Raw genomic sequence first — 109,493 nt, 5'->3', positions numbered from 1 at the left:
CGCCCACACCGATCCGCCGCCCAAACCGCCACCACAGACCCGGCGCCCATGCGCGGGGTGCCTTGGATTTCAACACGACCACGAACCCGTTGGAGGGTTTGAACGCAAAGGCACCGCGCTCGACCTTTTCAATCTCGTCGATACGGCACAACACGCGGCCTTCGAATTCTTCGAGCGCGTCTTGTGTCAACACCAGATGGGTCGACGTCGCGCTCCATGCCTTCATCGCGGAATAGAGCGCGGCAACACCAAAGGCGAACAGGACCAGTTGCCAAAAGAACGGCATCGTGCCGGTCGACAGCGCCACATAGACAAGCAACGCGCCCAAAAACAGCATCATAACCGCCGCGAACACACGGCGGATCGGCGATGGATGAAGAATAAAAGTCTCTCGCACGGCAAGGCTCCAAATCTAACGTTTGTCATTGATTGACATCCCCCCTACCGCGCCACAGGCCAAAGAGAAAGCCGCAAACGTCGGGGGGCGCCCCCGCGAGGCCGCCCGCGCCGGCCCCGGATCCCTCCCGGCCCCCTCCCGGACCGATCCCCCCATACCGCGCCACACCGCCACATCACACCACTGTGCGCATTTCGCCCCGAACAGGGCGCAGGCGCATTGCTCCCGCCTGTGTGCAAGTCTATGATCCGCGCAACCACTTCGGACAGCCCCGTTAGACAGGCCCGCTTTAGACAGGCACCCGCCACCCCTCGACCCTGCTTGAACACCGTTTAGGACTGCACATGCCGCGCCGCGCCCGCCACCTGATTGCCCTGACCCTTGCCTGCGCCGGCCTGATCGCCTGTGCGGATCGTCCTGACCTGTCGGGGCGGATCGCCCCCCTGCCCGCGGGGACACCGTGGCCCACGCTGTTGTCGACCGATCAGGTCACCGCAGCCGTGGACACAAGCGGCGCCACGCCCACCGCCACCACCGACGCACTGGCCGCGCGAGCCGCAGCGCTGCGCGCGCGGGCCGCCCGTCTCGCCACGCAACCCGTTTTGTCCCCCACCGAACGCGACCGCCTCGACACCGCCGTCAACTAACCGCACACCGCAGCTCCCACGCCCGTTGCACAGCACGGCGAATAGAGCTAACAGAGCGGGCAATTCATCGTCATCGCCCGGAGATCCCAATGGCCCATTCCCGATCCACCAAAGCCCCCCTGCGTCTCGGTATTGCGGGCCTTGGCACCGTTGGCACGGGCGTGATCAAAATTATCCAGAGCAAAGCCGACCTGTTGTCCGCCCGCACAGGGCGCCCCGTGGTTGTCTCGGCCGTTTCCGCACGCTCGCGGGCCAAAGACCGCGGCGTCGATTTGTCGGGCTACGCATGGGAAGATGATCCTGTCGCCCTCGCCCTGCGCGACGACGTCGATGTCTTTGTCGAACTGATGGGCGGCGCAGACGGCCCCGCCAAAGCCGCCACCGAGGCCGCCCTGTCGATGGGCAAAGACGTCGTGACCGCCAACAAGGCGATGCTTGCCCTGCACGGCAACGCCCTCGCCGCACAGGCAGAAAAAAACGGTGCGGTGCTGCGCTTCGAGGCGGCTGTTGCCGGTGGCATCCCCGTGGTCAAGGCCCTCACCGAGGGCCTCGCGGGCAACACCGTCACCCGCATCATCGGCGTGATGAACGGCACCTGTAACTACATCCTGACCCGCATGGAGAACGAAGGCCTGTCCTATGACGAGGTGTTCGCCGCCGCCAATGCGCTCGGCTATCTCGAGGCCGATCCGACCCTTGACGTGGGCGGCATTGATGCGGGCCACAAACTGGCGCTGCTCGCCGCCATCGGCTTTGGCACCCGCGTCAACTTTGGCGATATGGTCCTTGAGGGCATTGAACGCATCACCATCGACGACATCCGCCAGGCCGCCGATATGGGATACAAGATCAAGCTGCTCGGCGTGGCCCAGATGACGGGGCGCGGTCTGGAACAGCGCATGACACCCTGCCTTGTCCCCGATACCTCGCCGCTTGGCCAACTCGACGGGGCCACCAATATGGTGGTGCTCGAGGGCGACGAAGTGGGCCAGATCGTGCTGCGCGGCGCCGGTGCCGGCATGGGGCCAACCGCCTCCGCCGTGATGTCCGACGTGCTTGATATCGCCCGTGGCATCCGGCTGACCACCTTTGGCGTGCCGGTTGACATGCTCGACGCGGCCAAACCCGCCGTCGCCGCCACCCCCGCCTCGTTCTATCTGCGCCTGTCGTGCATCGACAAACCCGGCGTTCTGGCAAAGGTCACAACCGCCTTGGGCGATGCGGGCGTGTCCATCGAGCGGATGCACCAGTACGGCCAACACGAAAACCCCGATGTGGCCCCCGTCCTGATTGTCACCGACCCCACCTCGCGCAGCTCGCTCGAAGTGGCAATGGCCGCAATGCAAAGCGCAAACGTGCTGTCCGAACCGCCCGTCGCGATCCGCATCGAAGCCGTCTAGCCCCACGTCAGGACACCCCATGGCCCTCACCGATTCCGTTGATATCTACTGTGAACGGATCGGAACGGCGTTCTGGGCCGAACCGTTCAACGCCCTGTCCAATGCCGCGTTTGTGTTGGCAGCACTTTGGGCGCTCGTGACCCTGTCACAGCGCATCAAATCAGGCGGCGCGCCCGCAGCCCCTATTGACCGCGCGTTGATTGCCCTCGCCGCGCTGATCGGTGTGGGATCGTTCCTGTTTCACACCTTTGCCAACCGGTGGTCCGAATGGGCCGACACCCTGCCGATCTGGTCCTTTGTGGGCCTGTATGTCTTTGCCGCCATCACCGACGCCCCCCGAACCACCCCGCGCAAGCGCGCGATCACAGGCGGCATCGTCACGCTTGTCGTGGGCTACATCGTGGCCATGACCGCCACCGGCGAGGCCGCCGAGACCAACGCCGTTGATCCGCTCAATGGCTCGGGACAATATGCCCCCGCCCTGATCGCGCTGTTGATCGTGACCGCCATCGCCACGCGCCGCCGCAGCCCCGCCGCACGGTGGTTCGCTTTGGCCACGTCCGCCTTCCTGATCTCGCTGTTCTTTCGCACCTTTGACATGGCGTGGTGCGAGACATGGCCCGTTGGCACGCATTTCATGTGGCATCTCCTGAATGGCCTGATGGTCGGCTTTCTGCTTCAGGCCCGCATCCGGTCGCCACGGCTCACCGCCGCCTGACCGGCCCTGCCCCACACCCTCCCCGGCCCACACCCTCCCCGCGCCCCAATACGCCCACTCCGCGCCCGCCATGCGCCCGCGCAAATCCGAATTGTCTTCTTTAGCCAATGCGTTAGCGCAAACAAATGGCGTGTTAGCGCACACATGCCCGTGCCTGTCTTGCCGCCGCGACAATCTTCTGCGCAATAAGGGTCCAGCCCCTTTAACGCTTTCGCAATCACAGGACATACCCCTATGGCCCCTTCCAAAAATCTCTTCTACGATCGCATGCTGTCGCTCGGTCTTGCCCGTGTTGCCGAACAGGCCGCCATCGCATCGGCTGACTTTGTGGGACACGGCGACGAGAAAGCCGCCGATCAGGCCGCCGTGAACGCCATGCGCGACCAACTCAACCAACTCGACATCCACGGCACCGTGGTCATCGGCGAGGGCGAACGCGACGAGGCCCCGATGCTCTACATCGGCGAAGAGGTCGGCACCGGCAACGGTCCCGCCGTGGACATCGCCCTTGACCCGCTCGAAGGCACGACCCTGACCGCCAAAGACATGCCCAACGCGCTGACCGTGATCGCCATGGCCCCGCGCGGCACCTTGCTGCACGCGCCCGATGTGTACATGGACAAACTCGCCATCGGTCCGGGCTATGACGCGGATGTCGTTTCGCTCGATATGACCCCGACCGAACGCGTCCTCGCTCTGGCCAAGGCCAAGGGTGTCGCCCCCAACAAGATCACGCTGTGCGTCCTCGAGCGCCCCCGCCACGAGGCAATGATTGACGAACTGCGCGCCACAGGGGCCGCTATTCGCCTGATTACCGACGGCGACGTCGCGGGCGTCATCCACTGCGCCGAACCCAACGCGGGCATCGACATGTATATGGGATCGGGCGGCGCCCCAGAGGGCGTTCTCGCCGCCTCCGCGCTCAAATGTATGGGCGGGCAAATGTGGGGCCGCCTGATGTTCCGCAATGATGACGAACGTGGCCGCGCCGCCAAGGCGGGCATCACCGACCTCGACCGCATCTATGCCCGCGACGATATGGTCACCTCCGACGTGATCTTTGCCGCCACGGGCGTCACCGATGGCTCCGTTGTCCCCGGGATCAAACGCGAACCGGGCTACCTGACCACGGAAACCATCCTGATGCGCTCCAAAACCGGCTCCGTGCGCCGCATGACCTACCGCAACCCCGTCAAATAATCGGGGGCGCGGAGTAATCGGGGGCGCGAAGGCATGGCCCCGCGCATCCGCTCTGGACATCAACCACCCCTCGCGGGCACAAGGCTTGCGAGGGGATTTTTATGCACGCACTCGTTCTCATCGACATTCAAACCGGATTTGACCACCCCGCTTGGGGGCCGCGCAACAATCCGCAGGCCGAAGAGACCGCAGGGCGGCTTTTGGCCCATGCCCGTGCGCAAAACTGGCCCGTGTTCCACATCCGCCACGTCTCGACCACGCCGCACTCGCCGCTGACGGGCGCGGGGCTCGACTTCAAACCCGAGGTCACACCGCTGCCGACCGAGACCATCATCAACAAATCCGTCAACTCCGCCTTTATCGGCACCGACCTTGAGGCGCGGCTGCGGGCGGGGGCGATCACCGATCTGGTGATCTGCGGGCTGACCACGCCGCATTGCGTCTCCACCACCACCCGCATGGCCGCAAACCTTGGCTTTGGCGTCACCGTGGCCCATGACGCCTGCGCCGCCTTTGCCACCAATGCCGATGCCACATGGTCCGCCCTGCCCGCCCCCGATGCCGACACCATTCACGCCCACGCGCTGCACCATCTGCACGGCGAGTTTGCATCTGTGCGCGCAACGCGCGATATCTTGTCCCATGACTGACCCCATGACCGATTTTCTCAATGTCTCCGCCTCGCTTACCGCCCGCCGTTGGGTCGGTCCCTCGCCCGAACACCACCGTCTGGCCGAGGCGATGGCACAGCAAACCGGCCTGCCCCTGCCGCTGTGTCACACCCTGACGCGGCGCGGTGTCGCCCCGGAGGCGGCGACGGCGTTTCTGACCCCGACCCTCAAAGACCTGCTGCCCGATCCCGCCACGCTTCTGGATATGGACAAGGCCTCGACACGGTTTATTGCCGCCACCAAAAAGGGCGAACGCATCGCCGTTTTCGCCGATTACGATGTCGATGGCGGCACCTCGGCGGCGCTGCTTGTGACGTGGCTGCGCGATATGGGCCGCAGCTGTACACTCTATATCCCCGACCGCATCGACGAGGGCTATGGCCCCAACGAGGCCGCGATGGCCGCCCTTGCCCGCGATCACGACCTGATCGTCTGCGTCGATTGTGGCACCCTGTCGCACGGCCCCATCGCGGCGGCCAAAGGTGCGGATGTGATCGTTCTGGACCACCACCTCGGCGGGGAAACCCTGCCTGATTGCGTGGCGGTGGTGAACCCGAACCGCCAGGACGAAAGTGGCGATCTGGCCCATCTGTGCGCCGCCGCGGTCGTGTTCCTGATGCTCGTCGATGTGACCCGTAAACTGCGTGAGGCGGGCGAGAAAAGCCCGAACCTGATGCGGGCGCTCGACCTTGTGGCCCTCGCCACCGTGGCCGATGTCGCGCCGCTCATCGGCGTCAACCGTGCGCTTGTGCGCCAAGGGCTGCGGGTGATGGCCGACCGCGACCGGATCGGCCTGCGTGCCCTTGCCGATGTCGCACGGATGGACACCGCCCCCACATCACATGCGCTCGGGTTCATGCTTGGCCCGCGCATCAACGCCGGCGGGCGCATCGGGGCCGCCGACCTCGGCGCACGGTTGCTGTCCACCAACGACGAACACGAAGCCCAAGCGATTGCCGAGCGCCTTGACGCGCTCAACTCCGAACGCCGCGAAATCGAAAACACCGTCCGCGCCGAGGCCATGTTACAAGCCGAAGAGCGCGGCACCGACGCGCCACTGGTGTGGGCCGCAGGCGACGGATGGCACCCGGGCGTTGTGGGCATCGTCGCCTCGCGCCTCAAGGAATCCACCAACCGCCCCGCCATTGTCATCGGCTTTGACGAGGACGGCATCGGCAAGGGCTCGGGGCGCTCGGTCACGGGCGTTGACCTTGGCGCGTCCATTCAAAAACTCGCCGCCGAGGGACTGTTGATCAAGGGCGGCGGCCACAAAATGGCGGCGGGTCTCACGGTCGAGCGCGACAAACTGGAGCCCGCAATGACCCGCCTGTCCGAGCTGCTCGAAAAACAGGGCGCCGGCGCAGGCGGGCCGCGCGATCTCAAACTCGACGCGCTGCTGATGCCCGGTGCCGCAACTGTCGAGCTGATCGAACAGCTCGAGGCGGCGGGGCCCTATGGTGCCTCCGCCTCCGCCCCGCGCTTTGCCTTTCCCGATTGCCAGATCCATTTCGCCCGCCGCGTTGGCGAAAGCCATCTCAAGGTGACGTTCTCGGACGGCCTCGGCCCGCGCCTCGATGCGATTTGCTTTGGCGCCTTCGACGGCCCCCTTGGACCCGCCCTTGAGGGCCACGGCGGCAAGCGGTTCCACCTCGCAGGGCGGTTGGAAATCAACACATGGGGCGGACGGCGCAATGCACAATTGCGTCTCGATGATGCCGCCCCCGCCTAAGCGGATCCGGTCCCCGAGGCCCCCGCGCGCCAAACATTCACTTTTTGTGGTGCGCGGGCAAAATACCACTTGCACAGACAGCCCGCATTTCATAAACACCGCCACACGCAAAGAGTGGCCCGTTCGTCTATCGGTTAGGACGCCAGGTTTTCAACCTGGAAAGAGGGGTTCAATTCCCCTACGGGCTGCCACTTTCCCCCTCCCGCAACGTCAAGACACCACGGCGCCCCGAACGGGTCCGTTTCCGGTTGCCGGTTGTCCCGAATGATACGGGCGCGATGTGGCGTGGCGCAAACCGGCCGCGCCCCCCCCACTGTCAAAGGTCCACTGTCAAAGATGCGCTGTCGAAAAAACACACATTTTTCGTGCATCTGCCTCTTGCACATCACGCCCCGCTCTTCTAAACCCCGTGACACAAAGAGTGGCCCGTTCGTCTATCGGTTAGGACGCCAGGTTTTCAACCTGGAAAGAGGGGTTCAACTCCCCTACGGGCTGCCACTTTGTTTCCCCCTCCTTCGACCATCTTGCGCTGTGCGACTGCGGTGCGCCCTTCGGGTCAGCTGTCTTTCCATTTTATGGAACAGCCCATCGACGGGATTTGATCACGGGGGCCTTGGCCCGTTTGCGCCACATCACGCATCGCGTCGAACAGGTCGCGTTTAAGATCATCGGGACCCGCCACCTTGCGCGAGGCATCCAGACGCCCGCGATATTGCAAACCGCCCTGCGCATCAAAGCCAAAGAAATCAGGCGTGCACACCGCGCCATAGGCCCGCGCCACCGATTGATCGGCGTCATGCAAATAGGGAAACGGCAACGCCCACTGCGCGGCCATAACGACCATATTGTCAAAACTGTCATCGGGATAGGCCACCGCGTCATTGGCGCAAATGGCCACCACCCCGACACCGAGATCCTGAAGCGCACGAGCGTCGCGCACGATCCGGTCAATGACCGAAAGCACATAGGGGCAGTGATTGCAGATGAACATCACAAGCGTGCCGTTCTCCCCCGCCACATCGTCAAATGTGTAGGTTTTTCCGTCCGTTGCACCCAACGAAAACGCAGGGGCGCGCCAACCGAAATCACACACGGGGGGGATTGCTGCCATTATTCAAACTCCATCTCGGTATAGACCACGCCCGCATTTTTCGTCGCCAGTTCTTCGAAGGTGTCGAGATTGGCATAGGGGCTTTGGTCCACATAATACGCATCATCAAGCGATCCGCCATCCTCGATATGCGCCCCGATTTTGTCGCGCAGATACGCGAGGTAGCCATAGGTGCCGGCCCGCACGACATCCATCGTGGTCGGATGCCCGTGACCGGGGATCACATAGGTGGCGCCGAGCGGCTCGAACCGGGTTTCCCACGTCTCCATCCAACAGCTCGTGCAGGTGTCCGAAAAAATCGGCGGCATCCGTTCGTGAAAGGCAATGTCACCGGCGATCACGACACCCTCCTGCGCGATCCACACCGAAATATCCCCCGGGCTGTGCGCCGGCCCGAGATGCAAGGCCTCGATGTGCAAATCGCCCATATCGATGACATAGCTGTCCTCAAAGGTGATCGTGGGCAGGGCCGCCTCGGTGTCCTCACCGTTTTCACGGGCATAGCGCTTCATCCCCTCGACGGCTTGAAAGGCGCTGTCCTCGAACTCATGCGCGGCGTCGACATGGGCCAGGACGTCAATCCCCTGATCGGTCCAGTATTTGTTGCCAAGCATCGCGTGGCCTTGGCCGTTTTCATTGATCACCAGTTTAACGGGTTGATCTGTGACCGCCTTTATCTCGTCATGCAAAGCCCGTGACAGGGCAACATTCGCACCGGAATTGACGACAATCACCCCGTCCCCCGTCACGATAAAACTCAGATTGTTGTTGTGGCCCGCGTTTTCATAGGTCGGCGGTGCGGTCGCCCCGATGGCCGAATAGACATGTGCGCTCACCTGCACAGGTTTGTTGTAAAGCACGGAGTGCGGGTATTTATCGGCGATGCCCTCGGTGGCGCTTGCGGCGGGCGCAAGACTGGCGGTCACAGGAATACAAAGCGCTAAAACATTGACAAACAAACGTGGCATACGGATTTCCTCCCTTAGGTCGGGACAAATATAGACGCATTCGAATGTATCTCGTCAACCTGTTTCCCCGCGCCCCCTCACGGGGAGGCGCGCGAACAGACGGGACCGGAACAGGAGAGGAGAGGAGAGGACCGGAACAGACGCGACAGGGCAAGGCGGGCAGGACCGGCCCATCAATAACCCTTAAGCGTCACTGGCCCGCATCATCATCGGCGCACTGTCTGTGTGGATGGTCGGGTCGAACACGATCGCCGTCGCCCGCCCCGCATGTTTGGAGGCATAAAGCGCCAGATCGGCGTCATGGATCATCCGTTCGGCATCCGGCGCAAGATATAAATCACTGGTGGTGATACCGACAGAGCCGGAAATCGAACAGGTGATCCCTTGGTGCTCGATCGGCTCCTCAAGACGGGCAATGATGCGGTAGGCCGTGCGCAACAAACGGGCGTGATCCACCATCTGGCTAAACACCAGAATGAACTCATCGCCGCCCACCCGCGCCACCAGATCGTCGTCACGGGTTTCCTCGCGCAAAATCTCGGCCACACGGGTCAACACCGCATCGCCCGCCGCGTGGCCGTGGGTGTCATTGACGGTTTTGAAATAGTCCAGATCAAGATGCATCAGGGCAAACGGCGCCCGCCCCCGCAGCAAGCGCGCCAACACATGATCCATCGCGCGACGGTTCTTGAGGCCCGTCAACACATCCGTGAGGGCTTGCTCTTCGGCCTGTGATTTGGCCCCCTGAAGGCGTGCGTTCAGCTGTTTGATCTCTTCGAGGATCGCGGATTTGGCCTCCACCAGATAAAGCATCTCGATCACCATATCCGTATGGGCGAAATCCGCATCGCTCAACCCATACGCGCCGACCGCCTCGACCACCGACATTCCGAACGACAGGTTAAGCAGGTACATGTCCTCTTCGGGGACTTTCAGAGCCATTCCTTTCAGGGCGGTGGCCGGACCCGATTTGAACGACAGGTACAGTTTGGTGTTGAGCGGCACCACCTCGCTCATCTCGCCACGCCCGTTGTCGCGGATCGAAAACAGATCACTGACCTTTTGCCCGATCAGGACCGTGTTGGGGCGCAGTTTTTTGAGCGTCGGCCCCGCATGAACAATGATCCCCGCGGAATTAAAGGCCAGATTCATCGGCATAAAGACATCCGCGGCCTGTAATCGCTGTATGACCTGCGTATCAATAATCTCGTGTTTCATGTCACGAAACCCTCGGGGGCCACCAGATCGAAACTGCGCCCTTGTGCGAATGCAGCCTCCAGAAGATGGACGTGAATCACCTCTTCGCCCGCGTCTTTCCATCCTTGGTGCTCCAGAAACACCAAGGCCCCGTAATCATCCGCCATCGCCCGTAAAACACCGACCATCACATATCCGAACCCGGGGACGTCATGCGAGCAGGTCATCAGATAGACCGCCTCCCCGTCCAGCTCGACCGTCAGTTCAGGCATCTCCAGATCCGGCAACGCCATCCGCGCGCGCCCCTGTAACTCATTGAGTGAAAATAGAAACTCCGTGAAATCTCCGCCCCCGAACCGCAACAGGCGACGAATAGGTTCGACATTGGGGTGCGACACCAGATAGGTCCCCAAATCCTCGAGAATACTTTCAACAGGCTTTCTGAAATAACGGGCGGTGGCACTCAACACATCCAGGGTGACGCTATCGGGATAGCCCAACATCGCCTCGAAGTTCTCAAAACCCAAATCAGCGGCATCCGCGATCTCGGCCCATGTTTGAACGCCGTATGTATCGCGCAAAAAGCACTGCAACGCGCGATTGATCATCCCGTGCATATGGAGCTACCCTTCTCCTACCATTGGGATGCTTTTACGCCCCCAATCTTAAGAAAATGCCAATACCGCCCCTTCGCACAGGGTGAACATTGCGTCCTATTGTTCAAATTTTTCCAAAAGTGTCACCGACTTAGGTGAAATTGCCCCGCCGCATCACAGGGCGCTCTGGCGCGACAGCCAGTCGGGAAGCTCCGCGACCGTCGCCAGAACCACATCCGCAAACGGGGCCAGATCGGCCTCGGCGGCCACGCCCGTTAGCACCGCCACGGTCCGCATCCCCGCGCGGCGCCCCGCCGACAGGTCATGCAAACTGTCGCCCACCATCACCGTCGCCCGCGGATCCGCGCCAAGCGCACGCGCCGCCGCCAAACAGCCCTCGGGCGCGGGTTTGCCGCCATGCCCGCTGTCATATCCGATGATAACACCGAACACCGCGCTCAACCCCAAGGTCTCGATCTGGCCGCGCGTCTCGCCCTCGAAATCATTGGTCACCACCCCTTGCGCAATCCCCGCACGGGTCAGGGCCGCATGCATCGCCTCAAGCCCCGCAACAGGGGCAAGCGTATAGGCGCCCGTCTCCGGCGTAATCCGCGCCAAAATCTCCGATGATGTCAATGCAGGCATATAGGGGCGCAGCAACACCACCAATTCATCCGGCGTCCCCGCGATGACGGGGCTGTCGGGATGAAACTGCTCTGTGGCCAGATCAAACCCCAACGTCTGTGCGATCCGGTCGGCCCCATGGTCCGTCTGCACCGCAAGATCGCGAATGGCACGCGCCGCCCACGGCCCCCATGTCTTTTGGAAATCAATCAACGTGCCATCCTTGTCGAACAACACCGCCTTGATCGGCAGATACCTCTGTGCGGTCTGTGTCATCTGTGTCTGTCCTCACGTCCAATTGATCTGTTCGGCCCCCGGCAGCGCCTGACGCGCCTGCATGACCAGGGTCGGCTCACACGCCGTCTCGACGGCCCACCGGTTAACCCACTCATCATTCATCATTAAGAAATCAAGCACCGCAGCCAAGACCTCCGTCTCGCCCGCCCGCGCCCGCAATTCGGCGCCATCCATGCCCGTAGAGCCTAAAAACGTTGGCAAAAGATCCTCATCGCCCACAAGCCAGGCAAGGACATTCAGCGCCAGTGCCTCAGCGGAATTTTGCTTCATAGTTGGTAACTCCTGTTAAAACGGAAACCTTTTGTTAACCAATTTAAGGCCATTTTGTTTCACAACTCGGGACGCGCGCTTGCCAGGCGCGATTAGTAGCGTACCCGCAGCGTAGATAAAGAGGAAATATACGAGCAGATGCCAGGTCGCATACTCATAGCCGATAGCGTTCCCACCAGCCGCATTACCATGAAGGTTATGCTGAACGCAGCCTGTTACGACGTATTCATGGCCAGCTCCGCCGAAGACGTCCTCATCACCGCCGCCACAAAACGTCCCGATCTGATCATTGTCGATACCGATCTGGGCGACATTGGTGCCACGGGGGTCTGTAACCATCTCAAATCCGACAGTACCCTCAAACACATTCCCATCGCGGTCGTGGGGCCCGATGACAACGAACACCGCCTTGCCGCCTTGCGTGCAGGGGCCGAAGTGTATTTCGCCAAACCCATTGATTGCACGGAGTTGCGGACGCGGGTGCGCGCCCTGTTGCGGGTGGCCGCCACCGCCGACGAACTGACCCGCCGCGAACAAACCGCCCGCGAAATGGGGTTTGGCACGACGCAAGCGCCGTTCGAACCGCAGTCGCGTGTGATGCTCGCCGCCAACAAAGCCGACGACGCCGTGAAATTGCGCGGGGCGTTGCGCGGGTTGATCCACGCCGATATCGAGGTGGTGCGCCGTGAGATGCTGTTGCACACCATGCGCACAACCCCCGGGGCCGATGTCATTGTCATTTCAAGCGATTTTGAAGGCTCGAACGAGGAAATGCGGCTCTTGTCCGACATTCGCGCCCGTTCGGAAACCCGCCACGCCGCCATCGTCGTGATGCATCCCGCAGACAAGAAATCCGAGGCGCTTGTGGCGCTCGATCTCGGCGCGAACGACATCATGGCGCAGGGGCGCGACCCCGAAGAACTGGCGTTGCGACTGCGCTCGCTCATCCACCGCAAACGCGAGGCGGACTGCCTGCGCGACACCATCGACCGTGGCATCAAGATGGCGTCCATCGACCCGCTGACAGGTCTGTACAACCGCCGCTATGCGCTACCGCATCTGGAACGTTTGGCGGCTGACGCGATCAGAACCAACACGCCGTTTGCGGTGATGATTGTCGACATCGACAAGTTCAAATCCGTCAATGACACCTTTGGCCATATGACTGGCGATACCGTTCTGGTCGAGGTGGCGCGGCGCCTGCGTGACAAATTGCGCCCGCAGGACCTTGTGGCGCGGATCGGCGGCGAGGAGTTTCTCATCGCCCTGCCCGCCTCCACACTCGAAAGCGCCCGTGTCGCCGCCGAACGCATCCGCCGCGAGGTGTGCGCCACCCCTGCGGCGACATCGGACAAGGGCCAACCCGTCACCGTGTCGATTTCCATCGGTCTGGCCATGTGTACCGACATGCCCCATTGCGGCGCGTCCGTATCCTCGTTGATCGACATCGCGGATATGGCGCTCTACACATCGAAAACCGGCGGGCGCAATCAGGTCACTCTGGGCCAGACCGCCGCCTGACACCGTGTTGAAAAAAGGAAAAGCGCCACAACAGTGTGGCGCTTTTGGTCTGTAACCGTCACGGCCCGCGGCCTTGCACCGCCCGAAGGCGCGCTCTTACCGCTTTGGCCCGTCCTCGCGTCCGTCGTTATGTCTCTCCTCATGTGACCCGCCTTTCGGTCCGTCCTCATGTGGCCCGTCTTTGGGGCCGCGTTTGAGCATCGTGTCGAGGCGCGCAGCATAGGCAGCACGCTCCCCCGGGGACATATCGGCCACTTTTTGAGCCAAAAGACGCGCCCCGATTTCCTGACGGGCGGCCAGATCCGCCTGTTGCCCGACGATCAATGCCTCAAAGGTGTCGGGCTCGAACGGATCAGCCCGCAAGGCCGCCATCACGGCGTTGAAATGCGCCTCGATCCGGCCACGCGCCTCGTCGCGGTCGCCCGCTTTTTCCTTGAACGCGCGGCCAAGATCACGCCGCACATCGCCCTCGAAGGCCCCGACATAGGGGCCGAAGCCGAAATCGCGGGTCTGCATGGACCGCGCCCGATCATCGCCGGGACGCTCGCCCTTGTCGTGGCGCAACACCGCCCCCGCCACCATGCCGACAACAGCGAGGTTGAGCGCCAAGGACACGGCCAGAACCACACGGCTCCAGTGGAACGTGCCTTTTTTGCGCGGCATCTGATTGAGATCGCTCATGTTTTATCCTTCCGTCCCGAGATCGTAAAAGCTCGGCACAAGATCGTCAAAGGCGTAGGAACTGACCTCCGCCACCGTGTCGGTCAGCGCAACGCTCGAGCTGCCCAACGCGAAATCCGTCACCATTGTCGGCGCGCCAAGGCCGATCACCAAACCTGTCACCCCTGCGGTCGCCACACCTGTGAGGCCGCGCCACCCGCCAAGGGCCGCCATCGCCGCACGCATCAACGGATGCTGTGTCTTGGCGGGAGACGGGCGCAGGGGCGCCATCGCGGCAATCTGTGCATCGGCATCGGCCATAATCCGTGCCATGAGGTCGGACGACGCGGCAGGGGCGCGGTCCCGCGCCAATTCGCGCGCTTGCGCAAACATTGCGTCCAACGCCGCATCCGTCTGTGGATCAAGCGGCGCGTCGAGCGGGGATGACCCCCAACGGTCTATATCACGTTTCGTCATTTTCGAACCCCAACCTTTCCTTTTCGCCCGCCAGCCGTTTGGCCAACAAACGCTTGCCCCGTGAAATCAGGCTTTCCACCGCTTCCACGCTGACATCCAACACGCCCGCAATATCGGGGTTTGACAGCCCCTCGATGTGGCGCAGCACCACCGCCTGCCTTTGGCGTTCGGGCAACTCACCCAAGGCCGTTTCAAGCGCACTCACCCGCGCCTGAGCCATCAACCGGGCCTCCTGGCTTGGCTTGCCATCTTCGGGCTCGGCAATTTCATCAAGCCCCTTGCCGCGCTTTTTGCGCAAACGGTCGGTGCATAGATTGGTCACCACGCGGTAGAGCCACGTCGTCACCTTGGCCTCGCCCTGACGCCACTCGGGCGCCACCTTCCACAGCCGCAACATCGCCTCTTGGGCGACATCCTCGGCCTCGGCATGATCACGCAGCAACCGTGTCGCGTAGCCCAGAACCACAGGCGTCAGCCGCATGGTTAATGCCTGTGCAGAGAGGCGGTCGCCGTTCCCGAAGGCAACGAGCAACGCCTCGTCAGAGACATCGGTGAGTGCGTCAAAAGGCATGTTCATCACCCGCCATGCGTATCCCAAGTCCAGTGTGGCGTCTATTGGCGAGAGCACATTTGTGCGCTCCCGCCGGAGATTCACAGGTTAGCGGTTGTTACGGCCGCCGTCCTTGTCGCCACGTCCACCGTGATCGCCACAGTTGCCGCGATCACCACGCTCACCGCGGTCGCCACGCTCACCGCGGTCGCCACGATCCCCCATGCGCGCCTTAGCTGCATCGAATTCGGCCTGGCTCACCGCGCCATCCCCATCCGTGTCCAGACGGTCCAACATGGAGGTCTGTGGACGGGTGGTCAGTTCCTCAAGGCTCAATACGCCGTCGCCATCGGTGTCGCGGGCAGCAATCATTTTATCGGTGTTCGCCGCCATCTGTGCGGCACGCTGTGCCTCACGATGGGCAACCAGTTCCCCGGCGCTGACGGTGCCATTGCCATCGGTGTCGATTGCGTCAAACTGCGCCTGTTTTTGCGCGTCCAGTTCGGCTTGCGTCACAACGCCATCACCATCGGCGTCGAGCGTTGCGAAATCAACAGATGCGCCCATTTGGCCCATCTGACCCATTTGGCCCATACGGCCCATGCCGTCAGATTTGCCATGGCCGCCCTGTCCGCCCATACCGGCAGCCGAGGCGAGGCCTGCGGTGCCAAGAACAGCAACAAGAGCGATTGCGGAGATGAGTGTATTACGTTTCATATCTGGTCTTCCTTTATGATCTTACCCTCGCACGGCCGTTTCACCCCTCGTGATCTCCGTGCGTTCTAATCATAAAACGGGCGCGGCCCCGCTTTCCGTCGCTCCACGCCAAAGTTTTTCGGACTGCCTCCGCCCCCACGCGCCCCCCGCCCCACAGGCCACGCGACAACGGGACGCGGAGACAGTTTGCACACCTCTCCTTTACAAGGCATAGCTTACACTGCCGTCCGAACGCACAGCCCACGATGCGACAGACACACCAAAAACGGCCAAGACTGACGACAAAGGCGATCTGCACATGACTGACCAATCCTATTCCGGCTCTGCCACGCAAATCGGGGACGGGACCCGCGAATTGCGCCCCGCCATGCTGCGCGGATGGCGGCGCCGCTGCCCGTCATGTGGCGGTGGCCCCATGCTCAAGGGCTATCTCAAAGTCCGCGATGAATGCCCTGTGTGCGGCGAAGACCTGCACCATCACCGCGCCGATGACGGTCCCGCCTATCTCACGATCCTGATCGTCGGTCACCTGATGGCCCCGATCCTCGGATGGTTTTTCATCGAATTCCGCCCCGACCCGCTCACCGTCATCGCGATTTTTGCCACGGGAACGGTGCTGTTGTCGCTCTACCTGCTGCCGCGCCTCAAAGGCGCCATTGTCGGGCTGCAATGGGCCAAACGGATGCACGGGTTCGCAGACAACGCCTAAAGCCGCCCGAGCCCACCGCTCAAAATGGCTTGGTGGCCAAAGTGGCGGACACAACTTGCAGCAAGGGGTGCCCCTGATCGCGAGCAGCGCCAAGTGCCGTGGACAACGTTTTCGGCTGTGCATGGGTTTGGGCCGCGGTAAGCGGAGGGGTTTGTGCAATTTGCGCGCAGGAAGGTTTGGAGAGGGTCTGTTTTGTGTTTGTGCAAAGCAAAGACCAATGCCATCGTGAGAGAGACCATTACGCAGGACCCGCAAATGCTCATCAAAGTTGGCGACGATCGCACCTCAAACATTGACCTGGTTCTCGCAGGCCTCCTGTCTTCGATAGCAGGAGCGCTAAACGCCGTCGGGTTCCTCATTGCGGGATCATTTACCGCAAATATGACGGGCAATATTTCCGCCTTCGCCGACAACCTCGCCCATGGTGCTGTCGTTGTGTCGCTGTCGTTTATGGGGCTTGTCGCCGCTTTTGTCTGCGGCGCAAGCCTCGCGGCCCTTGTCATACAGGCCGGAGAAAAAAGAAACCTTCGGTCGATCTACGCCCTCGCGATTGCCGCCGAAGCCTTCATACTCCTGCTGTTGGGCATAGTGCTCATTGTGTCATTCGCACACACATACGAGCCATTAATGGTCATCGTCCTCAGCCTCGTTATGGGGCTTCAAAATGCAGTGACCACGATGATCTCACGGGCGCGGGTACGAACAACCCATGTTTCGGGAATGGCAACTGATTTAGGTATCGAGTTGGCGGCTCTGGTTGGCGATGCAACGTCGCGGCCAGACGCCAAGGCAAAGCTCAAGCTACACAGCTTGACCCTCGCGAGCTTTGCGATCGGGGGCGTTTGCGGAGCGCTATTGTTTCAACTGGTCGGGAGTTGGCTGTTTGTGATCGTCGCGATCCTTTTATTGCTCATCGCCGTCCCCGAAGCGATCCGCGCGCATCGTTAATGCGCTCATCCGCGATCTCCCTAAAACGACCGCTTTGAAACCCCTCGCCAAACCGCACATTGGGCAAAGTCCGCATACCCAACCTTCAAGCCATACCCCCATACTCATCCCCCCGCATCAAAAAGACCGCCCTTACACAGCGCGGCCTTTTGTATTTGGCGGATGGATGAACGCGTCAACGGCGCGCACCGCGATGTCGGGTTGGGGGGCGAGATGATAATTTTCGGTAAAACAGCTAACTTCGGCTTTTCGGTAATGCAGAAAGGAAAGGGATTTGCGCGGCTACTTGACAGAGCCAATCGCCGCACGGATGTTTCGGTATTAATGGAGATACAAAATGTTCAAAGTTCTAGCTTTTCTCGCTGCCATTCCTTGCACTGGATACGCGGACACCGTAACGGGCAATGATTTACACAGTGCGTGCACTGCGAATGGCGAAATTAAAGATCTTCAGTTTGGCTATTGCATTGGATACATCGGAGGCGCTTTCGAGGGCATAAAATTTGGTGCGGGTGCTGTTATGTTTCAGGCAATGCCAGAAAGTAGCACTACCGAGGTAGACCAAGCATCGAACGCCATGTTGGGTTTTTGCATTCCCGAAAACGTCGAGCGCGGCCAAATTGTTGATGTGACCATGAAATACTTAGAAGAGAATCCACAGTCGAGGCACGAGTCTGCAAGAGGTTTGTTGTTCCAAGCATTGCAAAGCGCTTTTCCTTGCTAGTTCAGTTGCTCATTGAATGAATTGAGAAACCGCTATCGTAACTTGTTGTTCATATTTTCAGACAGTGAATCTGATTATCTTTAAGCACGATCGGGCCAAGTCATATCAGAAAGCAGACCTTTAGAAGAGCAGTGTGAAAGCCCGCCCCATCTGCATAGTCGACCTTCAAGCCATCCCCCCAAAAAGCCCCCCCATCCAAAAAGACCGCCCGAACAAAGGCGGCCTTTTCGTGTTTGCTGATCACATAGCCCCGTTCAGGCAGTCTTGCCGCTCAAGCGTTCTTGCCGCGGCGCGTTTCGGGGTGCAGCGCGGTGCCGAGGATGTGATCGGATTTATGCACCACATGGGCGGCATGACCGACGATGAGCGGGTCGGGGCGCCCGACGATCTCGTGGTCCTTATCCGGATAATCCACCGTCGACAGGAAGTGGCGCATACAGTTGATCCGTGCGCGTTTCTTGTCGTTGGATTTGATAATGGTCCACGGCGCATCCGCCGTGTCGGTGTAAAAGAACATCGCCTCTTTGGCCTCGGTGTAATCGTCCCATAGCCCGAGCGACGCCTTGTCGATGGGCGACAGTTTCCACTGTTTGAGCGGATCGTTCTCGCGCGATTTGAACCGGCGCTGCTGTTCGTCCTGCGTCACCGAAAACCAGTATTTGTACAGGCGGATACCCGCACGCGTCAGCATCTGTTCCAGATCGGGGGTCTGGCGCATAAACTCGAGGTACTCGGTGGGCGAACAGAACCCCATCACCCGCTCGACGCCCGCACGATTGTACCACGAGCGGTCATAGAGCACGATCTCGCCATCCGTCGGCAGGTGTTCGATATAGCGTTGGAAAAACCACTGCCCGCGCTCGGCATCGGTGGGTTTGTTGAGTGCCACGACACGGGCGGCACGCGGGTTTAGGTGCTCGGTGAACCGCTTGATCGTGCCGCCCTTGCCGGCGGCATCACGGCCCTCGAACAGCAAAACGAACTTTTCACCCGTCTCCTGCGCCCAGAGCTGCGCCTTGAGCAATTCGGCCTGAAGCGCCAGTTTTTGCGCCTCGTAGTCCTTGCGCGACAATTTGGTGTCATAGGGGTATTCCCCCGTCTCGAACGCCCGCGCGGCATCACGTCCGCCCACCTTGGGAAAGGCGGTCGGACCCGTGGGCGCACCGGCCCCCTCAACGGGTGCGGACGCCTGCACGGCCCCCTGCCCGGATGTGGATTTGACGGCGGTGTCGGCTTTTGTCTGTGCGACCATGCGAGTGTCTCCTAAGCATCGTGAGGGTTGCCCCCTGATACCCCGATTGCGTCAAACGCGCCTTGATCTGGGCCAAGGTTTCGCACAGGCCGCCCCACAATACCTTGCGCCCGCCCCGCGTGGATGGTCTACTCCTGCGCCAAAGCCCCACAATGACGACACCCAAGAATCGAGCAAAATCCACATGTCCGACGATCTCCTCACAGGCCAGTCCACCGCGACCCGATCCTCCTCCGACTACGATGCCTCATCCATCGAAGTCCTCGAAGGTCTGGAACCCGTGCGCAAACGCCCCGGCATGTATATCGGCGGCACCGATGAACGCGCCCTGCACCACCTTGTGGCCGAGATTCTCGACAACTCCATGGACGAGGCCGTCGCAGGCCACGCCAACCGCATCGAAATCACCCTGCATGCCGATTACGCCGTCACCATCACCGACAACGGCCGCGGCATCCCGATCGACCCGCACCCCAAGTTTCCCGACAAATCCGCCCTCGAAGTCATCCTTTGCACCCTGCACGCGGGCGGCAAGTTTTCGGGCGATGCCTACGCCACATCGGGGGGCCTGCACGGGGTTGGCTCCTCGGTCGTCAACGCCCTCTCCGACAGCCTCGTCGTGCAAGTCGCCAAGAACAAGGAACTGTTCGAACAACGCTTCTCGCGCGGGATCCCCCTTGGCCCCGTGACCAAAATCGGCGCCGCCCCCAACAAACGCGGCACCTTTGTCACCTTCCACGCCGATGAGGAAATCTTCGGCAAACACCGCTTCAAACCCAAACGCCTGTTCCAACTCGCCCGCTCCAAAGCCTACCTGTTCTCGGGCGTCGAGCTGCGGTGGAAATCGGAAATCGACGACGGTGAAACCCCGATGGAGGCGACCTTCCACTTCCCCGGCGGTCTGGCCGACTACCTCACCGAAACGCTCGGGAAATCCTCCACCTACGCGGACAAACCCTTTGCCGGCACCGTCGAATTCGGCGCCCGCTTCGGCGTGCCCGGAAAGGTCGAATGGGCCATCAACTGGACCCCCGCCCGCGACGGCTTCATCCAGTCCTACTGTAACACCGTCCCCACACCCGAGGGCGGCACCCACGAAAGCGGCTTCTGGGCCGCCGTGCTCAAAGGCGTCAAGGCCTACGGCGAACTGGTCGGCAACCGCAAAGCCAAAGACATCACCCGCGATGACCTGCTCACCGGCGGTTGCGCCCTTGTGTCCTGTTTCATCCGCGACCCCGAATTTGTCGGCCAGACCAAAGACCGCCTTGCCACCACCGAGGCCGCCCGCCTCGTCGAGAACTCCGTGCGCGACCACTTCGACAACTGGCTCGCCGCCGACACCAAATCCGCGGGCGCCATCCTCGACTTTCTGGTCCTGCGCGCCGAGGAACGCCTGCGCCGGCGTCAGGAGAAAGAAACCCAACGCAAAACCGCCACCAAAAAGCTGCGCCTGCCCGGCAAACTCACCGATTGCACCGCCAAGAACCGCGAGAACACCGAGTTGTTCATCGTTGAGGGCGACAGTGCGGGCGGCTCCGCCAAAGGCGCGCGCAAACGCGAGACGCAGGCGCTTCTCCCGCTCAAGGGCAAAATCCTCAACGTGCTTGGGGCCGCCTCGGGCAAACTCAACTCGAATCAGGAAATCTCGGACCTGTGCGAAGCCCTCGGCGTTGGCATGGGCACGCGGTTTAACGTCGAGGACCTGCGCTACGACAAGATCATCATCATGACCGATGCGGACGTCGATGGCGCCCATATCGCCGCCCTCCTGATGACGTTTTTCTACACCCAGATGCGCCCGCTGATTGACCACGGCCACCTCTATCTGGCCTGCCCGCCGCTCTACCGCCTCACCCAGGGCGCAAAACGCCTGTATGTGACCGACGACGCGGAAAAAGACCTCTGGATGGAAAAGGGTCTGGGCGGCAAAGGCAAGATTGACGTGCAGCGGTTCAAAGGGCTTGGCGAAATGGACGCCAAGGACCTCAAAGAGACCACCATGGACCCCAAAACCCGCAAACTCATCCGCGTCACCATCGACGAAGATTTCCCCGGAGAAACCGCCGATCTGGTCGAGCGTCTGATGGGGAAAAAGCCGGAGTTAAGGTATCAGTACATTCAAGCGAATGCGCAGTTTGTTGAGGAGTTGGATGTGTGAGTGACGCGAACGGGAGTTCGCATGGAGGGGGGGTAATGAGTTTCGCAAATTTGAGCCCAGAGGCCAGAGGTTTAGTGGAACGTGCCGTGCTGTTAACCCTCTGCCAAGCCGCTATCGAGGACTGCGTTATGGCGCGGATTTCTTGGGAAATGCGCAATTTCAGAAGTTTCGGCTGGAATGCAGGACAATGCTCGGAAAAGCTCCTAAAAGCATGTTTGCTCTTTAACGGCAAAAGTGGAAATTTTAGTCATCCAAAATTCGACAATTACAAAGAACTAATAAACTTAGCTGGCAATATCCTTTGCAAGCCGCTTCAAGCTCCCGATGGCTTTCGGGTTCTCGATGACGAAACATACGAGGAACCCATACTCGATTTTATTAATCGCCTAGTTCTCTTGGGAGATACCAACCTGCGATATCGGGGAGTTGAATACCGCACCGAAGTATACGACCTACACAAATTCGATGAACTCGTTTTTCGTCTTTCACGCTGCCTAATCCACTTGGACGAATTGAAAGAACCGACAACCAACTGGCGCAATTTTCTGAAAAATAACAAGGGTTATACCCACGATCACTTTTTGACGCTTTTAGAACCAAAATTTTCTGAGTTCTTCTCAAAAAACAACTTTTCTTTTTGCCCCCAAAACTCAGACCACAAAGAAAGCCTCGCCTTTGGTTCTGGAAAGAATGGCCTCATAGAGCTTATGGCCTGTTATGCCAATAGGGAAATGGCCGGAATAGAAGCTCACAAGTATCTTAAGGAAAACTCAAAGATAGTATCCGAATAAAGCATCCCCGAGCGCCTGACCCGAGGGTGGGTGCGAAAGCGCCCTCCCGTGGGGGAGGGTCGGGCGCTGCAATCGCTTTGCGATTGCTTTGGTCACAGGCAGTGCAAACCTTGAGACTTGGTGACTTTGGCGGGCGTTGCGGGAGGGGGCGATTGGGGTCTGCTCGACGGGTGTGCATCCTCGCCTATGAACCGGCGCGAACAGGTGTGTTCGCGCGTTCGCGGCTGAAAGGCTCCACTGGAGCCTTTCCGAGACGCCGCTCACCCAACAAAACATTAAAAACGGGGGCTTAAAGATGTGTAACTTTTGGACACCTTCGCCTCAAAGCCGTTAAAGTTGTGCAACAATCCGCCCTTGGTCCAACCGAACCACGCGGTCCATTTTGGCCGCCAACTCCATGTTGTGCGTGGCGATGAGTGCGGACAATCCCTCGTCGCGCACCACCTCCATCAGCGCCGCGAACACACGGTCCGATGTCTCGGGGTCAAGGTTCCCTGTCGGCTCATCTGCCAACAATAACAACGGCTTATTGGCAAGCGCACGGCAAAACGCCACCCGTTGCTGTTCGCCCCCCGACAGCGCCGCAGGGCGGTGACCGGCGCGATTTTTCACCCCGACCTTATCAAGCAACGCAAGCCCGCGCGCCTCGGCCTCATGGCCCGAAACCCCGTTGGCCAGTTGCGGTAAAACCACATTCTCAAGCGCGGTAAACTCGGGCAGCAAATGGTGAAATTGGTAAATGAATCCAATACCTTGGCGGCGAATCGCGGTGCGCTTTCGGTCGCTTAACCCGCCCACATCCTGCCCGCCGATTTGCACCGTTCCCGCACTCGCCATGTCCAACAGACCCGCGATATGCAGCAAGGTCGATTTCCCCGCCCCCGAGGGCGCGATCAGCCCCACGACCTCGCCCTTGGCCACGCTCAGATCAACCCCACGCAAGACATTGACCTCATTGTGTTTTTTGGCGTTATAGACCTTGGTGACGCCCTCGAGATGCAACATATTATTCATAGCGCAGCGCCTCCACAGGGTTCATCCGCGCCGCCCGCCGTGCGGGGAAAATCGTCACCACGAACGACAGCCCCAAAGACAGACTAACCGCCTTAAATACATCAACAAATCTCAACTCCGCCGGCAACGCATAGATGCCCCGAATGCTCGGATCCCACGCCCCGCCGCCGTTGAGATAATTGACAAAGGCCATAACGCTATCAATGTTGAGCGCAAACAGCGATCCGATCAGGACGCCAAATGCGGTGCCAAGCACCCCGGTCACCGCGCCACAGATAAAAAACACCCTTAAAACAGAGCCTTCCGTCAAACCGATGGTGCGCAGGATGCCGATATCACGGCCCTTGTTCTTGACCAACATGATCAGACCGGAGACGATATTCATCGCCGCGATCAGCACCAGAACCGACAGGATCACAAACATCACGTTGTCTTCCATATCAAGCGCACCGAGGAACGAGCCCGCCGACTGTTTCCACGTCCAGACGAGGCCACGATCGCCCACCGCCTGCATCAGATCATAGCTGATCTCATCGACCGCATCGGGATGGGCCAACATGACCTCGATCTCGTCGGCTGCACCCTCGGAATTGAAATAGCGCTGCGCCTCGACGAAGGGGAGGTAAGCCCTTGTTTTATCAATATCATATCGCCCTGCGGTAAAGATATAGACGACCTCGAACGCCGACACGCGCGGGCTTGTCCCGAACGCGGTTTTGGCGCCGTCAGGCGAGATAAGTTTGATGCGGTCCCCCACCACGACGCCCAATTCGCGTGCCACGCCCGACCCGATGGCGATGCCCTCCTCGAACCGCGCCACATCGCCCCAACTTTCATCGGGGTGGTCCGCGACACGCGGGATGGTCATCAGATCGTCTTTGGCGATGCCGTAGACCTCGACCCCTGCGTTCGATCCGTTGCGCGAGGCCATCACCTGACCGCGCACCAAGGGGGCGGCGCGGATCACATCGGGGAGCGCCAAGAGGCGTTCCGCCCAGTCATCGTAATTCGGAATGGAGCGGGCCGTCTGGCCGTTTTCGTCAACGTATACAGAGGAATAGACCGTCGCGTGGGCATTCGCACCCAGAATCGTATCGACAAATTCCGTGCGAAATCCGGTGCGCACCGACAGGGTGATGATCAGGGCGGCGACCGCCAATGTGATGCCGATGAGGGAAATCCATGTCATCACCGACACGCCGCCCTCCTCGCGCCGCGCACGCAAATAGCGCCACGCGATCATCCATTCGAAACGGGAAAACGGCTTGGTGGACTGGCCTTCGGTCATCGGGCGAAACGGGCTCCAAAACGGGTTGCCCGACACTCCCTTGCAATGCCCCAAAGGTCAAGGCTCAGCCGGTCACGCGGGCATCAGTAATTGTTGAGGTCCGATGCGTAATCGGCGAGGCTTTCGCCCGCGTCCTGTGCCGCCTTGCGCCCCTGCGCCGCCCACAACAGGCCACGGCGGATCATCTCGCGGGCGGGACCATGGTCGATGACATCGGCATGGTGACCGAGCGCATTGTAATACACGCGGCCAAGGCCCCACCGTTTGGTCCATGCCACGGGCATATCCACCGCACCGTTGGGCGTGTGATACCATGTCACGGTCGGAAAACGCGTGGTCGCAAGCACCTCGTTGGCGGGGTCGGTATGCAGGTAATATTGCTCGCTCTCCACCTCGAAATCTTTAATCCCCGCCGTCAAAGGAGATGAGGAATTACAGATATTTACGGTGTATTTGATCCCGTCCCCGCCGGGGTGAGAGACCCAATTGGCCCCTGTCATGAACTGCCACAGAACCTGTTCGCGGAACGCGTCACACATGCCGCCATGCACCCCCGCAAGGCCCGTGCCACGCGCAACCGCCTCGGACACATTGACGACGTATTGTTTGTCGATCTGGCTCATGGTCCAAATCGGAACGATAAGATCGACGGCCTCAAGGGCGGCTTGATCCGCGAAGCAATCAAGGTGGTCAACGACCTCGACCTCGACGCCTTCGTGTATCAGAATCTCACGGCACAGCGCGGCCACCTTTTCAGGTTCGTGTCCGTCCCATCCGCCCCACGTGATCAATGCCTTTGCCATATCGCTCTCCCTTGTTAGCGCCAACATTGCGCAAGGACACCGGATCGGTCAACGGCTGATTGTGCAAAGCCCCCGCGCAAATTACCTCAGGAGGTAAAGGTCAGCCCATTGGCCTTTTTGCGGCGCTTGCGAAACGGCCATGCCAGAAAACGCAAGAAGGCTGCAATCACCACATAGCCACCGATAAACCCGACAAACCCCGATATGATCCCCGCAACAGACAACGGCATTGCCGGCACGAAATCATTCCATGTCGAGCGGGCCAGTTCGGTGTCCGCCACACGGTGCGGCATGGTGAGGCGTTGCAGGGGCGTGGCGGTGCGCAGGGCAATCTGGTCCGCACTCAGACGGGCGTGGCGGTCAATTGTGCGGCGCATATCGCGGCGGCGGTTTTCCATAAACACGGTCCCGCCCATAGAGGCCAAGGCCTCGTCACGGGTCATGTCGGCGCGCTGTGCCGAGTGGTCGAAATCAGCCAGAACAACGCCAAGCGCCTCGACCTGTCCGCCCAAACGTTGGGTGTACTGTTGTGTAAACTCCGGAAATTGCGACACAAGCGCCGCCCCGAACAATCCCCCGACCAATGTCAGCACCTTGAATATCATGCTCCGCCTTTCGCCCGTTGATTATGGCGCCGTTTGGTGTGGCGCCCGTTGCGTGGGTCTATTCGCGGCTATCATGGGGGGATTCGCAAAGGCAGGACAAACATCCTGCCTTTGACTTTACGTTATGCGGCAGCAATCCGCCGCAGCCGCCTTAAAGTCCGGCGTAGATTTGCGCGACTTTTTCGACGGCCTGCTCGGGGGTCATCTCTTCGCTTTCGCCCGTGCGGCGACAGGTCAGTTCGACCACACCGTTTTTGAGGCCGCGTGGACCAACGGTGATGCGCCACGGCAGGCCGATCAGGTCCATCGTCGCGAATTTGCCACCGGCCCGCTCGTTGCGGTCATCATAAAGCGGCTCGAGGCCAAGTGCGGTAAAGCTCTTGTACAGGGCGTCACACGCCCCGTCGGCCTCGTCGTCGCCTTGTTTGAGGTTGACGATCCCGACGTGGAACGGTGTGACCCCTTCGGGCCAGATGATGCCGTTTTCATCGTGGCTCGCCTCGATAATGGCGCCGAGCAAACGCGACACGCCAATACCGTGCGACCCCATGTGAACGGGGGACGGCTTGCCATCCGGACCTTGGACCTTTGCGCCCATCGGTTCGGAATACTTGGTGCCGAAGTAGAAAATCTGACCCACCTCGATGCCGCGCGCGGTGCGTTGGCGCTCGCTTGGAACCTTGGCGAACTCGTCTGCGTCATGGGTCTCGTCGGTGCGGGCATACAGCGTGGTGAACTCTTCCATCACGGCGCGACACTCGTCGACACTGTCATAATTGATGTCGCGTTTGCCCAATTTGATATCGGTGACGTTAGCGTCATAGAACACTTCGGACTCACCGGTTTCGGCCAGAACAAGGAACTCATGGGTGTCGTCGCCACCGATAGGCCCGCTGTCCGCGCGCATCGGAATCGCCTGTAGCCCCATACGTTCATAGGTGCGGATGTAGGACACGAGATGACGGTTGTAGGCGTGCAGCGCGTCCTCTTTGGTCAGATCGAAGTTGTACCCGTCCTTCATCAGGAACTCACGCCCCCGCATGACGCCAAAACGCGGGCGCACTTCGTCGCGGAATTTCCACTGGATGTGATACAGCGTCAGCGGCAGGTCTTTGTAAGACCCGACATGGGCGCGGAAAATATCCGTGATCATTTCCTCGTTGGTCGGACCGTAAAGCATATCGCGCCCGTGGCGATCCGTGATGCGCAACATCTCGTCGCCGTAGTCATCATAGCGCCCGCTTTCGCGCCACAGATCCGCCGATTGCAGCGTCGGCATCAACAGCGGGATATGCCCCGCGCGCTGTTGCTCCTCGTCGACAATACGTTCGATATTTTTGAGAACTTTCAAACCGAGCGGCAACCACGAATAGATCCCCGCCGATTGTTGGCGGATCATCCCCGCACGCAACATCAAACGGTGTGATGCGATTTGGGCGTCCGAGGGGGTCTCTTTGAGAACGGGCAGGAAATAGCGCGAAAGACGCATGGGCAGGGCCTCGTGAAAATTGCGGTTTTCATCCGTCTAAGCGATTGGGCCAAGCCGCACAAGACCCGCTCAAACCAACGCACATTGATCCAATACGCCCCAACGGGTCGTCAGGACTTAATGGAATCGCAATTGTTCTGTTTTAGGGATGAAAGCCAAGAGTAACCCGTGAGAGGCATGCGCGTGACATTTATTGAACGATTTATGGTGGGCTGCACCCTCCTTTTGAGTCTCGCGATTGCGCCGTTAAGCGTGATGTCGATGCCCTATACCAACTCGGGTCCCGCACTCGCGATCATCCCGCCGTGGGCGGATCGTGAGGCAACACTGATGAAATCCGGCCTCACCGAAATCGGCCCCCTGCGCGCCCCGTTCGGGGTGCTCGTCCAACCTAACCCGTCAATCGACCTCGCGACCTTGCGCGAAAATGGCATCTGGACGCTGCTCGACGGCAGCCTGATTGCCGCCATCTGTGGAGTGGAAAATGTCTGAACAACCGCAAACCTTTGAATCAACTCAGGCCGAGGCCGTCAAACTGTTAGGACGCGCCACCTTTGCGATTTCAGCCCTGATGGTGATCCTTATCGCCGTGGGGGGCGGAAATGTGATTGTGGCCGCAGCGGGCGGGTTGTTTTTTAGCGCCCTTGCTTTGGTGGCCGGACGATTGCCCCCGCGCACCTCGCGCATCCTCACGGCACAGGCTCTGGTCGGGACTGCAATCACATTCAATGCCGCTCTGATCGGCCATCCGTTCCAGATTGACAGCCACATGCTGTATTTCGCGGTTTTGGCGATGATCGTCGCGATGAACGGACTTCGTGCGCTCTTGTTGGGGGCCGCAACGATCGCCGTCCACCACCTCGTTTTGACATTTGCCATGCCCGCCCTCGTCTATCCGACGACGGAATTGGGGTTCAACGTTGTGCGCACCGCCATCCACGCCGTAATCGTCGTCATGGAAACGGCGGCTCTGGCCTACATGATCGTCAAACGCGTTGCCCTGAACCGCATCCTTGAAGCGGGGCATGCGGAAACGCTCGCCGCCGCCGAAGAGGTGCGCGTGGCTCTGCAAAGCGCACATCAGGAAAAAGCGCGCGCCGAAGCCGCACTGCAAGACGCCCAGATCGCGACAGAAAAAGCCGCGGAATCCGGCCGCGTTGCACAAGACGCCTTGCGCTCCAACGAAGAGGCCCAACAAGAACGTGACCTCATGCGCATCGAGGACGAACAGGCCCGCGCCATGCGCGATCAGGCCCTCGCCCACCTGCTGGACGTTTTCGGCAAGCATCTCGATCAATTGTCTTCGGGTGATCTGAGCACGAGAATCCGTGAGGATTTACACGAAGATTACGAAGGGTTGCGCACCTCCTTTAACGACACCGTCGCCCGCCTTGGCTTCACCATGAAGGAAGTCCGCGAGCAATCCGGCGCGATGCAGGTACAATCCGGCGAGATTGCCGCCTCCGCGAACGATTTGTCCACACGAACCGAACGTCAGGCCGCGGCATTGGCCAACATCGCCCGCTCGGTTCAGGAGCTCAACGCATCCCTCAACTCGGTGGCCGCGGATTCATCTGATGCCCGCAAACTCGCCGAAACGACATCCGGTGACGCCGCCGAAGGATCGGCCATCATGGAACAAGCCGTGAATGCCATGCGCGGCATTGAAGAAAGTTCGAACGAGATCAACAAAATTACCGGCGTGATTGACGACATCGCGTTCCAAACCAACCTGCTCGCGCTCAACGCAGGGGTCGAGGCGGCCCGTGCCGGCGAAGCGGGGCGTGGCTTTGCCGTCGTGGCCTCGGAGGTGCGCGCCCTCGCACAACGGTCGTCTGATGCAGCCCGCGAGATCAACCTGTTGATCGAACGATCGAGCCAACAGGTGTCAAGCGGTGCCGACCTTGTCGACAGAACAGGTCAGGCTCTTGGCGGCATCAAGGACTCGGTTGATAAAATCACCCGCCGCCTGCAATCCTCGGCCGATGCAATGACCACGCAATCGCGCCAGTTGTCGGACGTGAACACCTCGATCTCGGAACTTGAGGGGGTGACACAGCAAAACGCCGCCATGTTCGAGGAAACCACCGCCGCCAACTCGCTCTTGTCGAGCAGCGCACAGGCCCTCTCCGATATGGTTGCCATCTTTGTGACCGATGACGTCACGGTGAGCTTGCCCGCCTCAGGGGAAAGCGACGGCTACGCGCAAGCATCATAAACCACGCGACCCCCTTGAAACACAGGTGCCTATCCGCGATATGTGGAGGCAACCAAAGGGGGTCGCATGGCGCTGCCAGTCAGAGAACAAGCAAAATATTGGGGCATCGCTTCGGCGGTGTTTTTTGCATTACTCTACCTGTTGGGGAACGTCATCTTGCCCTTTGTGCTTGCGATGGCCGTGGCCTATATGCTCGATCCTGTCGCGGACCGGCTTGAAAAATGGGGATTGTCGCGCATCGCAGCGACCATTTTGATCACCGCCGTCGCCGCCGTCCTCTTTGTCCTCGCGTCCTTGATGGTGTTGCCGACCTTGGTGAAACAGGCCACAGGTCTGGTTGAAACCGCACCACAGCTGTTTGACGACCTCCAGACCTTTTTGACCGCGCGGTTCCCGGGAATACTCGATGAAAACAGCCAGTTGCACCAAACGCTGCTGAAAATCGGCGAGACAATCCAGTCCAAAGGCGGCGAGTTTTTGCAAACCGCACTGTCCTCGGCCATGAGTGTGCTCAACGTGGCGATGATCCTTGTTCTGGTGCCGGTGATTACCTTTTACCTGCTGATGGATTGGGATCGCATGGTGGCACAGGTGGACCGGCTTTTGCCCCGTGACCATGCCCCCACGATCCGCCGCCTTGCACGCCAGATTGACCGCACCCTCGCGGCCTTTATCCGCGGCCAAGGCACGGTGTGCCTCATTTTGGGGACGTTCTATGCCGTCGCCCTGATGCTTGTCGGGCTCAACTTTGGCCTCGTTGCGGGGGCTGTCGCAGGGGCGTTGACCTTTATTCCCTATGTCGGCGCTCTGGTTGGCGGTGCGTTGTCCATTGGTTTAGCCCTTTTCCAGTTTTGGGGCGAATGGCAATGGATCGCCGCCGTGGTCGCCATTTTTGCCATTGGCCAGTTCTTTGAGGGCAACATCCTCACACCGAACCTTGTGGGATCCTCCATCGGGTTGCACCCTGTCTGGCTGATCTTTGCGTTGACGGCCTTCGGGACCTTGTTCGGATTTGTCGGCATGTTGATCGCCGTGCCTGTCGCCGCCGCCATCGGCGTTCTCGCCCGTTTCGGGGTCGACGAGTACAAAGACAGCCGGCTTTACAAAGGGTTCGACATCCCCGAACCAACCGACGCCGTAGACCCAGATAAAACAGCGCCGTAACCGATGCCACACCAACTCACATTCGATCTGCCCACGCGCGAAGCTTTGGGCCGCGATGCCTTTTTCGTCGCACCCTCCAACCGTTTGGCCGTCGCGACACTTGAAAACGTTGCGATGTGGCCCTCGGGCAAACTCGCGCTGATCGGCCCGAAAGGGTCGGGAAAAACCCATCTCGCACATGTCTGGGCCATCGAACAGAACGCCGTGATTGTTCCCGCATCAGCCCTGACGACTGTCAATGTGCCTGCAATTGCCGCACAGCGTCACGTCGTTGTGGAGGATGCGGACACCCTGCCCACCCTGCCCGATGCGGCCGCAGCCCAAGAGGCGCTGTTCCACCTGCACAACCTCACCCTCGCCGAGGGCGGGCGCCTTTTGATCACCGCCACCCACGCCCCGAACCATTGGGCATTGACCCTGCCAGATCTGGCATCGCGCATGGAAGGCACCGCCGTGGCACGGATCGAGGAACCCGATGACGCGCTGTTATCGGCCATGTTGATCAAGCATTTCGAGGACCACCAGATCGCCGTATCCCACACCCTGATCCCCTATTTGGTCAAACGGATCGAGCGCTCTGCCGCCGCCGTGCGTGACATCGTGGACGCGCTCGACGCGGCCAGCCTGCGCAGCCGCAAACCCGTGTCACAAAAACTTGCCGCACAGGTGCTAGACAAGTCGGGCAATTGAGAGAAAGATAGGCCGCAAGGTTCTGATCCATAACCGAAAGGTCCGACCGCCACATGACGCTCCCCACCGATTTCCTGAACGCCGAATTTGCCGCCCCCGTTCAATTGCCCCCGCGCAAGACCGAAGGGGCAGAGCGGTTTTTCAACCGCGAGCTGTCATGGTTGGCCTTTAACTGGCGCGTCCTCGAAGAGGCCGGAAACCCGCGCGTTCCTTTGCTTGAACGGTTGAGGTTTGTGTCGATTTCGGCCACCAATCTCGATGAGTTTTACACGGTACGCGTGGCGGGACTGCGTGAACTGGCGAAGGCCGGCAACACAACCCCCGCCGCCGATGGCCGCACCCCTGCGGCCCAATTGGAACTTATCTCTGAAAATGCCCGCCGCCTGATGTCGGCCCAAAATGCGTCCTTCACCAAAATCCGCCGTGAACTGGAGGTCGAAGGCATTTCGATCCTCACGCGGACGAAATTGACCAAGACCGATTTGTCCTATCTTCAGGAGCTGTTTTTGGAGCGGGTGTTTCCCGTGCTGTCACCGCTTGCCATTGACCCCGCCCACCCGTTTCCGTTCGTGCCGAACCTCGGTCTGGTGTTGGCGCTGCAACTGGAGCGCAAAAAAGACGGCAAACCACTTCAGGCTCTGGTGCCGATCCCTGCGCTGATCGAACGCTTTGTCCGCCTGCCCGCAACGACCAAGACCGCGGACCGGTTCTTGCCGCTCGAGGACGTGATTTTGATCCATATTGACCGGCTGTTTCCGGGCTATAGCGCCGTGGGGTCGTGCGTGTTTCGCGTGTTGCGCGATAGCGATCTGGAGGTCGAGGAAGAGGCCGAAGATCTCGTGCGCGAGTTCGAGACCGCCCTCAAACGCCGCCGCCGTGGCGAAGTGGTGCGCCTGAAAATTTCAAGCGGCGCCCCCGACACCCTAGCCCGTGTGATCAAGGAAGAATTGGGCGTGACCGAGGACGAGGTGATCGAGGTCCGCGGCATGATTGGCCTGTCGGATCTGGGCGACCTGATCCTCAAAAGCCGTCGCGATTTGCAATGGCCCAATTATACGCCCCGCGTGCCCGAACGGGTGCAGGATCACGATGGCGACATGTTCGCGGCGATCCAGCAAAAAGACATCCTGTTGCATCACCCCTACGAGACGTTTGATCTCGTCATCCGGTTTTTGTCACAGGCCGCCAACGATCCCGATGTGGTCGCGATCAAACAAACGCTTTACCGCACCTCGCACGACAGCCCGATCGTCTCCGCGCTCTGCGCCGCCGCCGAAAACGGCAAGATGGTCACGGCTTTGGTTGAGCTGAAAGCCCGCTTTGACGAGGCCGCGAACATCCGCCAGTCACGGCGGTTGGAGCGCTCTGGCGTTCACGTGGTCTACGGTTTCACCAACTATAAAACCCACGCCAAAATCTCCACTGTGGTGCGCCGCGAGGGTGAAAAACTCGTGACCTATACCCACTATGGCACCGGGAACTACCACCCGATTACGGCGCGGATTTACACCGACCTCAGCTTTTTCACCTGCGATGCCGCGCTTGGGCGCGACGCGACAAAGGTGTTCAACTACATCGGCGGTTACGCCGAACCCGAGGGTTTGGAAAACCTTGCGATTTCACCGACAAGCCTCAAGCCCCGTTTGCTCGACGGGATCGCCAACGAGGCCCGCCTCGCCCGCGAGGGCAAACCCGCCGAAATCTGGGCCAAGATGAATGCGCTGATCGACCCCGAGGTGATCGACGCGCTGTACGATGCCTCCAAAGCGGGGGTGAAAATCTCCCTCGTGATCCGTGGCATTTGCGGATTGCGCCCCGGCGTCAAAGGCCTGTCGGAAACCATCCGCGTCAAATCCATCGTCGGGCGGTTTCTGGAACATTCGCGCATTGTGTGTTTCGGCAATGGCAAAGGATTGCCCTCGAAAAAGGCACGGGTCTATATGTCCTCCGCCGACTGGATGGGGCGCAACCTCAACCGCCGCGTCGAAACACTCGTGGAAATTCTCAACCCGACGGTTAAAGCCCAGATTGTGCGCCAGATTATGGCCGCCAACATGGCCGACACCGCGCATAGTTGGGTTTTGTCTCCGCTTGGGACGTGGGAACGCCCCAAACTGGACAACGAGGACAAACCGTTTTCGTGCCACCAGTTCTTTATGCAACACCCCTCGCTTTCGGGGCGCGGTTCGGCAGGCGTCAAAGATGTCCCCGAACTGACCCACGACGATGATCTTGCCGCAAGCTAACCGCACCGCCAAAGTGGTTTGCGCATAAAACGCCCCGTGTCTATCGTGACATGCAACCGATTGGGAATGACCGTGACTGAAACCGATACACACGTTTCCGCCGATAGCACATCAACCGATTGGGGCATTTTCGGCCGCCCCTTGTTTGAGGACGCCCGTGCGCGCGCCTTGTCGCGCGTCGGCGTTGTCGACATCGGGTCGAACTCCGTGCGGTTGGTCGTGTTTGACGGTGCGGCACGGAGCCCCGCCTATTTCTACAACGAGAAAATCCTGTGCGGGTTGGGTGCGGGATTGCGCGAAACCGGCCGCATGAACCCGGAGGGCAAGGTGCGGGCGTTGGCGGCGATCAAACGCTTTACCAAACTGGCAGAAGGCATGGGGATCGCGCCCCTCACCGCGGTGGCCACCGCCGCCATGCGCGAATCCGAGGACGGCCCCGCGTTCCGGACGCAAATAGAGGCCGAGACGGGCCTCAAAATCACGGTGATCGACGGCGAGGAAGAGGCCCGCCTGTCGGCACAGGGCGTGTTGCTCGGTTGGCCCGAAGCCGACGGATTGGTCTGTGACATTGGCGGCTCGTCAATGGAGTTGGCCGAAGTGCATAAGGGCAAAATCGGCAAACGGGTCACCTCACCTTTGGGGGCGCTCACACTTCAGGGGTTGAGCGGAGGGCGCAGGGGCGTCAAGGAGCACATCAAACCGATCATGGCCGCTCTCGCGCAGAAGATGGGCGACACATCCTACAAACGGATCTATCTGGTCGGCGGATCGTGGCGGGCCATCGCACGCATCGACATGCACCGCCGCAATTACCCGCTGCATGTGCTACACGAATACCGCATGACCACCCGCGCCGTTACCGACACGATTGATTTCATCCGTGCCAACGACATGAACGCGGTTCGTAGCGAAATCGGGACATCCTCGGCGCGCATGGCGCTCGTCCCCCATGCCGCCGAAGTGTTGCGCCAACTCACCCGCACCTTTCGCCCCAAAGAGATTTGTGTGTCATCCTATGGCATCCGCGAGGGGTTGCTGTTCGAGCAGATGCCGCACAGCATTCGCAAACGCGACCCCCTCATCGAGGCCTGCCGCTTTGTCGAGCGCAAGGATGCCCGTCTGCCGGGCTTCGGCAAGCGGCTACATTATTTCATCGCGCCGGTCTTTCGGGCGCGCAAATACGAACAGATGCGCCTCGTACGCGCCGCGTGCCTGTTGCATGACGTGACATGGCGCGCCCATCCCGACTACCGCGCGGAGGTCTGTTTCGACAACGCCACCCGCGCCAACCTCGGCGGGCTTTCGCATAAGGAACGTATTTTCCTCGGCCTGGCTTTGCTGCACCGCTACAAAAATTCCCGCCAAGGCACCCCGTTCGAGCCGCTCATCGCGCTCTTGTCCGAAAAGGAAATCCAGAGTGCCGAAGTGTTGGGCAAAGCCATGCGGTTCGGAGCGATGTTTGCGCTCGACACCCCCGACACCATGGCCGCACTGGATTACCGGCCCAAGAAAAAGCTGCTGACGCTCACCCTTGAACCCGACGCGCTCGACCTGTTCAGCGAGGTGGCCCTCGTACGGTTCAACTCGCTCGCGGCCAGTTTGGGCGCGGAGCCGATCATCAAACACGGCAAAGCGATCGCGCCCTGAAGATCGCGAAGGCCCGGGCATCGGCTTCAGGCTTCGGGGCCGTCCGGAAACTCAAGATCAATGGACACCGGAAAATGATCCGAGGCCATTAACAGGGCCTCGCGCAATTCGGGTGTGTGATAGCACACCGGATCATCGAACGGATGCCAGATGCGCCACGATGCGCGTTTGGCCAAATCGGGTGACACCATCACATAATCCAACAGCGCACAGAGATAACGCTTTTCAGGCTCGATATAGAACCGTGCCGTGGTCGGCGCAGGGCCAAGGCGGCGCAAAAGAGCTTGACGGGCATGCGGGTCCACGAGCTGAAACCCGGGCGCAATGCCCTCTTCGCCCTCGCCCAACACAATCTCGACGCCAGAACGGCCAAAGAGTTTTTCATACTCGTCCAACCCCGGGCCATCGTTGAAATCACCCAGAACAATCGTCGGCTCCCCCGCCCGCAAATGCCCCTCAACCCGCTCGCGCAGCCAGATGCATTGCGCCAATTGTTTGCGGCGGTTCTCGATGGAAATACGGGTGACATCACGATCGTTACGGGCGCCATACGGGGCCTTGGATTTGATGTGAACGCCGATCATGCGAAAGGCGAAATCCGTCGCTCGCACCTCCATCGCCACCTCCAACGGCGGCTTGGAAAACCGCACGGGATCACGGTCGCGATCGGTATCGAGATCCAGCCGGTAGATCGAATTGAACGCGGGTGCCTCATGGCCATCCCCCATCCCGACAGGTTGGCCGATCGGGTCGTGACGCGCCCGCAGCACAAGCGGGTCATACATCACGGCAATTTCTTGCTGCGTTTCGTTGACAAATCCCATCTCGACGGCCCGTGCGCGTAGTCCGGCCCAATCGGCGAACTGTTCAAGGGCGCGGACCGTATCACGACGACGGTTGGTATCGGGCGCCTCGATAACCATAATGGCATCGGCGTCCAGAGCATTGAACACAATCGCCAAAGACTCCAGTTGATCCTGCCGCGTCACATTGAAACGCGCCGACCAGTCCCCATCGGGCAAGGGGCGGCCTGTCTGGTCAAAAAGACTGTCGAACCATTCCACATTGTAAGTGGCGATCCGCATCTCAGGCCGCGCGTTCTGCTTGGATTTCTTCCCATGCCGCGTTGATTTCCACCATGCGGTCGGTGGCCAGACGCACAGCTTCTTGCGGCACCCCGCGCGCGATCATGCGGTCGGGATGGGTTTCGCGCACAAGGTCGCGGTAGGCCACTTTGATCGCGGCCGTGTCCGTGTGCGGATCCACGCCAAGCACATCATAGGGGTCGGGTTTGGCGTCGGGAACATAACGGGCACGCAGGGCGCGGAACTTGCGTTCGCTGATCTCGAAAATCTGTGCCACGCGGGCGAGAAAGGCATCCTCGCTCGGGTGATATTGCCCATCCGCCATTGCGATGTGAAACAACCCGTCCATGAGGTCACACAGCGGCTCACACTCGTCACCATACATGGCTTTGACCCGCTTGGCGTAGTCTTCGAACCCCGCAACATCCTGACGGGCAAGGTTAAAAACACGGGCGGCGGCGGCTTCGTCTTCGGCGGCGATTTGGAACACTTCGCGAAAGGCGGTCACCTCGTCGCGGGTCACGGTTCCGTCCGCTTTGGCCATTTTCGCGCCAAGGCCAATCACCGCAATTGCAAACCCCACACGCCGGTCAGGGGCGGAGCGCAGCCGCGCAAAGACATCCCCAAGGCTTTCGCCCGCGGCCAGTGCCGAGATGGCATCCAATATGCGTGTCCAAAGTGACATAGGCGCACCATAGCCCCACCCGACGGACCTGTCAGGTCACAAAAGACGTTACAGGAATTTCTGCATGAACAGGGCATCCAGAAACCGGTCGAATTTGAAGCCCGATTGCGGAATGCGCCCCGCTTCTTTGTAGCCAAGAGCCACGTGAAAGGCGATGGAGTCGGCATTGTCGCCATCCACCACGGCGATCATCGACTTTAACCCCGCCTCGCGGGCGTGTTCCTCGATCGCAATCATCAAAATGCGGCCCCACCCTTTGCCTTGGGCTTTGTCACTGAGGTAAACCGAATGTTCCATCGTGAAACGGTAGCCGTTGTTTTCGGGGCGGAACTGATCGTAGGTGGCGTATCCGATCACCTCGCCATCGGCCTCGGCCACGTAAAAGGCCCGTCCGCGCGCGGCGCGGGCGTCGATCAAGGCCTCCCAGTCGGCGACACTGCGTTCAACAGAGGAAAACGTTGCGGTCGAGTTTGCGATGACGGGGGCCATGATGGCCTTGAGGGCGGCGGCGTCGGCTTTGGTGGCGTTGCGTAGGCTCATGTGATCCAGATCTCCCCTGATGGCGTCCCGATTTCGGCGTGCAGTGACGGCGTGCGGGCGTTCACTATTCGAACACTTTCCATCGCCGCCGCGAAAGGTTCAAGTGCTGCCGTGAGGGCATCACTTTGCGGGTGCGACAGCTTGAGACGGCGAAGCGCCAACCCGTGATAATCAAGCGCCGGCGCAGGGTGCGCGGATTGCCATTCGATCAACGCCGGAAAGCAGCCATCAAAGGGCAAGACCCCTGTTTCCGGCACCGCCATTTTCCACCTGTACGCGCCACGTTCGAACGCGACCACCTGCCCCGCGCCTGCGGGAGCGGCGGCCAACGCCGCGTCGAGATCATCGACATTGAGCACCCAGTTGCTCAACCGTGGTGCGCCGCTAAAGTTGTCCAAATCGAACCAACGCGGGTGCGCGGGGGCAATCGCCTGTGCATCGACCGCGATCACTTCGAGATAGGCCCCGCGATCCAGCGCCGTGAGGTGATTATGCGTCCCCATACAGGTGTGAACCCCGCGCGGCCCGAACGGGATATCGAGCAGGTTTTGCGCCCAAAGACGCCCGGTTTCGAGGTCGGTGGCCGAAATAACGAGATGATCGAGTGCGCAGTGCATAAACCTGACCTTTTTGCTATTGAAATAGCGGCCTCGCGCCCCATTTCAAACCAGAGACATAAATCAATAGAATGGGGAAAGAAAACGCAATGCTTCTAAGGCGCTTGGAGAAGTTTTTTGACGACGACGCATCGGGCGGGATCGTATTAATGGTGGCGGCTTTTGCCGCCATGCTCATCGCGAACTCGTCGCTCTTTCCGTTTTATGACGGAGTTTTGGGGTCGTATTTCGCCGTTACATTAAGTGGCTCCGGCGTCGAAAAACCTTTGATCTTGTGGATCAACGACGGCCTCATGGCTGTGTTCTTTTTGCTCGTCGGACTGGAACTCAAACGCGAATTGCTTGAGGGAAAGCTCAAAAACCCCTCCGATATTGTTTTGCCCGGAATGGCGGCGGTCGGCGGCATGCTTGTCCCTGCGCTGATCTACATCGCCTTTAACATCTCCACGCCCGAAACCATTGGCGGTTGGGCGATCCCTGCGGCGACCGACATTGCCTTTGCGCTTGGTGTTCTGGCGCTCGTCGGCGACCGTGTTCCGGCCTCGCTCAAGGTGTTCCTGCTCACCCTCGCGATCCTCGACGATCTCGGGGCCATTTTGATCATCGCGTTCTTTTACACGGCGAACCTGCATCTCGATTACTTGCTGCTTGCGACGATCCCGCTGTTTTTCATGTTCATGCTCAACCGCGCGGGCATTCACCGTATTGCGCCGATCATCCTGCTTGGGGTGGTGCTCTGGGTGCTTGTGTTGAAATCGGGGGTCCATGCCACGTTGGCCGGTGTGATCACCGCGTTCTTTGTGCCGCTCAAGGATAAATGGGGCAAATCCCCCTTGCACGCTTTGGAAAATGCGATGTCACCCTATGTGTTTTTCATGATTGTCCCGATCTTTGCCTTTGCCAACGCGGGTGTGGTTTTGACAGGGGTATCGGCCTCTGACTTCCTCAATCCGCTGCCCATCGGCATCGCGGGTGGCCTGTTCGCCGGCAAGATCATCGGCGTATTCGGTATGACCTATCTGTTGGTCAAGCTCGGTATTGCCAAGATGCCATATGGCGCCACTTGGGTGCATATCTTTGGCGTCGCAGCCCTCGCGGGCATCGGTTTTACCATGTCGCTGTTCATCGGCGGGCTGTCATTCGAGGACGCCTACCACATGAACGAGGTCCGCATCGGCGTGTTGTCCGGTTCGATCCTGTCGGCGATTGTCGGCTTTGCCGTCCTGAAACTCGCCCCACCGGCACAAACGGATAAGGTCGCCGCTGATAAGGTCGGGATTACAAAACCGCGCATCCAGGAGCCCGTCAACTAACCGGAGCGCCACACAGAGACGAGACGAAAAGGGCCGGACGCATCACGCATCCGGCCCTTTGCTATGTCACATTCGCGCGGAGGTCAGATCAGTTCAAGGATCTGACGCGCCGCTGCGGGGATGTTCGTGCCGGGACCAAAGATGGCTTTGACGCCCGCATTGTACAAGAACTCATAGTCCTGTTGCGGAATGACACCGCCACAAATCACGATGATGTCGTCGGCGCCCTCGGCCTTGAGCGCCGCGATCAGTTTGGGCGCGAGGGTCTTGTGTCCTGCCGCTTGCGACGAGATGCCGACGATATGCACATCATTGTCGATAGCGTCCTGGGCCGCTTCCTCGGGGGTTTGGAACAGCGGGCCGACGTCAACGTCAAACCCGATATCGGCAAAGGCCGTGGCGATCACTTTGGCCCCGCGATCATGGCCGTCCTGACCCATTTTCACCACCAACATGCGCGGACGGCGGCCGTTTTTCTCGGCAAACCCTTCGACATCTTTCTGGATCCGGGCAAAGCCCTCATCGCCCTCATAGGCCGCGCCATAAACCCCCGCGAGAGTTTTGACCTCGGCGCGGTGACGCCCGAATGTTTTCTCCATCGCCATCGAAATCTCCCCGACTGTGGCTCGTGCCCGCGCCGCCTCAACGGCCAATTCAAGCAGGTTACCCTCCCCCGACATGGCCGCCCGTTCAAGCGCACCAAGCGTCGCCTCAACGGCCCCCGCATCACGAGAGGCCCGAATGGTGGCGAGACGCGCCATCTGGCTTTCGCGCACGGCCACGTTGTCCACGTCAAGAATATCAATCGGATCTTCTTTGTCTTTGCGGTACTTGTTCACGCCGACAATGACCTCTTCGCCACGGTCGATCATCGCCTGACGTTTGGCCGCCGATTCCTCGATGCGCAGTTTTGGCATCCCTGAGTTCACGGCCTTGGTCATACCGCCGAGTGCCTCGACCTCTTCCATCAGCGCCCATGCTTTTTCGGCCAACTCGTTGGTGAGGCTCTCGACATAGTAGGATCCCGCGAGCGGATCGACGGTGCGGGTGATCTGGGTTTCCTCCTGAAGGATCAACTGGGTGTTGCGCGCGATGCGGGCGGAGAACTCCGTGGGCAGTGCGATGGCCTCGTCGAGCGCGTTGGTGTGCAGAGACTGCGTGCCGCCAAGTGCGGCCGACATCGCCTCGTAGGCGGTGCGGATCACGTTGTTGTAGGGATCCTGCTCTTGTAGGCTCACACCGGATGTCTGGCAGTGGGTGCGCAGCATTTTGGATTTTTCGAGCTTGGGTTCGAATTCCTCCATCACGCGGCTCCACAACAGACGCGCGGCCCGCAGCTTGCCGATTTCCATAAAGAAATCCATGCCGATGGCGAAAAAGAACGACAAACGCCCCGCAAATTTATCGACATCCATGCCCGCCTTGATCGCCGTGCGCACGTATTCGCGCCCATCCGCCAACGTGAACGCCAGCTCCTGAACAAGGTTCGCCCCCGCCTCTTGCATGTGGTAGCCCGAAATCGAGATCGAGTTGAATTTCGGCATCTCGTTGGCAGTGTATTCGATGATATCCGCGATGATTTTCATCGACGGCTCGGGCGGGTAGATATAGGTGTTGCGCACCATGAACTCTTTGAGGATGTCGTTCTGGATGGTCCCTGCGAGCACGGATTTGTCGTGACCTTGCTCCTCGCCCACCACGATGAAATTCGCGAGAATCGGGATCACGGCCCCGTTCATGGTCATCGACACCGAAACCTTATCAAGCGGGATACCGTCAAACAGGATTTTCATGTCCTCAACGCTGTCAATTGCGACGCCCGCCTTGCCGACGTCGCCCTCGACACGCGGGTGGTCACTGTCATACCCGCGGTGGGTGGCCAGATCGAAAGCCACCGAAACGCCCTGTTGGCCCGCGTCCAGTGCCTTGCGGTAGAACGCGTTGCTTTCCTCGGCGGTCGAGAAACCCGCGTATTGGCGGATGGTCCACGGACGCCCCGTATACATCGTTGCACGCGGCCCGCGCGTGAACGGTGCGACCCCGGGGGTATTGCCCAAATGGGTCAAGCCTTTGAGGTCGTCTTCGGCGTAGAGCGGTTTAACGGTGATGCCCTCAAGCGTTTCACGGCTCAAGCTGTCCAAGGGTTTGCCGCGCAGTTCTTTCTCCGCGAGCTCTTCCCAGAGTTTTCTATCGGTCATGTGCGGCTCCTATCTGTTGCATCTGATCCCGTTCATGGCCAATTCGCGGGGATGATCCTTGGTTTACGCCTCAAACGGCCCTATATGAAAGGGAACGGGAGGCGTGATGAAAAAAGCATTTATATCCGCAGTTTGTGCGCTGTGTCTGTCCGCACCACTGGCGAGCATGGCACAAGAGACACCACCACCAACGGCCACACCAATGGTGCTGTCGATTGCCCCTGCGGGCGATGTGGTGTTGGACGATTTTATGTGGCTCAATCGGGTGGTGGTGGTGTTCGCCGACAACCCGCGCGACCCTGCATTCCAACGCCAGTTGGAATTGCTCGCCGAGCGCCCCGAGGTTTTGGCCGAGCGCGATGTGATCGTGCTGACGGATGCCGACCCAAGTGCCAAATCTCCCGTGCGCACAACGCTGCGTCCACGGGGGTTTTCGCTTGTGATCGTCGACAAGGACAGCCGGGTGATGCTGCGCAAACCCGATCCGTGGGACGTGCGCGAAATCTCGCGGGCGATCGACAAAACACCCCTGCGCCAACAAGAGGTGCGTGAGGCCAATGAAAGCGCACGCAGCGGCGGGTAGCCCCGCGATATCTGCGACACCTGTCTCACCAGATTTTCCACCACGGTTTGCTCACGGGGGCGGCGGCCACACTGTCGAGTTCGAAAAACTCGGTCGCGCCCATTGCGTCATAGCGAAAGCCCGTAAGCGCGGCAAAGACGGCCACAGGCACCTCGAATGCCGTGGGCGCATCTTCGGCCAGATCGCGTTTGGCGGCAATCTCTTTGACGAAATACGGGGCCTGTGACGAGACCTGAAGATTGTCGGGATCTGTCTCGGAATTATGCGACACCATCCACGTCACCGCGCCGCCCGCATAGTGGCGCACCGTGCAATAGCCCGCCCCCTCATGGACATCGAACACGTCCAGATCGATCTGCCTGGACAGCTCGGCCAGAACACTCTCGAATTCACGGTACCCGACCCAAAGGGCGGACCCCGGATTGTACCAGATCAACGCAACCTCCCCGCCCTCGGCCAAGGAGAGCGGGCTCTCGTTGACCTCATCCGCGCGCACCGTGCGCCCGGCCTGTAACAGGCCAAGCGCGTGATCGACGTCACCGCGCGACAGGGACAGGATGGTCGCGTTGAATCCCACGTTATTCGAACTCCATAATGATCTCGTCCACCGCGAGGCTGTCGCCTGCGCCCGCGTTGATTTTGGTGATCACCCCTTTGCGCTCGGCGCGCAGGATGTTTTCCATTTTCATGGCTTCGATCGTGCAAAGGGACTGACCCTCCTGCACTTCGTCACCGACCTCGACGTCGACTTTGACGATCAAACCCGGCATGGGGCAGAGCAGCAATTTCGACGTGTCCGGTGGCAGCTTTTCGATCATGTGTCTGGACAATTCGGCCGCACGCGGCGAGCGCACGAACACCTTCATATCCGCGCCACGGTTGCGGATGCGAAAGCCGCCGGGCAATTTGCCGACCTTGAGCGTGAGCGGGCCACCCTCCATGTCGATCACCGCCAGACTGTCACCGGGGGTCCAGTTGCTTTCGCAGCGCAGTTTTCTGCCGTTCACCGTCACGTTGGAGCCGGATTTGTCGGCCTCGATATGCACGGGGAAATCACGCCCGTTGATTTGCACCACCCATTCGTCGGCCACCACACGTTCGTGGTTGTCCATCCGGCCCGACACGCGGGTGCGGCGGATTTCGGCAACGCGGTACATCGCGGCAGAGGCCGCCGCGACACGCTCCAGTTGCACATCGGGAAGGGTCACACCCTCGAAACCATCGGGGTATTCCTCCTCGATGAACGCCGTGGTGATGTCGCCGGAGATGAACCGCGGGTGATCCATCACGGCCGACAGGAACGGCAGGTTGTGGCCGATGCCCTCGACCTCGAACCCGTCAAGCGCGTTGCGCATGTTTTCAATCGCCGCCGCACGGGTTTTGCCCCATGTACACAGTTTTGCGATCATCGGATCGTAATACATCGAGATTTCACCGCCCTCATAGACGCCGGTATCATTGCGCACGATGTCGTCCTCGGTCGCAATCTCGGCAGGGGGGCGATATTTCTCAAGACGCCCGATGGAGGGCAGGAACCCGCGATAGGGATCTTCGGCATACAGACGGCTCTCGATGGCCCACCCGTTGATGCCAATGTCATCCTGGGTGATCGACAGTTTTTCACCGTAGGCCACGCGGATCATGTGCTCGACAAGGTCGATGCCCGTGATCAACTCGGAGACAGGGTGTTCCACCTGAAGGCGGGTGTTCATTTCGAGGAAGTAGAAATTGCGGTCGCCATCGACGATAAATTCCACAGTCCCCGCAGATGAGTAATTCACCGCTTTGGCGAGGGCCAAGGCCTCTTCGCCCATCGCCTTGCGCGTTGCCGCGTCAAGGAAGGGGCTTGGCGCTTCCTCAATAACTTTCTGGTTGCGGCGCTGAATGGAGCATTCGCGCTCGTTGACCCAGACGCCGTTGCCATGGCTGTCACACAGGACCTGAATTTCGATGTGGCGCGGCTGCGTGACGAATTTCTCGATGAAAATCCGGTCATCGCCAAAGGAACTCGCCGCCTCGTTTTTGGAGGCTTGGAAGCCTTCGCGGGCTTCAATGTCGCTCCACGCGATGCGCATGCCCTTACCGCCGCCGCCTGCGGAGGCTTTGATCATCACCGGATAACCGATCTCGTTGGAAATTTTCACCGCTTCGTCGGCATCGGCGATCTCGCCCATGTAGCCCGGAACGGTGCTCACACCTGCTTCGGCGGCGAGCTTTTTCGAGGTGATTTTATCTCCCATCGCCTCGATTGCGCCCGTGGGTGGCCCGATAAAGGCCACGCCCTCGGCGGCGAGGGCCTCGGCGAATTTGGAGTTCTCGGACAGGAACCCGTATCCGGGGTGGACCGCCTGAGCGCCGGTTTGGCGGACGGCGTCCATGATCTTGTCGATCACAATGTAGGATTGGTTGGAGGGGGGCGGGCCGATGTTAACGGCCTCATCGGCCATCTGCACGTGAAGCGCGTGTTTGTCGGCGTCCGAATAAACGGCGACCGTTTTGATCCCCATCTTCTTTGCCGTTTTGATGACACGGCAAGCAATCTCGCCACGGTTCGCAATCAAGATCTTGTCGAACATGTCCCGTCCCTCTCTCTTTACAGTCGTGTCGAAGGCGCGGGTAGCTCCTGCGCATCCGGATGCGCCGCGATAGGCGACGCGCCAATAGAAAAAGGTTCCCGAACGAGCGCGCTCGGGAACCTTTGGTGATACGATACAGGCGTGCGATGCGCAGGGCGCGCCGCCGCGAGATTACATGTCGTTGAGCAGTGCGCCGCCTGCGGCCCCGAGGGCTGCACCGGTGACACAACGGCCGTTGGAGACGATTTCGCCCGCGATACAGCCAAGACCCGCGCCGACAACGGCACGTTGAACGTCCTGGTTTTCCATGCAACCCGCGAGGGCTGTGGCGGACAGAAGGGTGAAGGCGAGAATTGTTTTGCGCATTTTGCTACTCTTTGTTGAGTTAAAGTTGCGCAAATGATGCGCCCAAGTGTGCGCAAAGCCAAGGCTTTTTTACATCCACACGCATCATAGGCAAGGATTGGCGCATGGCGGAAAAGTTGGCGAGGGCCGCACGGGGAAGGTACGGACCTCGCCAGAGGGGAAGGGTAACGGTTTTCAACACGTGCCGTCATGTTGCTGGACATGTCCGACACAAGACCAAGATGGGGATGTCCTCCGAACCGCACAAGCCCATGCCCATCACACCGCGGTAAACAGGCGGTGATCTGCGCAGGCCGTGGATATGCGAGCGGAGTTTTGCGCATCAGGTGTCCCAAATCTCGTCTTCTTTGAACCCGTCGGGGCCCTGGCCGCCCTCAAGCTCCATCACCTCGGCAAAAGTCACTTTGGCAATTTTTGGATTGATGACCAACATCGCCTCATAGGACGCAGGATCAAAATTCTCGGGATCGGCGGCGATCACCTCGCGGCCGAACAGCCACGACAAACGGCCCGCATCGAGATTGCCCCGCTCGAACGGCTCCTCGCCAAAGTAGATCCACAGGCTTTCCATGAACGCCGTATCGGCGCGGCGGTCCACGGCCTTGCGGTCTTTGTAACGCTCGAGCGCCTTGAGCGGTGTCACCCCTTTGGGGTTTGCACGGCGAATGGTGAACTGGAAATCGGACCCGGGAAGGCGTCCCGGAAATCCACGGTATTTGAGCATGTAGTCGCGAGCCATCAAAGAGCCTCCTGATCGGGACGGCGGGCGATACAGTCGATCTCGACCAAGGCACCCACCGCCAAAGCGGTAACGCCCACAGTGGTCCGCGCGGGCAAACGGTCCGCGGGGAAATAACTCTTATACGTGGCGTTGAACACAGCGTAATCACGCTCGAATTCGGTCAGAAAGCAGCGGCATTGCACGACGTGGCTCAAATCAAGACCCAGTTCGCCCAAAATCAGCGCAAGGTTGTCCATCACACGGGCGGTTTGCGCCGCAATCCCGTCCGGCAAGGGCGCATCAGGCGCGTTCGGGTCGGTCGGCATCTGGCCGGTCAGGATCACCCACCCGTCGTCCTCGACCGCGTGGGAGAACGGCGCGACAGGGCGCGGACCATTGCCAAAAAGGTGGAATTTCGGAGCCATTAGAACGCCTCCCATGCGCAGGTGTCGCGCTCTAAACGGTACATTTCAAACACCTCCGCAACATCGGGGTTGGGCGTGCCAAACTCGGTGGGGCTTGCCGCAAGCGAGATCACGATCATTTCGGGTTTCGGGTCTGTGAGATGCGGCACAGCGTAGCGTGCGCATAGATAGGCCAGATCGGCCTCCATATCCTCGTAACTCATGGCCGCCAGTCGCGCCGGCAGCTCAGGGGCCAGAAACCGGAACCGCGCCGTTTGCCCCATGTCGACCTGATCCGACAGGCTTTCAAAGAATGCGACCGGCTGTCCCGATGGCACGGAAATTGCCGCATCCGCAGTGGGCAACTCGGCCTGAGCCGCCGCCGTCGACGCCAGTAGACACAGGGTCAAAACGACATTACGCATCTGCGGCTCCTTTCGGCGTTGCGAACCTGACCCACCGTCCGCGCCGCACGGGATCGGACAACACATCGGCCACGATGGTCTCGCAACGTGCCTTGGGAAAGGCCCCCGCGACCCCGCCACCGGCGGTCACTTCGAGATCGTCGCCTATGACACGCACCACCACGGCGGGCTGAAACCCGCGCAGCGATTGCAATGCCCGCCACATATCCTGCCGCACTTGGCGGGCAATCCGCCCACGGCGTAGCCCCGCCCCGCCCGCAATCACGGACGTGGCCGCAAAATCAAAGCGGGCGGGAAGCCGGCGCGCCAAAGTCAGCGTGTCGCCCTGCGTCTGGATATGCCAATTGCTACGTGTCATCTGCGCCCCACGACATCCCTTAGAGCGGGATGTTGTCGTGTTTTTTCCACGGGTTTTCGAGCTTTTTGTGCCGCAAAGACGCAAAGGCCCGCGCCACACGTTTCCGGGTTGAACGCGGTTGGATCACCTCGTCGATGAAGCCACGTTCGGCGGCGACGAACGGATTGGCAAAACGGTCCTCGTAATCCGCCGTGTGCTGCGCGATTTTATCGGCATCGCCAAGGTCGGCCCGGTGGATGATCTCGGTCGCGCCCTTGGCCCCCATCACCGCGATCTGTGCGGTGGGCCATGCGTAGTTGAAATCCCCGCGCAGGTGCTTGGACGACATCACGTCATAGGCGCCGCCGTAAGCCTTGCGCGTGATCACCGTCACTTTCGGCACGGTCGCCTCGCCATAGGCAAAGAGCAATTTGGCGCCGTGTTTGATGACACCGCCGTATTCCTGAGACGTTCCAGGCAAGAAACCGGGGACATCGACAAGGGTCAGCACGGGGATGTTGAACGCATCCGAGAACCGCACGAACCGTGCCGCTTTTTTGGAACTGTCGATATCGAGACAGCCGGCAAGCACCATCGGTTGGTTGGCCACAACGCCGACCGTTTGGCCCTCAAGGCGGATAAAGCCCGTGATGATGTTTTTGGCGTGGTCTTCCTGAATTTCGTAGAAATCCCCCTCGTCCGCGATTTTATGGATCACTTCCTTCATATCGTAAGGCGTGTTGGGATTGTCGGGGATGATGGTGTTGAGGCTCTCCTCGATGCGCGCCGGATCGTCAAAGAATGGACGGGTCGGCACGGTATCGCGGTTGTTGAGCGGCAGGAAATCGACAAGGCGGCGCACTTCGGTCAAGGCCTCGATGTCGTTTTCGAACGCACCATCCGCCACGGAGGATTTTTTGGTGTGGGTTGAGGCCCCGCCCAATTCCTCGGCCGTCACGACCTCGTTGGTGACGGTTTTCACCACATCGGGACCGGTCACGAACATATAGGATGTGTCTTTGACCATAAAGATAAAGTCGGTCATGGCGGGCGAATAGACCGCGCCACCGGCACACGGCCCCATGATCACGGAAATCTGTGGCACCACGCCCGAGGCCATGATGTTGCGTTGGAACACCTCGGCGTAACCGGCAAGGCTGTCGACACCTTCCTGAATGCGCGCCCCGCCCGAGTCGTTGAGGCCGATCACAGGAGCGCCGTTTTGCATCGCCATATCCATGATCTTGCAAATTTTCTGCGCATGGGTTTCCGACAGGGAGCCCCCGAACACGGTGAAGTCCTGGGAAAACACATAGACCATCCGGCCATTGATCGTCCCCCACCCCGTGATCACACCATCGCCTGCGGGCTTGCTTTGTTCCATGCCGAACTCGACGCAGCGGTGGGTTTTGAACATGTCGAACTCTTCGAACGAGCCCTCATCAAGCAGCAACTCGATCCGCTCGCGGGCGGTCAGCTTGCCTTTGGCATGTTGCGCATCAATGCGACGCTGTCCTCCGCCCAAACGGGCGTCATCACGGCGGTCATGCAGTTCTTTGATAATATCTTTCACGGGTGGCCTCCTCGTCAATTCGCCTGCACCTTAGCTGTGGAATGTGTCGCCTCAAAGAAGAGTCTGGCAGATTTGCAAAGGATGCAACAAGACCTTACCGCGAAATGCAAAACTGCAAATTGCGGCAGATCAAAAATCCGCCCTGCACGTAAAATTCTCCTGCACTCCCACATGTGCGATTTTGCATCAAGATTGGCATGGACAGGGCGCACCCGCCGCCTATTCTCGGCCAATGACACAAACTCGCGCACGCTTTCTCGACCGGACCACCCCACCCCACATCATGACGTTGGTAATGATGGCGGGGCTTCAGGCCATGGTTCTGAACATGTATCTGCCCGCCCTGCCGCGCATGGCCGAGCATTTCGGGACAACCTATGGCCTTGTCCAACTGTCGGTTGCGGTCTTCATGGGCGCGAATGCGGTGCTTCAAATCTTCATCGGGCCAATCTCTGACCGCTATGGGCGCCGCCCTGTATTGCTGATCGGGATCGCACTGTTTCTGGCCGCGACGCTCGGCGCCATTTACGCACCGACCCTGGAGATATTCCTCTTCATGCGCGCCGGCCAGGCCGCAATTGTAACCGCGATGGTGCTGTCACGCGCCATTGTGCGCGACATCGCCCCGCCTGACGAGGCAGGGTCCATGCTCGCCTATGTCACGATGGGCATGGCACTGGTCCCGATGATTGCCCCCACCGTTGGCGGCATTCTGACCAATCACTATGGATGGGAATCCTCGTTCTGGGCGCTCTTTGCTGTCGGGCTTGTCCTGTTTGCCGTGGTCTGGTTCGACCTTAAGGAAACCGCGCCAAAGTCCGAAGTGTCCCTGCTCAGCCAATGGCATAACTTCCCCGAACTGCTCAGGTCGAAACGCTTTGTCGGCTATACCGTCTCCGTAACCTGCGCCGCGGGGGCCTTTTACGCCTATATCGGCGGCGCGGCCTATGTCGGCACCTCCCGTTTCGGCCTGTCCGAAGCCGCACTCGGTGCCTACATGGGCACCCCCGCGCTTGGCTATTTCTTTGGCAACTTCATTGCGGGCCGGTATTCACGCCGCGTCGGCATCAACCGCATGATCCTCGCGGGGGGCCTTGTCGCGACCGCAGGCATCGCAGGGGCGCTTGTGCTCTCCGCCTTTGGTCACAGCTCGGTCAATATCTTTTTCGGGGCGATGGTATTTTTGGGCTTGGGCAACGGCATGCAACTTCCCAATGCTTTGGCGGGGACCCTGATGGTGCGTCCGCAACTGGCAGGCACCGCTGCGGGGCTTGCCGGCTCCATCATGATCGCCGGCGGGGCGTCGATCTCGGCCTTTGCCGGCACGCTACTGGGCGGCCCCTCCGGCGAAGTGCCGCTGCTGTTCCTGATGACCCTCATGTCGCTCGCCGCCATTGTCGCGATTCTGAGCGTCATGGCCCGCGAACGGCGCCTCGGGCTTGCGTGACGTCATCGGCTGCGATAATTTGCAAACCGAAGGTCGCAACCGAGCAAACCTGCAAAAGCCCAGAGGCGACCGATCTTCGGGAGGCAGATCATGGCACAGCAAAAACTCTACGCCGGCGCAAAGCTGCGCGAAACGCGCACGCGGCTCGGGCTCACCCAACGGGCCTTTGCCGAAAAGCTTGGCGTGTCCCTGCCCTATCTCAACCAGATGGAAAACAACAACCGTCCCGTCTCCACGGGCGTGGTTCTGGCCCTTGCCCAGGAGTTCGGATTCGACGTCACCGAGCTGTCGACAGGGGACGCCGAGCGCCTTGTCACCGACATGCGCGAAGCCCTCGCCGATCCGGTGTTTGCCGATGGCGCGCCGCCACTGGCCGATTTGCGGCTTGCCGCCTCGAATGCGCCCGCATTGGCGCGGTCCTTTCTGGAACTGCACCGCGCCTACCGCCAGACCAACGAACGCCTCGCCTCGATGGACGAAGCATTCGACCGCGACGACCGCCCCACCCGCGCATCGCCATGGGAGGAGGTGCGCGACTTTTTCCACTACTGCGACAACTACATCGATGCCGTCGACCGCGCGGCGGAAAATTTTGCCCGCCCCGGCGACGATCCGCGCGATGTCGCGACCCTGGCCACCGAAGCCTTGGCCAAACATGCGATCACCGTGCGCTACGCCTCCGATGATTTGCGCCGCTACGACCCCGATACAGGGCGGTTGACGATTTCGTCCCGCGCCGCCCGTTCGACACAAACCTTTCAGGTGCTGCACCAACTGGCTCTGGTCACGCAGTCCCAATTGCTTGACGCAACGCTTGATCTGGCGCGATTCCATTCCGAGGACAGCCGCCAAATTGCCCGTATCGGTCTGGCCAATTATTTCGCAGGCGCGGCCCTCATGCCCTACAGCGCGTTCCTGAAAGCGGCCAAAGAGACGCGTCACGATCTGGAAATGCTCGCCGAACAGTTCGGCGCGTCGATCGAACAGGTGGCGCACCGCCTGTCCACCCTGCAGCGCCCCGGCGCCAAAGGCATTCCGTTCTTTTTTGTCCGCGTCGATCAGGCGGGGACCATCACCAAACGCCACTCCTCCACACGGCTGCAATTTGCCCGCTACGGCGGGGCCTGTCCGCTTTGGAACGTCCATCAGGCGTTCGAGCGCCCGGGGCATTTCCTGCGGCAACTGGCCGAGACCCCCGACGGGGTGCGCTATCTGTCGATTGCCCGCGATGTCGCCAAATCGGGCGGCAGCTTTCACGCGCCTGTGCGCCGCTACGCCATCGGATTGGGGTGTGAGGTCACCCATGCCTCGGACATGGTCTATGCCGACGATCTCGATGTGACCAAGCCGGCCGCCTTTGAACCCATCGGGATCTCGTGCCGCATCTGTGAGCGGCGCAACTGCCATCAACGCTCTGTGCCGCCACTGGAGCGCCGTCTGAGCATTGATCCCGACCGGCGCGGCACCCTGCCCTATCAGATCGAATGAGTTGCACAGTCAGGCCAAAATGCACCCCCGCCGAAACGCGAAAAGCCGCCCCGAAAGGAGCGGCTTTTTCGTCGAACGCCACCACACTTCTGTGGGACGTAAGTGGCGCGGTTGACGGGACTCGAACCCGCGACCCCCGGCGTGACAGGCCGGTACTCTAACCAACTGAGCTACAACCGCGCATTTTGTCTTACGACGTGCCTTTTCAGGCGATTTCGGGCAGCGATGGCGCGGTTGACGGGACTCGAACCCGCGACCCCCGGCGTGACAGGCCGGTACTCTAACCAACTGAGCTACAACCGCTCGCTACCCGCCCAGAACACTGTCCTGAACGTGAGGGGCGTTCTATGTCTGGGACGCGGGCGCGTCAAGCGGACAATGGGCGATTGGCAGAAAAAAAACCTGCCACTTGAACGAAGGTCGCGACAGACGCCCGAACCACCCTGTTTTTCAAGCCTCCGGCGACACATCAAAAGCACAGCGCCAAGGGGGTGATATCGGTCCGATTGCCCGAAATGCCCCCTGTCACACCCAACCCGCCGCGAACATGAGGCGGTTACGGGGCGGGCGCAGGGACCTCCGACAACGCCCTCCTCTCCAAATACCGGCGCGTCACATTACGGTTAGTGTTGATAAACCAGATATATTAAGCGAATTTGCGAGAGGACACTCTAAAGTTTGCACTCCGGCGCTCTAAAGACAGGATACCCACCCATCATGACCTCTTCTCGCATTACGCCCGTCATTTTGTGTGGCGGCTCCGGAACGCGGCTTTGGCCTCTGTCGCGCAAGAGCTACCCGAAACAATTTGTTCCGCTCCTCGATGAACAGACCCTGTTTCAGGCCTCTGCGATGCGGTTGTGCGGCACCGTCGGCGGGCTTCGGTTTGCGGCCCCTGCGGTTATGACGGGATCGGATTTCCGGTTTATCGTGACCGAGCAACTGGCCGAAATCGGAATTGATCCGGGCGCGATTTTGATTGAACCCGAGGGGCGCAACACCGCACCGGCCATTCTGGCGGCGGCACTGTATTTGTCCGACACCGACCCCGAGGCAATCATGCTTGTCGCGCCCTCCGACCACGTGGTCCCCGACACGGCTGCGTTCCATACCGCCGTGGAGAAAGGCCTCTCGGCGATCGAGAACGGTAAACTTGTGACCTTTGGCATCAAGCCGACCCATGCAGAAACCGCCTATGGCTATCTCGAACTGACCACACTGCCAGATCCGTCCGGAGCGGCAATTGATCTCAAAAAGTTCGTCGAAAAACCCGACGCTGCACATGCCCGGGAGATGGTGGACGCGGGGACGTTCATGTGGAACGCAGGGATCTTTTTGTTCAAAGCCAAAGACATCATCGCGGCCTTCGCGCAATACGCCCCCGGTTTGAGCGCCCCCGTGGCCGCCGCCGTCGAGGGCGCGCAGACGGATTTGGGTTTTTTGCGTCTGGAGCCCGCCGCATGGGCGCAGGCCGAAGACATTTCCATCGACTATGCCGTGATGGAACGGGCCTCGAACCTTGCGGTTGTGCCGTTTGAGGGCGGGTGGTCCGACCTTGGCGGGTGGGATGCGGTCTGGCGCGAGGCCGGCCCCGATCAAAACGGCGTTGTGACCTCTGGCGGGGCGACCGCGATTGAATGCACCGACAGCCTGTTGCGCTCGGACAGCGAGCATCTTGAAATCGTCGGGATCGGCCTGAAAAACATCATGGCGGTTGCGATGAACGATGCGGTTCTCGTGGCGGATATGTCGCGCGCCCAAGACGTCAAATTCGCCGTGGCCGCGCTCAAATCCAAAGGCGCGGTTCAGGCCACGACGTTCCCCAAAGATCACCGCCCTTGGGGATGGTTTGAAAGCCTTGTGGTGGGCGGACGGTTTCAGGTCAAACGCATCCATGTGCATCCGGGGGCCGCGCTGAGTTTGCAAAGCCACGTTCATCGCTCCGAGCACTGGATTGTCGTCGAAGGCACCGCCCGTGTGACGGTGGATGATGAGGTCAGGCTCGTGACGGAAAACCAATCTGTCTACATCCCGCTTGGCGCGGTTCACAGGATGGAAAACCCCGGGAAGGTTCCGATGGTCCTGATCGAAGTCCAGACAGGCTCATATGTCGGCGAGGACGACATTATCCGCTACGAGGACCTCTATGCCCGCAGCCAAGGCCCCAAGGGGTAAAGGCGCAAAACGGCCCCTTTTCCGGAGGGGGCCGCGTGCATTCCAAAGGCAGACATCGGGCCTGCGGCACGTTACGTGCGCACACGCATAGCCGCGTGATCAAAGATAAAAGCCGCACTATCGTCGAAATCAAGCGCGATATCCGCGCCGACACGGGTCGCATCCTGTCCGAACACGCGCACGGTGAACGGCTCCCCCTGATCGGAGTTGACCAACAAATTCGTATCGCCACCGAGCCATTCGACATGGGCCACTGTGCCTTTGATCCGGCCGTTTTTCACGATGCGCAAATGCTCGGGCCGCACACCGAGCGTTCCGTTTTCAGGCACCTCTACCGGACCCTTTTTGAAAAAGTTCATGGCCGGAGAGCCCAGAAACCCTGCGACAAACTGGTTCGCGGGGTTGTTGTAAAGCTCCATCGGGCTGCCGACCTGTTCGATGCGGCCATCGCGCAGCACCACGATTTTATCGGCAAGCGTCATGGCTTCGGTCTGGTCGTGGGTCACATAGATCATCGACGCGCTCAATTTGCGGTGTAATTCGGCAATCTCGATGCGTGTGTTCATCCGCAGGGCCGCATCAAGGTTGGACAGCGGCTCATCGAACAAAAACAGCTTTGGATCGCGCACGATGGCGCGCCCGATGGCCACCCGTTGGCGTTGCCCACCCGACAGGTCGGACGGCCTGCGATCGACATAGGCCGACAAATCCAGCATCTGCACCGCCTTATTCACGCGCTCGTCGATCACGGCGGCGGGCTGTTTTTCCTGTTTGAGGCCAAGCGTCATGTTATCGCGCACGCTCAGGTGCGGATAGAGCGCGTAGGACTGGAACACCATCGCGATGCCACGCTTGGCGGGCGGCACGATGTTGACGACCTCATCGCCAATGGCCACCGTTCCCTTGGTGGCATCCTCAAGACCCGCAATCACCCGCAACAGGGTGGATTTGCCACAGCCAGAGGGGCCGACAAAAACGACAAATTCGCCGTTTTCCACCGTCAGGTTGATGTCTTTGAGCACTTCAAATTCGCCGAAGGATTTGCAAACGTTGGTGAGTTGTAGTGCGGTCATGGGGTGTCTCCTAGGGATACGGGGTGGCCCGTGCGGATGCTTTCATCGGCAGCAAGGCAAATACGTAAAGATTGCACGGCATCGGTCATATGCCGCGTCAGATCGTGATCGGTTGCAATTGCGGCGAGGGTAAACGCCTGTTCGGCATCGCAAAGGGCCTGATGGTCGGGCTCGTCGGGGAGGGCCACACGGCGATCCCCCGAAGGGCGATGCACAACGATAGCCCCGACTTTGGTATGGCCCTCGACGTCATCGGTGGCCCCGCGTTCCGCGTCCTTGATCGATACGGATCCGCCCGGCGACACCACGTCTTTTACAAAGCTCGCAGTCTCCGACATCATCGGCCCCCACCCTGCCTCGTACCACCCGACCGATCCGTCCTTGAACCAGACCTGCAGCTGTCCGTAATTGTACATATCGGGCGCAATCTCATCGCTCAGGCGCAGCCCCATAGCGCTCACGCGGGTCGGGGCGGCATCGGTGATCTGGCACATGACATCGACATAATGCACACCACAATCCACGAGGGGCGAGGTGGTTTGCATCAGGGACTTATGGGTGGCCCATGTCGCCCCTTGCGACTGTTGATTGAGGTTCATGCGAAACACATATGGCCCGCCAAGATCACGGGCCTCCGCGATCAGCCGTTGCCAACTCGGGTGGTGGCGCAGGATATACCCCACCACCAGTTTTGAGCCCAACCGCTGTGCCGTGGCCACGACCCGCTCGGCGTCGGCCACCGTGGTGGCCAGAGGCTTTTCAACGAACACATGCGCGCCGGCCTCCATCGCCGCGATTGCATACTCGGCATGGGTGTCGGAATAGGTCGCAATACAGACCAGATCCGGTTCGAGCGCGAGCGCCTCCCCCAAGGTTGCAAAGCGTGGATAGCCTGACAACGCCTCCGGCAAGGTCACCTCGGAGCGATTGACCAGACCGACGATCTCGGCATCGGGGTGGGCGTGATAGGCCAACGCATGACTGCGCCCCATAGTGCCAAGTCCCGCAACAACGACCCTCATTTCACCGCTCCGGAGGTGATCCCGCGGATCAACTGGCGTGAGAACACAACATAAAGCGCCATCACCGGAAGGATCGCCAAAGTCAGCGCCGACAGCACCGCGTTCCAGTCGGTCACGAATTGACCGATGAACACCTGACTGCCCAAGGTCAGCGTTTTCACCTCTTCTGCGGGCGCAAGGATCAACGGGAACCACAGGTCATTCCAGATCGGGATCATGTTGAACACCGCCACCGTTGCCATTGCGGGGCGCACCAATGGCAACACGAGGCTAAAGAAAATCCGGTATTCGGACAGACCGTCAATGCGGCCCGCATTTTTCAAATCATCACTGACCTGACGCATGAATTCGGACAGGATGAACACCGCCAACGGCAACCCCTGCGCCGTATAAACAAGGATCAGCGCCCACAGCGTGTTGACCAGACCCGTTTGCACCATCAGCTCCAGAATCGCGACTGTACCGATGCGGATCGGGATCATAATCCCGAGCGCCAGATACAGCCCCATAAGTGTGTTGCCTTTGAACCGGTACTCGGCGAGCGCAAAGGCGGCCATCGACCCGAACAGCAAGATAAAGAACAGCGACCCGACCGTGACTGTCATCGAGTTTTGAAAGTAGAGAAAGAAATCGCCCTGTTTGAGGACGGTCTCATAGCCGATCAGCGAAAAACTATCCGCATCAGGTAGCGCAAGCGGCTCACGGAAAATCGCTTTGCGGGTTTTGAAACTGTTGATCACAATCACGATCACGGGAAAGAGCGCGACCAACGTATAGGCGATCAAGGCCCCGTGTGCGGCCAGAATATTGAAACGGTTTTGGCGTGCGGCGTTCATCGGGCGCTCCTCAGAACTGATAGCGGCGCATGCGTGACTGGATACCAAAGAGGTACAGGCACACACCGACAAGGATGATGGCAAACATGGCGGAGGCGATGGTCGAGCCCATGTGCGGGTCGCCAAGTTGAAGTTGGAACCCGAAGAAGGTGCGATACATGAACGTGCCAAGGATATCGGTCGCGAAGTCCGGCCCTGCGAGCGCCCCTTGGGCGGCGTAAATCAGATCGAAGGCGTTAAAGTTGGCCACGAACGTCAGGATGGAAATAATCCCGATGGAGGGCAGGATCAGCGGCAGTTTGATTTTCCAGAACGCCGACAGTCCGGTGATGCCCTCGACCTCGGCGGCCTCCAGAATCTCGTCCGGAATCGACAGCAATGCGGCGTAGATCAACATCATCGGAATGCCGACGAATTGCCAGACAGAGACAAGCGACAGGGCCGTGAGGGCATAGGCCTCTTTGCCGAGCCACGGCGCATACAGCGCCTTGAGCCCCACCGCGTCAAGCATCCCGGGGGCAATGCCCCAAATCGGCGACAGGATCAGTTTCCATGCAAACCCGACGATCACGAAACTCAGGATTGTGGGGATGAAAATGGCCGAGCGGTAAAAACTGGCAAAGCGCAATTTGGGATGGCTCAGGATCGCGGCGAGCGCGATACCGATCGGGTTTTGCACCAACATATGGATCACAAAGAACCAAAAGTTATTGCCAAGCGCGTTCCAGAACTGGGTCGACCAAACCGTCTCGCCAAACAGGGTGCGAAAGTTCTGAAGGCCGACAAAAACACGGGTCTGATCAACCTGTGTAAACAGCGACAAGCGCAGGGTGTTGAACAGCGGGTAAATCATGACAGCGGTGTAGACCAACACTGCGGGAGCGAGAAATACGACGATATGCCATCTGAATTTCGGTTTTCCGTGATGATCTGCCATGAAAAAATCCTGTTGTGGATCGGCGCCGATGTGAGGTCAGACGCGTCAATGTGCGATGTCGCAAAACTGCAATCGAGGCCCGCGCGCGGGACATGTCCAGCGCGCGGGCGGGTGGTGTCAGGTCCGCTTACTGTTGCGGCGCATACCAGCTTGCAAGCCCGTCCTGAAGGCGCTGTCCGGCCTCTTCGGGAGTTTCCGTGCCTTTGATTGCGGCAACCGATGCGTTCCATGTCTCGTTCTCGAGGTTCGGCGTCCCGCGCGAGAGAACCTGATAGGTGGAGCGGATCGAGCTTTCGCATTCGCCGCGCCACGAGATGAACTCCTGGGCAAGCGGATCGTCAAGCGTGACGGCTGCGTTCGACAGCGGGAAGAACCCGGGCAAGGCGTTGGCGAAAATCGTCGCGAATTCCGACGAACCGACCCAGTTCAAAAAGACCGTTGCGGCCTCCGCGTTCGGTGTGTTCGCGTTCATGCCGATGCCGATATCGGTGTGATCCGAGATGTAGCATGTGTCGCCCGCGTTTTGCACGGGGGGATAGAACGCACCCATTTCAAAATCGGCCAGATCGTTAAAGCCGGCGATTTCCCATGACCCTGCGGGGTAGATTGCCGCACGCCCCAAGGTGAAGATGTTCTGGCTGTCGGGGTAGGTTTGAGCCTCGTAGCCGTCGCCCAGATACGGCGCCCATTTCGCCAGTTGACGGTAAGGCGCAACCCATGCTTCGTCGGTGAGTTTTTGCGCGCCCGACAACAGGGCAAGACGGCCTTCTTCGCCCTTCCAGTAGTTTGGACCAATGTTGTTGTAGCCCATCGTGGCGGCTTCCCACTGGTCATTCGTGCCCATAGCCATCGGGATATAATTGCCGTCTTCCTTGATCTTGTCCAACGCGGCAAAGAACTCGGCTTCGGTTTTCGGCACGTCAATGCCCACTTCGGCAAAGGCGTCCTTGTTGTAGATAAAGCCGTGGATCACCGAGGCCATTGGCACACAGTACTGCGCCGAACCGTCATCCGTGCTCCACCCCGACTTGGCCACGTCGGAGTAGTTTTTCATGCCTTCGATATCGCTGATATTGGCCAGATGGCCCGCCTCATACAGCGCCAGAGAGGCGTCGAAGGGGCGACATGTGATGATATCACCGGCCGAACCGGCATCCAGCTTGGAATTCAGCACCGCGTTGTATTCCGCAGGGGCCGAAGGCGTGAATTTCAGCTTGATCCCGGGGTTGGCCTCTTCAAAGGCGGGGATGATTTTGTCCTGCCAGATGGCAAGATCATCATTGCGCCAGCTCTCGATCGTCAGCGTCACATCCTGTGCCGCTGCGGCACCTGCGATGGCGGTTGTCGCCAACATGGCACCGATCAATTTCAGTTTATTCATGGTCTTCTCCCTTTTGTTATCGTTCAAATCTACAGGTCTGCGAGTGATTGCAGACAAGGTCCAAGGCACCCGTTGTGGGTGTCGAGCAAGGTCCGCGCCACATCAGGCGCACTGCCCGCCGCGACAAGGATGGCAAGTTTGGTATGGCCCCCGACCTGCGCGAGTGCCGCTTCGGCAACCGACAGGGGAACGCCCGCAATCTGTGCGACGATATTGGCCGAACGCGCCACGAGCTTGGCGTTGTCGGCGACGACATTCACCATCAGCCCGCGATAGACATGGCCAAGCCCCACCCCCATCAGCGACGACATCATGTTGAGCGCCGATTTTTGCGCCGTTCCGGCCCCCAGACGGGTGGAGCCGGCAATCACTTCGGGCGGGGTCTGCAGGCAAATCGCCACATCCGCCGCCAGAAGCAAAGGCGTGTTCGGGTTGTTTGCGATGGCAATCACGGTCGCACCGCGCGCCTTGGCCCCGGTGGCGAGCGTCACCGCATAGGGCGTCGTGCCGCTTGCGCTCAACACAATCACCGCATCTCCGGCATGGACACTCTGCGCCAATCGGGCCGCCTCGGACGTGTCATCCTCGGTATCGCCGGGCATACGCGCATCGACAGGAATACCGCCCGCCATATGCACACGGATCACATCGGGTGACACCCCGAAGGTCCCCGGCAACTCACAGGCATCCGCCAAGGCCATAAGACCCGAACTGCCCGCCGCGCCATACACCACCGAATGACCGGACCGAATGGCGGCGACCATCGCCTGGGCGCCGCGGATGATGTCATCCGAAGCCGCCTCGACGGCCGCCAACGCGGACTGCTGCCCCCTGAGGAGGAACAGGGCAGCATCCCGCGCCGAGCGCGCATCAATCGGCGCGTGCTCCGGCAGTGCTTCTGTGGTCGGCAATGGCATACGAATCTCCCCCTCGCCCACATTAATACCTTTTAGATACCTCTTGTCTACCAATTTATTTGGGGTCTATATTTTTGCGGAAAAACCCATATATTCACGCAAATAGGAATGAAATAGGTCTATCTTTATGCAAATAGGTATCGTAAAGGTATTACATGAATGATTCATCGCACCACTTGCTCATTGCTGTTGACGGGGGCGGCACAGGATGCCGCGCAGCCATCGGAACCCCTGCGCGAGGCGTGATTGCACGCGCCGATGCGGGGCGGGCAAATGTCGCCTCCGATCCGGACCTGGCCATTCAGAACGTGATCGAGGCCATTGAAAAAGCGGCGCAAAGCGCAGGTATCGCACCCGACGCCCTGCCCCGCGCAACCGCGCATCTTGGCCTTGCGGGGGTTATGACCCCTCACGACAGCGCCCGCGTTGCGGCCGCGCTGCCCTATCGCCGCGTGGTTGTCACGGATGACCGCCCAACCGCCGTGGCGGGAGCGCTTGGGGATCAAAACGGCGCCCTGCTGTCCATCGGAACCGGATCCATCATCGCCGCCCGTGCGGCAGGCCGCTTCCGCTTTGTCGGCAGTTGGGGGTTTCATGTCTCCGATCAGGGATCGGGCGCATGGCTCGGGCGGGCCGCGTTGATACAGGTCTTGCTCTGCCATGACGGCATCGAGGCCCATAGCCCCCTGACGCGGCATATCTTGGCGCAATTCGGTGACGACCCCAATGCCATCGTGGCGTTCAGCATGTCGGCCAAGGCGGGCGACTATGCCACGCTTGCCCCCGAAATCGTGGCGCAAGCCCACGCCGGCGATCCGTGGGGGCGCACCATCATGGCCACAGGCGCAACATATCTGGCACGCGGCCTCGCACAGGTCGGATTCGTCCCCGGCGAGACGCTCTGTCTCACGGGCGGTGTCGGACCACATTACGCCGAATACCTGCCCCCCGAATTGCTTGTCGGGCTCGCCCCCGCGCGCGGCAACGCGCTCGACGGCGCGTTCCACCTTGCCTTGCTGAATGCGACCACCACAGCGGAGACAGCGCCATGATGATGTCCGAATTTTTAGCCCCCGCGAACTGGCTCAAACGCAATGGCGGGCCACGCTATGTTCAATTGCACCGGCGGTTGAACGAGGGCATTGATCAAGGCCTGTTCAAGGCGGGAAGCTCCCTGCCGCCCGAGCGCGAAATTGCCGCGATCACGGATATGTCGCGCGTCACCGTGCGCAAAGCCATTCAGGCCCTGGCTGATGACGGTATTGTGGTTCAAAAACAGGGCTCGGGATCCTTTGTGGCGTCATCCGCACCGCAAATCGAACAATCGCTGTCCCGGCTCACCTCGTTTAGCGAGGACATGGCGCGGCGCGGCATGGTGTCCTCCAGTGTCTGGTTGGAGCGCGGCGTTTTCATGCCCTCCCCCGATGAGGTGATGGTCCTCGCCCTGTCCCCCGAGGCGTCCGTGTCGCGGATCTCGCGGCTGCGGACCGCAGACAACAAACCGATGGCCATTGAACGCGCCTCGCTGTCGACACAGATTTTGCCCAACCCGTTGTTGGTCAAAACCTCGCTTTACGACGTGCTTGATCAGGCGGGATTGCGCCCTGTGCGCGCCTTACAGAAAATTTCAGCGATCAACCTCGAGGACCAGGATGCAGCCCTGTTGGAGGTCGCGACGGGGATGGCGGGACTGCGGATCGAGCGGACCTCCTACCTTCCCGACGGGCGCGTCGCCGAATTCACCAAATCGATCTATCGCGGAGACGCCTACAACTTTGTAGCCGAACTTCGCCTGACCAAAGAGTAGGACGTCTGAATGACCACATCCCAAACCCAAATGCGCCGTGAAGTTCTTGAAATTCCGGTCGCTGTGGACCGCCTGTTGCGCATGGGGGGCGACGACATTCGCCGTGCCGCCGACGCGATCCGCGCCCGCAACCCCGATTACCTCGTCAGCGTTGCGCGTGGCTCGTCGGATCATGTCGCGACCTACCTCAAATACGCGTCCGAGCTGTTGACGGGAACGCCGATGGCCTCGATCGGGCCCTCGATTGCCTCGATCTACAATCGCAAATTGAACCTTGCGGGCAGCGTGTGCCTGTCGGTATCGCAATCGGGCAAAAGCCCCGACATCGTTGAAATGGCACGCATGGCCCGCGACGGCGGGGCGCTGTCGATTGCGATGACCAACAACCCCGACAGCCCCCTGGCACAGGCCGCCGACCAGACATTGAACCTGCACGCAGGTCCGGAGTTGAGCGTTGCGGCGACGAAAACCTTCGTCAACTCCACCGTTGCGGGCATCTGGCTTTTGGCCGAGTGGGCGCAGGATGCCGCCTTGCTTGCCGCGATCACGGCACTGCCGGACGCTTTGACCCAAGCGGTGCAAAACGATTGGCCCGAGGTGCAATCGGCGCTCGACGGGCGCAGCTCTATCTTTTGCCTCGGGCGCGGACCGGCCTACGCGATCTCGAACGAGGCGGCGTTGAAATTCAAGGAAACATGCCAGATCCACGCGGAATCCTATTCCTCCGCAGAGGTGCTTCATGGTCCCGTTTCTATCGTGGATTCCGGGTTTCCGGTGATTGCGCTGACGTCTAAAGATGCGGCCGAACCGGCCCTCGCGGCGGTTGCCGACACCTTGGCGCAAAAGGGTGCCAAAGTCTTTGCGACCAGCGATCAGGTCAAGGACGCAACCGCGTTGAACGTGACGCGCACAGGGCATTCCCTAACCGACCCGATTTGTTTGATCGCCAGTTTTTATGCCATGGTCGAACAAATCGCCGTATCGCGCGGGATCAATCCCGATGCGCCACGCCACCTCAAAAAAGTGACCGAGACAGTATGAGTTCCATCGCCAAAGCCTACGTCGGGGCGCGCATTCACGACGGGACAACCCTGTACGATGCGCACGCGCTCGCCGTTGACAGCACCGGGTCTGCCCGTGTTGTGCCGACGGCGGCGGTGCCGGATGGCTGTCCGGTGGAAACGCTTGGTGGCGGCGTTATCGTGCCGGGCTTTGTCGATTTACAAGTGAACGGCGGCGGTGGAGTGATGTTTAACGACCATCAGGACGTCGCCACACTGCGCACCATCGCGCAGGCCCATGCCTCGACGGGAACGGTTGCGATCTTGCCGACCCTGATTACCGACACCCATGCGCGGACCCGCGCCGCAATCGACGCCGTGGAACAGGCCATCGCCGAGGGGGTCGCGGGCATTGCCGGTATTCATCTGGAGGGGCCGCACCTGTCGGTTGCCCGCAAAGGGGCGCATGACCCGAAGCTGATCCGCCCGATGGAACAGGCGGATCTGGCGCTCATGCTGCACGCCGCCGAGCGCCTCCCCAATGTGATGGTCACGGTGGCCCCCGAAAACACCACCCCCGCACAGATCACGGCGATGGCCGATGCGGGTATTGTCGTGTCCCTTGGCCACACCGATGCCGGTTTTGACACCTGTATGGCCGCCTTTGCGGCGGGGGCGCGATGCGTCACGCACCTGTTTAACGCCATGAGCCAAATGGGAAACCGCGAACCCGGCCTCGTGGGCGCGACACTGGCCCACGGTGACATCTATGCGGGCATGATCGCCGATGGCATCCATGTCCACCCAAACACCTTGCGTGTGGCGTTGGCCGCAAAGCCCGATCCTGAACGGCTGTTTCTGGTCACGGATGCGATGGCCACAGCGGGCTCGCCGATCACCGGATTTTCCCTCAACGGGCGCGAAGTGTTTCGAGAGAACCATCGCCTGACCCTTGCCGATGGCACGCTTGCGGGTGCGGACCTTGAAATGGCACGGGCAGTGTCGGTGATGGTGAACGACGCGGGCGACAGTCTCGCCTCGGCGGTCGCACGCACAAGCGCCATCCCCGCGCAACTCTTGCGCTCACGCGGCACGTTGGGAACATTGGCACAGGCGCTCTATCTGGACGCGGACCTTGCAACAGCGGTCCCGCTTGACCACGCCCGACCGGTCTAGCGGCGCGGCGCAACACCCGCAGCGCACAGTACACCGACAACACCTCCACCGGATCAAGGTGGAGCGCCCTATAGTCTGGGGCGTCCCATTCCGGGATGTCACGCATTCCCCCTCACGGATAGCGCCTTTTGCCCCCCGTAGCGGGGGAGAATGGCGTACGGACACATTGGGGACACCCCGATCAGGTGCGGCACAATTGACTTAAGCGAGGGGGAATGGTGGGTCGTGAGAGGCTCGAACTCCCGACATCTTCGGTGTAAACGAAGCGCTCTACCAACTGAGCTAACGACCCGTTGCAGGGGCAGTAGCCGAAGCTGAGAGCCCTTGCAAGCCTCTCTCGCAAGTTTGTTGCTTGAAACCTGATTTCTTGCGCTTCACAGTCAAGGAAATGTGAAAAGGACACCGAAAATGGACCTCTCTGGCACTCGTATTCTCAAGGCTGACCGCGAAACCGTCTGGGCGCGACTCAACGACGCCGACACGCTCGCCACGGCGATTCCCGGCTGTGAGACCCTCACCGGCTCCCCCGAGGAGGGATTCGAAGCGGTGGTGAAGCAAAAGGTCGGCCCCGTAAAGGCGACATTCAAAGGCAAAGTGACCCTGTCGGACATGATGCCGCCCGAAAGCTACACGATTACGGGCGAAGGCACAGGCGGCGTTGCGGGCTTTGCCAAGGGCGGCGCACAGGTGCATCTTTCGGATGTCGAGGGTGGCACGCAATTGCGCTATACCGTCGAGGCCAAAGTGGGCGGCAAACTTGCGCAACTGGGCGGGCGGATCATCGACAGCTTTGCCCGGAAAATGGCGGATCAGTTTTTCGACAATTTTCAGGAGCAGATCGACGGGCCACCGGATCCGGAGGCCGACACAGACGCGGCCCCTGCGGCTTAACTGCGCGGGGCGCGCCACCCTGCGGCGCGGGCCTCGGCCTCGGAGCAAAACCACCGCTCGCCTTTGGTGGTGTCGATGCGGGTCTTGGCGTAGCTGCGCGATCCCTCGACGTGATAGATGTGGCCCGATTTGGAAATATTGCCCTTGATCGTACAGCCCGTGACGGCGACGGGGGCGGGCGCGTCGTATTTGGAGGCACGGTATTGCGCGGGGACTTGCACCCCTGCCCGCCAGAACCCGCGCCCTTCGCGCCGCGCCCTTGCCTCGATCTGCACGTAGTCTTTGGAATATTTCGCATAGGCAAAGGCGGCCCCTTGGGCGACCATTGCGGCGTTGAGGTCACGTCCCGCGACACGGCACACCGCGACAATACGGCCATAGCGATCGAGGTCACGCGCCTCACAGGTCATGTTTCCCACCGCCATAGCGCTCAACGCCGCTTTGGACATCTCGCCACAGGCCAGTTCACGCCCGCGCATATCCGCGCACGGCTGTCCCATCTCCGGCGCGTCGATGCCATGCAAACGAATACGGACCTCACCAATGGCCAAAGTATCGCCATCGATGACACGCGCCACTCCCGTCACTGATGACTGCGCCCAAACGGGCGCGGACACGGCAACACAGACAACAGCGCACAGCGCCGTCACATATGGAAAAAGACCCAACCTCACAGGTCGGGATATGGCCATTTCCACCCGCAATAACAAGGGCACGTCATCTTATGGATAACGCGCCCTCAATCCGGATTTCAATCGGGGTTTCAGGCCGCAGCCGTCAGCAAACCGTAAAGTTTGTCTTTGAGTGCCATACGTTTCTTGCGCAGCTCCGATTGCGCCAGATCATCCATCGGCTCGACGTTGGTTTCCGCCAAATGCACCTTATCGTTCAATGCGTTATAGTCGTCCAACAGGTGCGCGAAATGCGGGTCGGACGCTTTACGCTCCGAAATCGCATCCGCCAATTCGGGGAAGTCGTGTGACAATTGGTGCGGCGTGTGTGACATGCGTGTGTCTCCTGTTCTTATGTGTCGAACACAGGGTGCAGGGGATCGCCGCGGCGCGCCTTGACGCGGATCAACCGAACCGCAGGTTAGCGCCACCATTTACGTCAGGTTTCAAGCCCTTATCCGCGCTTTTTGCGCCGCGCCTCGCGCCACGTGATAAATGACACCGCACCCATAATCATCGCGCCGCCCAAGATCACAAAGGCGTCGATCCCCTCGCCAAACAGCAGATAGCCCACCGTTGTGGCCCAGACCAGTTGCACAAAGGTGACGGGCTGCACCACGGATTGCGGCGCACATGAAAAGGCGCGTGTCATGCAATAATGTGCCGCCGTGGCAAAGAAGGCGGTGAAAAACAAAAGGCCGATGTCGTGCCATGACGGCGTGACCCAATCGGCCAACGCAAAGGGCAGCAAAACGAACGGCACCATCACCGACATCAAGAACACCACAACCGCAGCGGGCAGTTGTTTCGACAGGGCATTGGCGATGAGATAGCTGCCCGCAAAGAGCATCGCGGAAAAGATCATCGCCACATGGCCCGGATCGATTTCTCGCAGCCCCGGCCGCAAAATCACCAACCCGCCCAGAAAGGCCACGCATAGCGCCGCGATGCGCGGCAGGGCGATTTTCTCGCCGAACAAAAGCACCGCACCAAGCGAGACATAGACAGGGTTCATAAAGTTCATGGCCGTGACCTCGGCCATCGGAATGCGGGTCATGGCGTAGAACCACGCAACCATCGCAAAGGCGTGGAACATCGCGCGGGCCACCGACAGCTTGACGATGCGGCGGGTAAAGGTCACGCGGCGCACCTGACCAATGAAGGGCAATAAAAACACCAGGCCAAGCGCAAACCGCAAAAAGGCGCTCTCGAAAATAGGTAGGCTGTTACCGACATATTTGACGAGCACATTCACCATCACGAAATTGAGCGTGGTGGCTGTCATCCACGCGATCCCCGCAACGGGACGGTTTGGTGGGGCGACCGGTTCCCTCACACGCCACCCGCCAATTTGAAGGCGATAGACCACATCACAATCGCAATCACGCCATCAAGGACACGCCACGAGACCTCGCGCGCAAACACGGGCGCCAAAAGGCGGGCGCCATAGGCAAGGGAAAAGAAAAAGACGAAGGACGCCGTGACCGCCCCCGCGGCGAAATCGCCGCGATCGGGACCGAAATCGGTGGAAATCGCCCCGACCAACACCACGGTGTCCAGATAGACATGCGGGTTGAGCCATGTGAGCGCCAGACAGGTGGCCAACGCCGCAGCAAGGCTTTGCGTCTTACCATCCGCCGGATCGAGATGCCCGCCACCACGGTAGGCCGAGCGCGCTGCGCGTGCGCCATAAACGGTCAAAAACGCAACCCCGCCCCATTGCATGACCGGCAAGGCAAGCGGAAAGGCCGTGGTGACTTTGGCAGAGGCAAACACGCCGACGCAAATCAGGATGGCATCGGACAGCGCACAGGTCAGCGCCACGGCCAACACATGCGCACGTTTCAACCCCTGACGCAGAACAAAGGCATTTTGCGCACCGATTGCGACGATCAGTGACAGCCCCGTCACGAACCCTGCGAACATTGCCTGCATCGTGCGCCCCCACATGAGAAAGAGCCCCGCCATTCCAGACAGGGCTCTTCAATACATGACCCAGTTTTTAAAGCTGGTCCATCACCTCATCGGAGGCTTCGAAGTTCGCCGTGACGCTTTGCACATCATCGTCGTCTTCGAGCGCCTCGATCAGGTTCATCAGCTTTTGCATGCCTTCCAGATCCAACTCGGTGGTTGTGGTCGGTTGCCAGATCAGTTTGGTGCTCTCGGATTCACCCAAGGCCGCCTCGAGCGCGGTCGACACATCGTTGAGATCGGTGTCGGCACAAATGATTTCGTGGCCCTCGTCGGAGGTTTCACAGTTCTCTGCGCCCGCCTCGATCGCGGCCATCATCACGGTGTCTTCATCGCCCGCACTCGCCGGATAGATGATCTGGCCCTTGCGGTCGAACATAAAGCCCACAGATCCCGTTTCGCCCAGATTTCCGCCGTTTTTGGAAAAGGTCGAGCGCACGTTGGATGCGGTGCGGTTGCGGTTGTCGGTCATGGCCTCGACGATCACCGCCACCCCGTTGGGGCCATAGCCCTCGTAACGGATTTCGTCGTAGTTTTCCGCATCGCCACCTTGCGACTTTTTGATCGCGCGGTCGATCACGTCCTTGGGAACGGATTGCGATTTGGCCTCTTTCACGGCCATGCGCAAGCGCGGGTTTTTGTCGGGATCAGGGTCGCCCATTTTCGCCGCCACGGTAATTTCCTTGGCGAGTTTGGAAAAGAGCTTGGAGCGCAATTTATCCTGCCGACCTTTACGGTGCTGGATGTTGGCCCATTTTGAGTGGCCTGCCATGAGGTCCTCCGTCAATCAAATTTCGGCTTTGCGCCCTCTATAGGCGATGGAGCGTGGGGGCCGCAAGGGTCGCGCGTGCTCTGCTGCGGTTATAGCGGCCACAGCCACGGAATGACCGCGGACGCCAACAATCCGATCGACAGGTTGAGCGGGATACCGATTTTCATATAGTCGGTGAATTTGTAGCCGCCGGGGCCGTAGACCATTGTGTTGGTCTGATAGCCGATGGGGGTCGCAAAGGCCGCCGAGGCCGCCACCATCACCGCAACGACAAGGCCGCGCGGGTCCAGTCCCATAGAGTGGCCAAGCCCGATTGCGATCGGCGTCACAACCACGGCGACCGCGTTGTTCGACACCATCTCGGTGAGGAATGACGTCAGCAGGTAGATCGACCACACCACAAAGAACACGGGCAACCCTTCAAGCAGCGGAGCGACCGCCGTAACGATCATCTGCACCGCGCCCGAGGCCTCCAGTGACGCCCCGATGGCGAGCATGGAAAAGATCAGGGCGAGCAAGCGCCCGTCGATAAACGAAAACGCCTCATCCGCATCGATACACCGCGTCACGAGCACCACAGCCACGGCCAGAACGGCAAGCACCAAAATCGGCGCAACCCCGAAAGCGGCCAAGGTGACAATCGACATCATCGCGATGAGGGCAATGGGGGCGTGGGAGCGGTGATAGGCCCGTTCGGTCGGCTTGGACACGTCGCCGATGTCCATATCGTTCGCCAGACGTTGAATGTCGGCGGGGGCGCCCTCAAGCAAGAGCGTATCCCCCACGCGCACCACCAGATCGTTGATCTGTTGGCCGAGGTTCTGGTTTTTGCGGTGCACGGCCAACGGATAAACCCCGTAGCGGCGCCGCAAGCGCATGGAGCCAAGGGCGCGGCCGACCATTTTACAGCCCGGGGTGATGAGGACCTCGACGGTGGAGGTTTCCACCGCAGACACCTGATCGACGCGCTTGAGCGATTTATCACGCTGAAGGCTCAACAGCTCGCTGATCTGCGAACGCAGCACCACGCGGTCGCCCAGTTCAAGCACCACACCGTTGAGGTTGTGGCGCAAGGATTGATCCCCGCGCACCACGTCGATAAGGCGCACCCCGTCACGTTTGAACAGCTGCACACCGGAGACTTCGCGCCCGATCAGGTTGCTATCGGGCGGGATCACGGCCTCGGTGAAGAACTTCATCTTTGAGCGCCCCGAGGACAGCAACGCAGACAGGCTATCGCGTTCCGGCAACAGGTGACGCCCGATGAAATACAGGTAGATAAAGCCCCAGACGGTGATGATCACCCCGAGAATAGAAACCTCGAAAATGGTGAACGGCTCAAGCCCCTGGGCACGGGCCACACCATCAACGAGCAGGTTGGTCGAGGTGCCGATCAGCGTGATCGTCCCGCCCATAATTGCAGAATAACTTAACGGGATCAAAAGCTTGGACGCAGGAACCTTGAGCTTTGAGGACAGTTGGATGAACACGGGGATCATCACGACCACCACGGGCGTGTTCGCCACAAACGCCGACAGGATCACCACCACGAACAGCAGGGCGGCAATGGCAATCGAGGGATGGCTTTCGGCATAACGCCCCGCCTGTGAGGTAAACCATTCAAGTCCCCCCGTGCGCACCAAGGCCCCCATGACGACAAACATCATCGCGATGGTCCACGGCGCGGGGTTGGCCAAAACCGCCAAACCCGCGTCATAGGGCAAGATGCCCAAACCGATCATGGCCGAGGCCCCCGCCATGGCGACAACTTCAGTGGGATAAATTTCGCGTACAAAGAGGACGAACATGAACCCGACCACGAGAAGCGCAATCACCGCCTCCGTCGATTGGTCGAAATTGAACAGTTCCATATGGCCTCGCCCGTTGATGCACACTGCGCACAATATGGCCCCGAACGCCCCTATGCAACAAGCGCGAAAACACGCCACCCCCACGGGCGCGCAACGTTAAACGCTTAAAAATATGGCAAAACTTCAGGGGAGGTGCGAAAAAGTGCGTTACGGGATGCTTTGTTCAAGCCGGCCGCCCTCGCGGATTTGCTTTACCCGGGTGGCCAGACCCGTTTTGTCGTCCGTCTCGACATAGACCCCCGACAGGGTCACCTCCCCCACGGCGGGCGAAAACCGCCCCTTTGTCATGCCCGTCACGAAACGGCGCAAAGGCTCGGCCTTATCCATGCCGATTACCGAATTATAATCGCCGCACATGCCTGCGTCGGTCAGATAGGCGGTGCCTGCGGGTAGGATTTGTGCGTCCCCCGTGCAGACATGGGTATGGGTGCCGACAACCACGGAGGCTTTGCCATCACAAAAATGCCCCATCGCCATTTTTTCGGATGTGGCTTCGCAATGAACATCGATCAAGGCGGCCTGAATATGACCGCCGATCTTGTGGTTGGTGAACACCTGATCAAGCGCCGAAAACGGATCGTCATAGGCGCGTTTCATAAACACCTGCCCCAACACCTGCGCCACCAGAATCCGGCGCCCGCGGGCGTCTTCGAAAATGCGCACACCGCGCCCCGGAGCCGCCTTGGCAAAGTTGATCGGACGGATGATCCGCGTTTCTTTCTCGCAATATTGCATCATGTCGCGCTGATCAAAGGCGTGATCGCCAAGGGTGAGGCAATCAACCCCCGCCTCCAACAGCTCTTTGGCATGCTCGCCCGACAATCCCATGCCGTTGGTCGCGTTCTCGCCATTCACAACAATGAAATCGAGGCCCCAATCCGCCCGCAGACGCGGCAGACGGTCAAGCACAGCTTTGCGGCCCGCGCTTCCGACAATATCTCCGAGAAACAGTATTTTCATGGCGGTTCCTTAGGCGTCAGACAGGCCGTTGGCAAGGTCTGGACCGGTGCGACATACAGTCAAAAGGTCAAAATCTCTGCCTCGGTGACAATCACATCGAGCGGCGCATCAAGCGATGACACCGGAAAATCGCGCATTTCCTGACCTGCGTAGGCCAGTCCGATGGCCATGACCGTGCCACCCGCCGCCCGCAATTGCGCCAACGTGCGGTCATAAAACCCGCCGCCATAGCCAAGCCGGTGGCCGTCGCGGTTAAAGGCCAGAAGTGGCACAATCACGATTTGTGGCGTCACGGGCGCAGACACGGCCGGTACAGCGGCACCAAACACGCCCTCGACCATCGCGCCCCCGGGCGTCCACCGGTCGAACCGCAACGGCGCGGCCTCACGTTCCACAACAGGCACGCAAACCGGACCGTGATCACACAGCGCCGCCATGGCGGGCAGCGGATCAATTTCGGTGTGGATCGGCATATAGCCCGCAACAGTCTTGCCATAATGCGGGGTCAAAAACCCCATGAGCAATTGACGGGCCTGACTTGCGCAGTGTGCGCCGCCTGCGTGGGCCTTGGCGCGGCGCTTGCGTGCGGCACCGCGTGCCAGAGCTTTGAGATCCACGACCTCGCTCAAAAGAGCACCAAAGCCGCCAAGCCCAGAAACGCGAAGAACCCGACGATATCCGTAACCGTGGTCACAAATGCCCCCGAGGCCAACGCGGGGTCGATGCCGATTTTTTCAAGCAAAACCGGCACGCCAACACCGGCAAGCCCCGCAATCACGAGGTTGATCACCATCGCGGCAGCAATCACCATACCCAAGGCGGGCGAGCCGAACCAGACCACCCCGACGATCCCCATGATGAGTGCGAAAATGATCCCGTTGGCCATGCCCACATAGATTTCACGCCGGATCACCCGCCACACGTTGGCCCCCGTAAGGTCGCGCGTAGCGATGGCACGCACCGCCACGGTCAGGCTTTGCGTTCCCGCGTTGCCCCCCATAGAGGCCACGATCGGCATCAAAACGGCAAGGGCAACAAACTGTGCAATCGTCGCTTCGAATTGCGCAATCACAAGCGAGGCGAGAATGGCGGTGACGAGGTTCACGGCAAGCCACGGCAAACGGGCGCGGACCGTTTCAATGACCTTATCGGCCAGCGATCCCTCGCCCACACCGGCCAGACGCATGATGTCCTCTTCGTGCTCTTCATCAAGGACGTTCATGGCGTCATCAATGGTAATCACACCGACAACACGCTCGTGTTCGTCGATCACGGGGGCGGAAATCATGTGATACTGGTTGAACGCATAGGCCACGTCGGATTCGCTCTCTTCGACGTTAAAGGTGCGGAACCCGGGCTCCAGAATATCGGCCAACAACCTGTCGCGCGGCGCCCCGAGGATTTTGCCCAAGGTGACATGCCCCACGGCCCGCATTTTGGCATCGACCAGAACCATATGGTAAAAATCGTCGGGCAAACTTTCCGATTTTCGCATGTAGTCAATGGCCTGACCAATCGTCCAATGCTCCGGCCCCATGACCACATTGCTCTGCATCAGACGCCCTGCGGAGAACTCGGGGTAGGCAAGCGATTTCTCGACCGCGACACGATCGGCATCCTCAAGGGTCGAGAGAATAGCCTCTTGCGCCTCCTCTTCGAGATCCTCGACAAGGTCGACCACGTCATCGGATTCAAGATCGCGCACCGCCTCGGCCAAGACGTTCGGGTGCAAGGCACTGATGACCTCTTCGCGCAGCCCCTCATCAAGCTCCGACAGGATATCGCCGTCAAAATCCTCGCCATAAAGCGCAATCAGGCGACGGCGTTCATGGGCGCTGATCTGTTCGAGCATGTCGGCGATGTCGGCCGCGTGCAACGGCTCCATCTGCTCCATCAACTCGACGCGATCCTCACGGTCCAACGCATATAGAATCGCGGACAGACGCCTCGCACTAAGCGAATAGACGTCCTCGGCCTTCTCGATTTCCGGATGCAGGTCGTTGATATCGTCGTTCATGGCGTGCTCGTTTTTTGATTGAGGGGGAGTTTAGGACAGCTTGCCCCCAAGAAACAGACCCAACTGCGATTTACCTTCGCAAAATCCACGCCTAGTCTGGGCGCAGCACAAGCAAAAGGCACGCCGCACATGGACACCCTGATCTCAGGCACTGTTGTCACCTTTACGGGCAACCCGTTCGACATTCCCGCCACCGAGGCTGTACAGGCCCATCGGGGGGCCGCGATCCTTGTGCAGGACGGAAAAATCGCCGGAATTGGCGCACGGGATGCCTTGATGCGGCGTCATCCCGATGCAAAACGGGTCGACCACGGCGAGGCATTGATCGTACCGGGGTTCGTGGATGCACATGCGCATTATCCGCAAACGGGCATCATCGCCTCATGGGGCAAGCGGTTGATCGATTGGCTCAACACCTACACCTTCCCCGAAGAATCCAGGTTCTCCGACCCGGCCTATGCGACCCGGATCGCCGAAACCTACCTTGATCTTTTGCTCGCAAACGGCACCACAACCGTTACCAGTTTTTGCACCATCCACCCCGCATCGGTGGACGCGCTGTTCACCGCGGCCGAGGCCCGTGGGATGCGGATCGTGGCGGGCAAAACCTGTATGGATCGCGACACCGCACCCACATATCTGCGCGACACGGCGCAAAGTGCCTATGACGACAGCAAGGCCCTGATTGACCGGTGGCATGGCAAGGGGCGCGCGACCTATGCGATCACCCCGCGCTTCTCCCCGACCTCGACGCCCGCGCAACTCGATGCCCTGGGCAAGCTGTGGGCCGAGCATCCGACATGCCTGATGCAAACCCACCTTTCCGAACAGACCGACGAAATCGAATGGACCAAAGGACTGTACCCCTCCGCCCGCGATTACCTCGACACCTACGAGCAATTCGGCCTGGTGCGCGAGGGGGCGCTGTTCGGCCATGCGATCCACCTCGAGCCACGCGAAATCGCCCATCTTCAGGCGATGGATTGCTCGTTGATCCACTGTCCGACCTCGAACACCTTTATCGGGTCGGGCCTGTTCGACATGGGCGCGCGCACCCGCGAGAGCCTGCGCGTGGGCTTGGCCACGGATACAGGGGGCGGGTCGTCATTTTCGATGCTGCGCACGATGGCGGCGGCCTATGAGGTCGGGCAGCTCACGCATACCGCCCTGCACCCCGCGCATCTGTTGTGGCTTGCCACGTTCGGGTCGGCCAATGCGCTACACCTACAAGACAGGATCGGCTCGATTGCCGTCGGGATGGAGGCGGATCTGACGGTGATCGACCTCGCGTCCACCCCCGCGATCGCCCAACGTTCGGCCCGCGCCACCGACATTTGGGAGGCCGTATTCCCCACCATTATGATGGGCGACGACCGCGCGATTGCGGCCACCTACGTGATGGGCGAACGGGTCGCGCCCGCAGGGGCCGCATAACCTGCCCTACCGGTCCATCACCCCTTTGACGAGGGCGGATTGTTGGCGCAGCACTTCGGGCAGATGCACCGTGGTGAGCCATCCGTCGGCCACAACATGGCGGCCCTCGACGAACAGATCCTTGACCTGCGTTGGCCCCGCAAGCAACAGGGCTGCGGGATCCCACGAGCCGGAGCTTTCGATGTCGGACACGTCCCAAATGGCAATATCGGCACGTTTTCCGGCGGCCAACCGACCCAAATCATCGCGTCCCAGAACCTCGGCCCCGCCACGGGTGGCAAGCTCCAGAGCCTCGCGGGCGCTCATTTTATCCGCCCCGAACGCGACACGTTGCAGCAACATCGACTGACGCGCCTCAAGGATCAGGTTGCTCCCGTCATTAGAGGCCGATCCATCAACGCCAAGCCCAACAGGCACGCCCGCATCCCGCATCGCCCGCACCGGCGCAATGCCCGACCCGAGGCGACAGTTGGAACAGGGGCAATGCGCGACACCTGTTCCGGATTTCGCAAACAGGTCGATCTCTGCGGCGTCCAGTTTCACACAATGCGCGTGCCAGACATCGGGGCCGGTCCATCCGAGGCTTTCGGCGTATTGCCCGGGGCGACAGCCGAATTTTTCAAGGCTATAGGCGATATCTTCGTCATTTTCCGCCAGATGAGTGTGCATCATCACGCCCTTGTCGCGGGCCAGAACAGCCGCGTCGCGCATCAATTCGCGGCTGACGGAAAACGGCGAGCACGGCGCCACGGCCACACGGATCATCGCGCCATCACTCGCGTCATGGAATGTGTCGATCACACGGATACAATCCTCGAGAATATCCGCCTCGCGCTCGACCAGACTGTCGGGGGGCAACCCGCCCGCACTTTCGCCAATCGACATCGCCCCGCGCGTCGCGTGCAGCCGCACCCCGATCAACCGCGCCGCGTCGATGGTATCATCAAGACGCGAACCGTTGGGGTAAAGATACAGATGGTCGGAGGTCATTGAACACCCCGAAAGCGCCAGTTCCGCAAGCCCCACCATAGCGGAGATACGCATGTGGTCGGGTCCGAATTTAGCCCAGATCGGGTAGAGCGTTTGCAGCCATCCGAACAACAGCGCATTTTGCGCGGCAGGCACGGCGCGGGTCATCGTTTGGTACAAATGGTGGTGCGTGTTCACCAATCCGGGCGTGACCACGGTGCCGCGCCCGTCGATGATCTGCGCATCATCATCATACAGCCCCTTGCCCACGGCCTCGATCACGCCGTCGCGCACGAGGATATCCCCGCCCTTAAGCTCACGGCGGGTGTCGTCCATCGTCAAAATGGTGTCGGCATTCCGGATCAAAAAACAATGGTGCATCGTGCGATCTCGCTTCAGTGTTTAGACAGTATCTCCAAGGCCTTGGCGTGGATACCGGCGTTTGCTGCGGCGATCACGCGCCCGCCATCCATCGCAGATCCGCCTTTCCAATCCGTTACGATCCCTCCGGCAGCCTCGATCACCGCCAAAGGCCCGAGAATGTCATAGCTTTGCAATCCCGCCTCGACGACGAGATCAATCTGCCCCGCTGCGAGCAGCGCATAGGCGTAGCAATCCATGCCATAGCGCGTGAGTTTGCAACGCTCCGCGAGCGCGCGAAACCCCGCGCCATCCGCCGGTGTTCCCACCTCGGGAAAGGTGGTGAAAATCAGGGCGTCATCGAGATCGGTATTGGTTTTAGGCCCCAAATCCTGTGTGCCGCGCGGCCCCGTGAGGGTCGCCGCGCCAAATCCGCCGGCAAATCTTTCTCCGATATAGGGCTGATCAATGATGCCGTAGAGGGCGCGGCTCTCGTCGCGCACGGCGATCAACACGCCCCATGTCGGCGTGCCGGAAATAAATCCGCGTGTGCCATCAATCGGATCCAACACCCACGTCAGCCCCGATGTGCCCGCGGTGGCCCCATGTTCCTCGCCAAGGATCGCATCGTCGGGACGGCGTTGCGAAATGATCTCGCGCATCACGCGTTCGGCCTCGCGGTCGGCCACGGTAACGGGATCGAAATCAGCACGTTTCGACGCCGTGTTCAGGTCCGTACCGCGAAAATAGCGCAGCGTCACCGCGCGGGCCGCATCCGCCGCCGCCTGTGCGGTGTCGATAATATCCGTGGCCTGTGCCTCGCTTAGCTGCACCATATCCGTGACCCCTTTGCCATTTTGCTCGCCCTTTGCGGTAGTGCCTGACGGGAGTCGGGTCAAGACGCGGACAAGACAAAACCCACGATGCGCAGGCAACGTGGGTTCGTCAAATCAAACCTGAATGGACTTAGGCGACGTCAGAAAGGACGCGGGCGAGGTCGAACAAACGCCGGCGTTGGTTTTCCGGAATGGCGTAGTAGGACCGCACCAGTTCGAGAGCTTCCTTATCTGCCAGAATATCCGCAGGGACATTGTCGTTCTTTGCGGTCAGCTTTTCGTTGGTGGCGTCATCGGCCCCCTCAAAGAAAAACGAGACCGGCACACCAAGCGATTCTGCAATGTCCCAAAGCCGGGATGCGGAAACGCGGTTCATGCCTGTTTCGTACTTTTGGATTTGCTGGAATTTGATTCCAACTTTTTCAGCTAACTGCTGCTGCGTCATACCCACCATCCAACGACGATGGCGCACACGCTTTCCCACATGGACATCCACGGGATGCTTCATTTTGACCGCTCCTTAGAACTCACTCTGCCACGCAGTTCAGGGATCTCACCAGATCCACATTCCAACCGAGATTCGCTGTTCGTAGCACAACCACGGCGGGCAAACCTATCCATAACAGACATTCTTACACAGTTTCGTAACGTCACTATTTACTTATCAAGAATAATAGTTAAAATTTGCCAATCTACTTTACGCAAGGTCAATCTTGAAGTTTGCCCCTATGCGATTTTTAAAAAATTTCCAACATTCTATGATAAGTCTTGGCCAACACCTACGCCACGCATATCACTTTTTCGCACAGACATCGTGGACCTACGCACAGTTCAGAACATCAGGCCCCGAAACCACAACATCGTCCGGACGCTCGGCCTGAGTATCACACATACACCTGACATTCACGGCAACAAAAGGATAGGAAGCGACCCAAAAGTATAGGTTGCACCCCGAAAGGATAAGGCATGACCACCACAACATTGGCATTTCGCGTCCAGACCTTCGACACGCCCCCCCAACTCACCACACAGACCCTGCCCGCCCCCGCCAAAGACGAGGTGCGGTTGCGCGTGGGGGCGTGCGGTCTGAATTTTGCCGACCTGCTGATGACGACAGGCCGCTATCAGGACACGCCAACACCGCCCTTCACCCTCGGGCTCGAGCTTTCCGGCACGGTTGAGGCCCTTGGTCCCGACGTCACAGGCCTGCATATTGGCCAACGCGTTGCGGCCTTTTCGGGCCACGGCGGTCTGGCGACCCACGCCAATGTCCCCGCTGCACGCTGCATCCCCCTGCCCGCCGGTGTCGATTTTGATACCGCCGCTGCGTTGCAAATTGCCTACGGCACATCGCACATGGCGCTCGACTACAAGGCACGGTTGCAACGCGGTGAGCGGCTTGTCGTCACCGGCGCGGCCGGTGGCGTGGGCCTGACGGCTGTCGAGATCGGCAAGCGGATGGGCGCAGAGGTGATCGCCATTGCCCGCGGAGCCGACAAACTGGCCATTGCCAAAAGCAAAGGGGCCGACCACCTGATTGACGCCGATGACACCGGCATTCGCGAACAGATCAAGGCCCTTGGCGGCGCGGATGTCGTCTATGACGCGGTGGGTGGCCCCCTCTTTGAGGCCTGCTTTCGCGCCACAAACCCCGATGGCCGCCTTTTGCTGATCGGCTTTGCGGGCGGGGACATCCCCACACTCAAACCCAATCACATGTTGGTCAAAAACATCACCGCAATCGGGTTCTATTGGGGAGCCTATCTCGGGTTCAATCCCGCCCCCCTCAAAGCGTCCCTGACACAGCTTTTTGACTGGGCCGCCTCGGGGGAGATCACCCCGCATATCTCGCACCGTCTGCCGTTAGAGCGGGCCGCAGAGGGCTTGGCGCTGCTCAAAGAGCGCAAAGCAACGGGCAAAGTCATTATCAATCCGTAAGGGCGGGCCTCAACAGGTCATTGCGCCGCCAAACGCATGGCGCTGCGTTGTGCGTAGGCCTGACGGATAAGGTCGCGAAGCCTGTCCGCGGCCGCGCCCCTCATCAGGTCAGACGAATAGAACGTCACCTTTTTGGAAGGCAATTCGGGCAACGCGCCGCCGTGACGGACGGGTTCGCACAGTGGCGGCGTGGAGCCCTCCAACATCGCGTGAACCCCGAGATCCGCCGACACCGATGCCTCGATCGTGCGCGACTGAGCGCTTTCAATGGCCATTTCCCATGGGATACTCGCCCCGTCCAAGGCCTCCTGAACACTTTTGCGGAACACACAGCGGTGCTCGAACGCCAAACGCAGCGGCCGTTGCCGCCACGCGATCCCGTCAACGGCACCGACCCAGACAAGTGGCAATTCGACCAGAACCTCGCCGCCCGCATCCACCGCATCCTCTGTGCCGAGAATCATGTCGCAATCACCGCGCAAAAAGTCCTCTTTGAGTTGTTTGGTGAACGAGGACATCAACGTGACGCGCATGCGTGGAAAGGCTGCGTGGAACTGTTGCAACACCTGTGGGATCGACGGGTACACAATGTCATGAGGCACCCCGAGCACAATCTCGCCCTCGAATTCCTGTGCCGTCAGCCGCCCGTAGGCCTCGTCGTTGAGATCCAGCATCCGGCGCGCATAGGATAGCATTTGCTCGCCCTGTGCGGTGAGCGCAATGGTCCGGGAGGACCGGTCAAGCAGCTTGCAATCGAGGCTTTCCTCAAGGCGCTTAAGCTGCATCGAGACGGCAGATTGCGTGAGGTTGAGATAGCTCGCGGCTCGTGTAACGCCGCCACTGTCTGCCACGGCAACAAACGACCGCAGCGCCGTCATATCCAGATTTCTAGCCATTCATCAATCTCCGTGATGCATATCCACACAATCATTCGTTTTGAGAATTTAGACGATTGTCGCATAAACATCAAAGGAAATGATTCTTCGGTCGCAATTCATCACGGAATAGAAAGGTCGCCCCATGCTGACACTCTCCCTCTCCCGCTCGTTCGGTGCGCGTCGCGCCCCCTCTTTACTGTCACGCATTGCAACGGTCCGTGCGGTTGCCCGTCAACGCAAATCCCTTTCGGCACTGGATGAACACATGCTGAACGACATCGGCCTGACCCGCGCCGAAGCCACCGCCGAGGCGACACGCCCCGCGTGGGATGTGCCGGCGCACTGGATGTCCCGGGCCTGATCTCCCCCGGGCCTTCATCCCGATCCTATTCCCGATCAGGTCCCCCGACCTGTCCCTGACCGCGGTGCCGCCTCGTGCATCGCGGTCTTTTTCGCACACTGCGCGACAAAGCGGCGGCAACACTCTGTTTCGCACTCGAATCCCGCCTCTTCGTCTTGAATTCTCCCCCCGACATGCCAATATCAAACCAGAACCGACCAGAGTGAGGTCGGCAAACCAGTTTGCCTTAGGGAGAACAGTCAATGGCTGACTATCGCACCGTCCATCAGAGCACCCAAACAGCGGGAGTCTCTGCTCAGATCGATGCAGGGCTTCGCGCCCACATGAACAAAGTCTACGGCACCATGTCCGTGGGCCTTTTGATTACGGCCCTCGCCGCATGGGCGCTGTCGAACCTCGCCGTGTCCGCGACACCGACCGAATATATGATGAGTGAGGGGAAATACCTCACAAGCCTCGGCGTTGCGATCTATGCCTCGCCGCTCAAATGGGTCGTGATGTTCGCACCGCTTGCTATGGTCTTTGCCTTTGGCGCGGCGATCAACCGCCTGTCGGCTGCCGGCGCGCAGACGTTCTTTTACGCCTACGCCGCGATCATGGGCGTGTCGATCTCGTCGATCTTCCTTGTCTTTACCGGCATGTCGATCACCCAGACCTTCCTCGTGACCGCGATCTCCTTTGCGGGTCTGTCGCTGTACGGCTACACCACGAAGAAAGACCTGTCGGCCATGGGCGCATTCCTGATGATGGGTCTGATCGGCCTGATCGTGGCCTCGGTCGTGAATATCTTCCTCGGTTCCTCGGCGCTGCACTTTGCGATCTCCGTCATTGGCGTGCTGATCTTTGCCGGTCTCACCGCGTGGGACACCCAAAAGATCAAAACCGACTACATCGCGCACGCACATGCGATGGATGGCGAATGGCTTGCAAAATCCGCGATCATGGGCGCATTGAACCTGTACCTCGACTTCATCAACCTGTTCATGTTCCTGCTGCAGTTCCTCGGCAATCGCGAGTAACACCGCACCCATCACCGAACATAGGAAAGGCCGCCCCACGGGGCGGCCTTTTTATTCGGGCGGGGACAATGCCCTGTTACAAATCATAGACCAGTTGCACGGCGGGAAAGCTCAATCCCGGCCCGAGGGTCAGGGCAACATCGCCACGGCTGACAAACCCCATAGCCTCATAAAACCCCGCCGCCGTAATGGTCGAGGTGCAAACAAGCCGCCGCACCCCCTGCGCACTGGCAGAGGCAAAGATATGATCCAACAGCACGCGTCCGATGCCGCGCCGGATGTGATCCAGGCTCACCACAACGTGGCGTAGGTGCGCGGTGTCACGCGGGGCTACCCCGCCCACAGGACCATGCCAACTCCACCCGCCACAGGCCACCAGATGGCCCTCACCGCTATCGCCGACAAAGTATGTGCCGGAACGGATCAGGCTGTCCTTGGGCTGCGTGATAACCGGCAGGGCCGCCGCCAGAACATTGGGATGGTAGTCGGCCTTTAGCCCGTCGGTGTAGCAGGTGCGCAAAAGCGCGCCGATGGCGGTGGCGTCCATCGTCTTCGCGGTGCGAATGACAAAGGGCGGCACGGCCATAAGCGCGGTCTTTGCAGGCCGTGATTCCAAAATCGGGAATGATGACGGGGGGAGCCCGAAATTGGGCTCGAATGGATTACACTCACTCATTGGTCTGTCCTCTGCGGGGTTGGGGTATTTGAGAGGCAGGTGGCGCGGCGGGTGTTCTTTAAAGCAAAAAACCGCGCGACCTGCCGGAGGTCACGCGGTTTAGCATTTTTCGTCTGAGTAGATGGCTTACTTGATTTTGCCTTCTTTGTACTCGACGTGCTTACGCGCGACCGGGTCGTATTTCTTTACGACCATCTTTTCGGTCATGGTGCGGGCGTTCTTTTTGGTCACATAGAAGTGGCCCGTGTCCGCTGTCGAGTTCAGGCGGATTTTGATCGTGGTTGGCTTCGCCATTTTAAAAACTCCAGTTGGTCTGTGCAACGGGTGGTCGGGCCATCCCGTGGAATACTTGAAGCCCGCCTTTTAAAGGCTTCCCCCTCCGAGTCAACCGCTTTCGCCACAGGTTTTTAAAACTAAGACCCGCCACGGTGAGATGGCGGGTCCGGTTTCGACGCAGATCGCGTATTTAGAGCACAGGTTTGCCCATAGACACGTGGATTTCCGCCACTTTGACACTGTCGAGGCCAAGCCCCGTTGCCAATGTGGAGAGGAATGTTTTTTCTGCATCCGTATCCACAGAGATCGCCATGAGGGCTGCGGTGTAGACCTGAACCTTGGCCCGTTCGCCCGCAGAATTGGCCAGAGCCATCGGGTCGACAGGCGCGTCGAGCTGCTCCTGGACAAAGGCGATCTCTTCGTCGGAAGCATCGGTCAGGTGGTCAAGAATCTTGGTGCGCTCTTCGGCGTCAATCTCGCCATCGGATTTGGCCGCCATGATCATCGCGCTGATCATCAATTTGGCATTGTCTTCGGCGGCCTCACCCACGGGGGTGTCTTTCGTCACAGCCGCGAACATCTCGGACAGGCCCCCCGCACCGGCGGTGGCCGCTGTGCCCATCGCGGACATCAGAGATCCAAGACCCGCCTCGGTTGCCTCGGACATATCGGCGGCTTGGTTGCCGAATTTGCTCATCATGTTGCGCACGGTTTCGGCCCCACCGGGGACACCGAACTGCTCGGCCATTTTGCCCATCTGGTCGGCCATACCGCCCTCGGATCCCGATTTGCGCATCGCCTCGCGCACCCCGTCCATGCCGCCCATCGCACGCATTTTACTCACGCCCTTAGCCGCCGCAAAACCGACAGCCAAAGTGGCCAGTGTTTTTACAAAACTCATATGGTTTCCCCCTGTGGAATAACTGTTGGGATCAATATGGGGAAGATTGGCGTGGATTCCAAGTCTTACGCGGTTCGGTTCGGGGCGCGACACGCAAAAGAGGGCTACGAAGACGGCGCCAGATTTTGGCAAACCGATTGAATCATTTCCCCGATCTCGACATCGGATGCCGTAGCGCGAACTGAGACCAATTCTGTTTGCGGCTTTGTCCCACCGAACGCAAACCGGCCGTGTGTTCGGCATCTCACCTGACAGGAGATCTCTCCGTCTTTACGCATGATATCAATCAACTCGACCTCACGTTCAAACCTGCGTTTCCCCACACCAATGCTCTGGCGATAACGGTCCATACCGTCCAGAAAATCGGCCTGCACCTGCGTGTAGGGCTTTGAGATGGCAGTATTTCTTTTAGCCGCGGCATAATCAAGAGCCGCAACAACACTCGCCCCCAACGCCGTCGCATCACTCAAGTGGACCTGAAGCCGCTGCAAAAGCGCGTCCTCGGGAAACGTCACAGCCGTCTTGATCGTGGGCAAAATGAGGCCGAACCCATCCACAACGTAAAGGCCACACGATTGTATCTGGCGCTGCTTGCGCTGATACCGCGCCCTCTGTCGCCATTTGGAAAATCGCGCCCACATACATCTGATCCTTTCACGATACGGGAACGATAGGCCTAAATGCGCGACATTCAACCATCGATGCGTGTTGGACATCTATGGCGACCGTAAACCTGTGGGCGGAAAATTTGCACGGACGGCCTGTAAGCCGGATTTTGTCTGGGGTTGCCCCCTCGATGACCATTCCTCTAGGCGCATTGTTACCAATACGCTCAAGCTGCCAACCCGGGTCCTCGGGCTTGAACGACCCTGTGAGCGGTATGCGCGAACGCACAACAGACCTCACGTAAGACCCCTATTTGGCATTGCTCCCAGTGGGGCTTGCCGTGCCGCTTGCGTTGCCGCTCGCGCGGTGGGCTCTTACCCCACCGTTTCACCCTTACCTCCGTATAGAAGGCGGTCTGTTCTCTGTGGCGCTGTCCCTAGGGTTGCCCCCGCCGGGCGTTACCCGGCACTGTTGTTCAATGGAGTCCGGACTTTCCTCGCGTCCCGGTAGACTTGCGTCCCCGGAACCCGCGGTCATCCAGCCATCCGTGCGGGACGGGACTTAGGCGGTGGAAGGGCTGAGGTCAACGGGAAAGCGCCGCGCAAGGTTTTGGGCCATCGCGAGATCAACGCCATCAAGCGGGCCGGTGTAGCGCGGGCGAAAGCGGTCGCGAAAGGCGCACAGCCGCGCCTCGGGGGCATCGCAGGGCGCGTAGCCAAAGCGCTCCAGTGCGGCATCAAAGGCGGCCTGCGTGACCTGATCCGGCGCCACAGGTGCAACCTCGGGCCAAACCGACAGGCCAAGGCGCGCCAAACGTCGCCAGTCGAATCGCGGACCGGGATCGATTTTGCGCGTGGGCGCCATATCGGAGTGGCCGATCACGCGCTCGGGCGGGATGGAATGCCGCGCAAGAACCTCCGCAAGGAGTGCCTCGAGCGCGTTCATTTGCAGCGCAGCAAAGGGCGTGGCCCCCGTGTTGGACAACTCGATCCCGATAGAGCGGGAATTGACGTCGCGCACATCGCCCCATTGCCCTGCGCCCGCGTGCCATGCCCGCATGTCCTCCGCCACAAGGCGTTGAATGCGCCCCGCCTCGTCGATCAGGTAATGCGCCGACACCTCGACCGCGTTGGAACACAGCCGCGCACAGGCCTCGGCAGCGGAGGCCATCGCGGTATAGTGGATCACCACCATATCGGCGCGTGCGCCATCACGCCGCGCGCCAAAGTTGGGCGAGGGATGATCAAAGATCGTCAGGTCGGGCATGGATTAGTTGTTGCGTGCAGACGCGGCCAACCGGAACGGGGCGGGATCCCACCGACAGGCAAAGCCGTCACCGTCGGCATCAAGCCCCTTGCCGTTGCGCTCCGGACCGCCGCTCGCGAGGAAATCCTCCTGCGCCAGATCGGGCGAGGGGTATTTTGCGCAATTGCGGGCCTGACGCGCCGCAGCGCCGGGGATCAGACGTTTATAGATCGGCTCGCCGACATTGTTTTCGGACGACAGGGCAAAGGCCACAAGCCTTGTGGTCGTCCCGCTCGGGCGACTGGGCAATGCGGTGGGTTCGACAACCTGATACTGTGAACGGTTGGCGGCCACACGTGCGGCGTCCTGTTCGATCGAGCGTTCATCGGAGACCGCGTCAAAATCGTTCTCCGCCGAAATCCCGACCGCGTTTTCAACGGTCGAGGGAATCGCCGCAGCCGCGTCCGCGATCAATTGATCCGTAGGGATGCCTGTCGACGTGCTCTCATCCGACACCGCCCGTGTGTTCAAGGACGCTGTCACGTCCCCTCCCTCGCCGCCCGCAATCAACTCCTGCTCGCGTTGGGTTTGGTACGCATTGTACGAACCAAACCCCACACCCGCGCCGCTATCAGGGACGGCGGGCTGTTCACAGGCGCTCAGCGCGGCAAAAGACACAAGCAAAAGAGAGGCGCGACCGATCATCGGGAACACTCCGGAAAAATTAAAAGGTGCCGACACCTACCACCATTTAGAAGGCTTGGAAACAAACCCTGCGGCGTCCTCAAGAGAATGTGCGATATTCAGCAGATCGCCCTCTTCCCACGGTTTGCCGATCAATTGCAGACCAAGGGGCAAGCCCTCGGACGACAGACCCGCCGGCACGGAAATACCGGGAAGACCCGCAAGGTTGACGGTCACGGTGAACACGTCGTTGAGGTACATCTGGATCGGATCGCTCTCGGACATCTCGCCCAGACCAAAGGCTGCGGACGGGGTCGCGGGGGTCAAAATCGCATCGACGCCTTGCGCGAACACGTTCTCGAAATCCTGTTTGATCAGCGTGCGCACGCGCCGCGCACGGTTGTAATAGGCGTCATAAAAGCCCGCAGACAACACATAGGTGCCGACCATCACGCGGCGCTGTACCTCGTGGCCAAAGCCCGCCGCGCGGGTTTTTTCGTACATGTCGTCAATGCCATCGCCCGCCGCCAATGTGGCACGGTGGCCGTAGCGCACGCCGTCATAACGGGCGAGGTTCGACGAGGCTTCCGCAGGTGCGATAACGTAATAGGCGGGCAGCGCGTATTTGGTATGCGGCAGGGAGATATCGACAATCTCGGCGCCCGCATCGCGCAGCATTTGTGCGCCATCATCCCAAAGTTTCGCGATCTCGGCGGAAATCCCATCGATGCGGTATTCTTTGGGAATGCCGATTTTCTTGCCTTTGATGTCGCCCGTCAGCATCGCCTCGAAGTTCGGCACAGCCAGATCGGCGGACGTGCTGTCCATCGCATCGTGACCACACATGGTCTCAAGCATCATCGCCGCGTCACGCACGGATTTGGTCATGGGACCGGCCTGATCGAGCGAGGAGGCAAAGGCCACAACGCCCCAACGCGAACAACGTCCGTAGGTGGGTTTAATCCCGACAATACCCGTAAAGGCGGCCGGTTGGCGGATCGATCCGCCCGTGTCGGTGCCCGTTGCGGCCAGACACAGATCCGCAGCCACGGCCGAGGCCGAACCGCCCGAGGAGCCACCGGGGGTCAGGGTGCGCTCATCGACTTTCCACGGGTTCACGGCATCGCCGTACACAGAGGTCTCGTTCGACGAGCCCATCGCGAATTCATCCATGTTCAGCTTGCCGAGCATCACCGCGCCGGCATCGAACAGCTTGGTGGTGATGGTGCTTTCGTATTCGGGCTTGAACCCGTCAAGAATGCGCGAGGCGGCCTGGGTTGCGACGCCCTTGGTGCAAAACAGGTCCTTGATCCCGATCGGCAGACCACACATCGCGGGCGCATCGCCCGCCGCCAAACGTGCATCGGCGGCGGCGGCCTGTGCGCGGGCCACGTCAGGTGTGTTGTGGACAAAGGCATTGAGCGCACCGGAGCCCTCGATCACCGATAGACAGGCCTCGGTCAGCTCCACAGAGGTGAACTCTTTGGCACGCAGACCGTCACGGGCCGCGGACAGGGTGAGTTTGTTCAGATCAGTCATTGGCTCACTCCACCACTTTGGGTACGGCAAAAAATCCCTCACGTGCATCGGGCGCGTTGGCGAGGATTTTCTCTTGTTGGTCACCATCGGTCACACCATCGACGCGGCGCTTGAGGCGCTGCGGGGTCACGGAGGTCATCGGCTCGACACCCTCGACATCGACTTCTTGCAATTGCTCGATAAAGCCGAGCACGGCGTTGAATTCTTCGGCGAGCGCGGGAAGCGCGTCTTCCTCGACGCGGATGCGGGCCAGTTTGGCCACGCGGCGTGCAGTATCAATGTCGATGGACATGGGGGGAGGCTCCGTCAATTTAGTTGGATCAGGCTTTAGCGTGTCGTACGGCCCGCTTCAAGCATGTGGACGCTATAAACGCGGATCATATGCCCGAGCATCAGCGCGTTGACGATATGCCACGCGAAATGCGTGCCGAGCGGGAAGCCGTCACACAGCGGCGCGTCGGCCATGCGCAGCGCGATCGACCCGCATAGAATCACCGCGCCCGCCGCCATGCCCCGTGCCGTGACGGGGGCGCGAACCTTGAGCAAATAGGCGTAGATAAAGATCAACAATGGCACAGGCGCATAAGCCGCCGACGACCCCATGCCCAGTTGCGCAAACAGCGGCGCGGTCACGGCGGCAAAGGGAAAGAACAGCACGGTCGCCAGAACGGCCTTACCCGCAGGCAAGCCGAAATAGTCACGATTGGCGACAAAGATATAGGTGAGAATAAAGACAACAATCGGCACCACATCCATCATCGACGCCCACTGTGTCGCAAAGGTGTGAAAGGCAAACGAGCCAAGCCCGATCACAAACAGGATCGCCGCGAGAGCGCGCCCCATCGGCGTGGCCTTGGCCTGTGGCCAGACATACAGCGCGGCGATCAAGAACGCGGCATTGGTCAGCGCATTGACCGGTTCCGCCCAAAAGGTGAAATCCACCCGCTCACAATAGCCGTCAATCTGTGTGGACCATGCCATGAATTAGACCCCCAAATAGCAATACCGCGCAATGCCATAGGCATAAAAACCCGCGAACAAGATATTGATCCACTTTAACTGGCGCTCGGTGTGAAGCCACCCCATGCCCATCCAGATCATACAAAAGGGCAGCGAGAGAAACATATTCAACGGGTACCAGTTTTGAACAATCGCCACGGTCGACAACACGCCGAGGATAAAAGCGGTATTTTTCAAAACGCGCTCATGGCGCAACAGGGTGATCTCGAACATCTCGGCTCTCGTGCAAATGCCCATAGCGCGACAGCCCCACGCCAAGAGGTGCGCAGGTCTACGGCCCCACAAACGGGCGGAATTTCAATGATTTAGGAATGTGCGCATCCACAATGGTCGCGCCGCGCACCTCTACCCCAACAAGAGCCTTACCGCAAGTGGGCCGACAAAGATCACGGTCGCGCCCTACCTGCGCTCCGCAAAGAATGCCCGCAACATCGCCTCGGCCTCCACCGCACCGATGCCGTCATAGACCTCTGGTGCGTGGTGGCACTGGGCGTGGGCGTAGACCTTGGCCCCGTGTGCCACGCCACCCGATTTGGGATCGCCCGCGCCGTAATACAGACGCGCAATCCGTGCGTTCGAAATGGCCGCGGCGCACATCGGACAGGGCTCCAACGTCACGTAAAGATCGCACCCGGTCAGGCGCTCGACACCCAAGGCGGCACAGGCGGCACGAATGGCCACGATCTCGGCATGGGCGGTCGGATCATGGCCCGCCCGCGTCTCGTTTCCGCCACGCCCGATGATCTCTCCGGCGGGATCAACCACAACCGCCCCCACGGGAACTTCGCCCCGCGCCTGAGCCAAACGGGCCTGTTCAAAGGCCAAATCCATATAAGAACGAAATGTCATGCCCTTTCGTGACGCGGAAATGCGCCCAAGGCAAGCCGTGCCCCCTTCCCAAGTGCATCAAAGCGCACTATGGCAAGCGCATGACACGCCCCACAGATAAAAAACCCGCACGCACCTCGTCCAATGGTCCCGCCTCCAAAGGTGGCAAGACCTTCAAACGGGGTATCCGTCCACAGGACGTCAAACGTGACCAGAAGATCAAAGAGGGCGAAACCCGCCCCGGTGACCGGATCGCCAAGGTTCTGGCCCGCGCGGGCATCGCCTCGCGCCGTGACGCCGAACTGATGATCGAAGAGGGCCGCGTGACGGTCAACGGCCGCACCGTTGCCTCCCCTGCCCTGAACGTCCTACCCAAAGACCGCATCACTGTGGATGGCAAAGAGGTCGGGGACGCCGAGCCGCCACGCCTGTGGCTTTACCACAAGCCCACGGGGTTGGTGACAACCGAAAAAGACGAAAAAGGCCGCGACACCGTGTTTGCGAGCCTACCCAAAGACCTACCACGGGTGTTGTCCGTAGGTCGCCTCGATATTACCTCCGAGGGTCTGTTGCTCTTGACCAACGATGGCGAACTCAAACGCCTGTTGGAACTGCCTGACACGGGTTGGATGCGCAAATACCGCGTCCGCGTCAAAGGCAACGCGACCGAGGCCGTACTCGAGCCGCTGCGCAAAGGTATCTCCATCGACGGTGAAAACTTCCAACCGATGGAGGTGGTGTTTGACCGCCAACAGGGGGCCAACGCATGGCTGACCGTGGGCATCCGCGAAGGTAAAAACCGCGAAATCCGCCGTGCGATGGAACATATCGGCCTGACCGTGAACCGTCTGATCCGCATTTCTTACGGCCCCTTCCGCCTCGGGTTTATCAAACCGGGCGAAGTCGAAGAGGTCAAAGCCCGCATCCTGCGCGACCAACTCGGCATCGAGATTGACGACGGCAGCCAACCCAAACGCCAAGTCACCCGTGACGGGCGCGAGGGGGGCGGCGGTCGCGATTTCAAGCCGCGTGAGGGCGGCGGCAACCGTGACTTTAAAAAACGCGACGGGGACCGCGACGGCGGCTTCAAAAAACGTGACGGAGATTTCAAATCCCGTGACGGCGAGCGTGATTTCAAAAAACGCGATGGGGATTTCAAACCCCGCGAAGGTGGATTCAAGGGCAAAGGCGGCCCGCGCCGCGACGACCGTGACGGCGCAGGCCGCGGCGGGGATCGTGACGGCAAGCCGGGCGGTTTCAAATCCAGCGGGTATAAATCGCACGGCGGCGGCAAAGACGGCAAACCACGCTCCTCGGGGTTCAAATCCCATGGCGGCGGGTCGGATGGCAAACCCCGCTCGGGCGGGTTCAAATCCCACGGCAAGCCCGCGGGCAAACCCAGAACACGCGATTAATCCCGCGCGCGTACAGCACGGCGCATAAAATCAGCGCAAAAGGGCGGCAACACACCGCCCTTGGCGCCTTAACCCTTTCAAGAGGCGTTAATCCTTCCTATATCTTGGGGGATGACGGGTTTGTGAGAGAGTGATGTGCGCAATGAGTGACAGCAAGTTTTCAAAACTGGCCTACTACCTATTGGTGGCCCTGACCTTTTACGCCACGATCAAAGCGCAGGGGATGTGAGCATGGCCAAACGCTATGGCTCCACCTTTTCGCCAGAGGGCGACAGCGCACCGGCGGCCACCCCACATCCCTCGACCACCAAACGCCCGTTTGATGGCAAGCGCCCCACTCACGTCGGCGCGCGGTCCAACCTGTTGTTTTTCGCGGCCATTCCACTGGCATGGAAAGCGTTTCAGGCCGAACCTGTGACGATGGCGGGCTACCTCGCGGCACTGGGCTGTCTCGTGGGGGCGGGCCTTTTGACCCGCGAAGGGCTAAAAGCCCAAGAGGCTTATGAAGCACGCAAAGTCGCCCGCAGGCCTGCGATCCCGCGCAAAATATTCGGCTCGGCCCTGACCGCCCTTGGCCTTGGCCTCGTCGGGTGGTTCGGTTGGGGCGCGGGAGAAACCGTGATTTTTGCTGTGCTCGGCGTGATCCTGCACAGCCTCGCCTTTGGCCTTGATCCGCTGAAACACAAAGGCATGGACGGGATCGACACCTTTCAACAAGACCGCGTGGCAAAGGTGGTGGATGAGGCCGAGGGCCATCTGAACATAATGCATCAGGCCATGTTGCGCACACGCGACCGCGAGGCACAGCGGCGTCTGGACCAATTCATCTCCACCGCCCGCACCATGTGCCGCACCGTCGAGGATGATCCGCGCGACCTGACGGCGGCCCGCAAATACCTTGGGGTCTACCTTTTGGGCGCGCGCGATGCGACGACCAAATTCGTGGACCTGTGGGAACGCTCGCGCAATGCCGAGGCGCGAACCTCGTGGTTTGCGCTTCTGGATGACCTCGAGGCGAACTTTGCCGCCCGCACAGACAAGCTTCTGATTGATAACAAAACCGATCTCGACATTGAAATCGATGTCCTGCGTGAACGGTTGTCGCGCGAAGGCATCCGTTGAACAAACATTCATTGAATACTGGCCGACGATGACACCATGACAGGTCGGGGCAAAAGATTTAAACATGACACATCCATATCGGACGAGGGGGAAACACATGTCGGACACCGTGCGCCAGAAGGCCCAAGCAACACTCAAAGACGTCGAAGAGATCACCGCCGTGGTTCTGCCCGAACCCAAAGGCGAACTGGTCCCTGTGCGCGGCAAGGATGCGCCCGCCGCCGATGACGTCAAACGCGCGATGGCCGAAATCGACATGAGCGATACAGGTTCCATCGTGCGCTTTGGCTCGGGCGCTCAGGCCGAGTTGCAGGAAATTTCGCAATCCATGCTCGCCGAAGTCCGCAACAAGGACGTTGGCCCCGCAGGCGACAGCTTGCGCAGCATCGTCTCCACCATTCGCGGGTTTTCCGTCTCCGAGTTGGACGTGCGCCGCGAACGGTCGTGGTGGGAAAAACTCTTGGGCCGCGCAGCCCCCATGGCGAAATTCATCGCCCGTTTCGAGACCGTTCAGGAGCAGATCGACAAGATCACCGACAATCTGTTGTCGCACGAACACAAGCTGCTCAAAGACGTCAAATCGCTCGACATTCTCTACGCGAAAACACTGGCGTTCTACGATGAACTGGCCGTCTATATCCGCGCGGGCGAGAAAAAATTGCAAGAGCTCGACACCAAAACCATCCCCGCCAAGGAGATGAAGGTCGACGCAGCCCCCGAGGACAAACAGGTGATGTTGGCGCAGGAGTTGCGCGACCTGCGCTCGGCGCGTGACGACCTTGAACGCCGCGTTCACGACCTCAAACTGACGCGTCAGGTCACCATGCAATCGCTGCCCTCCATCCGTTTGGTACAGGAAAACGACAAGTCTTTGGTGACAAAAATCAATTCGACACTTGTGAACACCGTACCGCTTTGGGAAACGCAATTGGCCCAAGCCGTGACAATTCAACGCTCGGCCGAGGCCGCTCATGCAGTGCGCGAGGCCAACGATTTGACCAACGAGCTGTTGACCGCCAACGCCAAGAACCTGCGCGAGGCCAACAAGGTCGTGCGCGAGGAAATGGAGCGCGGCGTGTTCGACATCGAAGCCGTCAAAGTGGCCAACGCCGAATTGATCGCCACCATCGAAGAGAGCCTCCAGATCGCCGATGCGGGCAAACTCAAGCGTGCCTCCGCCGAGGAAGACCTCAAGAAAATGGAAGGCGAGCTGCGCGATACATTGGCGGCCGCCAAATCCAAACGAACAGGCACAGGCGACACCGCAGCCACATCCGTGACCTCCTGATATGTGGGGTGGCGGGGTCATAAACGCGGTTGGTGCGGGGGTTTTGGCCCTCGCCCTCAGTGCTTGCGTGACACCCGCACCACCGCAATCCGCGCCCGTGTCGCGCCCGACGGTCGGGACGCCACCGCCCACACCCGCCCAAACCGGTCCCGTGGCCCGCTCGGAGGCAAGTCAGGAGATGGTCCGCTATTATGCAAAGGTTCAGGCGGACCTGTTGCGCAATGAGTTGCTGCGCACCGATGGCGGCGGCACAGACACGCCCTTTGGGGCGCGGCAACTGGCCGCGAATTTCGACGCCATCGCGCTCAATGATGAATACACCGATGTGGGCGGGCAATATGTGGCGCGCACCACGCGCTCGACCTTGCACCGCTGGACGGTTCCCGTGCGGCTCGGCCTTGAATTCGGGCCGTCTGTTCCGACAGCGCAGCGCAGCAAGGACCAAGCCACCTTGGCCGCATTGGCCACACAGCTCGGGCAGGCCACGGGCCATCCCATTTCCATCTCGGCACGCCCCAACTTCCATGTCCTTGTCCTCAACGAGGATGAACGCCGGACCGCCGGACCCCGCCTTGAGCAGCTGATCCCGGGCCTGCCAGTCGCGGCCATCCGGTCCGTCGAGAACATGCCCTCCTCGGCCTATTGCCTTGTGATTGCCTCTGATCCTGCCGATGACGGTGCGTACCGCAGTGCCGTTGCGGTTATTCGCGGCGAACACCCCGACCTCATGCGCGCCTCGTGTTTCCACGAGGAAATCGCACAGGGGCTCGGGTTGGCCAATGACAGCCCGCAAGCCCGCCCGTCCATCTTCAACGATGACGAAGAGTTCGCACTTTTGACACGCCACGACGAATTGCTGTTGCGTATCCTTTATGACGACCGGCTTTCGGTTGGTATGCAACCCGACACAGCCCGCGCCATTGCGACCCGAATCGCAGACGAATTGATGGGCGAATCTTCATAAGACTTAGGAGACCGACATGGGAATTTTCGATTTTCTTTCCGGCGAATTTATTGACGTCATCCACTGGGTTGACGACAGCCGCGACACGATGGTCTGGCGGTTCGAACGCGAGGCGCACGAAATCAAATACGGTGCCAAGCTGACCGTACGTGAGGGGCAGGCGGCCGTCTTCGTGCATGAGGGCCAGTTGGCGGACGTGTTCACGCCCGGCCTTTATATGCTCGAAACCAACAACATGCCGATCCTGACGACGCTCAACCATTGGGATCACGGTTTCAAATCACCGTTCAAATCCGAAATTTACTACGTCAACACCACCCGGTTCGGGAACCTCAAGTGGGGGACCAAAAACCCGATTATTTGCCGTGATCCCGAATTTGGCCCCGTGCGCATCCGCGCCTACGGCACCTACGCGGTCAAAGTGTCTGATCCCGCACGGTTCCTCACCGAGATTGTCGGCACCGACGGCGAATTCACGATGGACGAGATCTCCTATCAAATCCGCAACATTATCGTTCAGGCGTTCTCGCGCCTCATCGCGAGCAGCGGCATCCCTGTACTCGACATGGCCGCGAACACCGCCGATCTGGGCAAAGTGGTCGCCGCCGAAATCTCCACCGTTGTGGCCGATTACGGCCTGACCATCCCCGAGTTTTACATCGAGAATATCTCCTTGCCCGATGCGGTCGAGGCCGCTTTGGACAAACGGACCTCGATGGGCATTGTCGGCAATCTCGACAACTATATGAAGCTCTCCGCCGCCGATGCCCTGAGCGCGGGCGACAGTGCAATGGCCTCGGGCATGGGTGCGGGCATGGGGGCCGGAATGGGCATGGCGATGGCCACACAGTCCGCGCAAAATGCAGCGGCACAGTCAGGCGCACCGTCAGGTCCGTGGGGGCCACGTCCAACCACCGCCGCGCAGGTGCCGCCGCCGCCCCCCGTGGAACATGTTTGGCACATCGCCGAAAACGGAACCACAACGGGACCGTTTTCCAAAGCCGAGATGGGCCAAAAGGCCGCCTCGGGGGCGCTCACCCGCGCCAGTCATGTCTGGACACCGGGTCAGGACGGGTGGCTCAAGGCTGATGAGGTCGTTGAATTGGCGCAGCTCTTTACGATTGCGCCCCCTCCCCCGCCCCCGGGCGTCTAACCGCGCCAAAAGGGCAACGCCATATCACGAGACTTGCCGCCCGTGACGTCCGGCGTCACGGGGGGAGCCGTTTGCCTCACACAGGGCCGGCGGTGAACGGAGAGATCCAGATGCAAACACAAGTTCATCGCTCGGCACAGGCGGGCGCAGCCCCCGAGGGGGCGGTTGCGGAACGCATCGCGCTCGCGCTGATGGGCGTTGGCACATTGAACGCAGAGATCTTGGCGGAGACGGCGACATGGGATCGCTCGAATGCGCCCTGTGCCGTTGGGCGGGCCATTATATTAACCACCCTCTGCGACATCATCCGCCCCGTGTCCATCACCATCGACCAAGTGGTCGCACATGGAAAAGCGGCGACCGTATCGGGGCGCCTCACCCGCGACGGGTCAGGAACGCATTTGTTTTGTCATATCATCCGCTTCACGACGCCCCGATGCCGGGACATCGCACAACTGGTGAGCTTCGAACAACGTGAGGGCTGAAACCGCATTAGAGGGTCGGTTCAGGGCAATGGCTCTAAACCGTGGTTTGCCACGTCAGCATAGCATCAAGAAGCGCATAGGACCGGCCAACCAAATACTGGGACGCCAGTTCATCGGATGCCGCCCGTTTGTCGCCGCGTTCAACATGCATGGCCACTTCGCCCGCATATTTATGAAAACGCGCGTGTTTGTCCACGACACGTTTGTATTCCGCAGACCCGGAAACAGACGTTTCATGCGCTAAGGAATGGAGCCACTTCCCAAAGGGACAATCGTCATCACACCCGATTTTCTCGGCAGACTTTGGCAAAATACCCGTTTGCGCCGCATCGTTCAGGGTCGTGCGCCACATTGCATGTGCGCCGATGGCTTCGGATATTTGCCGGTCCAATGTTTGTCTGTCCAAAGCAGTACTCCCTTGCCTTGTTCACTTGCAGTGGCACACTGGCACAGGCATCTTAAGATGATGTAAAACCAATCGGATTTTCTATGCAACGCGACCTGACCACAGATGACTTGACGCCAAACACGCACGACCACCGGTTTGCGTGCGGGACCTGCGGCGCAGACATGCGGTTTGCCCCCGAAAACGGCGCGCTTGCGTGCGATCATTGCGGCGCACACGCCCCGCTCGACACGGGCGGCGCACAGCCGGTGCGTGAACTGGATTACCGCGCGGCTCTGGACGCGCAATTGCCCCACCAGGACATCGTTGAGGCCCGGGTCTCGCAATGCCCAAATTGCGGCGCACTTGTGGAATTCGACGAGAGCGTTCACGCAGATGAATGCCCCTATTGCGCCACCCCTGTGGTCACGGACACAGGCGCACATCGCCAGATCAAACCCCGTGGTCTTTTGCCCTTTGCCCTACCGGAATCACAGGCCCACGATGCCATGTCCGATTGGCTCGGGCGGCTGTGGTTTGCCCCCAACGGGCTAAAGGCCTATGCGCGCAAGGGGCGGAAACTCGACGGGATTTACGTGCCATACTGGACCTTTGATGCCGATACGACATCCCGATACAGCGGACAGCGTGGCGACGATTACTACGTCACCCGCAGGGTCACACACAATGGCGAGACCAAGACGATCCGCGAGCGCAAAACGCGGTGGAGCCGACGGTCGGGACAGGTCGCGCGGTTTTTTGATGACGTGTTGGTGCTCGCTTCCCACGCGTTGCCGCGCAAATACACCCAAGGGTTGGAGCCGTGGGATCTGTCGGAAATGGAACCCTATGTGCCGGACTACCTCGCGGGGTTCCGGTCCGAGGCCTATTCGGTGACACTCGACGAGGGATTTACCGCCGCACGCGCCCATATGGACCGTGTGATTTTGCGTGATGTAAAATTCGACATCGGCGGGGACCGCCAACAGGTCCATGACGTGCGCACGGATGTGCGCGCCGTGACATTCAAACACATCCTGCTGCCCGTCTGGATGGCCGCGTATAAATACCGTGGCAAGAGCTACCGCTTTGTCGTCAACGGGCGCACAGGCCGGGTTCAGGGCGAACGCCCCTATTCGGCATGGAAAATCGCCTTTGCCGCTGTGGGTCTGGCGATCCTTGCGGCGGGCATCGGCTATCTGGTTGCGATCAATCAGCCACCACAGTGAGGCACGCAAGGCGTGAGCATTTGCCCGCACACAGAACTATTGCTCAAGAACTGCTTGCTTTGATAGCGGTAACAGAACTAGAACGAAGTCCAAATCCAAGGAGGAGACAGACATGATCCTGTGTGCAGGCGAAGCTCTAATCGACATGCTGCCGCGTCAGTCCACGCACGGCGAGGACGCCTATGCCCCCTATGCGGGCGGCGCAGTGTTCAATACCGCCATTGCCTTGGGCCGCCTTGGAGCGCAAACGGGGTTTTTCTCGGGGTTTTCAAGTGACTTCTTTGGCGATTTGTTGAAATCCAAACTGGCTGACAGCAACGTTGACGCCGCTTTGTCTGTGACACGCGATCGCCCCTGTACCGTGGCTTTTGTCAAACTGGTGGACGGTCATGCGACCTATGCCTTTTACGACGAAAACACCGCCGGACGGATGCTGTCGAACGACGACCTCCCCACCCTGCCCGACACGATCAATGCCGTGTTCTGTGGTGGCATATCATTGCCGGTCGACCCCTGTGGCGCGACCTATGAGGCGCTCTTTGTACAGGCTGCCCCCACACGCGTCACCATGATCGATCCGAACATCCGGCCCGGATTTATCACCGATGAACCGCGTTATCGTGCACGAATCGAACATATGCTGTCACATGCCGATATCGTCAAAGTCTCCGACGAAGACCTGATCTGGCTGATGGGGGACGGCGACATCGAGGCCCATATCCGGACCCTTTTGACCAAGGGGCCAAAGCTCGTTTGCCTCACCGAAGGCAGCAAAGGCGTGCGCGGGTTCACCGCAACGGGCAAGGTCGTTCAGGTCAAAGCCAACAAGGTTGACGTCGTCGATACCGTCGGCGCGGGCGATACGTTCAACGCGGGGCTTTTGGCCTCGTTGGACGCCGCAGGCAAGCTGACCAAGGATGCCGTGGCCGATCTCGACGAGGACACAATCCGCGCGGCATTGTCACTCGGCGCACAGGCCGCCGCGATCACCGTGTCGCGCGCAGGCGCCAACCCGCCGTGGAAATCCGAACTTTGAGGGCCATCGTTCAACGGGTCAGCACGGCCAGTGTCCGTGTCGACGGCGATGTTGTCGGTCAATGCGGCACGGGTCTTTTGGTGCTTGTCTGTGCCATGCGCGGCGACACCACGGCACAGGCCGACAAGCTCGCCGCGAAAATCTCGAAACTGCGGATATTTCAGGATGATGCGGGTAAAATGAACCTTAGCCTGCGCGACATTGGCGGAAGCGCCCTTGTCGTGAGCCAGTTCACATTGGCCGCCGACACCAAAGGTAACCGCCCCGGATTTTCCACCGCCGCCCCGCCCGATGAGGGCAAGGCGCTCTATGAGCACTTCACCGATGCACTGCGCGCAGCGGGCGTCCCAAGCGAAACAGGTGTTTTCGGCGCGGATATGAAAGTGTCCCTGACCAATGATGGCCCGATTACGATCTGGCTCGACACCGACAGCTGATCACTGTGCCGTGGCCTCCGCGTCGCCCTCGAAAGCCTTGAGCGGGAAAGTGATGCGCATGACGTAGGCGTCCGCACCATCCTCAACCTCGAGCGCCCCATCAAGCTGCGCGGTAAAGGCCGCGATCAATTGCGTGCCGAGCCCCGTGCCTTCGGGCACGCTACAGGCCAAGGTCACAGGACCTTTGGTATTGCGGATTTCCAACACGCCCGTTGCCTCGTCCAACTTGCGTAGGCACACCTCCAACGCAATCGCGCTTTCGGAGGCTGCTCCGGCATATTTCATAGCATTGCCAAGGGCTTCGGATGTAACGAGCGACAATGGAACCGCCTGATCCGGATAGACAATAAGGGGCTCGAATGTCTCTTTGACCGAAAAGGATCGCTCATCCATGCGCCCCGCCGCGATCACACTTTGCGCGATGGTTTTAATCAATTCATCCCCGCGCACACGGCCCTGCATCGAGGTCTCGTAGAGATTGCGGTGAACAGTCGCGATCCCCAAAACACGGCCCTGGATGTTGCGCAAGGCATCGCGCACGTCCTCGGTCCTGGCCTTGCGGATTTTCATGTTCAAAATCGACGAGACCAGTTGCAGGTTGTTTTTGACGCGGTGATGAACCTCGCGCAGCAACACGGTTTTGTCGTGTATCGCATCCTCAAGCTCCGCTTCATCGCGCAAAATACTGTTGGCCAACCTGTTCCACGTCTCTTCGATTTCGCGAAACTCGGCGGCGGGCATTGCGTCCAGAGCCGTCGGCTCCAACCGCCGCGACCGCATGAACAACAGCATCCGCGCCCGTAGGTTCCGGGTCGGTTGAATAACCTGGCTGCGGATCGCGACATAAGCCACCACGAGGCTCGCCACCCACATCAGAACGGGAAACAACAATTGGGCCAGAACGGTAACCCGGTTCCATGTGAACCCCAAATCCGCCGCATCCCAACTGCCCAAGCCATACACCAGACCGGGAATGATCGGCACAAAGGCAAAGACGCGCCGTTGGCCATCCATTGTCATCGCCGTAAAGGCATGTTCGCGCCCCCCGACAAAGGAACTCAACGGCCGCCCCGCAGGGATACGTGCCTCAACATTGCCAAAGCCGTTCTCGGAGGACAGGGTTTCGCCCTCACGGTTAAAGGTGATGAGGTCAATCGGGCGGTCTTTGGTCATTTTTTCCAAGCGCCGGAACAGGTTATAGTGCGGCAAGGACACAACCGTATAGCCCATATAGGTGCCATCCGCGGCCCAGACCGGGTGAGCCACCACGATGACAGAAGTCTTGGAGAACGGCGCGTCAAGGTTCACCGTGGCATGTGGTGCGGGGTTTTCGGCCATGTTCGCCGCCAAATCGACCATGCCGGTTTGCGTCCGTGTGCCATTGGAGCTGCAGACAAAACGTCCATCACGCCCCACATAACCCGCAAAGGAAAACTGGTCGGAGGCGGACACAAAATCATTCAGGAAGGCATCACAGACCTTGCCAGACGGGACACTGCCATCGCCGATGAGTTTGGGGGCAAGCGCCGCGATGGTTTCGGCCACACCAAAGCCCGTACGCATCAACCCCTCTTCGGCCGAGGCCGCCTCGGAGGTGAGCGCCAACAGGCTTGTCTCTGATTGCGCACGGTTTTCGCGCAACAGTCCTGCAGTTTGCGCAAAGGCAATGACGCCGACGGGCAACAGCACGACAGCCAGAATCGCGGATACGCGAACCGCCAAGCTGTCGGCACGGCGTCTCAGGCGCGTGATCACGAGTTGAACCGCGACGAAATCATTTGGTCGGCCACCACCGCCAGTGTCGATTTATCGGTCATATCCATCGTTTCGTGTTCGGACAGGTGCAACAGTTCGGTGAGGCGCAAACGGCCACGGTTGACGCGGCTTTTGATCGTGCCAACGGCCACGCCACAGGTGTCTGCGGCCTCATCATAAGTAAATCCACCACCGCCGACAAGGATCAGCGCCTCACGCTGCTCATCGGGCAGTTGTGAAAAAGCCGCCTGAAAATCACGCATTGCGAGCTTTCCATCGTGGGACGGCTTGACCGACAATGTGGCCGCCATCGCGCCATCGACATCCGCCACCTCGCGTTTGGCCTTGCGCCGCCCCGAATAAAAGGTGTTGCGCAAAATGGTAAAGAGCCACGCCCGCAAATTGGTTCCGGCTTCGAATTTATTGATGTTGGACCATGCTTTGACAATCGTGTCCTGAACCAGATCATCGGCCGCCGCGCCGTTGCGCGTCAACGAAAGGGCAAAGGCGCGCATCGCACCAAGGTGCTGCGTAATCTCGTCTCGGGGGTCTGAGTGTGTTTCGGGGGTCGTGTCGGGGGCTATCCGGCCTGTGTCCCGCGCGGTCATTGTTCTGCGCCATCATCAGTCAAATTGCCACCCGAAGGCGGCGGGACATCACCGTCCTGCGCCTTGAGTTGCGCCAACAGTTGCGCAAAGCGGTCCGGAACATCTTCTTCGACGGTCGCTTCGTAGACCTTGCGAAGATTTTCCTCAATCTGGTCATTCAGATTGGAATTTGTGTTTCTTTGCGTCATTCTGGGGTCCTAGAAAACTTTTCTGCAACGGCTCAGGAACCAAACTCGATCTTAGGGCGTTTGGTTCCCGAGAAAAGTAAAAAAATCAGGTGAGATAATGACCAACACCACAGCGACCGCAGGAGCCACCGCAAGCTTCGCCGATATTATTGCGCACAACCTGCCGTATCTACGCCGTTACGCGCGCGCCCTCACGGGCAGTCAGAACAGCGGGGATGCCTATGCTGCGGCGACATTGGAGGCGTTGATTGCGGACCGATCCACGATTGACGGCGCATCAAGCACCAAAGTCGCGCTTTTTCGGGCCTTTCATCTGATCTGGAACAGCGCAGGTGCGCCCATCGCCGAAGAAAACAGCGACCTTGCCCGCCGCGCCCAAGAGCATCTGAAAACCCTCACGCCCAATTCGCGCGAGGCCCTTTTGCTGTCCACCATCGAAAGCTTTTCGCACTCCGAGGTCGCCGAGATCATGGAAAGCGACCAGGCGGAGGTTGCGGCCCTGCTTGCCTCGGCGCGGACCGAAATGGAAGACAGCATCGCGGGACGTATCCTCATCATCGAGGACGAGGCAATCATCGCACTCGATCTGCAATCCATCGTCTCCGACATGGGGCATGAAATCACCGGCGTCGGGCGCACCGCGTCGGGTGCCGTGGCTTTGGCCGCCGATGACAAACCCGACCTCATCTTGTCCGATATCCAGTTGGCCGACGGGTCGTCAGGGATCGATGCGGTCAACGAAATTCTGGTGAATGCGGGCGACATTCCGGTGATTTTCATCACAGCCTTCCCCGAGCGCCTGTTGACGGGCGACCGCCCCGAGCCGGCATTTGTGATCACCAAGCCCTACTCCGAAGAGCAGGTGCAGTCGGCGGTGAGTCAGGCGATGTTCTTTGCCTCGACACAGACGCTTCACGCCTGACGCCACAACATACATATCGCAACACCGAACGCCCTCGCAGACCGAACTGCGAGGGCGTTTTTATGTGCGCGACTTGTGGTCAGTTTTAGACCGGAGGTTTACCGCGCACCGCACGTGCGACCATCGCGATAATGAACAACAACAAGAAGACAACGAACAGGATTTGCGCGATCCCCGCCGAGGCCGACGCGATGCCACCAAAGCCGAAAAGCCCCGCAATAAGAGCGACAACAAGGAATGTAAGTGCCCAACCAAGCATGAATATTCTCCTTTTATTCTATTGAGTTACGCGGCACCCAATGGCGCCGGATCTGACAAACCAACCCCCGAAGCCCCCCGCGGGTTCCGAAAATTCTTTTCATAAAAAGGTGGAACATAGTGCGGCACCTGACGTTGGTTTGTCGAAGTAAACGAATAAGGAGTAGTTCAATATGGCACGTGCAACACCCGTCACAAAAGACGTCACCACCCAGGATCTTCAGGCACAGATCATCACGCTGAAAGAGGACATTCATGCCCTCACGCAAACCTTGGGCGAAAGCGCGAAGTCCAACGGCCAAGCGGTCAAAGACAGTGCGCACATCGCGTTCGACGCCGCCAAAGCCAAAGGTGCCGAACAGGCCGAAGCCATTCAGAAACACGCACAGGCCACCTACCATCAGGTCGAGGACAAAGTGCGCGACAACCCGTCCACCTCCGTTGGCATTGCCGCCGGCCTTGGCTTTCTCGTAGGCCTTGTCGCGGCGCGTCGCTAAGGATCGCACAATGTTTGACCGCCTGAAACACACCGCCAAGGACACCGCCCGCCGCACCGCCATCGGTGCGCTCGGGTCCGTCTTTGTCGCAATCGGTGTCGCGATGCTCACCGTGTCGGCATGGCTTGCGCTATTGCTCGTCACAACCCCCGCCATCGCAGCACTGATTTTGGGCGGGGCGTATCTGGGGGTGGGTCTTGTGATCTTGGGGCTGTCCGGCCCCGATCGCGCGCATCACCCTGCGGCCGCGCATTCCACCGCGCCCGAACCGGACCCGATGGCCCGCCTCGCCACCGCGTTTTTACAGGGGATGGAAACAGGCACGCAGATGGGCAACCGAAAGCACTGACGCCAAAACGCCGCCCCGCAAGGGACGGCGTTTTTCATTCCGTGCTTCGGAAAAGCAATCCGTGTCAGATGCGGAAAAACGGCTGGAACAGACGCGGGATCAATGCGTTGAACTTGAGCGGCGCATCGGTTGCGGCCAGACAGATACAGGCCTCGCCGGCTTCGGCAACGGGCGTGTGTTCAAGGTCGTCATTGGCCACTTCGCAATCGCCACGTGCAAACCGGCCGGTTTCGTCGTTGAACGCGCCCTGAAGCACGAGGGTCATCTCCAACCCGCCATGACCGTGATCGGGCATTTCCATACCCGGATTGATCCGCAACAGGCGCAGAGACCCTTGGTCATCGTCAGACAAAATGCACTGTTTGGCCCCGGGTCCAAGCGAGCGCCATTTGGGCGCTTTGCCCGCCAAGGCCTCGACCACGGGCGCGGGAAACGGCCCTTGGGCGGCAAAAACCGGCTCGGGGGCGACCTCATCGTCAAGACGGGCCATCACGCGGTCACGCAGGTAATCATCCACCTCGATCGGCTCGAAATCGACAAGGATCGCACCGCCGACAGCCTCATGTGCCGCCAATGACGCGCGGCACGTTTCGCACAGCGACACATGGGCCGCGACGACCAAGGCAAACGGCTTGGGCAGCGAACCCGCGACATAAGAGGCCAAAAGCGCCTCGGGAATATGGTGACGGATACCGCTCATCGGCTACCGCGCTCCTTTCAGTTCGTGCCGCAGCCGTTCAAGGCCAAGGCGGATACGGGATTTAATCGTGCCAAGCGGCAATCCCGTCTCGGATTGAATTTCGGCGTGCGTCAGCTCGCCAAGATAGGCTTTCTCGACCAATTCGCGCTGCTCCGGCTTTAGCGTGGCCAAAGCGGCGCGCAATTTGGTCGTTTCCTGTTCCATCGCCACCACCTGTTCGGCGTGTTCTCCGGTGGTCTCTGGCGTGGCCAGTTCCTCGGGCACGGGGCGGCGTTCCTTGCGGATGATGTCAATGTGACGGTTGCGGGCAATTTGGAAAATCCACCCCGCCACATCCGCCCGTTCGGGATTGAAACTGCCCGCTTTGCGCCACACCGACAGCATCGCGTCCTGCACGATATCGTCAGCCTGCGCCGCGGACGTTCCCGATTTCATCACCATCCCGCGCATCCGTGGCGCGAAGTAATCGAACAGGGCGCAAAAGGCCGCACGGTCACGCTGATCGCGCACAGCAAGCATCCATTGCGTCTGTTCCGAATATGTTTTTGGCTCCGTGTCAGGCACGCGGGCCTCCCCTTGAGGCGAAATCAATCGAAGTCCCCCCTCGAAAACAGCGGGGGAAACGTCGTTTGAAATTTGATGTTCATGGGTCAGCATATCTCTCTTACGGGGCGCGTCGAGGGGTGGATCATTTTAGAGCGTTCTTTTTCGAAAAAAACTACGGAGCGCCCGCATCCATTGCTCCGCAGACATGATTTGCCGCATGAGTGATCCACTATGAGCCAACGCGCGTATCCTGTATAAGTTCAAACAAAATCGAGAATGCCCATGTCCTTTGACGCCGCCCCGTTGTCCCGTCCGCGTATTGCCGTCATCGGCTCCGGTATCTCCGGCCTCGCCACGGCCTATCTTTTGGCCGACACCCATGACGTGACCGTTTACGAGGCCGAAGGGCGATTGGGCGGCCATGCCCGTACCGTCATGGCGGGCCTGCGCGGCGATCAACCTGTGGACACGGGCTTTATCGTCTACAATTACGCCAACTATCCACATCTCACAGCGATGTTTGCCGATCTGGATGTGCCTGTGATCCCCTCGGACATGTCATTCGGGGCAAGCATCGACAACGGGCGCATCGAATACGGGCTGAACGATCTCAACGCCCTGTTCGGTCAACGCCGCAATATCGCACGGCCCGCCTTTTTGCGCATGGTTCGTGACGTGCTCAAATTCAACGCCAAGGCCGAAGCGCACGTTGATGACGAAACCACAACCATCGGCGAGTTAATCACCGAGATGGGCTTGGGCAAAGAGTTCCGCGACCACTACCTGATGCCGATCTGTGGCGCGATCTGGTCCACCTCTGTGCACGACATAGCGGCCTACCCCGCCGCTTCGCTCCTGCGGTTTTTCCGCAATCACGCGCTCTTGTCGGCCACGGGACAGCACCAATGGTGGACCGTCAAAGGCGGATCGATCGAATATGTGCGCCGCCTCGAGGCCCATTTGCGGGCAAAGGGCGTGGTGTTTCACCTCAATGCCCCCGTCAAAAACGTCGCCCGCAACGGGATCTGCGTCACGATCAATGCCAAAAACCGCCCCGCAGAGGTCTTTGATCAGGTGATTTTTGCGTGCCATTCCGATCAGGCGCTTGCGATGCTGGATTTTTGCACCCCGCAAGAGAACCACGCCCTCGGCAATCTGCGCTATCAACCCAACCGCGTGATTTTGCACCGCGACGCCACGCAGATGCCAAAGCGCAAAGCCTGTTGGTCAAGCTGGGTCTATAAGGCCGACACCGATACGCGCGCCACCCGTTTGGGTGTGACCTACTGGATGAACCGCTTGCAATCCATTCCCGAAACCGATCCGCTGTTTGTGACGCTCAACCCCGCCCAAGAGGTGCCACAAGAGATGATCTACGACGAGGCCACCTTTCATCACCCCGTGTTCGACACCGCCGCGCTTGCCGCCCAACACGAAATCGCAAGCATCCAAGGCGACAACCGGACGTGGTTTGCGGGTGCGTATCTGCGCCACGGGTTCCACGAGGACGGGTTCCACTCCGCCGTTCAGGTCGCCACGGCATTAAAGACACAGGTGGACCTGCCTGTGGCCGCCGAGTGAGGGGCGCCATGCCTCCACGCCCCGAACATATCGCGGGCCACACGGTCCATGCGCGGCGCGGCGCCATTGGCAACGCTTTTCGCTATGGCGTGGATTATGTGTTGATCGACCCCGACAGCCCGCGCGGCCCGGCGCTGTTTTCGCGCAACCGGTTCAACCTGTCAGCGGTCCATGATCGCGACCACGGCGGCCCCGTCAAACACGGGCGCGGCACCCCGTGGGCGCGTGAGGTTTTCGCCGCCGAAGGCCTTGGCGACCTGCGCCTCGCGCTTTTGACCCAACCGCGGTTTCTGGGCTACGGGTTCAATCCCGTCAGCTTCTGGCTCGGGTATCGGGGCGGGGACCTGATTGCGGTCATCGCCGAGGTGTCTACACCCTTTGGCGATCGCCATTCCTATCTGTGTACCGCGCCCGATCATGCGCCCATCACCAAAGACCTGCGCATCACCGCCGCCAAGCACCTGCATGTCTCGCCCTTTCAAACCGTCGAGGGGCTGTATCATTTCAACTTTGACATCCGCCCTGACAAGATTGCGGTGCGGATTTTGCACGAGAACGGTGATGAGGGCGTGATTGCCACCTTGAGCGGGCCGCGCGCACCGCTGACCAATCGCGGAATTCTACGTGCCTATCTGCGCCGCCCGTTTGGCGCGTTTCGCACCATCGCGCTTATCCACTGGCAGGCGCTCATCCTCAAACTCAAGGGTGCAACCTACCGCCGCCAACCGCCCGCCCCCGCCACAGACCTGACCAAATCGGGCGAGGTATAACCATGGCCGGTCCTTTTGCGGGCAAAACATGGTGGGTCATCGGCGCATCCGAGGGATTGGGGCGTGCCTTGGCCCATGCCATGAACAAACGCGGGGCGCGGCTCATTGTGTCGGCCCGCTCCGAAGATGCGCTACAATCTCTTGCCGCAGAGCTGTCAGACGCGACCGTTTTGCCGCTTGATGTCACGGACAAAGCCTCCGTGAGTGCCGCATGGGACAGTGCCAAAGACGCCGATGGGGTGCTCTATTGTGTTGGTGCATACGATCCGATGCCCGCCACCAAATGGGACGCCGATGCCGTAGAAACCATGATCGAGACGAATTTCACAGGGGCCGTGCGGGTCTTGTCCCACGCCGTGCCGGCCTATACGCAGCGCGGTCACGGACGGATCATGTTGATCGGATCACTGTCGGGCTATCGCGGATTGCCCGATGCCATCGGCTACGGAGCGTCAAAGGCCGCGCTGATGCATCTGGCCGAAAACCTGTTGATCGACCTCAAGGGAACGGGCGTCACGGTGCAAATGGCCAACCCCGGCTTCATTGATACGCGCCTCACCCAAAAGAACGACTTCAACATGCCGCAGTTGATGCAGGCGGCCACAGCGGCGGACCACGTCATACGCGCCATCGACACGGGCCGGTTCGAGACCGCATTTCCGCGCCCGTTTTCGCTTGTCTTTACCTTGGGCCGGTTTTTGCCGCGCCGTTTGTTCAACCGTCTGTTCGGTTGAGCCGCGCACCATATGGACCTTGGTCGCGCTTTCGCCTAAAGCCTTGGGCCAGAAATCACCCGTTGGACAAAGCCCGTGACGCGCACCACCACGACCCTCACCATCGATGACGAGCAAGGCACGATTGCGCTCGCCACCCGTCTCGCCGCGCACCTGCGCGCCGGCGATGTGGTGTTGCTCGACGGATCATTGGCGGCGGGAAAGACGTTTTTCACCCGCGCACTGGTCCGCGCCATGGGATGCGACGAGGACGTGACATCGCCCACCTATACCATCGCCAATATCTATGACGGGCCTGCGTTCCCGATTTTGCATGTGGACGCTTACCGTCTCAAAGGGACGCAGGAGTTTTATCACCTCGGCCTCGACGATTATTTCGAGACGGGTGTGAGCCTCATTGAATGGGGGACGCGGATCGAGGGCTTTTTTGACGCCCCCCTGTCGATCCATATCGGGTTTGGCGACACCGACACCGCACGGACGGTCACGGTTGCCGCCGGGAATGCCCGTTGGGACAGGGTTCTGACCGATCTGGAGGCTGCACCATGAGTTTGATGCTGTTGCTACAAACCTCTAACGGCGTGCCGATGTTGGGCCTCGCGCGCGGGGGCACCGTTGTGTTCGACACCTCCGCCCTGTCCGAATGGGACGGCTCACGCGATTACCGTGCGATGGTGGCGGCGGGATTGAACGCCATGGGCGCCAGCCTGTCCGACCTGACGGCGATCACCGTCGACATCGGTCCGGGCGGCATGGGCGTGACCCGCACAGGCGCGTCTTTTGCCAATGCACTCGGCTTTGCGCTTGGCCTGCCCGTTCTGGCCTTGCCTGCGTTCGAAATGCTCGGCGCACAGGTGGCAACCGACGATAGACCCGTCGTGATGCTGCGCAAAGCGGCGCGGCCCTATGTCCACTACGGCCTGTATCGTGATGGTCAGCTTGCACATTACGAACATTTGACGCGCGATGCAGCGGTTGAAAACCTCAAAAAATTGGACAATTTCGACCTCGCGGGCAATGTCACACTTGACGGCTATGAGCCCCCCCTGACCAATGCCGCAACGCTGCAAACCATGCTCACCGTGGCGCGGTCCAAACCTGCGCCCGCACCACAGGCCCGCGCCTATCCCATCGTCGAGGTGCTCGAATGACCGACACAGCACCCGGGATTTCCGCCTGTCTGAACGGTGGCGGTATCGTGCTTTTGCCGACCGATACCGTGCTTGGCCTTGCGGTATCCCCCGCCCACGACGATGCGGTGGCACGGCTTTATGCGCTCAAAGATCGCCCGCGCGAGAAAAACCTGCCCATCATGGTCGCCGATATGAGCCAGATCGCCGACCTCGGGGCGCTCCCGACCGATGCGGCGCGGCGCCTGTTGGCCTCGCCCTTTGTCCCCGGCGCGGTGACTTTGGTGTTGGAACTCGGGCCACAGCGTCCCGACTGGCTCGCGGGGCGTGACGAGATTGCGCTGCGCATTCCGGACGATGCCCGCTTGCGCGATGTATTGCGCCGCACCGGCCCGCTGCTTGTCACCTCCGCCAATCGCGCGGGGCTTGAAACCCCGCACACCAGTGACGCGGCAAGCGCGCAGTTGACCGCCCCGCCCGATCTGGTTGTGGCGGGAACGAGCCGTGCGGGCGCGCCCTCGACAATCGTGAACTGTCGCACGTCCCCCCCTCATCTGATCCGCATCGGCGCCGTCACGGCAGCACAGATCAACGCCCTGTTCGAGGAGAACCCATGAGCAAATTGATCCTTGGGATCGAGACCTCCTGCGATGACACCTCCGTGGCTTTGGTGTCGCGATCAGGGGAGGTGGCCGCGATCAAAACCGTCTCGCAATACGACATCCACGAGGCCTTTGGCGGCGTCTATCCCGAACTGGCCTCACGGGCGCACCTGCACGCGATCCTGCCGACAATTCAATCGGTTATGGATAACACCTCGACCACGCCTGCGGACCTTGAGGCGATTGCCGTCACCCGCGGTCCGGGTCTGATCGGCTCGCTTTTGGTCGGGCTGTCAACTGCCGAAGCCTTGTCGATGGGATGGGGCGTCCCCGCCTACGGGATCAACCACCTGCGCGGCCATATCCGCTCTGCGGCGCTTGAGGGCGGGATCACCGATTTTCCCGCCGTGATCATGTTGGTCTCGGGCGGCCACACG

The 109,493-nt window shown here is 60.1% G+C and carries 118 protein-coding genes, 5 tRNA genes and 1 other RNA gene (2 of these 124 cut by a window edge); 53 read left to right on the top strand and 71 right to left on the bottom strand.

Annotation, left to right across the window (positions count from 1 at the left end):
* Window positions 1-397, bottom strand: partial view of a hypothetical protein gene (locus ACN0Q0_RS08905; RefSeq protein WP_417243036.1) — the 5' portion only. Its footprint begins 80 nt before the window's first position; only the first 397 of its 477 coding nucleotides appear in the window; it begins with the start codon at window positions 395-397; the stop codon falls past the left edge of the window.
* Window positions 398-741: 344 nt separating this feature from the next.
* On the opposite strand from ACN0Q0_RS08905, the gene ACN0Q0_RS08900 reads away from it, so the two are divergent.
* The 8 genes from ACN0Q0_RS08900 (at window position 742) to ACN0Q0_RS08865 (ending at window position 7,260) form a co-directional block, all read left to right on the top strand.
* Window positions 742-1,044: a hypothetical protein gene (locus ACN0Q0_RS08900; RefSeq protein WP_417243035.1), complete on the top strand. Its 303-nt coding sequence runs from the start codon at window positions 742-744 to the stop codon at window positions 1,042-1,044.
* 89 nt (window positions 1,045-1,133) lie between these two features.
* Window positions 1,134-2,444 (top strand): homoserine dehydrogenase, encoded by a 1,311-nt coding sequence (locus ACN0Q0_RS08895; RefSeq protein ID WP_417243034.1) that lies wholly within the window; start codon window positions 1,134-1,136, stop codon window positions 2,442-2,444.
* Window positions 2,445-2,463: 19 nt separating this feature from the next.
* Window positions 2,464-3,162 (top strand): ceramidase domain-containing protein, encoded by a 699-nt coding sequence (locus ACN0Q0_RS08890; protein ID WP_417243033.1) that lies wholly within the window; start codon window positions 2,464-2,466, stop codon window positions 3,160-3,162.
* Window positions 3,163-3,396: 234 nt separating this feature from the next.
* On the top strand, window positions 3,397-4,362 hold the full coding sequence (glpX, locus tag ACN0Q0_RS08885) for a class II fructose-bisphosphatase (RefSeq protein ID WP_417243032.1): 966 nt from the start codon (window positions 3,397-3,399) through the stop codon (window positions 4,360-4,362).
* Window positions 4,363-4,463: 101 nt separating this feature from the next.
* Window positions 4,464-5,012, top strand: a complete 549-nt coding sequence (locus ACN0Q0_RS08880; protein WP_417243031.1) for a cysteine hydrolase family protein — start codon at window positions 4,464-4,466, stop codon at window positions 5,010-5,012.
* A 4-nt stretch (window positions 5,013-5,016) separates the two neighbouring features.
* Complete coding sequence (gene recJ, locus ACN0Q0_RS08875; RefSeq protein WP_417243030.1) at window positions 5,017-6,762, top strand: single-stranded-DNA-specific exonuclease RecJ; 1,746 nt, start codon at window positions 5,017-5,019, stop codon at window positions 6,760-6,762.
* Between the two features lie 116 nt (window positions 6,763-6,878).
* Window positions 6,879-6,953, top strand: a tRNA-Glu gene (locus tag ACN0Q0_RS08870).
* 232 nt (window positions 6,954-7,185) lie between these two features.
* Window positions 7,186-7,260: transfer RNA gene (locus tag ACN0Q0_RS08865), tRNA-Glu, on the top strand.
* A gap of 58 nt (window positions 7,261-7,318) precedes the next feature.
* Here the strand turns inward: ACN0Q0_RS08865 and ACN0Q0_RS08860 are convergent.
* The 6 genes from ACN0Q0_RS08860 to ACN0Q0_RS08835 form a co-directional block, all read right to left on the bottom strand.
* A complete protein-coding gene (locus tag ACN0Q0_RS08860) occupies window positions 7,319-7,873 on the bottom strand; it encodes a thioredoxin family protein (protein ID WP_417243029.1) in 555 nt (184 codons plus the stop codon).
* Complete coding sequence (locus ACN0Q0_RS08855) at window positions 7,873-8,841, bottom strand: MBL fold metallo-hydrolase (RefSeq protein ID WP_417243028.1); 969 nt, start codon at window positions 8,839-8,841, stop codon at window positions 7,873-7,875. The genes ACN0Q0_RS08860 and ACN0Q0_RS08855 overlap by 1 nt, the downstream gene beginning before the upstream one ends.
* Before the next feature lie 183 nt (window positions 8,842-9,024).
* Window positions 9,025-10,059 (bottom strand): diguanylate cyclase domain-containing protein, encoded by a 1,035-nt coding sequence (locus ACN0Q0_RS08850; protein WP_417243027.1) that lies wholly within the window; start codon window positions 10,057-10,059, stop codon window positions 9,025-9,027.
* The gene (locus ACN0Q0_RS08845) at window positions 10,056-10,655 is read right to left on the bottom strand and encodes a heme NO-binding domain-containing protein (RefSeq protein ID WP_417243026.1); all 600 of its coding nucleotides are present in this window, start codon (window positions 10,653-10,655) and stop codon (window positions 10,056-10,058) included. The genes ACN0Q0_RS08850 and ACN0Q0_RS08845 overlap by 4 nt, the downstream gene beginning before the upstream one ends.
* A 153-nt stretch (window positions 10,656-10,808) precedes the next feature.
* Window positions 10,809-11,534: an HAD family hydrolase gene (locus ACN0Q0_RS08840; RefSeq protein WP_417243025.1), complete on the bottom strand. Its 726-nt coding sequence runs from the start codon at window positions 11,532-11,534 to the stop codon at window positions 10,809-10,811.
* Window positions 11,535-11,546: 12 nt separating this feature from the next.
* Window positions 11,547-11,825, bottom strand: a complete 279-nt coding sequence (locus ACN0Q0_RS08835; RefSeq protein ID WP_417243024.1) for a DUF3572 domain-containing protein — start codon at window positions 11,823-11,825, stop codon at window positions 11,547-11,549.
* 138 nt (window positions 11,826-11,963) lie between these two features.
* Here ACN0Q0_RS08835 and ACN0Q0_RS08830 point away from each other — a divergent pair, with 138 nt between their 5' ends.
* Window positions 11,964-13,346 (top strand): diguanylate cyclase domain-containing protein, encoded by a 1,383-nt coding sequence (locus ACN0Q0_RS08830; protein ID WP_417243023.1) that lies wholly within the window; start codon window positions 11,964-11,966, stop codon window positions 13,344-13,346.
* Window positions 13,347-13,442: 96 nt separating this feature from the next.
* Here ACN0Q0_RS08830 and ACN0Q0_RS08825 read toward each other — a convergent pair whose 3' ends face one another.
* From ACN0Q0_RS08825 to ACN0Q0_RS08810, 4 genes are all read right to left on the bottom strand, one after another.
* Entirely contained in the window at window positions 13,443-14,027 is a 585-nt protein-coding gene (locus ACN0Q0_RS08825) for a periplasmic heavy metal sensor (RefSeq protein WP_417243022.1), read from the bottom strand.
* A gap of 3 nt (window positions 14,028-14,030) precedes the next feature.
* The gene (locus ACN0Q0_RS08820) at window positions 14,031-14,483 is read right to left on the bottom strand and encodes a hypothetical protein (RefSeq protein WP_417243021.1); all 453 of its coding nucleotides are present in this window, start codon (window positions 14,481-14,483) and stop codon (window positions 14,031-14,033) included.
* On the bottom strand, window positions 14,470-15,060 hold the full coding sequence (locus tag ACN0Q0_RS08815; protein ID WP_417243020.1) for an RNA polymerase sigma factor: 591 nt from the start codon (window positions 15,058-15,060) through the stop codon (window positions 14,470-14,472). The genes ACN0Q0_RS08820 and ACN0Q0_RS08815 overlap by 14 nt, the downstream gene beginning before the upstream one ends.
* Window positions 15,061-15,141: 81 nt before the next feature.
* Window positions 15,142-15,750, bottom strand: coding sequence for an EF-hand domain-containing protein (locus ACN0Q0_RS08810; protein WP_417243019.1), 609 nt, complete (start codon window positions 15,748-15,750; stop codon window positions 15,142-15,144).
* Between the two features lie 298 nt (window positions 15,751-16,048).
* Here ACN0Q0_RS08810 and ACN0Q0_RS08805 point away from each other — a divergent pair, with 298 nt between their 5' ends.
* The 3 genes from ACN0Q0_RS08805 (at window position 16,049) to ACN0Q0_RS08795 (ending at window position 18,131) form a co-directional block, all read left to right on the top strand.
* On the top strand, window positions 16,049-16,459 hold the full coding sequence (locus tag ACN0Q0_RS08805) for a DUF983 domain-containing protein (protein ID WP_417243018.1): 411 nt from the start codon (window positions 16,049-16,051) through the stop codon (window positions 16,457-16,459).
* 153 nt (window positions 16,460-16,612) lie between these two features.
* Window positions 16,613-17,407 carry a YoaK family protein gene (locus tag ACN0Q0_RS08800; protein WP_417243017.1) on the top strand — a complete coding sequence of 265 codons (795 nt, stop codon included), beginning with the start codon at window positions 16,613-16,615 and terminating at the stop codon, window positions 17,405-17,407.
* A 337-nt stretch (window positions 17,408-17,744) separates the two neighbouring features.
* Entirely contained in the window at window positions 17,745-18,131 is a 387-nt protein-coding gene (locus ACN0Q0_RS08795) for a Rap1a/Tai family immunity protein (protein WP_417243016.1), read from the top strand.
* A gap of 271 nt (window positions 18,132-18,402) precedes the next feature.
* On the opposite strand, the gene ppk2 is transcribed toward ACN0Q0_RS08795, so the two are convergent.
* Complete coding sequence (gene ppk2 / locus ACN0Q0_RS08790) at window positions 18,403-19,383, bottom strand: polyphosphate kinase 2 (protein ID WP_417243015.1); 981 nt, start codon at window positions 19,381-19,383, stop codon at window positions 18,403-18,405.
* 184 nt (window positions 19,384-19,567) lie between these two features.
* Here ppk2 and parE point away from each other — a divergent pair, with 184 nt between their 5' ends.
* Both parE and ACN0Q0_RS08780 read left to right on the top strand, forming a co-directional pair.
* The gene (gene parE, locus ACN0Q0_RS08785; RefSeq protein WP_417243014.1) at window positions 19,568-21,541 is read left to right on the top strand and encodes a DNA topoisomerase IV subunit B; all 1,974 of its coding nucleotides are present in this window, start codon (window positions 19,568-19,570) and stop codon (window positions 21,539-21,541) included.
* A 35-nt stretch (window positions 21,542-21,576) separates the two neighbouring features.
* Complete coding sequence (locus ACN0Q0_RS08780; RefSeq protein WP_417243013.1) at window positions 21,577-22,332, top strand: hypothetical protein; 756 nt, start codon at window positions 21,577-21,579, stop codon at window positions 22,330-22,332.
* Between the two features lie 330 nt (window positions 22,333-22,662).
* On the opposite strand, the gene ACN0Q0_RS08775 is transcribed toward ACN0Q0_RS08780, so the two are convergent.
* From ACN0Q0_RS08775 to proS, 5 genes are all read right to left on the bottom strand, one after another.
* Entirely contained in the window at window positions 22,663-23,346 is a 684-nt protein-coding gene (locus ACN0Q0_RS08775) for an ABC transporter ATP-binding protein (RefSeq protein ID WP_417243012.1), read from the bottom strand.
* Window positions 23,339-24,634, bottom strand: a complete 1,296-nt coding sequence (locus tag ACN0Q0_RS08770) for a lipoprotein-releasing ABC transporter permease subunit (RefSeq protein ID WP_417243011.1) — start codon at window positions 24,632-24,634, stop codon at window positions 23,339-23,341. The genes ACN0Q0_RS08775 and ACN0Q0_RS08770 overlap by 8 nt, the downstream gene beginning before the upstream one ends.
* A gap of 83 nt (window positions 24,635-24,717) precedes the next feature.
* Complete coding sequence (locus ACN0Q0_RS08765; RefSeq protein WP_417243010.1) at window positions 24,718-25,437, bottom strand: ThuA domain-containing protein; 720 nt, start codon at window positions 25,435-25,437, stop codon at window positions 24,718-24,720.
* Between the two features lie 86 nt (window positions 25,438-25,523).
* Window positions 25,524-26,042: a DUF2937 family protein gene (locus tag ACN0Q0_RS08760; RefSeq protein WP_417243009.1), complete on the bottom strand. Its 519-nt coding sequence runs from the start codon at window positions 26,040-26,042 to the stop codon at window positions 25,524-25,526.
* Between the two features lie 151 nt (window positions 26,043-26,193).
* The gene (gene proS, locus ACN0Q0_RS08755) at window positions 26,194-27,531 is read right to left on the bottom strand and encodes a proline--tRNA ligase (RefSeq protein ID WP_417243008.1); all 1,338 of its coding nucleotides are present in this window, start codon (window positions 27,529-27,531) and stop codon (window positions 26,194-26,196) included.
* 183 nt (window positions 27,532-27,714) lie between these two features.
* Here proS and ACN0Q0_RS08750 point away from each other — a divergent pair, with 183 nt between their 5' ends.
* From ACN0Q0_RS08750 to ACN0Q0_RS08725, 6 genes are all read left to right on the top strand, one after another.
* Window positions 27,715-28,023: a hypothetical protein gene (locus ACN0Q0_RS08750; RefSeq protein WP_417243007.1), complete on the top strand. Its 309-nt coding sequence runs from the start codon at window positions 27,715-27,717 to the stop codon at window positions 28,021-28,023.
* Window positions 28,016-29,749: a methyl-accepting chemotaxis protein gene (locus ACN0Q0_RS08745; protein ID WP_417243006.1), complete on the top strand. Its 1,734-nt coding sequence runs from the start codon at window positions 28,016-28,018 to the stop codon at window positions 29,747-29,749. The genes ACN0Q0_RS08750 and ACN0Q0_RS08745 overlap by 8 nt, the downstream gene beginning before the upstream one ends.
* Before the next feature lie 66 nt (window positions 29,750-29,815).
* Window positions 29,816-30,913 carry an AI-2E family transporter gene (locus tag ACN0Q0_RS08740; RefSeq protein WP_417243005.1) on the top strand — a complete coding sequence of 366 codons (1,098 nt, stop codon included), beginning with the start codon at window positions 29,816-29,818 and terminating at the stop codon, window positions 30,911-30,913.
* 3 nt (window positions 30,914-30,916) lie between these two features.
* A complete protein-coding gene (locus tag ACN0Q0_RS08735; RefSeq protein WP_417243004.1) occupies window positions 30,917-31,603 on the top strand; it encodes a chromosomal replication initiator DnaA in 687 nt (228 codons plus the stop codon).
* A 53-nt stretch (window positions 31,604-31,656) separates the two neighbouring features.
* Window positions 31,657-33,849 (top strand): RNA degradosome polyphosphate kinase, encoded by a 2,193-nt coding sequence (locus ACN0Q0_RS08730; RefSeq protein ID WP_417243003.1) that lies wholly within the window; start codon window positions 31,657-31,659, stop codon window positions 33,847-33,849.
* Between the two features lie 66 nt (window positions 33,850-33,915).
* Window positions 33,916-35,496 (top strand): Ppx/GppA family phosphatase, encoded by a 1,581-nt coding sequence (locus ACN0Q0_RS08725; protein WP_417243002.1) that lies wholly within the window; start codon window positions 33,916-33,918, stop codon window positions 35,494-35,496.
* Window positions 35,497-35,522: 26 nt separating this feature from the next.
* Here the strand turns inward: ACN0Q0_RS08725 and ACN0Q0_RS08720 are convergent, their stop codons facing one another.
* Genes ACN0Q0_RS08720 through ACN0Q0_RS08705 form a run of 4 tightly spaced genes read right to left on the bottom strand, consistent with a single transcriptional unit; the run spans window position 35,523 to window position 38,423 of the window.
* Window positions 35,523-36,581 carry an endonuclease/exonuclease/phosphatase family protein gene (locus ACN0Q0_RS08720; RefSeq protein WP_417243001.1) on the bottom strand — a complete coding sequence of 353 codons (1,059 nt, stop codon included), beginning with the start codon at window positions 36,579-36,581 and terminating at the stop codon, window positions 35,523-35,525.
* 1 nt (window position 36,582) lies between these two features.
* Window positions 36,583-37,266 (bottom strand): TerB family tellurite resistance protein, encoded by a 684-nt coding sequence (locus tag ACN0Q0_RS08715; protein ID WP_417243000.1) that lies wholly within the window; start codon window positions 37,264-37,266, stop codon window positions 36,583-36,585.
* Between the two features lie 48 nt (window positions 37,267-37,314).
* Window positions 37,315-37,806 carry a GNAT family N-acetyltransferase gene (locus ACN0Q0_RS08710; RefSeq protein ID WP_417242999.1) on the bottom strand — a complete coding sequence of 164 codons (492 nt, stop codon included), beginning with the start codon at window positions 37,804-37,806 and terminating at the stop codon, window positions 37,315-37,317.
* Window positions 37,803-38,423, bottom strand: a complete 621-nt coding sequence (locus ACN0Q0_RS08705; RefSeq protein WP_417242998.1) for a VOC family protein — start codon at window positions 38,421-38,423, stop codon at window positions 37,803-37,805. Before ACN0Q0_RS08705 ends, ACN0Q0_RS08710 begins: the two co-directional genes overlap by 4 nt.
* A gap of 89 nt (window positions 38,424-38,512) precedes the next feature.
* Between ACN0Q0_RS08705 and nhaA the strand changes: the two genes are divergently transcribed.
* Entirely contained in the window at window positions 38,513-39,736 is a 1,224-nt protein-coding gene (nhaA, locus tag ACN0Q0_RS08700) for a Na+/H+ antiporter NhaA (protein ID WP_417242997.1), read from the top strand.
* A gap of 83 nt (window positions 39,737-39,819) precedes the next feature.
* Here the strand turns inward: nhaA and scpA are convergent, their stop codons facing one another.
* Window positions 39,820-41,934: a methylmalonyl-CoA mutase gene (gene scpA, locus ACN0Q0_RS08695; protein ID WP_417242996.1), complete on the bottom strand. Its 2,115-nt coding sequence runs from the start codon at window positions 41,932-41,934 to the stop codon at window positions 39,820-39,822.
* A 106-nt stretch (window positions 41,935-42,040) separates the two neighbouring features.
* Between scpA and ACN0Q0_RS08690 the strand changes: the two genes are divergently transcribed.
* Window positions 42,041-42,517, top strand: coding sequence for a DUF4174 domain-containing protein (locus ACN0Q0_RS08690; protein ID WP_417242995.1), 477 nt, complete (start codon window positions 42,041-42,043; stop codon window positions 42,515-42,517).
* Between the two features lie 25 nt (window positions 42,518-42,542).
* On the opposite strand, the gene ACN0Q0_RS08685 is transcribed toward ACN0Q0_RS08690, so the two are convergent.
* From ACN0Q0_RS08685 to ACN0Q0_RS08650, 8 genes are all read right to left on the bottom strand, one after another.
* Window positions 42,543-43,094, bottom strand: coding sequence for a hypothetical protein (locus ACN0Q0_RS08685; protein WP_417242994.1), 552 nt, complete (start codon window positions 43,092-43,094; stop codon window positions 42,543-42,545).
* A gap of 1 nt (window position 43,095) precedes the next feature.
* Window positions 43,096-45,093: an acetyl-CoA carboxylase biotin carboxylase subunit gene (locus tag ACN0Q0_RS08680; RefSeq protein ID WP_417242993.1), complete on the bottom strand. Its 1,998-nt coding sequence runs from the start codon at window positions 45,091-45,093 to the stop codon at window positions 43,096-43,098.
* Window positions 45,094-45,264: 171 nt separating this feature from the next.
* Entirely contained in the window at window positions 45,265-45,459 is a 195-nt protein-coding gene (locus ACN0Q0_RS08675) for a hypothetical protein (RefSeq protein WP_417242992.1), read from the bottom strand.
* Between the two features lie 322 nt (window positions 45,460-45,781).
* Window positions 45,782-46,183, bottom strand: a complete 402-nt coding sequence (locus tag ACN0Q0_RS08670; protein WP_417243273.1) for a hypothetical protein — start codon at window positions 46,181-46,183, stop codon at window positions 45,782-45,784.
* A gap of 14 nt (window positions 46,184-46,197) precedes the next feature.
* A complete protein-coding gene (locus ACN0Q0_RS08665) occupies window positions 46,198-46,605 on the bottom strand; it encodes a RidA family protein (RefSeq protein WP_417242991.1) in 408 nt (135 codons plus the stop codon).
* Complete coding sequence (locus ACN0Q0_RS08660) at window positions 46,605-47,009, bottom strand: DUF6497 family protein (protein WP_417242990.1); 405 nt, start codon at window positions 47,007-47,009, stop codon at window positions 46,605-46,607. Before ACN0Q0_RS08660 ends, ACN0Q0_RS08665 begins: the two co-directional genes overlap by 1 nt.
* Entirely contained in the window at window positions 47,002-47,367 is a 366-nt protein-coding gene (locus tag ACN0Q0_RS08655) for a hypothetical protein (protein WP_417242989.1), read from the bottom strand. The genes ACN0Q0_RS08660 and ACN0Q0_RS08655 overlap by 8 nt, the downstream gene beginning before the upstream one ends.
* Window positions 47,368-47,386: 19 nt before the next feature.
* Window positions 47,387-48,919 carry an acyl-CoA carboxylase subunit beta gene (locus ACN0Q0_RS08650; RefSeq protein WP_417242988.1) on the bottom strand — a complete coding sequence of 511 codons (1,533 nt, stop codon included), beginning with the start codon at window positions 48,917-48,919 and terminating at the stop codon, window positions 47,387-47,389.
* A 232-nt stretch (window positions 48,920-49,151) separates the two neighbouring features.
* Here ACN0Q0_RS08650 and ACN0Q0_RS08645 point away from each other — a divergent pair, with 232 nt between their 5' ends.
* Complete coding sequence (locus tag ACN0Q0_RS08645; RefSeq protein ID WP_417242987.1) at window positions 49,152-50,366, top strand: multidrug effflux MFS transporter; 1,215 nt, start codon at window positions 49,152-49,154, stop codon at window positions 50,364-50,366.
* Between the two features lie 90 nt (window positions 50,367-50,456).
* Complete coding sequence (locus ACN0Q0_RS08640; RefSeq protein ID WP_417242986.1) at window positions 50,457-51,854, top strand: helix-turn-helix domain-containing protein; 1,398 nt, start codon at window positions 50,457-50,459, stop codon at window positions 51,852-51,854.
* Between the two features lie 103 nt (window positions 51,855-51,957).
* On the opposite strand, the gene ACN0Q0_RS08635 is transcribed toward ACN0Q0_RS08640, so the two are convergent.
* Both ACN0Q0_RS08635 and ACN0Q0_RS08630 read right to left on the bottom strand, forming a co-directional pair.
* Window positions 51,958-52,034, bottom strand: a tRNA-Asp gene (locus tag ACN0Q0_RS08635).
* 46 nt (window positions 52,035-52,080) lie between these two features.
* Window positions 52,081-52,157: transfer RNA gene (locus ACN0Q0_RS08630), tRNA-Asp, on the bottom strand.
* 414 nt (window positions 52,158-52,571) lie between these two features.
* On the opposite strand from ACN0Q0_RS08630, the gene ACN0Q0_RS08625 reads away from it, so the two are divergent.
* A complete protein-coding gene (locus ACN0Q0_RS08625) occupies window positions 52,572-54,029 on the top strand; it encodes a mannose-1-phosphate guanylyltransferase/mannose-6-phosphate isomerase (protein WP_417242985.1) in 1,458 nt (485 codons plus the stop codon).
* 71 nt (window positions 54,030-54,100) lie between these two features.
* On the opposite strand, the gene ACN0Q0_RS08620 is transcribed toward ACN0Q0_RS08625, so the two are convergent.
* The 6 genes from ACN0Q0_RS08620 to ACN0Q0_RS08595 all read right to left on the bottom strand — a co-directional run bounded on the left by ACN0Q0_RS08620 (window position 54,101) and on the right by ACN0Q0_RS08595 (window position 60,195).
* Window positions 54,101-55,102, bottom strand: a complete 1,002-nt coding sequence (locus ACN0Q0_RS08620; RefSeq protein WP_417242984.1) for an ABC transporter ATP-binding protein — start codon at window positions 55,100-55,102, stop codon at window positions 54,101-54,103.
* Window positions 55,099-56,124: a Gfo/Idh/MocA family protein gene (locus ACN0Q0_RS08615; protein WP_417242983.1), complete on the bottom strand. Its 1,026-nt coding sequence runs from the start codon at window positions 56,122-56,124 to the stop codon at window positions 55,099-55,101. The genes ACN0Q0_RS08620 and ACN0Q0_RS08615 overlap by 4 nt, the downstream gene beginning before the upstream one ends.
* On the bottom strand, window positions 56,121-56,960 hold the full coding sequence (locus ACN0Q0_RS08610) for a carbohydrate ABC transporter permease (protein WP_417242982.1): 840 nt from the start codon (window positions 56,958-56,960) through the stop codon (window positions 56,121-56,123). The genes ACN0Q0_RS08615 and ACN0Q0_RS08610 overlap by 4 nt, the downstream gene beginning before the upstream one ends.
* A gap of 10 nt (window positions 56,961-56,970) precedes the next feature.
* Entirely contained in the window at window positions 56,971-57,897 is a 927-nt protein-coding gene (locus tag ACN0Q0_RS08605) for a carbohydrate ABC transporter permease (protein WP_417242981.1), read from the bottom strand.
* Between the two features lie 127 nt (window positions 57,898-58,024).
* The gene (locus tag ACN0Q0_RS08600; RefSeq protein ID WP_417242980.1) at window positions 58,025-59,278 is read right to left on the bottom strand and encodes an ABC transporter substrate-binding protein; all 1,254 of its coding nucleotides are present in this window, start codon (window positions 59,276-59,278) and stop codon (window positions 58,025-58,027) included.
* A gap of 29 nt (window positions 59,279-59,307) precedes the next feature.
* Window positions 59,308-60,195 (bottom strand): N-acetylmuramic acid 6-phosphate etherase, encoded by an 888-nt coding sequence (locus ACN0Q0_RS08595; RefSeq protein WP_417242979.1) that lies wholly within the window; start codon window positions 60,193-60,195, stop codon window positions 59,308-59,310.
* Window positions 60,196-60,350: 155 nt separating this feature from the next.
* Here ACN0Q0_RS08595 and ACN0Q0_RS08590 point away from each other — a divergent pair, with 155 nt between their 5' ends.
* Genes ACN0Q0_RS08590 through nagA form a run of 4 tightly spaced genes read left to right on the top strand, consistent with a single transcriptional unit; the run spans window position 60,351 to window position 64,179 of the window.
* On the top strand, window positions 60,351-61,247 hold the full coding sequence (locus ACN0Q0_RS08590) for a BadF/BadG/BcrA/BcrD ATPase family protein (RefSeq protein ID WP_417242978.1): 897 nt from the start codon (window positions 60,351-60,353) through the stop codon (window positions 61,245-61,247).
* Window positions 61,244-62,002, top strand: a complete 759-nt coding sequence (locus ACN0Q0_RS08585) for a GntR family transcriptional regulator (protein WP_417242977.1) — start codon at window positions 61,244-61,246, stop codon at window positions 62,000-62,002. Before ACN0Q0_RS08590 ends, ACN0Q0_RS08585 begins: the two co-directional genes overlap by 4 nt.
* Window positions 62,003-62,011: 9 nt before the next feature.
* Entirely contained in the window at window positions 62,012-63,043 is a 1,032-nt protein-coding gene (locus ACN0Q0_RS08580; protein WP_417242976.1) for an SIS domain-containing protein, read from the top strand.
* Window positions 63,040-64,179, top strand: a complete 1,140-nt coding sequence (nagA, locus tag ACN0Q0_RS08575; protein WP_417242975.1) for an N-acetylglucosamine-6-phosphate deacetylase — start codon at window positions 63,040-63,042, stop codon at window positions 64,177-64,179. The genes ACN0Q0_RS08580 and nagA overlap by 4 nt, the downstream gene beginning before the upstream one ends.
* A gap of 216 nt (window positions 64,180-64,395) precedes the next feature.
* Here nagA and ACN0Q0_RS08570 read toward each other — a convergent pair.
* Window positions 64,396-64,471, bottom strand: a tRNA-Val gene (locus ACN0Q0_RS08570).
* A gap of 116 nt (window positions 64,472-64,587) precedes the next feature.
* Between ACN0Q0_RS08570 and ACN0Q0_RS08565 the strand changes: the two genes are divergently transcribed.
* A complete protein-coding gene (locus ACN0Q0_RS08565) occupies window positions 64,588-65,070 on the top strand; it encodes an SRPBCC family protein (RefSeq protein ID WP_417242974.1) in 483 nt (160 codons plus the stop codon).
* On the opposite strand, the gene ACN0Q0_RS08560 is transcribed toward ACN0Q0_RS08565, so the two are convergent.
* The 9 genes from ACN0Q0_RS08560 to mgtE form a co-directional block, all read right to left on the bottom strand.
* Entirely contained in the window at window positions 65,067-65,648 is a 582-nt protein-coding gene (locus ACN0Q0_RS08560; RefSeq protein ID WP_417242973.1) for a thermonuclease family protein, read from the bottom strand. The two genes, ACN0Q0_RS08565 and ACN0Q0_RS08560, sit on opposite strands and share 4 nt — an antisense overlap.
* Before the next feature lie 185 nt (window positions 65,649-65,833).
* The gene (locus ACN0Q0_RS08555; protein ID WP_417242972.1) at window positions 65,834-66,076 is read right to left on the bottom strand and encodes a YdcH family protein; all 243 of its coding nucleotides are present in this window, start codon (window positions 66,074-66,076) and stop codon (window positions 65,834-65,836) included.
* Window positions 66,077-66,195: 119 nt separating this feature from the next.
* Complete coding sequence (locus ACN0Q0_RS08550) at window positions 66,196-67,026, bottom strand: DMT family transporter (protein WP_417242971.1); 831 nt, start codon at window positions 67,024-67,026, stop codon at window positions 66,196-66,198.
* Window positions 67,027-67,073: 47 nt separating this feature from the next.
* On the bottom strand, window positions 67,074-67,676 hold the full coding sequence (locus ACN0Q0_RS08545; RefSeq protein ID WP_417242970.1) for a LysE/ArgO family amino acid transporter: 603 nt from the start codon (window positions 67,674-67,676) through the stop codon (window positions 67,074-67,076).
* A 67-nt stretch (window positions 67,677-67,743) separates the two neighbouring features.
* The gene (locus ACN0Q0_RS08540; protein ID WP_417242969.1) at window positions 67,744-68,484 is read right to left on the bottom strand and encodes a YebC/PmpR family DNA-binding transcriptional regulator; all 741 of its coding nucleotides are present in this window, start codon (window positions 68,482-68,484) and stop codon (window positions 67,744-67,746) included.
* A gap of 89 nt (window positions 68,485-68,573) precedes the next feature.
* Window positions 68,574-70,355 carry an SLC13 family permease gene (locus ACN0Q0_RS08535; protein WP_417242968.1) on the bottom strand — a complete coding sequence of 594 codons (1,782 nt, stop codon included), beginning with the start codon at window positions 70,353-70,355 and terminating at the stop codon, window positions 68,574-68,576.
* Between the two features lie 147 nt (window positions 70,356-70,502).
* The gene (locus tag ACN0Q0_RS08530; protein WP_417242967.1) at window positions 70,503-71,315 is read right to left on the bottom strand and encodes a TIGR00282 family metallophosphoesterase; all 813 of its coding nucleotides are present in this window, start codon (window positions 71,313-71,315) and stop codon (window positions 70,503-70,505) included.
* A gap of 59 nt (window positions 71,316-71,374) precedes the next feature.
* Window positions 71,375-71,944, bottom strand: a complete 570-nt coding sequence (locus ACN0Q0_RS08525; protein ID WP_417242966.1) for a 5-formyltetrahydrofolate cyclo-ligase — start codon at window positions 71,942-71,944, stop codon at window positions 71,375-71,377.
* Window positions 71,941-73,332 carry a magnesium transporter gene (mgtE, locus tag ACN0Q0_RS08520; RefSeq protein ID WP_417242965.1) on the bottom strand — a complete coding sequence of 464 codons (1,392 nt, stop codon included), beginning with the start codon at window positions 73,330-73,332 and terminating at the stop codon, window positions 71,941-71,943. The genes ACN0Q0_RS08525 and mgtE overlap by 4 nt, the downstream gene beginning before the upstream one ends.
* A gap of 129 nt (window positions 73,333-73,461) precedes the next feature.
* Between mgtE and guaD the strand changes: the two genes are divergently transcribed.
* Window positions 73,462-74,766 (top strand): guanine deaminase, encoded by a 1,305-nt coding sequence (gene guaD / locus ACN0Q0_RS08515; RefSeq protein ID WP_417242964.1) that lies wholly within the window; start codon window positions 73,462-73,464, stop codon window positions 74,764-74,766.
* Between the two features lie 6 nt (window positions 74,767-74,772).
* Here the strand turns inward: guaD and ACN0Q0_RS08510 are convergent, their stop codons facing one another.
* From ACN0Q0_RS08510 to ACN0Q0_RS08500, 3 genes are all read right to left on the bottom strand, one after another.
* Window positions 74,773-76,116, bottom strand: a complete 1,344-nt coding sequence (locus ACN0Q0_RS08510) for an 8-oxoguanine deaminase (RefSeq protein ID WP_417242963.1) — start codon at window positions 76,114-76,116, stop codon at window positions 74,773-74,775.
* 14 nt (window positions 76,117-76,130) lie between these two features.
* The gene (locus tag ACN0Q0_RS08505) at window positions 76,131-76,931 is read right to left on the bottom strand and encodes an inositol monophosphatase family protein (protein WP_417242962.1); all 801 of its coding nucleotides are present in this window, start codon (window positions 76,929-76,931) and stop codon (window positions 76,131-76,133) included.
* 130 nt (window positions 76,932-77,061) lie between these two features.
* Window positions 77,062-77,439, bottom strand: a complete 378-nt coding sequence (locus tag ACN0Q0_RS08500; RefSeq protein WP_417242961.1) for a helix-turn-helix domain-containing protein — start codon at window positions 77,437-77,439, stop codon at window positions 77,062-77,064.
* Window positions 77,440-77,897: 458 nt separating this feature from the next.
* Here ACN0Q0_RS08500 and ACN0Q0_RS08495 point away from each other — a divergent pair, with 458 nt between their 5' ends.
* Entirely contained in the window at window positions 77,898-78,869 is a 972-nt protein-coding gene (locus ACN0Q0_RS08495; RefSeq protein WP_417242960.1) for an NADPH:quinone oxidoreductase family protein, read from the top strand.
* Between the two features lie 17 nt (window positions 78,870-78,886).
* Here the strand turns inward: ACN0Q0_RS08495 and ACN0Q0_RS08490 are convergent, their stop codons facing one another.
* A complete protein-coding gene (locus tag ACN0Q0_RS08490; protein WP_417242959.1) occupies window positions 78,887-79,765 on the bottom strand; it encodes a LysR family transcriptional regulator in 879 nt (292 codons plus the stop codon).
* A 124-nt stretch (window positions 79,766-79,889) separates the two neighbouring features.
* On the opposite strand from ACN0Q0_RS08490, the gene ACN0Q0_RS08485 reads away from it, so the two are divergent.
* Both ACN0Q0_RS08485 and ACN0Q0_RS08480 read left to right on the top strand, forming a co-directional pair.
* Complete coding sequence (locus ACN0Q0_RS08485; RefSeq protein WP_417242958.1) at window positions 79,890-80,108, top strand: DUF1127 domain-containing protein; 219 nt, start codon at window positions 79,890-79,892, stop codon at window positions 80,106-80,108.
* A gap of 242 nt (window positions 80,109-80,350) precedes the next feature.
* Window positions 80,351-81,127, top strand: coding sequence for a Bax inhibitor-1/YccA family protein (locus tag ACN0Q0_RS08480; RefSeq protein WP_417242957.1), 777 nt, complete (start codon window positions 80,351-80,353; stop codon window positions 81,125-81,127).
* A gap of 76 nt (window positions 81,128-81,203) precedes the next feature.
* On the opposite strand, the gene ACN0Q0_RS08475 is transcribed toward ACN0Q0_RS08480, so the two are convergent.
* From ACN0Q0_RS08475 to ACN0Q0_RS08420, 12 genes are all read right to left on the bottom strand, one after another.
* Window positions 81,204-81,713 carry a GNAT family N-acetyltransferase gene (locus ACN0Q0_RS08475; protein ID WP_417242956.1) on the bottom strand — a complete coding sequence of 170 codons (510 nt, stop codon included), beginning with the start codon at window positions 81,711-81,713 and terminating at the stop codon, window positions 81,204-81,206.
* Between the two features lie 216 nt (window positions 81,714-81,929).
* Window positions 81,930-82,097 (bottom strand): 50S ribosomal protein L33, encoded by a 168-nt coding sequence (gene rpmG, locus ACN0Q0_RS08470; protein WP_009572866.1) that lies wholly within the window; start codon window positions 82,095-82,097, stop codon window positions 81,930-81,932.
* 172 nt (window positions 82,098-82,269) lie between these two features.
* Window positions 82,270-82,980 (bottom strand): DUF533 domain-containing protein, encoded by a 711-nt coding sequence (locus tag ACN0Q0_RS08465; protein WP_417242955.1) that lies wholly within the window; start codon window positions 82,978-82,980, stop codon window positions 82,270-82,272.
* 104 nt (window positions 82,981-83,084) lie between these two features.
* Window positions 83,085-83,537: a hypothetical protein gene (locus ACN0Q0_RS08460; RefSeq protein ID WP_417242954.1), complete on the bottom strand. Its 453-nt coding sequence runs from the start codon at window positions 83,535-83,537 to the stop codon at window positions 83,085-83,087.
* 191 nt (window positions 83,538-83,728) lie between these two features.
* Window positions 83,729-84,135: RNase P RNA component class A (gene rnpB / locus ACN0Q0_RS08455), an RNA gene on the bottom strand.
* Window positions 84,136-84,147: 12 nt separating this feature from the next.
* Window positions 84,148-84,852 (bottom strand): N-acetylmuramoyl-L-alanine amidase, encoded by a 705-nt coding sequence (locus ACN0Q0_RS08450; protein ID WP_417242953.1) that lies wholly within the window; start codon window positions 84,850-84,852, stop codon window positions 84,148-84,150.
* 3 nt (window positions 84,853-84,855) lie between these two features.
* The gene (locus ACN0Q0_RS08445) at window positions 84,856-85,536 is read right to left on the bottom strand and encodes a hypothetical protein (RefSeq protein WP_417242952.1); all 681 of its coding nucleotides are present in this window, start codon (window positions 85,534-85,536) and stop codon (window positions 84,856-84,858) included.
* A 36-nt stretch (window positions 85,537-85,572) separates the two neighbouring features.
* Complete coding sequence (gene gatA, locus ACN0Q0_RS08440; RefSeq protein WP_417242951.1) at window positions 85,573-87,054, bottom strand: Asp-tRNA(Asn)/Glu-tRNA(Gln) amidotransferase subunit GatA; 1,482 nt, start codon at window positions 87,052-87,054, stop codon at window positions 85,573-85,575.
* Between the two features lie 4 nt (window positions 87,055-87,058).
* Window positions 87,059-87,346, bottom strand: coding sequence for an Asp-tRNA(Asn)/Glu-tRNA(Gln) amidotransferase subunit GatC (gene gatC, locus ACN0Q0_RS08435; protein WP_417242950.1), 288 nt, complete (start codon window positions 87,344-87,346; stop codon window positions 87,059-87,061).
* 35 nt (window positions 87,347-87,381) lie between these two features.
* Window positions 87,382-88,035, bottom strand: a complete 654-nt coding sequence (locus ACN0Q0_RS08430) for a ceramidase domain-containing protein (RefSeq protein WP_417242949.1) — start codon at window positions 88,033-88,035, stop codon at window positions 87,382-87,384.
* A gap of 3 nt (window positions 88,036-88,038) precedes the next feature.
* Complete coding sequence (locus ACN0Q0_RS08425) at window positions 88,039-88,287, bottom strand: peptidase (protein WP_417242948.1); 249 nt, start codon at window positions 88,285-88,287, stop codon at window positions 88,039-88,041.
* Between the two features lie 186 nt (window positions 88,288-88,473).
* On the bottom strand, window positions 88,474-88,923 hold the full coding sequence (locus ACN0Q0_RS08420; RefSeq protein ID WP_417242947.1) for a nucleoside deaminase: 450 nt from the start codon (window positions 88,921-88,923) through the stop codon (window positions 88,474-88,476).
* An 80-nt stretch (window positions 88,924-89,003) separates the two neighbouring features.
* Between ACN0Q0_RS08420 and ACN0Q0_RS08415 the strand changes: the two genes are divergently transcribed.
* From ACN0Q0_RS08415 to ACN0Q0_RS08390, 6 genes are all read left to right on the top strand, one after another.
* Window positions 89,004-90,317 (top strand): pseudouridine synthase, encoded by a 1,314-nt coding sequence (locus ACN0Q0_RS08415; protein WP_417242946.1) that lies wholly within the window; start codon window positions 89,004-89,006, stop codon window positions 90,315-90,317.
* 231 nt (window positions 90,318-90,548) lie between these two features.
* Window positions 90,549-91,439: a 5-bromo-4-chloroindolyl phosphate hydrolysis family protein gene (locus ACN0Q0_RS08410; protein WP_417242945.1), complete on the top strand. Its 891-nt coding sequence runs from the start codon at window positions 90,549-90,551 to the stop codon at window positions 91,437-91,439.
* A gap of 97 nt (window positions 91,440-91,536) precedes the next feature.
* Entirely contained in the window at window positions 91,537-92,727 is a 1,191-nt protein-coding gene (locus ACN0Q0_RS08405; protein ID WP_417242944.1) for a toxic anion resistance protein, read from the top strand.
* A 1-nt stretch (window position 92,728) separates the two neighbouring features.
* Window positions 92,729-93,691: a DUF2927 domain-containing protein gene (locus tag ACN0Q0_RS08400; protein ID WP_417242943.1), complete on the top strand. Its 963-nt coding sequence runs from the start codon at window positions 92,729-92,731 to the stop codon at window positions 93,689-93,691.
* Between the two features lie 16 nt (window positions 93,692-93,707).
* The gene (locus ACN0Q0_RS08395; RefSeq protein WP_417242942.1) at window positions 93,708-94,844 is read left to right on the top strand and encodes an SPFH domain-containing protein; all 1,137 of its coding nucleotides are present in this window, start codon (window positions 93,708-93,710) and stop codon (window positions 94,842-94,844) included.
* A 110-nt stretch (window positions 94,845-94,954) separates the two neighbouring features.
* A complete protein-coding gene (locus ACN0Q0_RS08390; RefSeq protein WP_417242941.1) occupies window positions 94,955-95,329 on the top strand; it encodes a hypothetical protein in 375 nt (124 codons plus the stop codon).
* Window positions 95,330-95,363: 34 nt separating this feature from the next.
* Here ACN0Q0_RS08390 and ACN0Q0_RS08385 read toward each other — a convergent pair whose 3' ends face one another.
* Window positions 95,364-95,735, bottom strand: coding sequence for a CZB domain-containing protein (locus tag ACN0Q0_RS08385; RefSeq protein WP_417242940.1), 372 nt, complete (start codon window positions 95,733-95,735; stop codon window positions 95,364-95,366).
* Window positions 95,736-95,818: 83 nt separating this feature from the next.
* Between ACN0Q0_RS08385 and ACN0Q0_RS08380 the strand changes: the two genes are divergently transcribed.
* The 3 genes from ACN0Q0_RS08380 to dtd all read left to right on the top strand — a co-directional run bounded on the left by ACN0Q0_RS08380 (window position 95,819) and on the right by dtd (window position 98,416).
* Window positions 95,819-96,943 carry a primosomal protein N' (replication factor Y) - superfamily II helicase gene (locus tag ACN0Q0_RS08380; protein WP_417242939.1) on the top strand — a complete coding sequence of 375 codons (1,125 nt, stop codon included), beginning with the start codon at window positions 95,819-95,821 and terminating at the stop codon, window positions 96,941-96,943.
* Between the two features lie 112 nt (window positions 96,944-97,055).
* Window positions 97,056-97,979, top strand: coding sequence for a carbohydrate kinase family protein (locus ACN0Q0_RS08375; RefSeq protein WP_417242938.1), 924 nt, complete (start codon window positions 97,056-97,058; stop codon window positions 97,977-97,979).
* Window positions 97,976-98,416, top strand: a complete 441-nt coding sequence (gene dtd, locus ACN0Q0_RS08370; RefSeq protein ID WP_417242937.1) for a D-aminoacyl-tRNA deacylase — start codon at window positions 97,976-97,978, stop codon at window positions 98,414-98,416. The genes ACN0Q0_RS08375 and dtd overlap by 4 nt, the downstream gene beginning before the upstream one ends.
* Here dtd and ACN0Q0_RS08365 read toward each other — a convergent pair whose 3' ends face one another.
* Genes ACN0Q0_RS08365 through ACN0Q0_RS08355 form a run of 3 tightly spaced genes read right to left on the bottom strand, consistent with a single transcriptional unit; the run spans window position 98,417 to window position 100,967 of the window.
* Window positions 98,417-100,171 (bottom strand): histidine kinase dimerization/phosphoacceptor domain -containing protein, encoded by a 1,755-nt coding sequence (locus ACN0Q0_RS08365; RefSeq protein WP_417242936.1) that lies wholly within the window; start codon window positions 100,169-100,171, stop codon window positions 98,417-98,419.
* On the bottom strand, window positions 100,168-100,779 hold the full coding sequence (locus tag ACN0Q0_RS08360; protein WP_417242935.1) for an RNA polymerase sigma factor: 612 nt from the start codon (window positions 100,777-100,779) through the stop codon (window positions 100,168-100,170). Before ACN0Q0_RS08360 ends, ACN0Q0_RS08365 begins: the two co-directional genes overlap by 4 nt.
* Window positions 100,776-100,967 carry a NepR family anti-sigma factor gene (locus ACN0Q0_RS08355; RefSeq protein ID WP_417242934.1) on the bottom strand — a complete coding sequence of 64 codons (192 nt, stop codon included), beginning with the start codon at window positions 100,965-100,967 and terminating at the stop codon, window positions 100,776-100,778. The genes ACN0Q0_RS08360 and ACN0Q0_RS08355 overlap by 4 nt, the downstream gene beginning before the upstream one ends.
* A gap of 97 nt (window positions 100,968-101,064) precedes the next feature.
* On the opposite strand from ACN0Q0_RS08355, the gene ACN0Q0_RS08350 reads away from it, so the two are divergent.
* Complete coding sequence (locus ACN0Q0_RS08350; protein ID WP_417242933.1) at window positions 101,065-101,889, top strand: response regulator; 825 nt, start codon at window positions 101,065-101,067, stop codon at window positions 101,887-101,889.
* An 85-nt stretch (window positions 101,890-101,974) separates the two neighbouring features.
* Here ACN0Q0_RS08350 and ACN0Q0_RS08345 read toward each other — a convergent pair whose 3' ends face one another.
* Window positions 101,975-102,148 (bottom strand): DUF1328 domain-containing protein, encoded by a 174-nt coding sequence (locus tag ACN0Q0_RS08345; RefSeq protein ID WP_417242932.1) that lies wholly within the window; start codon window positions 102,146-102,148, stop codon window positions 101,975-101,977.
* Between the two features lie 172 nt (window positions 102,149-102,320).
* On the opposite strand from ACN0Q0_RS08345, the gene ACN0Q0_RS08340 reads away from it, so the two are divergent.
* Window positions 102,321-102,644 carry a DUF883 family protein gene (locus ACN0Q0_RS08340; protein WP_417242931.1) on the top strand — a complete coding sequence of 108 codons (324 nt, stop codon included), beginning with the start codon at window positions 102,321-102,323 and terminating at the stop codon, window positions 102,642-102,644.
* A gap of 10 nt (window positions 102,645-102,654) precedes the next feature.
* Entirely contained in the window at window positions 102,655-102,993 is a 339-nt protein-coding gene (locus ACN0Q0_RS08335; RefSeq protein ID WP_417242930.1) for a phage holin family protein, read from the top strand.
* 64 nt (window positions 102,994-103,057) lie between these two features.
* Here ACN0Q0_RS08335 and ACN0Q0_RS08330 read toward each other — a convergent pair whose 3' ends face one another.
* A complete protein-coding gene (locus ACN0Q0_RS08330) occupies window positions 103,058-103,693 on the bottom strand; it encodes a ChrR family anti-sigma-E factor (RefSeq protein ID WP_417242929.1) in 636 nt (211 codons plus the stop codon).
* 3 nt (window positions 103,694-103,696) lie between these two features.
* On the bottom strand, window positions 103,697-104,212 hold the full coding sequence (locus ACN0Q0_RS08325; RefSeq protein WP_417243272.1) for a sigma-70 family RNA polymerase sigma factor: 516 nt from the start codon (window positions 104,210-104,212) through the stop codon (window positions 103,697-103,699).
* Between the two features lie 309 nt (window positions 104,213-104,521).
* On the opposite strand from ACN0Q0_RS08325, the gene ACN0Q0_RS08320 reads away from it, so the two are divergent.
* The 7 genes from ACN0Q0_RS08320 to tsaD form a co-directional block, all read left to right on the top strand.
* A complete protein-coding gene (locus ACN0Q0_RS08320; RefSeq protein WP_417242928.1) occupies window positions 104,522-105,820 on the top strand; it encodes an NAD(P)/FAD-dependent oxidoreductase in 1,299 nt (432 codons plus the stop codon).
* A gap of 8 nt (window positions 105,821-105,828) precedes the next feature.
* The gene (locus ACN0Q0_RS08315) at window positions 105,829-106,590 is read left to right on the top strand and encodes a DUF1365 domain-containing protein (protein ID WP_417242927.1); all 762 of its coding nucleotides are present in this window, start codon (window positions 105,829-105,831) and stop codon (window positions 106,588-106,590) included.
* A 2-nt stretch (window positions 106,591-106,592) separates the two neighbouring features.
* Complete coding sequence (locus tag ACN0Q0_RS08310; protein WP_417242926.1) at window positions 106,593-107,324, top strand: SDR family NAD(P)-dependent oxidoreductase; 732 nt, start codon at window positions 106,593-106,595, stop codon at window positions 107,322-107,324.
* Between the two features lie 75 nt (window positions 107,325-107,399).
* Window positions 107,400-107,873 carry a tRNA (adenosine(37)-N6)-threonylcarbamoyltransferase complex ATPase subunit type 1 TsaE gene (gene tsaE / locus ACN0Q0_RS08305; RefSeq protein ID WP_417242925.1) on the top strand — a complete coding sequence of 158 codons (474 nt, stop codon included), beginning with the start codon at window positions 107,400-107,402 and terminating at the stop codon, window positions 107,871-107,873.
* Window positions 107,870-108,475, top strand: a complete 606-nt coding sequence (locus tag ACN0Q0_RS08300; RefSeq protein ID WP_417242924.1) for a hypothetical protein — start codon at window positions 107,870-107,872, stop codon at window positions 108,473-108,475. The genes tsaE and ACN0Q0_RS08300 overlap by 4 nt, the downstream gene beginning before the upstream one ends.
* Window positions 108,472-109,071 carry an L-threonylcarbamoyladenylate synthase gene (locus tag ACN0Q0_RS08295; RefSeq protein ID WP_417242923.1) on the top strand — a complete coding sequence of 200 codons (600 nt, stop codon included), beginning with the start codon at window positions 108,472-108,474 and terminating at the stop codon, window positions 109,069-109,071. The genes ACN0Q0_RS08300 and ACN0Q0_RS08295 overlap by 4 nt, the downstream gene beginning before the upstream one ends.
* A protein-coding gene (tsaD, locus tag ACN0Q0_RS08290; protein ID WP_417242922.1) for a tRNA (adenosine(37)-N6)-threonylcarbamoyltransferase complex transferase subunit TsaD crosses the window boundary here: on the top strand, window positions 109,068-109,493 show its 5' end (the start). The gene runs 567 nt beyond the window's last position; 426 of the gene's 993 nt are visible here — the first part of the coding sequence; its start codon is at window positions 109,068-109,070; the stop codon falls past the right edge of the window. The genes ACN0Q0_RS08295 and tsaD overlap by 4 nt, the downstream gene beginning before the upstream one ends.

Source organism: Celeribacter sp. (genome assembly GCF_048259695.1).
Taxonomy (GTDB): Bacteria; Pseudomonadota; Alphaproteobacteria; order Rhodobacterales; family Rhodobacteraceae; genus Celeribacter.
The sequence above is the reverse complement of the archived record's forward strand: the minus strand, read 5'-3'. Positions and strand labels throughout refer to the sequence as shown.

Excerpts from the sequence above, each read along its gene's own strand:
- ACN0Q0_RS08880 (WP_417243031.1), top strand. The coding sequence starts at position 4,464 with ATGCACGCACTCGTTCTCATCGACATTCAAACCGGATTTGACCACCCC.
- nagA (WP_417242975.1), top strand. The coding sequence starts at position 63,040 with ATGAGTTCCATCGCCAAAGCCTACGTCGGGGCGCGCATTCACGACGGG.
- ACN0Q0_RS08500 (WP_417242961.1), bottom strand. The coding sequence starts at position 77,439 with ATGAAGCATCCCGTGGATGTCCATGTGGGAAAGCGTGTGCGCCATCGT.
- ACN0Q0_RS08895 (WP_417243034.1), top strand. The coding sequence starts at position 1,134 with ATGGCCCATTCCCGATCCACCAAAGCCCCCCTGCGTCTCGGTATTGCG.
- ACN0Q0_RS08690 (WP_417242995.1), top strand. The coding sequence starts at position 42,041 with ATGAAAAAAGCATTTATATCCGCAGTTTGTGCGCTGTGTCTGTCCGCA.
- ACN0Q0_RS08405 (WP_417242944.1), top strand. The coding sequence starts at position 91,537 with ATGTCGGACACCGTGCGCCAGAAGGCCCAAGCAACACTCAAAGACGTC.
- ACN0Q0_RS08360 (WP_417242935.1), bottom strand. The coding sequence starts at position 100,779 with ATGACCGCGCGGGACACAGGCCGGATAGCCCCCGACACGACCCCCGAA.
- ACN0Q0_RS08640 (WP_417242986.1), top strand. The coding sequence starts at position 50,457 with ATGGCACAGCAAAAACTCTACGCCGGCGCAAAGCTGCGCGAAACGCGC.
- ACN0Q0_RS08745 (WP_417243006.1), top strand. The coding sequence starts at position 28,016 with ATGTCTGAACAACCGCAAACCTTTGAATCAACTCAGGCCGAGGCCGTC.
- ACN0Q0_RS08465 (WP_417242955.1), bottom strand. The coding sequence starts at position 82,980 with ATGAGTTTTGTAAAAACACTGGCCACTTTGGCTGTCGGTTTTGCGGCG.
- ACN0Q0_RS08805 (WP_417243018.1), top strand. The coding sequence starts at position 16,049 with ATGACTGACCAATCCTATTCCGGCTCTGCCACGCAAATCGGGGACGGG.
- ACN0Q0_RS08430 (WP_417242949.1), bottom strand. The coding sequence starts at position 88,035 with ATGGCATGGTCCACACAGATTGACGGCTATTGTGAGCGGGTGGATTTC.
- ACN0Q0_RS08320 (WP_417242928.1), top strand. The coding sequence starts at position 104,522 with ATGTCCTTTGACGCCGCCCCGTTGTCCCGTCCGCGTATTGCCGTCATC.
- ACN0Q0_RS08550 (WP_417242971.1), bottom strand. The coding sequence starts at position 67,026 with ATGACAGCCACCACGCTCAATTTCGTGATGGTGAATGTGCTCGTCAAA.
- ACN0Q0_RS08740 (WP_417243005.1), top strand. The coding sequence starts at position 29,816 with ATGGCGCTGCCAGTCAGAGAACAAGCAAAATATTGGGGCATCGCTTCG.
- ACN0Q0_RS08655 (WP_417242989.1), bottom strand. The coding sequence starts at position 47,367 with ATGACACGTAGCAATTGGCATATCCAGACGCAGGGCGACACGCTGACT.
- ACN0Q0_RS08415 (WP_417242946.1), top strand. The coding sequence starts at position 89,004 with ATGACACGCCCCACAGATAAAAAACCCGCACGCACCTCGTCCAATGGT.
- ACN0Q0_RS08595 (WP_417242979.1), bottom strand. The coding sequence starts at position 60,195 with ATGCCATTGCCGACCACAGAAGCACTGCCGGAGCACGCGCCGATTGAT.
- ACN0Q0_RS08335 (WP_417242930.1), top strand. The coding sequence starts at position 102,655 with ATGTTTGACCGCCTGAAACACACCGCCAAGGACACCGCCCGCCGCACC.
- ACN0Q0_RS08760 (WP_417243009.1), bottom strand. The coding sequence starts at position 26,042 with ATGATATTCAAGGTGCTGACATTGGTCGGGGGATTGTTCGGGGCGGCG.
- ACN0Q0_RS08715 (WP_417243000.1), bottom strand. The coding sequence starts at position 37,266 with ATGTCACTTTGGACACGCATATTGGATGCCATCTCGGCACTGGCCGCG.
- ACN0Q0_RS08355 (WP_417242934.1), bottom strand. The coding sequence starts at position 100,967 with ATGACGCAAAGAAACACAAATTCCAATCTGAATGACCAGATTGAGGAA.
- ACN0Q0_RS08675 (WP_417242992.1), bottom strand. The coding sequence starts at position 45,459 with ATGCGCAAAACAATTCTCGCCTTCACCCTTCTGTCCGCCACAGCCCTC.
- ACN0Q0_RS08710 (WP_417242999.1), bottom strand. The coding sequence starts at position 37,806 with ATGAGCCTACGCAACGCCACCAAAGCCGACGCCGCCGCCCTCAAGGCC.
- ACN0Q0_RS08310 (WP_417242926.1), top strand. The coding sequence starts at position 106,593 with ATGGCCGGTCCTTTTGCGGGCAAAACATGGTGGGTCATCGGCGCATCC.
- ACN0Q0_RS08395 (WP_417242942.1), top strand. The coding sequence starts at position 93,708 with ATGGGAATTTTCGATTTTCTTTCCGGCGAATTTATTGACGTCATCCAC.
- ACN0Q0_RS08400 (WP_417242943.1), top strand. The coding sequence starts at position 92,729 with ATGTGGGGTGGCGGGGTCATAAACGCGGTTGGTGCGGGGGTTTTGGCC.
- ACN0Q0_RS08610 (WP_417242982.1), bottom strand. The coding sequence starts at position 56,960 with ATGAACGCCGCACGCCAAAACCGTTTCAATATTCTGGCCGCACACGGG.
- gatC (WP_417242950.1), bottom strand. The coding sequence starts at position 87,346 with ATGTCCATCGACATTGATACTGCACGCCGCGTGGCCAAACTGGCCCGC.
- ACN0Q0_RS08615 (WP_417242983.1), bottom strand. The coding sequence starts at position 56,124 with ATGAGGGTCGTTGTTGCGGGACTTGGCACTATGGGGCGCAGTCATGCG.
- ACN0Q0_RS08375 (WP_417242938.1), top strand. The coding sequence starts at position 97,056 with ATGATCCTGTGTGCAGGCGAAGCTCTAATCGACATGCTGCCGCGTCAG.
- ACN0Q0_RS08820 (WP_417243021.1), bottom strand. The coding sequence starts at position 14,483 with ATGACGAAACGTGATATAGACCGTTGGGGGTCATCCCCGCTCGACGCG.
- ACN0Q0_RS08795 (WP_417243016.1), top strand. The coding sequence starts at position 17,745 with ATGTTCAAAGTTCTAGCTTTTCTCGCTGCCATTCCTTGCACTGGATAC.
- gatA (WP_417242951.1), bottom strand. The coding sequence starts at position 87,054 with ATGACTGATCTGAACAAACTCACCCTGTCCGCGGCCCGTGACGGTCTG.
- ACN0Q0_RS08410 (WP_417242945.1), top strand. The coding sequence starts at position 90,549 with ATGGCCAAACGCTATGGCTCCACCTTTTCGCCAGAGGGCGACAGCGCA.
- ACN0Q0_RS08505 (WP_417242962.1), bottom strand. The coding sequence starts at position 76,931 with ATGGTGCAGCTAAGCGAGGCACAGGCCACGGATATTATCGACACCGCA.
- ACN0Q0_RS08705 (WP_417242998.1), bottom strand. The coding sequence starts at position 38,423 with ATGCACTGCGCACTCGATCATCTCGTTATTTCGGCCACCGACCTCGAA.
- ACN0Q0_RS08860 (WP_417243029.1), bottom strand. The coding sequence starts at position 7,873 with ATGGCAGCAATCCCCCCCGTGTGTGATTTCGGTTGGCGCGCCCCTGCG.
- nhaA (WP_417242997.1), top strand. The coding sequence starts at position 38,513 with ATGCTTCTAAGGCGCTTGGAGAAGTTTTTTGACGACGACGCATCGGGC.
- ACN0Q0_RS08625 (WP_417242985.1), top strand. The coding sequence starts at position 52,572 with ATGACCTCTTCTCGCATTACGCCCGTCATTTTGTGTGGCGGCTCCGGA.
- ACN0Q0_RS08295 (WP_417242923.1), top strand. The coding sequence starts at position 108,472 with ATGACCGACACAGCACCCGGGATTTCCGCCTGTCTGAACGGTGGCGGT.
- ACN0Q0_RS08450 (WP_417242953.1), bottom strand. The coding sequence starts at position 84,852 with ATGCCCGACCTGACGATCTTTGATCATCCCTCGCCCAACTTTGGCGCG.
- ACN0Q0_RS08530 (WP_417242967.1), bottom strand. The coding sequence starts at position 71,315 with ATGAAAATACTGTTTCTCGGAGATATTGTCGGAAGCGCGGGCCGCAAA.
- guaD (WP_417242964.1), top strand. The coding sequence starts at position 73,462 with ATGGACACCCTGATCTCAGGCACTGTTGTCACCTTTACGGGCAACCCG.
- ACN0Q0_RS08830 (WP_417243023.1), top strand. The coding sequence starts at position 11,964 with ATGCCAGGTCGCATACTCATAGCCGATAGCGTTCCCACCAGCCGCATT.
- ACN0Q0_RS08590 (WP_417242978.1), top strand. The coding sequence starts at position 60,351 with ATGAATGATTCATCGCACCACTTGCTCATTGCTGTTGACGGGGGCGGC.
- ACN0Q0_RS08665 (WP_417242991.1), bottom strand. The coding sequence starts at position 46,605 with ATGGCTCCGAAATTCCACCTTTTTGGCAATGGTCCGCGCCCTGTCGCG.
- ACN0Q0_RS08835 (WP_417243024.1), bottom strand. The coding sequence starts at position 11,825 with ATGAAGCAAAATTCCGCTGAGGCACTGGCGCTGAATGTCCTTGCCTGG.
- ppk2 (WP_417243015.1), bottom strand. The coding sequence starts at position 19,383 with ATGGTCGCACAGACAAAAGCCGACACCGCCGTCAAATCCACATCCGGG.
- ACN0Q0_RS08380 (WP_417242939.1), top strand. The coding sequence starts at position 95,819 with ATGCAACGCGACCTGACCACAGATGACTTGACGCCAAACACGCACGAC.
- ACN0Q0_RS08770 (WP_417243011.1), bottom strand. The coding sequence starts at position 24,634 with ATGACCGAAGGCCAGTCCACCAAGCCGTTTTCCCGTTTCGAATGGATG.
- ACN0Q0_RS08765 (WP_417243010.1), bottom strand. The coding sequence starts at position 25,437 with ATGGCAAAGGCATTGATCACGTGGGGCGGATGGGACGGACACGAACCT.
- ACN0Q0_RS08300 (WP_417242924.1), top strand. The coding sequence starts at position 107,870 with ATGAGTTTGATGCTGTTGCTACAAACCTCTAACGGCGTGCCGATGTTG.
- ACN0Q0_RS08840 (WP_417243025.1), bottom strand. The coding sequence starts at position 11,534 with ATGACACAGACCGCACAGAGGTATCTGCCGATCAAGGCGGTGTTGTTC.
- ACN0Q0_RS08620 (WP_417242984.1), bottom strand. The coding sequence starts at position 55,102 with ATGACCGCACTACAACTCACCAACGTTTGCAAATCCTTCGGCGAATTT.
- ACN0Q0_RS08535 (WP_417242968.1), bottom strand. The coding sequence starts at position 70,355 with ATGGAACTGTTCAATTTCGACCAATCGACGGAGGCGGTGATTGCGCTT.
- ACN0Q0_RS08605 (WP_417242981.1), bottom strand. The coding sequence starts at position 57,897 with ATGGCAGATCATCACGGAAAACCGAAATTCAGATGGCATATCGTCGTA.
- recJ (WP_417243030.1), top strand. The coding sequence starts at position 5,017 with ATGACCGATTTTCTCAATGTCTCCGCCTCGCTTACCGCCCGCCGTTGG.
- ACN0Q0_RS08825 (WP_417243022.1), bottom strand. The coding sequence starts at position 14,027 with ATGAGCGATCTCAATCAGATGCCGCGCAAAAAAGGCACGTTCCACTGG.
- scpA (WP_417242996.1), bottom strand. The coding sequence starts at position 41,934 with ATGACCGATAGAAAACTCTGGGAAGAGCTCGCGGAGAAAGAACTGCGC.
- ACN0Q0_RS08325 (WP_417243272.1), bottom strand. The coding sequence starts at position 104,212 with ATGCTTGCTGTGCGCGATCAGCGTGACCGTGCGGCCTTTTGCGCCCTG.
- ACN0Q0_RS08490 (WP_417242959.1), bottom strand. The coding sequence starts at position 79,765 with ATGGCTAGAAATCTGGATATGACGGCGCTGCGGTCGTTTGTTGCCGTG.
- ACN0Q0_RS08600 (WP_417242980.1), bottom strand. The coding sequence starts at position 59,278 with ATGAATAAACTGAAATTGATCGGTGCCATGTTGGCGACAACCGCCATC.
- ACN0Q0_RS08900 (WP_417243035.1), top strand. The coding sequence starts at position 742 with ATGCCGCGCCGCGCCCGCCACCTGATTGCCCTGACCCTTGCCTGCGCC.
- parE (WP_417243014.1), top strand. The coding sequence starts at position 19,568 with ATGTCCGACGATCTCCTCACAGGCCAGTCCACCGCGACCCGATCCTCC.
- ACN0Q0_RS08585 (WP_417242977.1), top strand. The coding sequence starts at position 61,244 with ATGATGATGTCCGAATTTTTAGCCCCCGCGAACTGGCTCAAACGCAAT.
- ACN0Q0_RS08330 (WP_417242929.1), bottom strand. The coding sequence starts at position 103,693 with ATGAGCGGTATCCGTCACCATATTCCCGAGGCGCTTTTGGCCTCTTAT.
- mgtE (WP_417242965.1), bottom strand. The coding sequence starts at position 73,332 with ATGAACGACGATATCAACGACCTGCATCCGGAAATCGAGAAGGCCGAG.
- ACN0Q0_RS08735 (WP_417243004.1), top strand. The coding sequence starts at position 30,917 with ATGCCACACCAACTCACATTCGATCTGCCCACGCGCGAAGCTTTGGGC.
- ACN0Q0_RS08810 (WP_417243019.1), bottom strand. The coding sequence starts at position 15,750 with ATGAAACGTAATACACTCATCTCCGCAATCGCTCTTGTTGCTGTTCTT.
- ACN0Q0_RS08545 (WP_417242970.1), bottom strand. The coding sequence starts at position 67,676 with ATGCAGGCAATGTTCGCAGGGTTCGTGACGGGGCTGTCACTGATCGTC.
- ACN0Q0_RS08855 (WP_417243028.1), bottom strand. The coding sequence starts at position 8,841 with ATGCCACGTTTGTTTGTCAATGTTTTAGCGCTTTGTATTCCTGTGACC.
- ACN0Q0_RS08425 (WP_417242948.1), bottom strand. The coding sequence starts at position 88,287 with ATGTTCGAGATCACCCTGTTGCGCCATGAGCGCGTTTTGAAAAATACC.
- ACN0Q0_RS08680 (WP_417242993.1), bottom strand. The coding sequence starts at position 45,093 with ATGTTCGACAAGATCTTGATTGCGAACCGTGGCGAGATTGCTTGCCGT.
- ACN0Q0_RS08775 (WP_417243012.1), bottom strand. The coding sequence starts at position 23,346 with ATGAATAATATGTTGCATCTCGAGGGCGTCACCAAGGTCTATAACGCC.
- ACN0Q0_RS08580 (WP_417242976.1), top strand. The coding sequence starts at position 62,012 with ATGACCACATCCCAAACCCAAATGCGCCGTGAAGTTCTTGAAATTCCG.
- ACN0Q0_RS08445 (WP_417242952.1), bottom strand. The coding sequence starts at position 85,536 with ATGATCGGTCGCGCCTCTCTTTTGCTTGTGTCTTTTGCCGCGCTGAGC.
- proS (WP_417243008.1), bottom strand. The coding sequence starts at position 27,531 with ATGCGTCTTTCGCGCTATTTCCTGCCCGTTCTCAAAGAGACCCCCTCG.
- ACN0Q0_RS08350 (WP_417242933.1), top strand. The coding sequence starts at position 101,065 with ATGACCAACACCACAGCGACCGCAGGAGCCACCGCAAGCTTCGCCGAT.
- ACN0Q0_RS08480 (WP_417242957.1), top strand. The coding sequence starts at position 80,351 with ATGGCTGACTATCGCACCGTCCATCAGAGCACCCAAACAGCGGGAGTC.
- ACN0Q0_RS08670 (WP_417243273.1), bottom strand. The coding sequence starts at position 46,183 with ATGCTCAAATACCGTGGATTTCCGGGACGCCTTCCCGGGTCCGATTTC.
- ACN0Q0_RS08555 (WP_417242972.1), bottom strand. The coding sequence starts at position 66,076 with ATGTCACACACGCCGCACCAATTGTCACACGACTTCCCCGAATTGGCG.
- ACN0Q0_RS08730 (WP_417243003.1), top strand. The coding sequence starts at position 31,657 with ATGACGCTCCCCACCGATTTCCTGAACGCCGAATTTGCCGCCCCCGTT.
- ACN0Q0_RS08780 (WP_417243013.1), top strand. The coding sequence starts at position 21,577 with ATGAGTTTCGCAAATTTGAGCCCAGAGGCCAGAGGTTTAGTGGAACGT.
- ACN0Q0_RS08565 (WP_417242974.1), top strand. The coding sequence starts at position 64,588 with ATGGACCTCTCTGGCACTCGTATTCTCAAGGCTGACCGCGAAACCGTC.
- ACN0Q0_RS08645 (WP_417242987.1), top strand. The coding sequence starts at position 49,152 with ATGACACAAACTCGCGCACGCTTTCTCGACCGGACCACCCCACCCCAC.
- ACN0Q0_RS08485 (WP_417242958.1), top strand. The coding sequence starts at position 79,890 with ATGCTGACACTCTCCCTCTCCCGCTCGTTCGGTGCGCGTCGCGCCCCC.
- ACN0Q0_RS08495 (WP_417242960.1), top strand. The coding sequence starts at position 77,898 with ATGACCACCACAACATTGGCATTTCGCGTCCAGACCTTCGACACGCCC.
- ACN0Q0_RS08720 (WP_417243001.1), bottom strand. The coding sequence starts at position 36,581 with ATGCGGATCGCCACTTACAATGTGGAATGGTTCGACAGTCTTTTTGAC.
- ACN0Q0_RS08420 (WP_417242947.1), bottom strand. The coding sequence starts at position 88,923 with ATGACATTTCGTTCTTATATGGATTTGGCCTTTGAACAGGCCCGTTTG.
- ACN0Q0_RS08315 (WP_417242927.1), top strand. The coding sequence starts at position 105,829 with ATGCCTCCACGCCCCGAACATATCGCGGGCCACACGGTCCATGCGCGG.
- ACN0Q0_RS08540 (WP_417242969.1), bottom strand. The coding sequence starts at position 68,484 with ATGGCAGGCCACTCAAAATGGGCCAACATCCAGCACCGTAAAGGTCGG.
- ACN0Q0_RS08660 (WP_417242990.1), bottom strand. The coding sequence starts at position 47,009 with ATGCGTAATGTCGTTTTGACCCTGTGTCTACTGGCGTCGACGGCGGCG.
- ACN0Q0_RS08845 (WP_417243026.1), bottom strand. The coding sequence starts at position 10,655 with ATGCACGGGATGATCAATCGCGCGTTGCAGTGCTTTTTGCGCGATACA.
- ACN0Q0_RS08510 (WP_417242963.1), bottom strand. The coding sequence starts at position 76,116 with ATGCACCATTGTTTTTTGATCCGGAATGCCGACACCATTTTGACGATG.
- ACN0Q0_RS08345 (WP_417242932.1), bottom strand. The coding sequence starts at position 102,148 with ATGCTTGGTTGGGCACTTACATTCCTTGTTGTCGCTCTTATTGCGGGG.
- ACN0Q0_RS08725 (WP_417243002.1), top strand. The coding sequence starts at position 33,916 with ATGACCGTGACTGAAACCGATACACACGTTTCCGCCGATAGCACATCA.
- ACN0Q0_RS08815 (WP_417243020.1), bottom strand. The coding sequence starts at position 15,060 with ATGAACATGCCTTTTGACGCACTCACCGATGTCTCTGACGAGGCGTTG.
- ACN0Q0_RS08390 (WP_417242941.1), top strand. The coding sequence starts at position 94,955 with ATGCAAACACAAGTTCATCGCTCGGCACAGGCGGGCGCAGCCCCCGAG.
- ACN0Q0_RS08475 (WP_417242956.1), bottom strand. The coding sequence starts at position 81,713 with ATGGCCGTGCCGCCCTTTGTCATTCGCACCGCGAAGACGATGGACGCC.
- ACN0Q0_RS08890 (WP_417243033.1), top strand. The coding sequence starts at position 2,464 with ATGGCCCTCACCGATTCCGTTGATATCTACTGTGAACGGATCGGAACG.
- ACN0Q0_RS08850 (WP_417243027.1), bottom strand. The coding sequence starts at position 10,059 with ATGAAACACGAGATTATTGATACGCAGGTCATACAGCGATTACAGGCC.
- glpX (WP_417243032.1), top strand. The coding sequence starts at position 3,397 with ATGGCCCCTTCCAAAAATCTCTTCTACGATCGCATGCTGTCGCTCGGT.
- ACN0Q0_RS08340 (WP_417242931.1), top strand. The coding sequence starts at position 102,321 with ATGGCACGTGCAACACCCGTCACAAAAGACGTCACCACCCAGGATCTT.
- rpmG (WP_009572866.1), bottom strand. The coding sequence starts at position 82,097 with ATGGCGAAGCCAACCACGATCAAAATCCGCCTGAACTCGACAGCGGAC.